A 112,870-nucleotide genomic window follows, 5' to 3' on the forward strand; every position below is an offset into this window, starting at 1 on the left:
ACAAGAAAGTGTCGATGAAAGACATCGACAAAGGTAGTTTGAAAGAAAATGTGTCCGGCGGCTGGGTCGCCTGGCTGCAGCACTACTTCGTAACCGCGTGGATCCCGGCAAAGTCGGACAACAACGTTGTCCAGACCCGCAAGGACAGCCAAGGCAACTACATCATCGGTTACACCGGCCCGGCTATCAGCGTCCCTGCTGGCGGCAAGGTCGAAACCAGCGCCATGCTGTACGCCGGTCCGAAGATCCAGTCCAAGCTCAAGGAGTTGTCCCCAGGCCTGGAACTGACCGTCGACTACGGCTTCCTGTGGTTCATTGCCCAGCCGATCTTCTGGCTGCTGCAACATATCCACAGCCTGCTGGGTAACTGGGGCTGGTCGATCATCGTGCTGACCATGCTGATCAAAGGTCTGTTCTTCCCGCTGTCGGCTGCCAGCTACCGCTCGATGGCGCGCATGCGTGCCGTGGCGCCGAAGCTTGCCGCGCTGAAGGAACGCTTCGGCGATGATCGCCAGAAGATGTCCCAGGCGATGATGGAGCTGTACAAGAAAGAGAAGATCAACCCGCTGGGTGGCTGCTTGCCGATCCTGGTTCAGATGCCGGTATTCCTGGCCCTGTACTGGGTACTGCTGGAAAGCGTCGAGATGCGTCAGGCCCCATGGATGCTGTGGATCACTGACCTGTCGATCAAGGATCCGTTCTTCATCCTGCCGATCATCATGGGCGCCACCATGTTCATTCAGCAGCGTCTGAACCCGACGCCGCCGGATCCGATGCAGGCGAAGGTCATGAAAATGATGCCAATCATCTTCACCTTCTTCTTCCTGTGGTTCCCGGCTGGTCTGGTGCTGTACTGGGTTGTGAACAACTGCTTGTCGATTTCCCAGCAGTGGTACATCACCCGCCGTATCGAAGCAGCGAGCAAGAAAGCTGCTGCTTGACGGGCTGCTAGTCTGTGAATAAAAACGCCCCCTAGTGGGGCGTTTTTGCTATCTGTCGTTTTTTGTCGTAGAGGCTTTCGAGCATGAACACTGTGCGTGAGACCATCGCCGCCATCGCTACCGCCCAGGGCCGCGGAGGCGTGGGCATTGTCAGGTTGTCCGGCCCGTTGGCTGCCCAGGCAGGCCAGCTCATCACTGGCCGTACCCTGACCCCTCGCCACGCCCATTACGGGCCGTTTCGCGATGACCAGGGCCTGGTGCTGGACGAAGGCATCGCCTTGTACTTCCCAGGGCCCAACTCGTTCACCGGTGAAGATGTCCTCGAGCTCCAGGGGCATGGCGGGCCTGTGGTCCTGGACATGCTGCTGCAGCGCTGTGTACAACTCGGTTGCCGGCTGGCCCGCCCGGGTGAGTTCAGCGAGCGTGCGTTTCTCAACGACAAGCTCGACCTGGCACAAGCTGAAGCGATCGCCGACCTTATCGAGGCCAGCTCCAGCCAGGCGGCGCGCAATGCCTTGCGCTCGCTGCAGGGTGAGTTCTCCAAACGTGTGCACAGCCTCACCGAGGCGCTGATCGCCTTGCGCATCTACGTGGAGGCGGCGATCGACTTCCCTGAGGAGGAGATCGACTTCCTCGCCGATGGCCACGTGCTGTCGATGCTGGATACCGTGCGCTGCGAGTTGTCCACAGTTCAACGCGAAGCCGGGCAGGGGGCACTGCTGCGCGATGGCATGACGGTAGTGATCGCCGGCCGCCCGAATGCGGGTAAATCCAGCTTGCTGAACCGGCTTGCCGGTCGCGAAGCGGCCATCGTCACCGACATCGCCGGCACCACCCGGGACATCCTGCGTGAACATATCCACATCGACGGCATGCCGTTACACGTGGTGGACACCGCAGGCCTGCGTGATACCGATGACCATGTGGAAAAGATAGGTGTCGAGCGGGCGCTCAAGGCCATTGGCGAAGCTGATCGTGTGTTGCTGGTGGTCGACTCCACGGCACCCGAAGCCAGCGATCCCTTCGCCCTCTGGCCGGAGTTCCTCGATCAGCGCCCGGACCCTGGCAACGTCACGTTGATCCGTAACAAGGCCGACCTCAGCGGTGAAGCCGTGGGCCTGGAGCAGTGTGACGACGGCCATGTGACCATCACCCTCAGCGCCAAGGATGACGATAGCGGCTTGCAGCTGCTGCGTGACCACCTCAAGGCCTGCATGGGCTACGAACAGACTGCCGAGAGCGGTTTCAGTGCCCGCCGGCGCCACCTGGATGCCCTGCGCCAGGCCAGCGATCACCTGGAGCATGGCCGTGCGCAGCTGACCCTGGCTGGCGCCGGTGAACTGCTGGCAGAGGACCTGCGCCAGGCTCAGCACGCCCTGGGAGAGATCACAGGGGCGTTCAGCTCAGATGACCTGCTGGGGCGTATCTTCTCCAGTTTCTGCATCGGCAAGTAGTCCACAGGCCTTCACAAGGCCACTGGCGACACCAGGCCGCTCCTTCGGGAGCGGCTTTTTTTTTGCTCGGCAATCACCTCACTGGCTGTGCGTTGGCCAAGAAGGCAGTCCAGATCCTGGTTTTTTTCATCCACAGGTGAAAATAGGTGCGCCTGTACCCTGGGGATAACCCACCTTCAGGTCTCTTGATAACCCACTCTTTTTCTTGAGGAAAAAACCGCCTGTGGGTAAACAGGCATTTAATCCACAGGTTAAATGACGTTATCCATAGCCCTCATGGCACTTGAATAACAGGGTTTAATTTCTCTGTACACAGCGCCAGATAAGGCCTGTGTAACCTTATCCACAGAAAGGTTCGTGCATAAGAATAAACATAAAAACAAAGCTTTTTAAATTTCTCTTCTTTGATTTCTGTTGTTTGCCACTCATCCACAGCCTGATCAAATTTTGCGCAAACGGTTCCTTTGCAAGGGGGTAAGTCCCTATACTTGTCGGCTTACCTTCTCTATTCGCAAAAACAGGCACGAGGTGCGTGGTGGATTTCCCTTCCCGTTTTGAAGTGATCGTCATCGGCGGCGGCCATGCCGGTACCGAGGCTGCGCTTGCGTCTGCACGCATGGGTGTCAAAACCCTGCTGCTGACCCACAACGTGGAAACCCTCGGTCACATGAGCTGCAACCCCGCGATTGGCGGTATTGGCAAAAGCCATCTGGTCAAAGAGATCGATGCGCTCGGCGGCGCCATGGCGCTGGCCACCGACAAGAGCGGCATTCAGTTCCGCGTGTTGAACAACCGTAAAGGCCCGGCCGTACGCGCCACCCGAGCGCAAGCTGACCGCGCCATCTACAAGGCAGTGGTTCGCGAAATCCTGGAAAACCAGCCAAACCTGTGGATATTCCAGCAGTCCTGCGATGACCTGATCGTCGAACAGGACCAGGTCAAAGGCGTGGTAACCCAAATGGGCCTGCGGTTCTTCGCCGAATCCGTGGTGCTGACTACCGGTACCTTCCTCGGTGGGCTTATCCACATCGGGCTGCAAAACCATTCCGGCGGCCGCGCCGGCGATCCGCCCTCGATCGCGCTGGCACACCGCATGCGTGAACTGCCGCTGCGCGTCGGCCGTCTGAAAACCGGTACCCCGCCACGTATCGATGGCCGCTCGGTGGACTTCTCGGTGATGACCGAACAACCGGGCGACACACCGATCCCGGTCATGTCGTTCATGGGCAATGCCCAGATGCACCCGCGCCAGGTGAGCTGCTGGATCACCCACACCAACGCACGTACCCACGAGATCATCGCCTCGAACCTCGACCGTTCGCCGATGTACTCCGGTGTGATCGAAGGCGTCGGCCCGCGCTACTGCCCGTCGATCGAAGACAAGATCCATCGCTTCGCCGACAAGGAAAGCCACCAGGTGTTCATCGAGCCGGAAGGCCTGACCACCCATGAGCTGTACCCCAACGGTATTTCGACTTCGCTGCCGTTCGATGTGCAGCTGGAGCTGGTGCGTTCGATCCGCGGCATGGAAAACGCCCACATCGTGCGCCCGGGTTATGCCATCGAGTACGACTACTTCGACCCGCGTGACCTGAAGTACAGCCTCGAGACCAAAGTCATCGCCGGCCTGTTCTTCGCCGGCCAGATCAACGGCACCACCGGTTACGAAGAAGCCGGTGCGCAAGGCCTGCTGGCCGGTACCAACGCTGCGCTGCGCGCGCAAGGCCGCGAAAGCTGGTGCCCGCGCCGCGACGAGGCGTACATCGGCGTACTGGTCGACGACCTGATCACCCTGGGTACCCAGGAGCCGTATCGCATGTTCACCTCGCGTGCCGAATACCGGCTGATCCTGCGCGAGGACAACGCCGACCTGCGTCTGACCGAGAAAGGCCGTGAACTGGGCCTGATCGATGACCAGCGTTGGGCGGCGTTCTGCACCAAGCGTGATGGCATCGAGCGTGAGGAACAGCGCCTCAAGTCGACCTGGGTTCGCCCTAATACCCCGCAGGGGCAAGCGGTTGTGGATAAGTTCGGTACGCCGTTGAGCCACGAATACAGCCTGCTCAACCTGTTGGCACGGCCGGAAGTGGATTACGCCGGCCTGATCGAGGCTACCGGGGGTGATGCCATCGACCCACACGTTGCCGAACAGGTCGAGATCAAGACCAAGTACGCGGGCTACATCGACCGCCAGCAGGATGAGATCGCCCGTCTGCGCGCCAGTGAAGATACTCGCCTGCCTGTGGATATCGACTACACCACGATTTCCGGCCTGTCCAAGGAGATCCAGGGCAAGCTCGGCCAGACCCGTCCCGAGACGCTGGGCCAGGCTTCGCGTATTCCTGGTGTGACACCGGCGGCCATTTCGCTGCTGCTGATTCATCTGAAAAAACGCGGCGCAGGCCGCGAATTGGAGCAAAGCGCTTGAGTTCCCTGGTCACCCCGCAACACGCCGAAGAATTGTCCACAGGCGCGCGCCAGCTCGGCATCGAGCTGAGCGCGCAGCAGCACACGATGCTGCTGGGCTACCTGGCCCTATTGATCAAATGGAACAAGGCCTACAACCTCACTGCCGTGCGCGATCCGGACGAGATGGTTTCCCGGCACCTGCTCGACAGCCTCAGCGTCATGTCGTTTATCCACAGCGAGCGCGATAACTGGCTGGATGTCGGCAGCGGGGGTGGCATGCCGGGCATTCCCTTGGCTATCCTGCACCCGCACAAGCGGGTGACGGTGCTGGACAGCAACGGCAAGAAGACCCGCTTCCTGACCCAGGTGAAAATGGAGCTCAAGCTGGACAACCTGCAGGTTATCCACAGCCGGGTAGAAGCGTTCAAACCGGCGCAACCGTTCAGCGGAATCATCTCGCGTGCCTTCAGCAGCATGGAGAACTTCACCAACTGGACCCGCCATCTGGGCGACACCGGGACGCAATGGCTTGCAATGAAGGGGCTGCATCCTGCCGATGAACTGGTAGCATTGCCCGCAGACTTCACAGTGGAAAGCGAGCAGGCCCTGACCGTTCCAGGTTGCCAGGGCCAGCGCCATCTGCTGATACTGCGCCGCAAGGCATGACTGGGAACACGCGCATCAATGGCTAAGGTATTCGCAATCGCGAACCAGAAAGGTGGTGTGGGCAAGACCACCACCTGTATCAATCTCGCGGCATCGCTGGCCGCGACCAAACGTCGTGTGCTGCTGATCGACCTCGATCCGCAAGGCAACGCCACCATGGGCAGCGGTGTCGACAAGCACGAGCTCGAGCACTCGGTATACGACTTGCTGATCGGGGAATGCGATCTGGCTCAGGCCATGCATTACTCCGAGCACGGTGGTTTCCAGCTGTTGCCGGCCAACCGTGACCTGACCGCCGCCGAAGTGGTGCTGCTGGAAATGCAGGTCAAGGAGAGCCGCCTGCGCAACGCCCTGGCGCCGATCCGCGAGAACTACGACTTCATTCTCATCGACTGCCCGCCGTCGTTGTCGATGCTGACCCTCAACGCGTTGGTGGCTTCCGATGGGGTGATCATCCCCATGCAGTGCGAGTACTACGCACTGGAAGGCCTCAGCGACCTTGTGGATAACATCAAGCGCATCGCCGCCCGGCTGAACCCGGAGCTGAAAATCGAAGGCCTGCTGCGGACCATGTTCGATCCGCGCCTGAGCCTGAACAACGATGTTTCGGCCCAGCTCAAGGAGCACTTCGGCGAGCAGCTGTACGACACGGTCATCCCGCGCAACATTCGCCTGGCCGAGGCCCCGAGCTTCGGCATGCCGGCCCTGGCCTACGACAAGCAGTCGCGTGGTGCGCTGGCTTATCTGGCCCTGGCCGGGGAACTGGTGCGCCGTCAGCGCCGTCCATCACGCACTGCACAAACAACTTAAGGAATCCGTATGGCCGTTAAGAAACGAGGTCTCGGACGTGGGTTGGATGCTCTGCTCAGTGGTCCTTCCGTCAGCGCGCTCGAAGAGCAGGCTGTCAAGATTGACCAGAAGGAACTGCAACACCTGCCGGTCGAGCTGATCCAGCGTGGCAAGTACCAGCCGCGTCGCGACATGGACCCGGTGGCGCTGGAAGAACTCGCGCACTCGATTCGCACCCATGGCGTGATGCAGCCGATCGTGGTTCGCCCGGTGGGCGACAACCGCTACGAGATCATCGCCGGTGAGCGCCGCTGGCGCGCCACCCAGCAGGCTGGCCTGGACACCGTGCCGGCCATGGTTCGTGAAGTGGCGGACGAAGCGGCCATCGCGATGGCGCTGATCGAGAACATCCAGCGCGAAGACCTCAACCCGCTGGAAGAGGCCCTCGCCCTGCAGCGCCTGCAGCAGGAGTTCGAACTGACCCAGCAGCAGGTGGCCGATGCCATTGGCAAGTCGCGGGTTACCGTGGCCAACCTGTTGCGCCTGATCACGCTGCCTGAAGCGATCAAGACCATGCTCGCCCATGGCGACCTGGAGATGGGTCATGCCCGCGCTTTGCTCGGCCTTGAAGAGAATCGTCAGGAGGAGGGGGCGCGTCATGTTGTCGCACGTGGCCTCACCGTGCGCCAAACCGAGGCACTGGTACGTCAGTGGCTCAGCGACAAGCCTGATCCGGTCGAACCGAGCAAACCTGATCCGGATATCGCACGCCTTGAACAGCGGCTCGCAGAGCGCCTGGGCTCGGCCGTGCAGATCCGTCATGGGACCAAGGGCAAAGGGCAGTTGGTTATTCGCTATAACTCGCTTGACGAGTTGCAAGGCGTCCTTGCTCACATCCGCTGAAACAATTCCTGTTGTAGCGCGCAGTCGGAAATCACTACCGAAGAGTTGAATAGGGGTTAATCCACCCCTATACTCTGCGCGCATTTTGTCGGCACAAATTATGCCAAGTCATAGCTGACTTGTTGGTCGACTTCCGAGGAGCAGTTGTGATGGAAATCCGCACGCCAAACCGCTTGCCTTTCCATCGCTGGGCGGTTTTTCCGGTACTGCTGACTCAATGTGTAGTACTTCTGCTGGCAACCTTGGTGGTGTGGCAGTGGAAAGGGGCGGTCAGTGGATATTCAGGTCTCTGCGGAGGTTTGATTGCCTGGCTACCCAATGTGTATTTCGCCTGGAAGGCGTTTCGCTTTAGCGGAGCCCGGGCAGCGCAGGCCATCGTCAAGTCGTTCTACGCTGGCGAGGCAGGCAAAATGATTTTGACGGCAGTGCTGTTTGCATTGACCTTCGCAGGAGTGAAGCCATTGGCGCCGTTAGCAGTATTCGGCGTCTTCCTGCTGACCCTAATGGTCAGCTGGTTCGCGCCACTGCTAATGAATAAAAGACTTTCGAGACCTTAGGGCGTTTGAGGCAACCATGGCAGCAGAAACCGCTTCGGGCTATATCCAGCACCACTTGCAGAACCTGACCTACGGTCAACTACCAGACGGCAGCTGGGGCTTTGCCCATTCGGCTGCAGAAGCCAAGGCAATGGGCTTCTGGGCGTTCCACCTGGACACCCTGGGTTGGTCCGTTGCGCTGGGTCTGATCTTCCTGTTCATCTTCCGCATGGCGGCGAAGAAGGCGACCTCCGGCCAACCCGGCGGCCTGCAGAACTTCGTCGAAGTGATGGTCGACTTCGTCAATGGCAGCGTGAAGGACTCCTTCCACGGCCGTAGCCCGGTGATCGCTCCGCTGGCACTGACCATCTTCGTCTGGGTATTCCTGATGAACGCCGTCGACCTGGTACCGGTCGACTGGATTCCTCAGCTGGCCATCCTGATCTCCGGTGATCCGCACATTCCGTTCCGCGCCGTGTCGACCACCGACCCGAACGCGACCCTGGCCATGGCCTTCAGCGTGTTCGCCCTGATCATCTTCTACAGCATCAAGGTCAAGGGCCTGGGCGGCTTCATCGGTGAGCTGACCCTGCACCCGTTCGGCAGCAAGAACATCTTCGTTCAAGCCCTGCTGATCCCGGTGAACTTCCTGCTGGAATTCGTCACCCTGATCGCCAAGCCGATCTCGCTGGCACTGCGTCTGTTCGGCAACATGTACGCCGGTGAGCTGGTGTTCATCCTGATCGCCGTCATGTTCGGCTCGGGCCTGCTGTGGCTGAGCGGCCTGGGTGTGGTGCTGCAATGGGCGTGGGCTGTGTTCCACATCCTGATCATCACCCTGCAAGCTTTCATCTTCATGATGCTGACCATCGTCTACCTGTCGATGGCGCACGAAGATAACCATTAAGACCGCCTGGCGTGTCTGATAGCCTTCCCCGCCGGTACGGGGGGAGGGCTTAAAAAGTCCGCAAGGGCAGCTGTACTCACGATTTGTTTTACCGCTTCAAACTAAAAACCTAACCAATACGACGTAAAAGTCGGGAGGAAAGATGGAAACTGTAGTTGGTCTGACCGCTATCGCTGTTGCTCTGCTGATCGGCCTGGGTGCTCTGGGTACCGCCATTGGTTTCGGCCTGCTGGGCGGCAAATTCCTGGAAGGCGCTGCTCGTCAACCAGAAATGGTTCCGATGCTGCAGGTCAAAATGTTCATCGTTGCCGGTCTGCTCGACGCCGTAACCATGATCGGTGTTGGTATTGCTCTGTTCTTCACCTTCGCGAACCCCTTCGTTGGTCAGATCGCCGGCTAATCACTCGTCACAACGAGTTGATGTGCTGTGATGAATTAAGACCGAGCGAGGTGTTGGCGTGAACATTAATGCAACCCTGATTGGCCAATCCGTTGCTTTCCTGATTTTTGTACTCTTCTGCATGAAGTACGTATGGCCTCCGGTCATCACTGCTCTGCAAGAGCGTCAAAAGAAGATTGCCGACGGCTTGGACGCTGCCAACCGCGCAGCTCGCGACCTGGAGCTGGCCCAAGAGAAAGCGGGTCAGCAACTGCGTGAAGCTAAAGCACAGGCAGCCGAAATCATTGAGCAAAGCAAGAAACGCGCTGCTCAGCTTGTCGAGGAAGCCCGTGATCAGGCCCGCGTCGAAGCTGACCGTGTGAAGGCTCAGGCTCTGGCCGAGATCGAACAGGAACTGAACAGCGCTAAAGACGCCCTGCGTGCCCAAGTGGGTGCCCTGGCCGTTGGCGGTGCTGAAAAGATCCTTGGCGCCACAATCGATCAAAACGCGCATGCGGAGCTGGTTAACAAACTGGCCGCTGAAATTTAAGCGAGGGCGATCATGGCAGAACTGACCACGTTGGCCCGACCTTACGCTAAGGCTGCCTTTGAGCATGCCCAGGCCCATCAGCAACTGGCCAATTGGTCAGCCATGCTCGGCCTGGCTGCTGCGGTGTCGCAAGACGACACCATGCAGCGCCTGCTCAAGGCCCCGCGACTGACGAGCGCAGAAAAGGCCGCCACGTTCATTGACGTGTGCGGTGACAAGTTCAATGCACAGGCACAGAATTTCATTCATGTTGCCGCGGAAAACGACCGTCTCCTGCTTCTGCCGGAGATTGCCGCTCTGTTCGACCTGTACAAGGCCGAGCAAGAGAAATCCGTGGACGTGGAAGTCACCAGTGCCTTCGCGTTGAACCAAGAACAGCAAGACAAACTCGCCAAGGTTCTCAGTGCACGGTTAGGCCAGGAAGTGCGCCTGCACGCGTCGGAGGATGCCAGCCTGATTGGCGGCGTCGTCATCCGCGCTGGTGACCTGGTAATCGATGGCTCTGTTCGCGGCAAAATCGCGAAACTGGCCGAAGCATTGAAATCTTGAGTTTGAAGGGGCAGCAGAGCAATGCAGCAACTCAATCCTTCCGAAATTAGTGAAATCATCAAGGGCCGCATCGACAACCTCGATGTGAGCTCCCAAGCCCGTAACGAAGGTACCGTCGTTTCGGTTTCCGACGGTATCGTGCGGATCCACGGTCTGGCCGACGTCATGTACGGCGAAATGATCGAGTTCCCTGGCGGCGTCTACGGCATGGCACTGAACCTGGAGCAAGACTCCGTAGGTGCAGTGATCCTGGGTGCATACGACACCCTCGCCGAAGGCATGAGCGCCAAGTGCACCGGCCGCATCCTGGAAGTTCCGGTTGGTAAGGAACTGCTGGGCCGCGTCGTCGACGCACTGGGCAACCCGATCGACGGCAAAGGTCCTCTGGGCAACACCCAGACCGACGCGGTCGAGAAAGTTGCTCCAGGCGTGATCTGGCGTAAGTCGGTAGACCAGCCTGTACAGACTGGCTACAAATCCGTCGACGCCATGATCCCTGTCGGCCGTGGCCAGCGTGAGCTGATCATCGGTGACCGTCAGATCGGCAAGACCGCCATGGCCATCGACGCCATCATCAACCAGAAAGACTCCGGTATTTTCTGTGTTTATGTTGCTGTCGGCCAGAAGCGTTCCACCGTCGCCAACATCGTTCGCAAGCTGGAAGAAAACGGCGCCCTGGCCAACACCATCGTGGTTGTTGCCAGTGCTTCGGAATCCGCCGCACTGCAATTCCTGGCGCCATACGCCGGTTGCACCATGGGCGAGTTCTTCCGTGACCGCGGTGAAGACGCACTGATCGTTTACGATGACCTGTCCAAGCAGGCTGTTGCCTACCGTCAGATCTCCCTGCTGCTGCGCCGTCCACCAGGACGCGAAGCATACCCAGGCGACGTGTTCTATCTCCACTCCCGTCTGCTGGAGCGTGCATCGCGCGTTTCGGAAGAGTACGTCGAGAAGTTCACCAACGGTGCTGTGACTGGCAAAACCGGTTCCCTGACCGCGCTGCCGATCATCGAAACCCAGGCTGGCGACGTTTCCGCGTTCGTTCCGACCAACGTGATCTCGATCACCGACGGTCAGATCTTCCTGGAATCGGCCATGTTCAACTCGGGCATCCGCCCTGCAGTGAACGCCGGTGTTTCGGTATCCCGCGTAGGTGGTGCCGCTCAGACCAAGATCATCAAGAAGCTGTCCGGTGGTATTCGTACCGCGCTGGCTCAGTACCGTGAACTGGCTGCATTCGCCCAGTTCGCGTCCGATCTGGACGAAGCGACCCGCAAGCAGCTGGAGCATGGTCAGCGCGTTACCGAGCTGATGAAGCAGAAGCAGTACGCGCCGATGTCCATCGCGGACATGGCCCTGTCGCTGTACGCCGCTGAGCGTGGCTTCCTGACCGACGTAGAAGTCTCCAAGATCGGCAGCTTCGAGCAAGCACTGATCGCCTTCTTCAACCGTGATCACGCTGAACTGATGGCGAAGATCAACGTGAAGGGTGACTTCAACGACGAAATCGACGCAGGCCTGAAAGCCGGTATCGAGAAGTTCAAGGCCACCCAGACCTGGTAAGCCGCAGCGGGGGCCCTGGCCCCCGCTTGCTAACCTGATAGGTGATACATGGCAGGCGCAAAAGAGATTCGCAGTAAGATTGCGAGCATCAAAAGCACGCAAAAAATTACCAGCGCCATGGAGAAAGTGGCGGTCAGCAAGATGCGCAGGGCACAAATGCGCATGGCTGCTAGCCGTCCTTACGCGGAGCGTATCCGCCAGGTGATCGGTCATCTGGCCAACGCCAACCCGGAATACCGCCACCCGTTCATGATCGAGCGCCCTGTAAAGCGCGCCGGTTATATCGTGGTGAGCAGTGACCGTGGTCTGTGCGGTGGCTTGAATACCAACCTGTTCAAGGCCTTGGTCAAGGACATGAGCGCAAACCGCGAACAGGGCGTGGAAATCGACCTGTGCGTGATCGGCAGCAAGGGTGCGACTTTCTTCCGCATCTTTGGCGGCAACGTCGTAGCAGCGATCAGCCACTTGGGCGAAGAGCCATCGATCAACGATCTGATCGGCTCCGTCAAAGTGATGCTGGACGCCTACATGGACGGCCGTATCGATCGCCTCTCGGTGGTTTCGAACAAGTTCATCAACACCATGACCCAGAAGCCAACGGTCGAGCAATTGGTACCGTTGGTGGCAACCCCGGATCAGGAACTCAAGCACCACTGGGACTACCTGTACGAACCCGACGCAAAAGAGCTGCTGGACGGCTTGATGGTGCGTTACGTGGAGTCGCAGGTATACCAGGCGGTGGTCGAGAACAACGCTGCTGAACAAGCGGCCCGGATGATCGCGATGAAAAACGCCACAGACAACGCCGGTGATTTGATCAAAGAGCTGCAATTGATCTACAACAAGGCGCGTCAGGCTGCGATCACCCAGGAGATCTCGGAAATCGTCGGCGGCGCTGCCGCGGTTTAACGGTTCATATATTCAGAGGATCCAGCTATGAGTAGCGGACGTATCGTTCAAATCATCGGCGCCGTCATCGACGTGGAATTTCCACGTGACGTCGTGCCGAGTGTATACAACGCGCTGAAAGTACAAGGCGCGGAAACCACCCTCGAAGTTCAGCAGCAGCTGGGCGACGGCGTGGTTCGTACCATTGCGATGGGCTCCACCGAAGGCTTGAAGCGCGGTCTGGATGTCGTCGACACCGGTGCTGCCATTTCCGTTCCTGTTGGTAAGGCCACTCTCGGCCGTATCATGGACGTACTGGGCAACCCGATCGACGAAGCCGGCCCGATCGGTGAAGAAGAGCGTCGCGGTATCCACCAGCCAGCGCCTTCGTTCGCTGACCAGGCAGGCGGCAACGACCTGCTGGAAACCGGCATCAAGGTTATCGACCTGGTTTGCCCGTTCGCCAAGGGTGGTAAGGTTGGTCTGTTCGGTGGTGCCGGTGTCGGCAAGACCGTAAACATGATGGAACTGATCCGTAACATCGCCATGGAACACAGTGGTTACTCCGTGTTCGCTGGTGTGGGTGAGCGTACTCGTGAGGGTAACGACTTTTACCACGAGATGAAGGACTCCAACGTTCTCGACAAAGTAGCGCTGGTCTACGGTCAGATGAACGAGCCACCAGGAAACCGTCTGCGCGTAGCGCTGACCGGCCTGACCATGGCTGAGAAGTTCCGTGACGAAGGTAACGACGTTCTGCTGTTCGTCGACAACATCTATCGTTACACCCTGGCCGGTACCGAAGTATCCGCACTGCTGGGCCGTATGCCTTCGGCAGTAGGTTACCAGCCGACCCTGGCTGAAGAGATGGGCGTTCTGCAAGAGCGCATCACCTCCACCAAGGAAGGTTCGATCACCTCCGTGCAGGCCGTATACGTACCTGCGGACGACTTGACCGACCCGTCGCCAGCGACCACCTTCGCCCACTTGGACGCCACCGTCGTTCTGTCCCGTGATATCGCCTCCCTGGGTATCTACCCAGCGGTCGATCCACTGGACTCGACTTCGCGCCAGCTGGACCCGAACGTGATCGGCAACGAGCACTACGACACTGCTCGTGGCGTTCAGTATGTTCTGCAGCGCTACAAAGAGCTGAAGGACATCATTGCGATCCTGGGTATGGACGAACTGTCCGAGACCGACAAGCAACTGGTAGCCCGCGCTCGTAAGATCCAGCGCTTCCTGTCGCAGCCGTTCTTCGTGGCCGAAGTCTTCACCGGTTCGCCAGGCAAGTACGTTTCCCTGAAAGACACCATCGCTGGCTTCAGCGGCATCCTCAAAGGTGACTACGACCACCTGCCAGAACAAGCGTTCTACATGGTCGGCAGCATCGACGAAGCGATCGAGAAAGCCAAGAAACTGTAATTCCTGCGCCCCGCAAGGGGCGCTATCAGGTTGAGGCAAGCAGATGGCTATGACAGTCCATTGCGATATCGTCAGCGCGGAAGGAGAAATTTTCTCCGGTCTGGTCGAGATGGTGGTTGCGCACGGTAACCTGGGTGATCTTGGTATCGCTCCAGGCCACGCGCCGCTGATCACCAATCTGAAGCCAGGTCCGATCACGCTGACCAAGCAGGGTGGCGCACAAGAGGTGTTCTACATCTCTGGTGGTTTCCTCGAGGTTCAGCCGAACATGGTCAAGGTGCTTGCCGATACCGTGCAACGTGCTGCAGACCTGGATGAAGCGCAGGCTCAGGAAGCCCTCAAGGCTGCCGAGAACGCCCTGAATACGAAAGGCGCGGACTTCGACTACGGCGCCGCCGCCGCACGTCTGGCCGAGGCCGCAGCTCAGCTGCGTACCGTCCAGCAAATGCGCAAAGGCAAGTAATCGGCCACGGCTGATGACTTCTGTTGCGATTGAGTAAAAGGGTAGCCTCGGCTACCCTTTTTCTTTTTTTGATTTCCCCCCCCGGTCATTTCACTGACCGCCCAGGATTGGTAGCCAGTAATGTCACTCGATATCGTTATTCTCGCCGCCGGCCAAGGTACCCGCATGCGCTCGGCGCTGCCCAAGGTACTGCACCCGGTTGCCGGCAACTCCATGCTCGGCCATGTTATCCACAGCGCGCGCCAGCTTCAGCCGCAAGGTATCCACGTGGTCATTGGCCACGGTGCCGAGCAGGTACGTGAGCGCCTGGCAGCTGACGACCTGAACTTCGTCATGCAGGACAAGCAGCTGGGTACAGGCCATGCCGTGGCTCAGGCGCTGCCGGCGTTGACCGCAGACACCGTGCTGGTGCTGTACGGCGATGTGCCGTTGATCGAAGTGGAAACCTTGCAGCGTCTTTTGGCCAAGGCCAACGACCAGCAACTGGGGCTGCTCACGGTCACCCTCGAAGACCCGACCGGCTATGGCCGTATCGTGCGTGACGAGCAGGGCAAGGTAACGGCGATCGTTGAGCACAAGGATGCCAACGACGCGCAGAAAGCGATCAAGGAAGGCAACACCGGTATTCTGGCCCTGCCTGCCGCGCGCCTGGCGGACTGGATGAGCCGTTTGTCGAACAACAATGCCCAGGGCGAGTACTACCTGACCGATGTCATCGCCATGGCGGTGTCCGACGGCCTGGTGGTAGCGACCGAGCAGCCCCATGACCCGATGGAAGTGCAGGGCGCCAACGATCGTCGCCAGCTGTCCGAGCTGGAGCGCCACTATCAGTTGCGTGCAGGCCGCCGCCTGATGGCCCAGGGTGTCACCCTGCGCGACCCGGCGCGGTTCGATGTGCGCGGTGAAGTGACCGTAGGCCGTGATGTCCTGATCGACATCAACGTGATCCTCGAAGGCCAGGTAGTGATCGAGGACGATGTAGAAATCGGCCCCAATTGCGTGATCAAGAACAGCACCCTGCGCAAGGGTGCCGTGGTCAAGGCCAACAGCCACATCGAAGGTGCGGTGATGGGCGAGGGTAGCGATGCTGGCCCGTTCGCGCGCCTGCGCCCGGGCAGCGTGCTGGATGCCAAGGCCCATGTGGGTAACTTTGTCGAACTGAAAAACGCTCACCTGGGTGAGGGCGCCAAGGCCGGCCACCTGAGCTACCTGGGCGATGCCGAAATCGGTGCGCGCACCAACATCGGTGCTGGCACCATCACCTGCAACTACGATGGCGCCAACAAGTTCAAGACGGTGATGGGCGAAGACGTGTTCATCGGCTCGAACAACTCGTTGGTGGCGCCTGTGGATATCCAGGCTGGTGCTACTACTGCGGCAGGCTCGACCATCACCCAGACGGTCGAAGCAGGGCAGCTCGCTGTGGGCCGCGCGCGTCAGCGCAACATCGACGGCTGGAAGCGGCCGGAGAAGATCAAGAAGAACTGAGTTATACACAGTTGTTTCGATCGAAAGCCGACCTGTGTGAATGGGTCGGCTTTTTTTGGGCTGTTGGAAAGCTGGGAGGGCTTTGCCCTCCTTTCGCGACGCGAGGCCGCTCCTACAGGGATACGCGCCACCTGCTGGGTCGCGAAAGGGTCGCGAAGCAGACGGCAACAGACTTATCCACAGTTCATGGCGCTTGACGAAACGAGCGTCTTAGGTTTTGATTGCAACCATTATCTTTCGAATCGAAACTTAAGCGCTCATGTCGAAACGTAACACCCCCCAACGCCGGCACAACATCCTGGCCATGCTCAGCGAGCAGGGCGAGGTGAGTGTGGACGCGTTGGCCAAGCGCTTCGAAACGTCAGAAGTCACCATTCGCAAGGACCTCGCAGCCCTGGAAACCAATGGCCTGCTATTGCGTCGCTACGGCGGTGCGGTGCCGGTGCCGCAAGAGTTGCTCGGCGAACCTACCCAGCCCGTGTCCGCCTACAAGAAGGCCATTGCCCGCGCTGCTGTAGGGCGTATCCGCGAACATGCGCGGATCATCATCGACAGCGGCAGCACCACTGCTGCGATGATCCCTGAACTGGGCCGCCAGCCGGGCCTGGTGGTGATGACCAACTCATTGAACGTGGCCCGCGCCATCAGCGACCTGGAACATGAACCGGTGCTGCTGATGACCGGGGGCACCTGGGACCCGCACTCCGAGTCGTTCCAGGGGCAGGTGGCCGAGCAGGTGTTGCGTTCCTACGATTTCGACCAGCTGTTCATCGGTGCCGATGGCATCGACCTCAACCGAGGTACCACCACCTTCAACGAGCTGCTTGGCCTGAGCCGAGTCATGGCCGAGGTGGCCCGGGAAGTGATCGTGATGGTCGAGTCCGACAAGGTAGGGCGCAAGATCCCTAACCTCGAGCTGCCCTGGGGCAGCGTGAATACCCTTATTACAGACGAACGCCTGCCCGCAGCGGCACGCGAACACATTCAAGCCCGCGGCATCAACCTGATTTGCGCCGCGATCAGCCAGGAGCAATAACCATGTGTGGAATCGTTGGTGCCGTAGCCGAGCGTAATATCACCGCCATTCTGATCGAAGGCCTCAAGCGCCTCGAATACCGCGGGTACGACAGTGCCGGCCTGGCTGTCTTCAGCCAGCAAGGTGAGCTGGAGCGTCGCCGCCGTATCGGTAAAGTCAGCGAGCTGGAAGCTGCCGTCGCCGCCGACCCCCTCACCGGCCAGTTGGGCATCGCCCACACCCGTTGGGCCACCCATGGCGCGCCAACCGAAGGCAACGCCCACCCCCACTTCTCGGCCAGTGAAGTGGCGGTCGTGCACAACGGCATCATTGAAAACCACGAAGAGCTGCGTGAAGAGCTGAAAGAGCTCGGCTACGTATTCACTTCGCAGACCGATACCGAAGTCATCGTTCACCTGATCCACCACACGCTCAAGACTGTCCCGGACCTGACCGATGCGCTGAAGGCCGCTGTGAAGCGCCTGCACGGTGCCTATGGCCTGGCCGTGATCAGTGCCAAACAGCCAGACCGCCTGGTAGCCGCTCGCAGCGGTAGCCCGCTGGTGATCGGCCTCGGCCTTGGCGAGAACTTCCTGGCTTCGGACCAGTTGGCACTGCGCCAGGTCACCGACCGTTTCATGTACTTGGAAGAAGGCGACATCGCCGAGATCCGCCGTGACCAGGTCAGCATCTGGGACCAGGCCGGCACCAAGGTCCAGCGTGAAACCGTGCAGTACCACGAAGGCGCTGAGGCGGCCGACAAAGGTACCTACCGTCACTTCATGCTCAAGGAAATCCACGAGCAGCCAAGCGTGGTCCAGCGCACGCTGGAAGGCCGCCTGGGCAAGGACAATGTGCTGGTCCAGGCCTTCGGCCCGAATGCCGCCGAACTGTTTGCCAAGGTTCGCAATGTGCAGATCGTCGCTTGCGGTACCAGCTACCACGCCGGCATGGTTGCCCGTTACTGGCTCGAAAGCCTGGCCGGCATCCCTTGCCAGGTCGAAGTAGCCAGCGAGTTCCGCTACCGCAAGGTCGTGGTCCAGCCAGACACCCTGTTCGTCTCGATCTCGCAATCCGGTGAGACCGCCGACACCCTGGCCGCCCTGCGCAATGCCAAGGAGCTGGGCTTCCTCGGCAGCCTGGCCATCTGCAACGTCGGCATCAGCTCGCTGGTGCGCGAATCTGACCTGACCCTGCTGACCCTGGCCGGCCCGGAAATCGGTGTTGCCTCGACCAAGGCATTCACCACCCAGCTGGTTTCGCTGATGCTGCTGACCCTGGCCCTGGGCCAGGTGCGCGGTACCCTCGAAGCCGGTGTAGAAGCCGAGCTGGTTGAAGAATTGCGCCGCTTGCCTACTCGCCTGGGCGAGGCACTGGCCATGGACGCGACCGTCGAGAAGATCGCCGAACTGTTCGCCGACAAGCACCACACCCTGTTCCTGGGCCGTGGCGCCCAGTACCCGGTAGCGATGGAAGGTGCACTCAAGCTCAAGGAGATCTCCTACATCCACGCCGAAGCCTACCCGGCAGGCGAGCTGAAGCACGGCCCGTTGGCGCTTGTGGATAACGACATGCCGGTGGTCACCGTGGCGCCGAACAACGAACTGTTGGAGAAGCTCAAGTCCAACCTGCAGGAAGTACGTGCCCGTGGCGGTGAGCTGGTGGTGTTCGCCGACGAGCACGCTGGCATGACCAACGGTGAAGGCACCCACGTGATCAAGGTGCCGCACATCGCGGACGCCCTGGCGCCGATCCTGTACACCATTCCGCTGCAGCTGCTGTCGTACTACGTCGCCGTGCTCAAGGGCACCGACGTTGACCAGCCGCGTAACCTGGCGAAATCGGTGACGGTCGAGTAAGCCGCAGCGGTTAATGGCGTGGTGGTTTTAGAGAACTGAAACTGTCGCGACACAATTAAAACCGTCGCAGAGAGAGGGAGCCGTCACTGGCTCCCTTTTTTTGTACGGTTTTACTCCTGCTGCACCGTTACACCCCCTGCTTTAGCACTCTCCGCTGAGCATGCCGTCACCTTGACCGCTTCTGCCATGCCCCTCTTGGCACCCTCCAACCCCGCCGCATGCCGGGCCACTCGCCAGCCGAACACAATCGCAGGCCCCAGGGTGGTGCCTGGGCCTGGGTAGGTGCCGCGAAAAATCGAGGCCAGGTCATTACCGCAGGCGTAGAGCCCCTCGATCACCTGGCCTTGGGTGTCCAGCACCTGGCCGTCGGCGTTGCCGCTCAAGCCTGCGCTGCAGGCGAGGTCGGCGGGTTGCACGGTGACGGCATAGTAGGGCCCCTCGCCCAGCGGGCGCACGCAGGGGCTGGGCGTTTGCTGCGGGTCGCCATTGTGACGGTTCATGGGGCTGCTGCCACGGTTGAATGCCGGGTCTTCACCGTGTGCGGCGGAGGCGTTGTAGGTGTTGACCGTGTTTGCGAGCCCCTCGGCATCGATCTTGAGCTTGCTGGCAAGCTCGGCCAGCGTGCTGGCTTTGACCAGGTAGCCGGCCTTGACGAAGCTGGCGATGTTGACGGCGGTGCGCAGCGGCATCACCAGGCCCAGGCCATAGCGGCGCAAGAAGGCTTCATCGCAGATCAGGTGGGCGGTGGGGCTGCCATCGGCGAGCATGCCCATGACGAAGTCGTGGTAGGAGTCCGACTCATTGACGAAGCGCAGGCCCCGGCGGTTGACTGCGATCAGCCCTGGCTTGGCACGGTCTAGCAGGATGTGTGGCCAGACGGCCTGGTAGCCGTCCTTGCTTGTGCGGATCGAGCAGGGCATCCATAGACCGGGGCTGTCGTGGCCGTTGTCGAGCTGGGCGTTAGCCTTCAGCGCGCGATCGATGCCGTCGCCGGTATGGGTCAAGGGCGCCAGTGAAAGGGGTTGGGCCGCGGCCGGGAACAGTTGCTTGCGCAACGTCGGGTGGCGGGTCACGCCGCCGGTGGCCATCACCACGCCTCGGCGGGCGCGGATGCGCTGGGGCTGGCCATTGTGCAGCACCACAGCGCCCACCACCTTGCCGTTCTCCTGGATCAAGTCGTGCAAGGGCGTTTCAAAACGAATGGCAACGTTGCGCTGGCGCAGGCTGTAGAACAGTCGGGCAACCAAGGCGTTGCCCATCACCAGGTTGGTGCCACGGGGGTGGCTCAGGCGGTCGATGCAATAGCGGCCGACAACGCTCAGGGTACGGCTCAGGTTTTTCAACGAGGCAAAGGGCGACAGCAGCGCGTCCAGGTCGGCGCGGGGCACCATCATGCCGCCCAGCCCCATGAACTCCGGGCGTGGTGGCCGTACGCGGGCGAAATCTTTCCCCAGTAGCCTGGCGTCGAACGCGAGTGGTGCCAGGGCGCGGCCACCGAACGCTGCTCCTGGGCCGCTGACGTAGTCGGGGTGGGCGGCGGCGGCCACGAATTTGACTTCGCTGATGCGCTCCAACTCGTCAATTGCCTGCGGCCCGCTGGCCAGAAAGGCTTCGCGTAAGGCTTCACCACCGCGCTCACCGACCACCGCCTTAAGGAAGGTTGCAGCATCTGCCACGCTGTCCGGTACCCCGGCGCGCTGGCTCTGGGTGGTGCCGGGTACCCAGGTGGTACCGCCTGAGGTCGCACTGATGCCGCCCACGGCAGCGGTTTTTTCACACAGCAGCACGTCCAGCCCGTGGTGCTTGGCCATCAACGCGGTAGTCATGCCGGCGGTGCCTGCGCCGAACACCAACAGGTCGACTTCCTGGTCCCAGCGTGGGGGAAGGGGGGTGATGGTGCTCATCGTGCGTTCTCCTGAGTGGTAAGGGCGAAGGGCTTGGAAGCAAACGACATGGGCGATCCCTCGAGGCTCAAGGCCTGTAGGCCGGGCATTATTCGTAGGCTGTGGCGCCAGCCAGGTGGCGCCCGGCGATATAGCCGAAGGTTGCAGCTGGCCCCAGGTTGATTCCGCCGGCCGGATAGTGCCCGCCCATGATGCTGGCCATGTCGGACCCCGCTGAATAAAGGCCTGCAATCGGCTGCCCGTCAGTGTTGAGGACTTGCGCATGGGCATTGGTCTTGAGGCCTGCGAAGGTGCCGAAGCAGCCTGCCTCGACCTTCACCGCATAGAATGGGCCCTGCTCGATTGGCGCGACGCAAGGATTTGGCGCGTGCTGCGCATCACCCTGCTTGCGGTTGTAGGGCGTAGTGCCGCGTCCGAACTGCGGGTCTTCACCGTTGCGGGCGTGGCGGTTGTACTCGGTCACAGTCTGGCTCAGGCCCGCGGGGTCGATCCCGCACGCCAAGGCCAACGCCTCGATGGAGTGGCCAGTCTTCAGGTAACCCGAGCGGATGAATGGCTCAACGGGCAGTGGGAAAGGCCGGGAAACGCCCAGCCCATAACGCCGCTGAAACGCGCGGGTGCAGATCAACCAGGACGCGACCTCGGTGCCGGGTGCGGCCGCGACCATGGCTGCTACATAGTCATAGTAGCCATTGGCTTCGTTGACGAACCGTTGGCCGTTGGCGAGGACGCCGATGATGCCGGGCTTGCCGCGTTCGATGATATGCGGAAAGTGGCCGGCGCTGCCGTCCTTGTAAGGCACTCGAGACACGGGCGCCCAAGCGGCGGCACTGGCCAGGTCTTCAGCGACCTGGCCGCCGACGCTCTCGCCCAGGCGCAAACCATCGCCATTGACGCCCAGAGGCGGCAACGCCAGATGTTCATGGCCAGTTGGCGTGCGCGGGAACAGTGCCTTGCGTCGTTCGATGTCATTGGCAAAGCCACCTGCAGCCAGCACCACACCCTTGCGTGCCCGAATGGCGATACGGCCTTTTGCTGTTTCGACCACGGCGCCGGCGACCCGGTCGTGTTCATGGATCAGATCAGTGGCCGGCGCTGACTCCCAGAGCTGTACGCCAAGGTCTTCGGCTGACTTGGCCAGGCGGGCGATCAAGGCGACGCCGTTGACGAGGTGCATGGCGCGCCCCTTGAGCGCAAGGTCGATCAAGTGTTTGCCCAAGCGTTGGGTCACGTGCAGCAGCGAACGCCAGGAGCGTGTCAGGGTGAGGAAGGCAGTCAGGTCACGGCCGGCCATGATCGGCATGCCCATGAACGAGGTTTCGCGCATCGTCTTGCGCAGCCGCTTTAGCAGTTTGCCTACCGCGTAGGCATTGTAAGGGGCTGCGATCACCGACCGACCGCCGGTTCCGGCGCCGGGTGTATCCCCGTGGATGTCAGCAATTGCGTTCCCGTCGGCGAATTGCAAAGCGGTGTGGCGCTCAAAAAAGGAGACCATGTTGGGCCCTGCTTCGAGAAAGGCATCGATCATGGTCGGGTCGAAGTGGTCACCCAATTCGTGTTCAAGATAGGTGCGTGGCAGCGAGCGGTCCTCAATGATCCCGGCGCGCTGAGCCAACGGATTGCACGGCACCCACATCCAGCCACCCGACCAGGCGGTGGCGCCGCCGAACACCTCATCCTTCTCGACCACGATCACCCGCTGACCATGCCACGCGGCAGTCACGGCTGCGCTAAGCCCGGCTGCACCGGAGCCGATGATCAGGACATCGCAGTCCACCGTGGTGTGCAGGGAAGTGTCGGTAAGCATCAAGAGGTCTCCTGGTGTAGTGGGCTTGGTCAGCGTCAATGATTTACAGCGGCTCAATGATTGCCTTGGCTGCCGCCAACGCCTCTCGGGCCCAAGCCTCTACCCCCACTTGCGCGACCCTGCGGTCATTCGGGATCTCGACACTGACCGGAACCGCGGCTGCCAGGCTGCGCCATATCCTGGCCAGATCGATGTCACCTTCCCCCGGTAGCAAACGCCCGCAGCGCGCCGCCTGGATCAGTCCCTCATGGGTGTCGGGGCGCATCGCAGGGCCGTCGCATATTTGTGCGTAGTGCAGCCACTGCGCTGGGATTCGCTGCAAATCCTCGAAGCGGCTGTCTGAACGATCAAAATGCAGGGCGTCTACCAGGATGCCGCCGTTGACTCGATCGGCCTGTTCCACAATATGCAGAGCACTGGCCAGGTCATTGACGGCCGTCCACGGCATGAATTCGAGGTCTGCTGAGAGGCCGAATGGTTGCATTGCGTCGCATAGCCGAGCGTAGTGCTCTACAAGTCGGCCTTGCTCCGGATCGTCGCCGGCTACCAGTACCGCCTTGGCCCCTAGCTGCGCACCAACCTCGAAAAACGGCAGGTAACGTTGCAGATCGAATTGGGCATCGAGGCGTATCAGTTCCAGATCGAAGACCTTCACGCCGGTGTCGTTCATCCGCGCGAGCGTTTCACGCAGCATGCGTGCGTCATCCATCAGTGGATAGGCGACGGCCCCTGGCGCGACGGGTAACAACCGCACGCCAGCCTGGTGATAGCCGGTGCGGGCAGCCAGTTCGATGATTTCGGGCGGGCTGAAATCGAGAGCGGTCAGTTGGGCGATGGAATAGCTAGCTTGCATGGCAGGTCTCCGTAGAGGGGGTTAAGCGCGCTGGAATTCAGTTGGCTGGGGTGGGAATCGCCGACGTTCTGTGCTGACGGCCTTTGACCCATAGCGCCGTGACCCCGAGCAAGGAAGGGATGGCGAGGAACAAGAAGACCTGGCTGAAATCCCATTGGGCAGCCAGCATGAGTGCGCCGATCCCGGCGCCGCTGATAGCGCCCAGGCGACCGATGCCGGTTGCCCAGCACACCCCGGTGGCACGGATCTGGGTTGGGTAGAAAGCGGCTGCCAACGCATAGCCACCGACGTTGACGCCATTGAGGAAGTAGCCCAGCAACAGGATCAGCGGGCAGAGAACCTGCATCGTCGGCTGCTGCAGCGCGATTAGCACCGCGCAGGCGCCACCGCCGAACACCGTAATGCCGACCACCTTATGGTGATCCCAGCGGTCCATCTTCATGCCGACGGTAAAGTTGCCCAGCATGCCGCCGATTTGCAGCAACGAGCCCAGCAGTGCCGCATCGCCCATGCTAAGGCCGGCATCGCGGGTCAGCAGCGGCAGCCAGCTCGACAGCAAGTACATGGTCAGCAAGCCCATGAACAGCGTGATCCAGATCATGCAGGTACCGAGGCTATAACCGGACGCGAACAACGCGCTGACCTTGCCAGCCTGTTTGATCGACGCTTCGCTGATATGAAATCGGGTACGGGCGTTGGCCAAGCCAGGGGCAACTTTGTTGATCTCCTTGATCAGACGTTCCTTCAACGCACTGTTCTGGGCCAAAAAGCGGATGGACTCCGGCAGGCTGAAAAGCAGCAGGAGCGCAAAGGCAATGGGCAGCACACCGCCGACCACCAATACCGATCGCCAGCCAAAATGGGCGATCAGCCACTCACTGCCCAGGCCACCCAGGGCTGCGCCAAAGGCGAAACCGCAGTAGATGAAAGAGACCATATGAGAGCGGTAACGCTTGGGTGCAAATTCGGAAATCAGTGTCGCGGTATTCGGCATTGATGCACCCAGACCGACCCCGGTCAGAAACCGCAGCACTGTCAGGCTGACGACCCCGGTGGCCCAGGCCGAAGCCAGGCTCCACAGGCCGAACAGCAGCACTGAACCGATGATGACCGGCCTGCGGCCAAAACGATCTGCCAACGAACCTGCAGTCAATGAGCCGAAAGCCAGCCCGAGCAGGCCGCTCATCATCACGGGCCCAAGGTCATGTCGCTGCAAACCCCAGTCGTCGACCAGTGCGGGTGCTATGAAACCGATCGAGGTCGTATCGAACCCATCAAAGACAAGCACCATGAAGCCCAGAAGCAGCACCAGCCATTGCCTGGCGCTCATTTTTCTAGCGTCCATGAAGGTGCTGACATCAAGGTTGGGAGAACTCGACATAGATGACTCCTGTTTTTGTTTTTATCAGAACGCCTTTTCTGGCAGCGGCATCTTTTGCAGAACACCAGGCTTTCTCAGTGGGCGGTGATGACACTATCATAAATGGAAGATCATTCCAAAAGTAAAAAGCATTCCATTTATGATTTTGGTCGGCAGGAGTCAGCGCGCTTGGCTTAACGCATTCGACAGCAGGGCTTGAGGAGAGGAGGCGGCCACGTCGGGACGACAGGCCGCGTTCGATCGTTGGTCCGATCAGTCGGTCTGCTCGGTGATCCGGGAGGTCATCATCGACAGCTTGGGAAGACTGTCCAGACTGATTGCGGTGATTTCTTCGGCGGCCTCGAACAATGCCGCTTTGAGGGCCTTCATACGCTCTTGGGTCAAGCGAACGCTTGGGCCGGCTATGCTGATCACGCCGATGACGTGTCGCTGCGAATCGAGGATTGCGATAGCCATCGCCGCCGCGCCAATTTCAAAACTCTCGTCAACTGACGCATAGCCTTGATCACGTGCGAGCTGCAGGTGTTTAAGCAGCTGTTCGATCGTGGTCGCCGCGTTGGGCCCATATTCACCGGCTTTGGCCAGGCCTTGACGGTAAACCAGTTCCAGCGCGCGTTCGTCACTCAGACAGCTCAACCACGCAAGCCCCGACGCTGTGCAGCAGAGTTTGGCTTCGGCACCGGCATCAGGGTCGTAGCGAAGCCCGGAGCGCGTGCCTTGCGCCTTGGAGATCCACACCAGGTTGTCGCCATCGACAATGCTCAAACGCACCAGTTCGCCAGACACACGGGCAAGGCGTTCAAGGATCGGTTTGGCGAGGTCGACGATGTCGCTCTGGGACAGGTGCTTCAGTGCAAGCGATACCACCTTGAGGGCGAGAACATAATTACCGTGTTGAGGGTCTTGGCGCACAAAACCCTGTTCAACCAAGCAATTAAGCATACGGTGAGTCGCGCTCGGCGGAATGTCCAAGGCTTCGGCAACTTGCTGAAGAGGCAGCCCGGTGCGTTTCCCGGCCAACAGCTCAATAGCGTGCAGGCCGCGTTCCAGCGCATTGCTCATAGTTGTTCCTTGATGTGCGAGAGATGAGCTCCCGTGGAAAATGCAATGAAGGCTACAGCGTTACCGCACAAACCTATCACAATGGCATCGGAATATCATTCCATTAAAGAAACCGATTCCTTATAGGTGAGCTTATGTGGTTAGCGCAGAGGATCAGGCAATGCCGGGGCAGCATTGCCTGAGCGCGTTCTGTCAGATCTGCATTGCCATCCCATCCACATTCATCGCCGCCTGGCGCAAGGCCTCGGAGCGGGTCGGGTGGGGGTGGCAGGTGAGAGCGATGTCTTCTGCCGAAGCCGAGAACTCCATGGCTACGCAGAACTCGCCGATCATTTCGCTGACGCTCGGGCCCACCAGGTGCACGCCCAGTACTTCATCGGTGTTGGCATCGGCAATGACTTTGGCGAAGCCTTCGGTCTCGTGGTTGATCTTGGCGCGGCTGTTGGCGCTGAAGGGAAACTTGCCGACCTTGTAGGCGCGGCCTTCGGCCTTGAGCTGTTCTTCGGTCTTGCCGACACTGGCCAGTTCCGGGCGGGTATAGATGACGCCAGGGATGAGGTTGTAGTTGACCTCATGGGCCTTGCCGGCGATGCGCTCGATGCACGATACCGCTTCATCTTCGGCCTTGTGCGCGAGCATTGGGCCAGAGGTGACATCGCCGACCACCCAGATGCCGGGCACCGAACTGAGGTGGTGGTCATTGCCCAACATGCCGCGCTTGTCGGTCGAAAGGCCCACGCTTTCCAGGTTCAGGCCCTGGGTGTACGGGCGGCGGCCGATGGCCACCAGCACGTAGTCGGCTTGCACGGTTTGTGCGTCGCCACCGGCGGCGGGCTCCAGGGTCAGGCTGACGCCATCGGCCGACGGCGTGGCTTGTGTCACCTTGCTGCCGAGCTTGAAGCTCATGCCTTGCTTGGCCAAGGCCTTTTGCAGGGTCTTGGCGGTTTCTTCATCGGTGCCCGGGCAGATGCGGTCGAGGTATTCGATGACGGTGACCTGGCTGCCCAGGCGGCGCCAGACCGAACCCAGTTCCAGGCCGATCACGCCGGCACCGATGACGATCAGGTGCTTGGGCACCTGGGGCAGGGACAGTGCACCGGTCGAGTCGATGATGCGTTGGTTGTCGATGGTCACGCCTGGCAGGGGCGTGGGCTCGGAGCCGGTGGCAATGACGATGTCCTTGGCCTGCAGCGTGGTTTCGCTGCCGTCTTCGGCCTTGACCACGACCTTGCCAACGCCATCCAGCCGGCCCCAGCCCTTGACCCAGTCAACCTTGTTCTTACGGAACAGGTACTCGATGCCCTTGGTCAGGCCGGTCACGCTCTCGTCCTTCTGTTTCATCATCTGGGCGAGGTTCAAGGTCGGCTTCACTTCGATGCCGAGGTGGGCGAACTCATCGCCGCTGGCGGCTTCGTACAGCTCGGATGCATGCAGCAGCGCCTTGGATGGCATGCAGCCAACATTGAGGCAGGTGCCGCCGAGGGTCGAGCGGCCTTCTACACAGGCAACGCTCAGGCCCAGCTGGCCTGCACGGATTGCCGCGTTATAGCCACCAGGGCCACCGCCGATGATCACCACGTCATAGGATTTCATGGGTTCCACTCCAGGATGAAGAAGCGCGAGAGGGGCACAAGGTTAGTCTGTGCGCTTAAAGTTGTATACAATCTGCGTGCTTTTCATGCCTGTTGGTTCTAGACCATCGTCGCGTATAGCCCAAAACCTGCAGCTATGAACTACCCTGATTCCGTGGCGTCCGAATTTATGAGGCGTGGCGCCCCGTTACCTGAAGGGAGGGTCATTGATGCTTGCGCAACTTCCACCTGCGTTGCAGAGCCTGCATTTACCTTTGCGTCTGAAGTTGTGGGACGGCAACGAGTTCGATCTCGGGCCGAGCCCGCAAGTGACGATCCTGATCAAGGAGCCTCAACTGATCAGCCAGTTCACCCACCCGAGCCTGAACGAGCTGGGTGAAGCCTTCGTTGAAGGCAAGCTGGAGCTCGAGGGTGATATCGGCGAGGTCATTCGTGTGTGCGACGTACTCAGCGAGGCCCTGCTGAGTGATGATGACGACACGACGCCGCAGCGTACTGCCCATGACAAGGACACCGACGCCGAAGCCATTTCCTATCACTACGACCTGTCCAACGCGTTCTACCAGTTGTGGCTGGACCCGGACATGGCCTACTCCTGTGGTTACTTCCGTGAGCCGGACAACACACTGGCCCAGGCCCAACAGGACAAGTTCGACCACCTGTGCCGCAAGCTGCGCCTGCAGGCGGGTGACTACCTGCTGGATGTCGGCTGTGGCTGGGGCGGTCTGTCACGCTTTGCCGCACGCGAGTACGGTGCCAAGGTTTTCGGTATTACCTTGAGCAAGGAGCAGCTCAAGCTGGCCCGTGAGCGGGTGAAGGAAGAGGGGCTGGCGGGGCAGGTCGACCTGCAGATTCTCGATTACCGAGACCTGCCCCAGGATGGCCGTTTCGACAAGGTGGTCAGTGTCGGCATGTTCGAACATGTCGGGCACGCCAACCTGCCGTTGTATTGCCAGAAGCTGTTCGGTGCGGTGCGTGAAGGTGGCCTGGTCATGAACCACGGCATCACCGCCAAGCATGTGGATGGGCGACCGGTAGGGCGGGGAGCGGGTGAGTTCATCGACCGTTATGTATTCCCCCACGGCGAGCTGCCGCATCTGTCGATGATCAGCGCCAGTATCTGTGAGGCGGGGCTTGAGGTCGTCGATGTGGAGAGCCTGCGCCTGCATTACGCCAAGACCTTGCACCACTGGAGCGAGAACCTGGAAAACCAGCTGCATCGTGCCGCGGCCATGGTGCCGGAAAAGACCCTGCGCATCTGGCGGCTGTACCTGGCCGGTTGTGCCTACGCCTTCGAGAAGGGCTGGATCAACCTGCACCAGATATTGGCCGTGAAACCTTATGCCGATGGCCGCCATGACCTGCCATGGACCCGTGAGGATTTGTACCGCTAGCCTGAGTGTTTCACGTTCGACCACACATACCAGGGGCCGTTATGCGGCCCCTGGTTTTTAGTGCCTGTTAAAGGATCGGCGAGATCAACCGGGCAATTCGCATCCCAAGTTGTTGCAGGCGGTGGGTATCCAGGCTGTCCTCCGCAGTGATCTCCCGGGCCTGCTCGAAGTCGTTGGCCAACATGGTTTGCACCTGATCGGCAAATGCACGGTCCACCGTCAGCAAGGTAATCTCGAAGTTCAGGCGGAACGAACGGTTGTCCAGGTTGGCACTGCCGATCGCGCTCACATCGTCATCCACCAGCACCACCTTCTGATGCAGAAAGCCTGGCTGGTAGCGGAACATGCGCACACCGGCGCGTACCGCTTCGAAGGCAAACAGGCTGGAGGCGGCATAGACGATCCGATGGTCGGGCCGTGACGGAATCAGGATGCGAACATCCACCCCCCGCAGCACCGCCAAGCGCAAGGCGGCGAACACTGCCTCATCGGGGATGAAGTAGGGGCTGGTAATCCACACCCGACGCGTAGCCGAATGGATCGCTTCAAGGAAGAACAGCGAGCAGGTTTCCTGCGGGTCCGCTGGCCCGCTGGCAAGCGCCTGGCACAATACGCCGTTCTCCGGGTAGGTGTCGGGCAGGATCAACGGTGGCAGTTGGCGGGTTGCCCAGTACCAGTCCTCGGCGAACGACTCCTGCAAGCAGGCCAGCACGGGCCCACCGATTTGCACGTGGGTATCTCGCCAAGGCGACAGTTGCGGATGCGCACCCAAGTACTCATCACCCACATTGTGCCCGCCAATGAAACCGACCAGGCCATCCACCACCACGATCTTGCGGTGGTTACGGAAGTTCACCTGAAAGCGGTTGAACCAGCCACGGCGCGTGGCGAAGGCATGAATCTCCACACCACCCGCTCGCAGCACCTGGCTATAGCTTGCCGGCAAAGCATGGCTGCCGACCCGGTCGAAGAGGACGAACACTTTCACCCCTTCGGCCGCTTTGCGCAGCAGCAACTGCTGTAGCGCTTTGCCCAGGTTGTCGTCGTGAATGATGAAAAACTGTACCAGCACCACTTCGCGGGCTTGGTTGATTGCGGCGAAGATGGCATCGAACGTCGCTTTGCCATCGATCAACAGCTTCACCTGGTTGTTCGCCAGGCAGGGCATGCGACCGAGCTTTGGCATGGCACGCAGCGCAGCATAGCTTTCGGACTCGCGGGCGGTGAGCGCCTCTTCTACCCAGGGGCGCCAGTTGAGGTTGGCCATGGCCACGTGCATTTCCTGGTTGGCCTGTCGCCGTGCCTTGATGTAGGCATAGAAGGAGCGGGCGCCGAAGATCAGGTAGGGGATCAAGGTCAGGTAGGGGATGAAGACCAGTGGCATGGCCCAGGCAATCGCACCTTGGGCGGTACGCACGGTGAACACTGCATGCAGTGCTGCGATGATGCCCAAGAGGTGAATCAGGCCGAGCACATAACCGAAGAAGTAGGGGCTGTGGTAATCCATATGCATCCTGCTTGCCGAGTACACTGTGGGTAACAGAACACGTTCCCGGTCCGGCTTGCAACCTGCAGGTGGATTTGGCGTCTAAGGCTCAGCCCGGCCCGTTGGCCGGTTTATTCCAGGAGCGTTTGCCCATGAAGATTCGTCTGCCACTGTTGGCGTTGGCCCTTGGCCTGAGCAGCCCGTTGGTGCATGCACAGATGTTGCAGCCCGGCTTGTGGGAGCTGACCACCAGCAACATGCAGGTCGATGGCAAGCCGTTACCCGACATGGCGTTCATGCTCGGCCAATTGAAGAACCTGCCGCCGGAGCAGCGCGCCATGATGGAGGGCGTGTTGGCCAAGCAAGGGGTGACAGTGGGGGGTAATGGGGTACGCTCGTGCCTCACGCCAGAGCAGGTGGCAACCAATGATATTCCGCTGCAAGACCCTAAGTCGGGCTGCACGCAGAAGATTACCGACCGCACCGGCAACGTATGGAGGTTCCAGTTCAGTTGCCCCAAGGCCCAGGGCACTGGCCAGGCTACCTTCCTGAGTGACAGGGAGTTCACCACCCAGGTCAGCGGTACGTTCAATGCGTCCGGTGTGCAGCAGCAAGGCAGCATGAACACCCGTGCGGTCTGGCTGGGCAATGACTGCGGGGCGGTCAAACCGCGTAGCTGATTTGCCACTGCCATTGGCTGGTGGCGACTGCGTCGTGGGCATGCAGGCTCTCTGCATGTTCCACGCGCAGCTTGAAGGCAGTGGCCCATTTCAATTGTCGTAACGACTGGTGCAACCGTCGTGCGGCGTCTTCGCAGAACATCAAGTTCTGTCCGTTGGCCAATGCGAACGCTTGTTCATCTGCGCGCTTGACCGCAGTTTGCACGGCCGTTCCCAGGCTGGCCTCAACGCGGTTGATCAACTCGGTCACCGGCAGCTCCAGCACATTGCTTTTCAAGCGCACGTGAATTTGCGCGCTACTGCGCTGACTATGGGGCGTCGCCACGATGCCCTGGCTGCTACCAAGCCACGCCATCACCCTGTCCTTATCCACCTGCTGCTCGGCAAAATCCGCCTGGAATTGTTGTTGAATCAGCTGCCTTGCAAGCGCAGCCGAACAAGGGCATGTGGATGAGTAGGGCACGGAAACAAATAGTTCCACGTGGAACATCTCACTTTCGATGCGTGCATCGACAGTTACTGGATAGCTTTTCCAGCCTGCTAACGGGCTGATCAGGGCCGGCCGTTTAAGCAGGTGGTCGAAGGACACGCGTAGGTAGGCCGCAGAGGAGAGCCCTTCATGGCTGTTCAGAAAATCAGCCAATAGCTGACGAATAACCAGCGCGGTAAGTGGCTGACCTTCCAGTGATTCCAGTGCCAGGTAAAGGCGCGACATGTGGATGCCGCGTGAGCTGCCGTCCACCAGGCTGACACCTGCGTCGACCTTGGCTGCGGCGATACGGCCCTCGAATTGCACCGGCAAGGCAATGCCACACATGCCCACCCAGTCCAGCGGTAAGGCGTGCTGCTGGGCTTGGCTGGCGATATCGGGAAGCTTGAGCTGGGTCATGGGTAGTTCCAAATAATAGGGCGTTCAGCGGCAACCGCCAAGCAAGCTGCAATGCAGGATGAAGCGCTGCGTCATCTTCGAGGGGCTTTTATCCGACGAGAACAGCTTGGCGAAATTGTATTGTTACTTTATAACATTATGCAATGCATCGTTTCGAATGCCTTCGCCTGAAGAGGTTTCGCCATGTCCAACCGTCTCCCCGTTACCGTTCTGTCCGGCTTCCTTGGTGCCGGTAAGAGCACCCTGCTGAACCATGTGCTGCGTAACCGCGACAACCTGCGCGTCGCGGTGATCGTCAACGACATGAGTGAAATCAACATCGATGCCAGTGAGGTTCAGCGCAATGTCAGCCTCAACCGTGCTGAAGAAAAGCTGGTGGAGATGAGCAATGGGTGCATCTGCTGCACGCTGCGTGAAGACCTGCTCGAGGAGGTTGCGCGGTTGGCTGAGGAGGGGCGCTTCGATTACCTGCTGATCGAGTCCACCGGGATCTCGGAGCCGTTGCCGGTGGCCGAGACGTTTACCTTTCGCGACGAGCAGGGCCGTAGCCTCTCCGACATGGCGCGCCTCGATACGATGGTCACCGTGGTCGATGGCCTGAACTTTCTTCGCGACTATCAGGCGGCAGACAGCCTTGCCAGCCGTGGCGAAACCCTGGGTGAGGACGATGAGCGTTCGATCAGCGACCTGCTGATCGAACAGGTCGAGTTCGCCGATGTGCTGCTGTTGAGCAAGATCGACCTGATCGGCCAGCACGAACGGGAAGAGCTGATCGCCATTCTGCGCAGCCTCAACGCCAGGGCGCAGATCGTGCCCATGGTCATGGGCGAGGTACCGCTGGCGCGTATCCTCGACACCGGCCTGTTCGACTTCGACCAAGCCGCGCAGGCGCCCGGTTGGTTGCAGGAGTTGCGCGGCGAGCACGTTCCGGAAACTGAAGAATACGGCATCGCCGCCAGCACCTGGCAGGCTCGGCGTCCGCTTCATCCACAGCGCTTTTTCGACTTTATCCACACCCCGTGGACCAACGGTAGGCTGCTGCGCTCGAAAGGTTTTTTCTGGTTGGCCAGCAAGTATCAAGAGGCCGGCAGCTGGTCTCAGGCAGGTGGCATGATGCGCCATGGCATGGCCGGCCGCTGGTGGCGATTCGTGCCCCGTGAACAGTGGCCACAGGATGTGGATAACACGGCCGCAATACTGAAGAACTGGGCCGTCGAGAGCGGTGACTGCCGCCAGGAGCTGGTGTTCATCGGGCAGAATATTGACTTCGAAAAGTTATCCACAGAGCTGCAATCATGCCTGTTGACGGATGAAGAAATGGACCTGGGGCCGATGGGCTGGCTGCGCTTGCCAGATCCGTTCGGTCCCTGGCACGAGGAGGCGGCAGTATGATCGTCGCACACCAGCCTGTGGATATCTTTCAGGTGTCGGGTGACTCGCCGCAAGTACTGACCGAAGTTCTGCAGGACAATGTGAACCTGGCGGTATGGCGTCGGCGCATGCCGGCTCAATTGGAGGATTTCGCCCAGCTGGTCGTCAGCCTTGGCCAACCCTTGGCTGACCAGCGGGTAATCGATGTGGACGAACAGCTGGCACCGGCGTTACCGGGCTTGTTGTATGAAACCGCAGACTTGCAGGGTTATGAGAGCTTTGTCGCCGACGTGGCCTGGCTGGTGGCCGCCTATACCTGCCTGCTCGGCGCACGACGGCTGGGCTTGCGCTTGCGCGTGCTGGATGCACCGATGTGCCCGCGCTTTCATGTGGACCACGTGCCGCTGCGCTTGCTCACAAGCTACGCGGGGCCGGGCAGTGAATGGCTGCAGGAAGGGGCGATAGACCGGCGTGAACTGCACCAGGCAATGCCTGCTGTGGATAACATTCAACGGCTGCAGGCGGGCGATGTGGCCGTGCTCAAAGGCGAAAAATGGCAAGGCAATGAGGGCGCCGGGCTGGTGCATCGCTCGCCATCCGGGCACCAGCGGCGCTTGCTGCTGAGCCTTGACTGGTTGGCGTGACGGCGCATAGTGAGGCCTACCTCCAGACCGAAGTCATGCCATGTTGCAGAACATTCCTACCCACGTGATTGCCGGCCCACTGGGTGCCGGCAAGACCACATTGATCCGCCATTTGCTGGCGCAGCGCCCGCCTGACGAACGTTGGGCCGTGTTGATCAACGAATTTGGCCTGGTGGGGCTCGACGCTGCGCTACTCAGCCGCGATGAAGACGGCATTGCCATCGGCGAGGTCGCAGGGGGTTGCCTGTGCTGTGTCAACGGCATGCCGTTTCAGGTTGGCTTGGGCCGGGTGCTGCGCAACTCGCGGCCTGATCGGCTGTTCATCGAGCCTTCCGGCCTCGGCCATCCCTTGCAGCTACTCGCCCGACTCAAGCAGGCCCCTTGGGCAGGAGTGCTGACAATCCAGCCGCTTTTGATGGTTGTGGACGCACAGAAAATGGCACGGGGCGAGGCCCTGCCTGAGGCTCAACTGCAGGCTTTTGATGCTGCCAAGGATGTGGTTTTCAACAAATCAGAGGCTGTGGATGAATATCATAGGTTGTTGATAACTAAAAAATTTAATGAAAAAGATATCCTTTGGGCCAGCCACGGAAACCTGCCACTTTCGGTGCTTCCCGTTTCATCCACAGGGGCTATTCCCACTGATTATGTGGATAACAGGATTGTCGACAATCTTGGAAATACCCCCGCAGCCCTATGGAATAGGCCCGATGAGCCTATCTGCCTGGTGCAACAAGGTGAGGGGGGCTGGAGTATTGGCTGGCGCTGGCATCCGAGTCGACAGTTTTATCCACAGCGCATTCGGGCGTTTTTACACGGCTGGCCATGGCTCCGCGCCAAGGGAGTTATCCACACTGCGCAAGGCTGGCAATCATTCAATGGGCTTGAGGGCGTGCTGCCGGACTGGCAGCCGAGCGACTGGCGCAGGGATACGCGCATCGAGCTGATTTTTGCTCAAGCTCAACCGCAGCCGGCTCTGGAGGCCGGTTTGAGGGAATGCCTTGGCGTCTGATCAGTTGCGCCAGCGGTTATGCTCTTGGCGCCACTGCTGCATCTCGATGACATTGTCGGTGCGTGGCGGCGTCTTGATCTCGAACGGGTAGGGCGCCAGTTCGATCTGCACGCTGTGGGCACCGAACTGGGTCACCGTGCCTGGGTGGCGTTGCTCGCCGGTGACGGTGAACTCGAAGGCGTAGATCCGCGCCAGGCGCTTCTTGCCGTTGGCATCACGAACAAAGCCGATGCGCTTGAGGGCGACGGCATCGTCCAGCAGTTCGAGGTCGAGCTTGGCGCAATGCTGCTTGACCCGCTCCAAGGCTTTTTCGCGTAGCCCATGGTTATGCCACAACCAGGCGCCTGCCGTGGCTATCAGCATCAGGACGAAGACATTCTCCAGGGTCAACATTTGCATATGCTCCAAACAGGTCGAACCAGCTTAACTGCGTCCCTGGCCTGTCGTACAGGTGGCAATCGAGTTCATACTGCGCTGCGCACAATCCTTGAAACAGCTTTGGAAATCTCCCGCATGAAACGTACCCCGCACCTGCTCGCCATCCAGTCCCACGTGGTGTTCGGCCACGCCGGCAACAGCGCCGCGGTGTTTCCCATGCAGCGTATCGGGGTCAATGTCTGGCCGCTCAATACCGTGCAGTTCTCCAATCATACTCAGTATGGCCAGTGGGCTGGCGAAGTGCTTGCTCCCGCGCAAATTCCTGCGTTGGTGGAAGGTATTTCCAACATCGGCGAACTGGGCCACTGCGATGCGGTGCTGTCTGGCTACCTGGGCAGTGCTGAACAAGGTCGGGCGATCCTGGCTGGTGTCGAACGCATCAAGGCGGTGAACCCCAAGGCGTTGTACCTGTGCGACCCGGTCATGGGCCACCCTGAGAAAGGCTGCATGGTGCCGCAGGAGGTCAGCGAGTTTCTGCTGGAGGAGGCGGCCGCCAAGGCGGACATCCTTTGCCCTAACCAGTTGGAACTGGACAGCTTCTGTGGCCGCCGCGCACAGTCGCTGGAAGATTGCGTGCAGATGGCGCGCAGCCTGCTCGCGCGTGGGCCGCAGGTCATCGTGGTCAAGCACCTGGCCTATCCGGGGCGCGCCGAAGAGCAGTTCGAGATGCTGCTGGTGACGGCCGAGCAAAGCTGGCACCTGCGTCGCCCGCTGCTGGCATTTCCGCGTCAACCGGTGGGGGTGGGCGACCTGACTTCGGGCCTGTTTCTGGCCCGTGTGTTGCTGGGGGACAACTGGCTGCAGGCGTTCGAGTACGCTGGCGCTGCGGTACATGAAGTACTGCTCGAAACCCAGGCCAGCGCCAGCTACGAGTTGCAGCTGGTGCGGGCCCAGGATCGCATCGCCCACCCGCGCGTGCGCTTCGAGGCGCAGCGCCTGGCGTTCTAGTTGGCGTCGGTTTTCAGGTCCTGGTAGCGCTTTTCCAGCTCTTGGCGGATTTGCCGGCGCTGCTGGCCCTGCAGGAACCGGCGCTTTTCCTCGCTGCTGTGCGGCTGGCGCGGCGGCACCGCTACCGGGCGGCGGCTGTCGTCGACCGCCACCATGGTGAAGAAGCAGCTGTTGGAGTGACGCACGGAGCGTTCGCGAATGTTCTCGGTCACCACCTTGATGCCCACCTCCATCGAGGTGTTGCCGGTGTAGTTGACCGATGCGAGGAATGTCACCAGTTCGCCGACGTGCACGGGTTCGCGGAAGATCACCTGGTCGACCGACAGGGTCACCACGTAGCTGCCGGCATAACGGCTGGCGCAGGCATAGGCCACTTCATCCAGGTATTTGAGCAGGGTGCCGCCATGCACGTTGCCGGAGAAGTTGGCCATGTCCGGGGTCATCAGGACGGTCATGCTCAGCTGGGCGTTTCCAGGTTCCATAGTGTGCTCACGGTGTGGTTGCGCTGAATCGGGGCGGGTATCTGCTGACACTTCTGTTTCCCCTCTTTGAGTTTGCCTTCCTGGTACGGGACGTTGGCTGACGCTCCGTCGTCACGCTGATCACGCCATCGGCAGCGCTTAACCTGCCGATCTGTTTCTACATATTGCACCGACGTTACGCGGCGGGGTGCGATGTTAACCTGAGTACGCCCATGCAACATGGGCTTTCCTGCATTCAATACAGTATGTACTTGCTGCTCGCTCGGTTTGCCTTGGCAGAGGAGCGGTCTGCCCGGGCATCGAGAAAAGGAGTATCGCGCCATGCATGCCATCAGCTTCATCCAGGACCTGGCAGTGATCATGCTGGTAGCCGGGGTGGTCACGATTCTTTTCCACCGGCTCAAGCAGCCCGTGGTGCTGGGCTACATCGTCGCCGGCTTCATCATCGGCCCGCACACCCCGCCAGTTGGCCTGATCCACGACGAAGACACCATCAAGACCCTGGCCGAGCTGGGGGTGATCTTCCTGATGTTCTGCCTGGGCCTTGAGTTCAGCCTGCGCAAGCTGTTCAAAGTCGGTGCTACAGCGTTCATCGCGGCGTTCCTGGAAATTGTGCTGATGATCTGGATCGGTTTCGAGATCGGTCGCTGGTTCGGCTGGAACACCATGGATTCGCTGTTTCTCGGCGCCATCCTGGCGATCTCCTCGACCACCATCATCGTCAAGGCACTCAACGACCTGAAGATGAAGAACGAGCGCTTCGCCCAGCTGATTTTCGGCGTGCTGATCGTCGAGGACATCCTGGGTATCGGCATCATTGCCTTGCTGTCCGGCATCGCTGTCAGCGGCACGGTCAGCTCTGGCGAAGTGTTTTCCACGGTCGGCAAGCTGTCGCTGTTCATGATCGTCGCGCTGGTCATCGGCATTTTGCTGGTGCCGCGTTTGCTGGCTTATGTAGCGAAATTCGAAAGCAACGAGATGTTGCTGATCACCGTGTTGGGCCTGTGTTTCGGTTTCTGCCTGCTGGTGGTGAAGCTGGAATACAGCATGGTCCTTGGCGCCTTCCTGATTGGCGCAATCATGGCCGAGTCGCGTCAACTGCTGAAGATCGAACAGCTGATAGAACCGGTGCGCGATCTGTTCAGCGCTATCTTCTTTGTCGCCATCGGCTTGATGATCGACCCTCAAGTACTGATCGACTACGCTTGGCCGATCGTGGTCATCACCTTGGCGGTGGTGCTGGGCAAGATGTTGTCCTGTGGCATGGGGGCGTTTATCGCCGGTAATGACGGCCGCACTTCGCTGCGGGTAGGCATGGGGCTTTCCCAGATTGGCGAGTTCTCTTTCATCATCGCTGCGCTGGGCATGACCCTGCAGGTAACCAGCGATTTCCTCTACCCGGTGGCCGTGGCGGTTTCGGCAATCACCACGCTGCTGACGCCTTACCTGATCCGTGCGGCCGACCCGCTGTCGCTGAAACTTGGCAAGGTGGTGCCCAGCCGTCTGGCGCGGGTGCTGTCGCTGTATGGCGAGTGGTTGCGCAACATCCAGCCGCAGGGCGAGGGTGCCATGCTTGCGGCGATGATCCGGCGCATCCTGTTGCAGGTTGGCGTCAACCTGGCGCTGGTGATCGCCATCTTCTTCAGCGGGGGCTACTTTGCCGGGCGTATTGGCAACTGGCTCAGCGAGTGGGTCGCTGATGTCAGCCAGCAGAAGGCGATGATCTGGGGCGCGGCGTTGCTGCTGTCGCTACCCTTCCTGATTGCGGCGTATCGCAAGCTCAAGGCGCTGTCGATGCTGCTGGCGGAAATGGGCGTGAAGCCTGAAATGGCGGGGCGCCATACCCAGCGTGTGCGCCGGGTGATTGCCGAAGTGATCCCGCTGCTGTCGCTGCTGGTGATCTTCCTGCTGCTGTCGGCGCTATCGGCCAGTATCCTGCCCACCAATGAACTGCTGCTGGTGATTGCGGTAGTGGCGGCGGTGGTGGTGGCGTTGCTGTGGCGTTGGTTCATCCGCGTGCATACCCGCATGCAGATTGCCTTGCTGGAGACGCTGGAGAACAGCCGCGAGAATACGCACTGAGGCTGCAAGGCTCACTGCGCAAGATTTCACCCTCGTCCGAGGGATGGAGCGGTAGCGATGTCGCCAGGCGCAGAAAGCCTGGCGATTTGTAGGCGCGCGATCAGCTTTCCAGCCACACGTCCCGCGCCCAGTGCCACACCGATTCCCAGCTGTCTTCACCCACGATCTCGTCTTCGGCATCCCACAGCACTACCGTGCCGTCTTCCTCGACGCAGTAATAATTATCGCCATCCTGGCAAATCGGGATCAGGTCGCGTGGTACGCCAGCATCCCAGGCATTGGATGCAACGTCCGGCAGGTACGTATGCGATTGCGGGTCGGTGATCGTGACCGGTTCGAGCGAGCCGTAGACCACATCACTGACGGTCAGCAGGAACTCCTTGAACACAAAGGGAATGTTGATGAACAGCTGTTCTTCGACTTCCACCAGCTGATCTTCATCGGGAAGCTCCAAGGGCACCGGTACCGGCTCATTGGCTTCACGGAGTTGTTCGATCACTTCTTCCACGGTTCACTTCCTCTGACCTTGATGACAACGCTGCGCGTTATACCCTAGTAGGCCGCTGTGGCAAAAGCAAAAACCCCGGGACAGAGCCCGGGGTTTTTGTACAACGCGTGTCGGTTAACCGTTTTGACGGATACCGGCGACCAGCCAAGGCTGGTTCTCGCCCTGGGCGCGAACCATGTGCCAGCTTTCGCTGAACACTTCGCCCTGGTCGAAGCGCGAGGTCTTCGACACGCCACGGAAGGTCAGGGTGGCGTCGGTACGGTCGGCGCGATCATCGACACCATCCAGCTGTACTTCGAGGTTGTCGATGTAGGTAGCCTGGAAGCCATCACCCAACTCGGCGCGCTCGCGCTTGAGGAACTCGAGCATCTGCGGCGTGACGAACTCGGCGATCTTGTCCATCTCGTTGGCATCCCAGTGCTGCTGCAGCGACTGGAAGTGGCTTTGCGCGGCGGCCAGGAAGCTCTGCTCGTTGAACCAGGCCGGCGCTTTGATCACCGGAGCGGCTGCGGCAGCAGGTGCGGCCATTTGCGGCTGCTGCTGGCGGCGACGCGCGGCAATGAAGCGGAACACCAGGAACGCGATCAGGCCCATGATCAGGAAGTCCATGATCTGCATGCCTTGGAAGCCGTCCCCCATGAACATGGAGGCCAGCAGGCCACCGGCGGCGAGGCCGGCCAGCGGGCCCAGCCAGCGCGAAGCACCGCTGGCGGCGGCCGGCGCACGGCCAGGTGCGGTCGGCGCGGCGGCAGGCGTGGTTGGCGTGGCCTGGCGGGTCTGGTGAATAGGCGCGGAGCCCGAGCTCTTGCCGCCGCCGAAACGCTTGGCGCTGGCGTCCAGGCTCAGCGTCAAGCCGACGCAGAGCGCCAGAGCGATGCTAAGAAAACGTTGCATAAGTGGGATATCCCCTGTTGTGGATTGCACGCGCGTCATGGTGCACAGGTTCCCGGGCACATGACCAGCGACATAATGTTTCGAGCTTTTGCCTGAATGTTACAAGCGTGCCTGTAACCGCCTGTACGCGGGGCTGCCCGCGTACAGCCTCAGATGGCCTCGAGCTTGGCATAACCCAGCATCAGCCACTTGCTGCCTTCGGCAAAGTTCACCTGTACCCGCGCCTGGGCGCCAGAGCCCTCGAAGTTGAGGATCACCCCCTCGCCAAACACCGCATGTTGCACGCGCTGGCCGAGGTTGAAGGCGGTCTGCGGAATATTGGCATTGGCGAACAGGTTGCTGGTGGCGACCTTCGCGCCGCCGAATGGGCGGCTGACACTGTTGGACAGGCGCACTTCCTGAACCAGACCTGGCGGAATCTCGCGTACGAAACGCGACACTTTATTGTAGGTCTCGCTGCCATACAGGCGACGTGTTTCGGCATAGGTCATGACCAGCTGGCGCATGGCGCGGGTAATGCCCACATAGGCCAGGCGGCGTTCCTCTTCCAGGCGGCCAGGCTCTTCCAGGCTCATCTTGTGCGGGAACAGCCCTTCTTCCATGCCCACCAGGAACACATAGGGGAATTCCAGGCCTTTGGCACTGTGCAAGGTCATCAGCTGGATGCTGTCTTCATGTTCATCGGCCTGGGCGTCGCCCGCTTCGAGCGAGGCGTGGCCGAGGAAGGCCGAGAGCGGCGAGAGGTCGGCGTCTTCGTCGCCGGCCTCGAAGTTGCGTGCTGCGCTGACCAGTTCCTCAAGGTTTTCCACCCGTGCCTGGCCCTTTTCACCCTTTTCTTCCTGGTGATAGATGATCAGGCCGGACTGTTCGATGGTGGTCTGGGTCATGGTATGCAGCGGCATGTCCACGACCTTGGCGGCCAACCCCTCGATCAGTTCGATGAAGGCACCCAACGCACTGGCAGCACGGCCCTTCAGGGCCTTGGCGGCGAGCAGCTGGCACATGGCTTCCCACATCGACAGCTGGCTGTGGCGGGCGTGATCGCGAATGGCTTCGACGGTTTTTTCGCCGATACCGCGCGGCGGCACGTTGATTACCCGCTCCAGCGCTGCATCGTTGCCACGGCCTTCGAGCAGGCGCAGGTAGGCCATGGCGTTCTTGATTTCGGCACGTTCGAAGAAGCGCTGGCCGCCATAGATGCGGTAGGGGATGCGTTCACGCAACAGGGCTTCTTCCAGCACCCGCGACTGGGCGTTGGAACGGTACAGAATGGCGATTTCGTTGCGCGCATTGCCTTGCTTGACCAGGCCCTCGATGGTTTCTACCACGTAGCGCGCTTCATCGTGTTCGTTGTAGGCCGCATACAGGGTCAGCGGCTCGCCTTCGCCCATGTCGGTCCACAGTTCTTTGCCCAGGCGCCCGCTGTTGTTGGCGATCAGGGCGTTGGCCGCCTTGAGGATGCCGCCGGTGGAGCGGTAGTTCTGCTCCAGGCGGATCATTTCGGCGTCTGGGAAGTCGGCTGTGTACTGGTGGATGTTCTCGATCTTGGCGCCGCGCCAGCCATAGATCGACTGGTCATCGTCGCCCACCGCCATCAGGCTCTGGCCGCCGCGCGCGAGCAGGCGCAACCAGGCGTACTGCACGGCGTTGGTGTCCTGGAACTCGTCCACCAGCACATGGCTGAAGCGGCGCTGATAGTGCTCCAGCAGCCCGGGGTGATCGCGCCACAGGTCGAGGGCGCGCAGCAGCAGTTCGGAGAAGTCGATGACTCCGGCGCGTTCGCAGGCCTGTTCGTAGGCGGTATAGACATCGCGCATGGTCGAGAGGAACAGGTCACCGCCGGCCTGGATATGCTGAGGGCGCAAGCCTTCGTCTTTCTGGCCGTTGATGAACCATTGAGCCTGGCGTGCCGGCCACTTTTGTTCATCCAGGCCGAGCTCGCGCATCACCCGCTTGACCAGGCGCTGTTGGTCGTCGCTGTCGAGAATCTGGAAGTTCTGCACCAGCCGGGCTTCCTGCCAGTGAGCCCGCAGCAAACGATGGGCCAGGCCGTGGAACGTGCCCACCCACATGCCGGCCGGGTTTATCCCCAGCAACTGCTCGATGCGCTGGCGCATTTCTGCCGCAGCCTTGTTGGTGAAGGTCACCGACAAGATCGAATGCGGCGAGGCCTGCTCGACCTGGATCAGCCAGGCGATGCGGTGCACCAGCACGCGGGTTTTACCGGAACCGGCGCCGGCAAGCACCAGTTGACGCCCGAGCGAGGCGGCTACGGCCTGGCGTTGGGCGTCATTGAGGGAGTTCAGCAGGAGGGAGAGGTCGTCTGTGCGCATCCGGCCATTCTAGGGGCAGGCTGGTTACGGGGCAAACGCCTACTGTATGAATTTCCACCTTTACGTGCTGTCGCTCATCCGGATTGGCCTACAGCACCCTGCCAGACTCAGTTGATTGCTACCCGGTGGCCGATCTCGACCATTTGCGAACCTTCGGCGTGAATGATCTCCAGCCGCTTCCACGAAGTCCCGCCTTCGCGCCTGAAGAATACCGGCTTCTGGGTCAGGACCTGCAGGTTGATGCCCCCCTTGTCCTCCAGTTTCAGCTGAAGCACTTCCCAGCCACCTTTGTGGCGAATCTTGGGCGCCACCAGAACGGGTTCGATGCCTGGGTGAGCAACGGTCACCGTTCCCTGAACTTCGAAGCAGACCGGTTCGCCTGGTACTTCGCTGTTGTACGCATAGAGGTTTTCGATTTTGCTCATGATGGATCCCTTTGCAGTTTGAGGTGTGCGCCAGCAGGCGCAGCGCTACTGTCTCTGCTCCAAAGGGGTAATGGGATCGGGCAGGCTTTCAGCCATGCCAATGGCTGCCGTGCCTGGCCAGCAGGCTGTTGGCCTGCTCCGGCCCGTTACTACCGGCGGCGTAATGGCGCGGGGCCTGAAAGTGCTCTTCCCAGCCTTTGATGATCGGGTCTATCCAGGCCCAGGCCGCTTCGACTTCATCGCGGCGCATGAATAGTGTCGAATCACCTTCCAGCACGTCCAGCAGCAGGCGCTCATAGGCTTCCCAGCGGCGGGTCTGGCCGAATACCTGGGCCAGGTTCAGGTCCAGGTCGACCGGCTCCAGGCGCATGCCCTTGCCTGGGCTCTTGGTCATCATGCGCAGGCTGATGCGCTCTTGCGGCTGTAGCTGAATCAGCAGCTGGTTGACCTGGCCGCCGTTGAACAGCTCATGCGGCACGGGCTTGAACTGAATGACGATCTGCGACGAGCGGCGCGCCATGCGCTTGCCGGTGCGCAGGTAGAACGGCACCCCGGCCCAGCGCCAGTTATCGACGTGAGCGTGCACGGCCACGAAGGTTTCGGTGTCGCTGTCGTTGTCCACGTCCTTCTCGAAATAGTAAGCGGGCACTTCCTGGCCGCCGATGTGCCCGGCACCGTACTGCCCGCGCACGGTCTTGTCCTGCACGTCCTGGCCGCAGATCGGCTTGAGCGCACGCAGAATCTTCACTTTCTCGTCGCGCACGGCCTCGGCCTCGAACTGCGCCGGCGGCTCCATGGCCACCAGGCACAGCAACTGCAGCAGGTGGTTCTGCAGCATGTCGCGGGTCGCGCCGGCGCGGTCGTAGTAGCCGCCGCGGTTCTCAACACCCAGGGTTTCGCAGACGCTGATCTGTACGTGCTCGACCTGGCTGTTGCGCCATACCGGCTCCAGCAGGGCGTTGGCGAAGCGCAGGGCCATCAGGTTCTGCACCGTCTCCTTGCCCAGGTAGTGGTCGATACGGAACACCTGGGCTTCTTCGAACACCGCTCCGATCGCCTCGTTGATGGCTGTGGCGGACGCCAGGGAATGGCCGATCGGCTTTTCCAGCACGATACGGGCTTCGGGGTCGGCCAGGCCAGCGATGCGCAGGTGGTTGGCGATGGGCACGAACAGGTTCGGGGCGGTGGCCAGGTAGAAGATGCGGGTCAGCCCGCCGGGCTCGCCGAGGTAGCGGGCCAGCCGGCCGAAATCGGCACTCTGCGAGGCGTCCATGGGGAAGTAGTCGAGCCGGGCGGAGAACCGTTGCCAGACCTCTTCGTCGAAGTCGTTGCGCGCGATCTGCGCCCGGCAGTGGCGCTCGGCGAGCTTCAGGTAGTCGTTACGTGGCAGGTTGCGCCGCGCCAGGGCGATGATCCGCACCGCGTTGTTCAGACGAGCCTCGCGAAACAGGTGATAGAGCGCCGGGAGCAATTTGTGCAAGGCCAGATCGCCGGTGCCACCGAAGACCAGAATGTCGCAAGGAATAGTCAAACCACCACTCTCCACGTTCGTTTAACTGGGCGGGTTGGCGCCCATGTAGTATAACTACAAGAAAGCTACATCCCGGCCAGCCGATCATAACCGAGTCCAGCCCGTGAATCTGTTGCAACATATCGCCCAATCGCGCCACCTGCTGCGCAAATCGGAACTGAAAGTAGCCGACCACGTGCTGCTAGACCCGGCTGCCGTCATGCACAGCTCGATGGCCGACCTGGCGCACAACGTGGGTATCAGTGAACCGACCATCGTACGTTTCTGCCGGGCGATTGGCTGTTCAGGCTTTCAGGACCTCAAGCTGAAACTCGCGCAAAGCCTGGCCGCCGGGGCCAGCTTTGGGCAGTTCGCGATCCATGAAGACGACTCGGTAGCCGATTACAGCCTGAAGATCTTCGACACTACCTTGCACACGCTGATGGAGGTGCGCGAACACCTCGACCCACAAGCGCTGCAGCAGGCCGTGAGCGCCATGGCCCAGGCGCAGCGGGTAGAGTTTTATGGCTTTGGCGCATCGGGCGCGGTGGCTGCCGATGCCCAGCACAAGTTCTTCCGCCTGCTGCTCAGCGCGGCGGCCTATTCCGACCCGCACATGCAGGCCATGTCGGCGGTCACCTTGAAGCCGGGCGACGTGGCGGTGTGCATCTCCCAGTCGGGCCGTTCCAAAGACCTGCTGATTACCGCCAACCTGGTGCGTGAGAGTGGCGCCAACCTGATTACCCTGTGCCCGAGCGCCACCCCCCTGGCAGAGCTTTCGACCGTCAACCTGGCCATCGATGTGCATGAAGACACCGAAATCTATACGCCGCTGACCTCGCGTATCGCCCACCTGGTGGTGATCGATGTGCTGGCCATGGGTGTTGCCATGGCGCGTGGGCCGAGCCTGGTCAACCACCTCAAGAGCGTGAAGCGCAGCTTGCGCAGCCTGCGCCTATCGCCCAAGTCGATCAAAGCCACCGACGACTGACTTGCGGCGCCTGCGCGGGCCTCATCGCCTGCGCAGGCAAGCAAAATTCACGATTTTGTAACCGCCCTGGCGCAAAACCGTAAACCCCCGAAGCCAGTCTGAAACTCCCGCATCCTAACTGGGAGACAGGCAATGGCTCGTGACTTCGACGGTACGTACCAACCTAACGCCAAGGCTCGCAAGCAGCAGGAAAAGGATCAGCGCCGGATGGAGTATCGCCGCGCTATCGAAAGCTACTGCGACCAGCGTCAATTGCTCCGTGACTTGGTTGACTACCCTGAGCTGCAAGCGCTCACGGTGTGGCAGACTTCGGCAGCATCTTCCCCGAAAAACGCTCAACAATCGCGCTGATCAGCACGCGTTCGCTGCGGATGAACGCCAAGAATGCCAGGGCCACCGGCGACTGCCGCTTGGCCTTGGCCTGTACCACGCACCAACTGCGGTACAGCGGCAGTTCCTCCACCGGCAACTCTTTGAGCACGCCCGCGGCCAGCTCCATGTTCAAGGCATGGCGGGTGAGCAGGGCAATGCCCAAGCCGGCGATCACGCATTCGCGCTGGGCATCTGCCGATGCCACTTCGAGGGTCTGGGTGAAGTGCACGCGCTTGTCCTTGAAGTACTCCTCACAAGCCTTGCGCGTACCCGAACCTTGTTCGCGGACCAGCAGCGTATGAGGCTCAAGGTCTTGCAGGCGCAGGTGGTCGAGCTTGCACAGCGGATGATCCGGCGGGGCCACGGCGACGATCGGGTTGTTCAGAAATGGCAGGAATTCCAGCCCCATGTCCTGCGGCACCATCGACATGATGATCAAGTCGTCACGGTTGTCCGAAAGGCGTCGGATCGCCTGGGCGCGGTTGACCACGGTGAGCGTCAGGTTGACCTCCGGGTGGCGCTGCTTGAAGGCGGCGAACAGGTGTGGCACGAAGTACTTTGCACTGGACTCGATCGCCAGTTTCAACTGCCCTTGCAGTGAGCCCTGCATGTCCGAGAGCTGCATGTCGAGGCTTTCCAGGCGGCCAAAGATATCCCGGCTGGCACGCTGCAGGGCTTCGGCTGCCTCGGTCAGGTAAAGCTTCTTGCCGACGTACTCGAACAGCGGCTGACCGATAAGCTCTTCGAGCTGGCGAATCTGTAGACTTACGGCGGGTTGCGTGAGCGCCATTTCCTCGGCCGCACGGCTGTACGAGCGTAAATCGCACACCTCATTGAAGATCTGCAATTGACGTAAAGTCATACGCATCAAGGACTTACGCATCTTTATCGCGGCTCCGGCAAAACCTTGTTACGGCACTATAAGCTTTTGCTAATACTGCCCCTAACAAATATTGATTTTTGTTTATCGACCTACAGCGCTAGGGTGAATGTGCGACTGGCCAGCAACGTCTGGTCACGCGCCGACCGGTAGAACCGGCTCGACTGTTCCTACGGCTTTGGGAAGACTCCAGTGATAAGAAAAATCCTGATCGCCAACCGAGGTGAAATCGCAGTTCGGATCGTGCGTGCCTGCGCCGAGATGGGCATACGCTCGGTAGCGATCTATTCCGACGCCGACCGTCATGCGCTGCACGTAAAGCGCGCTGACGAGGCCCACAGCATCGGTGCCGAGCCACTGGCCGGTTACCTGAACCCGCGCAAGCTGGTGAACCTCGCTGTCGAAACCGGTTGTGATGCGCTGCACCCAGGTTACGGTTTCTTGTCGGAAAATGCTGAACTGGCAGAGATCTGCGCCGAGCGCGGGATCAAGTTCATCGGCCCGGCTGCCGAAGTCATTCGCCGCATGGGCGACAAGACCGAAGCGCGCCGCACCATGATCAAGGCCGGCGTACCGGTGACACCGGGCACCGAAGGCAACGTTGCCGATATTCATGAAGCCCTGAGCGAAGGTGACCGCATCGGTTATCCGGTGATGCTCAAGGCCACCTCCGGCGGTGGCGGCCGCGGCATTCGCCGCTGCAACAGCCGTGAAGAACTGGAACAGAACTTCCCCCGCGTCATCTCCGAGGCCACCAAGGCTTTTGGCTCTGCGGAAGTGTTTCTGGAAAAGTGCATCGTCAACCCCAAGCACATCGAGGCGCAGATCCTGGGTGACAGCTTCGGCAACGTGGTGCACCTGTTCGAGCGCGATTGCTCGATCCAGCGCCGCAACCAGAAGCTCATCGAGATTGCCCCGAGCCCTCAGCTGACCCCCGAGCAGCGCGCCTACATCGGCGACCTCGCGGTGCGTGCAGCCAAGGCCGTGAATTACGAAAACGCCGGTACCGTGGAGTTCTTGCTCGCCGATGGCGAGGTGTACTTCATGGAGATGAACACCCGGGTGCAGGTGGAGCACACCATCACCGAAGAAATCACCGGCCTGGACATCGTTCGCGAGCAGATCCGCATCGCTTCGGGCCTGCCGCTGTCGGTCAAGCAGGAAGACATCCAGCACCGCGGCTACGCGCTGCAGTTCCGTATCAATGCCGAAGACCCGAAGAACAACTTCCTGCCCAGCTTCGGCAAGATCACCCGCTATTACGCACCCGGCGGCCCAGGCGTGCGTACCGACACGGCGATCTACACCGGCTATACCATTCCGCCCTTCTACGACTCCATGTGCCTGAAGCTGGTGGTCTGGGCGTTGACCTGGGAAGAAGCCATGGACCGCGGCCTGCGGGCCCTGGACGACATGCGCGTGCAGGGGGTGAAGACCACCGCTGCGTATTACCAGGAAATACTGCGCAACCCGGAATTCCGTAGCGGCCAGTTCAACACCAGCTTCGTCGAAAGCCACCCTGAACTGACCAACTACTCGATCAAGCGCAAACCCGAAGAGCTGGCCCTGGCCATCGCCGCCGCCATCGCCGCCCACGCAGGCCTATGAATTCAGCTGCAAGCTGTAAGCGGCAAGCTACAAGTAAAAGCAGACCAGCTTTTCTTGGCGCTTGTAGCTTGAAGCTTGCCGCTATGAGGAGATAACAATGTCCAAGAAAATTCACGTAACCGACACGATCCTGCGCGACGCCCACCAGTCCCTGCTGGCCACCCGCATGCGTACCGAAGACATGCTGCCGATCTGCGACAAGCTCGACAAGGTCGGCTACTGGTCGCTGGAAGTCTGGGGTGGCGCGACCTTCGATGCCTGCGTGCGCTTCCTCAAGGAAGACCCGTGGGAGCGCCTGCGCAAACTGCGCGCCGCATTGCCCAACACCCGCCTGCAAATGCTGTTGCGCGGCCAGAACCTGCTGGGCTACCGCCACTACAGCGATGACGTGGTCAAGGCCTTTGTCGCCAAGGCTGCGGTCAACGGCATCGACGTTTTCCGTGTTTTCGACGCGATGAACGATGTGCGTAACCTGCGTGTGGCCATCGAAGCGGTCAAGGCCGCCGGCAAGCACGCCCAGGGCACCATCGCCTACACCACCAGCCCGGTGCACACCATCGAAGCCTTCGTTAGCCAGGCCAAGCAGATGGAAGCCATGGGTTGCGACTCGGTGGCGATCAAGGACATGGCCGGCCTGCTGACCCCGTATGCCACGGGCGAGCTGGTCAAGGCGCTGAAAGCCGAGCAGTCGCTGCCGGTGTTCATCCACTCCCACGACACCGCTGGCCTGGCTGCCATGTGCCAGCTCAAGGCCGTGGAAAACGGCGCCGATCATATCGATACGGCAATCTCCAGCTTCGCCTGGGGCACCAGCCACCCGGGCACCGAGTCGATGGTCGCCGCGCTCAAGGGCAGCGAGTTCGACACCGGCCTGGACCTGGAACTGCTGCAGGAAATCGGCCTGTACTTCTACGCCGTGCGCAAGAAGTACCACCAGTTCGAAAGCGAATTCACCGCGGTGGATACCCGAGTACAGGTCAACCAGGTACCGGGCGGCATGATTTCCAACCTGGCCAACCAGCTCAAGGAGCAGGGCGCCCTCAACCGCATGAACGAAGTGCTGGCGGAAATCCCGCGCGTGCGTGAAGACCTCGGCTTCCCACCGCTGGTGACCCCGACTTCGCAGATCGTCGGCACCCAGGCGTTCTTCAACGTGTTGGCCGGCGAGCGCTACAAAACCATCACCAACGAGGTCAAGCTGTACCTACAAGGCGGTTACGGCAAGGCCCCGGGCGTGGTCAACGAACAACTGCGCCGCCAGGCGATCGGCAGCGAAGAAGTAATCGACGTGCGCCCGGCCGACCTGCTCAAGCCGGAAATGACCAAGCTGCGTGGCGACATCGGCGCCTTGGCCCGCTGCGAAGAAGACGTGCTGACCTTCGCCATGTTCCCGGACATCGGGCGCAAGTTCCTTGAGGAACGCGAAGCCGGCACCCTGACCCCGGAAGCCCTCTTGCCGATCCCTGAAGCCGGGGCCATCGCCGCACCCGGCGGCGAAGGCGTACCGACCGAGTTCGTCATCGACGTGCACGGCGAAACCTATCGCGTCGACATCACCGGTGTGGGCGTCAAGGCAGAGGGCAAGCGTCACTTCTACCTGTCGATCGACGGCATGCCGGAAGAAGTGGTGTTCGAGCCGCTCAACGAGTTCGTCGGCGGTGGCGGCAGCAAGCGCAAGCAAGCCACCGACCCAGGCCACGTCAGCACCACCATGCCAGGCAACATCGTCGATGTACTGGTCAAGGAAGGCGACATGGTCAAGGCCGGCCAGGCCGTGCTGATCACCGAAGCCATGAAGATGGAGACCGAAGTGCAGGCGGCCATCGCCGGCAAGGTCGTGGCCATACACGTGGCCAAGGGCGACCGCGTGACGCCGGGTGAGATCCTGATCGAGATCGAAGGTTGATGGAAACCTTCGTTTAACAAGCGGTTTACCTCTGGGGAGCGGATGCTCCCCTTTTTTTATGCATTACGCGCAGCCGGAGCTCTGAGTGCAGTACGCCATTTGCGCGTAACGGTGGCGAACCTGCAGCAGTCTCAGTTTGCTCGCATGTGCAAGGTGTCATTGCGTACGCTGATTCAAATCGAACGGGGCGAGGGGAACCCAACCCTCAAATCAATGAATGCGGTACTTCGCCCGTTCGGCTTGCAGATAGGTGTGGTCAGGCGCCAGCGTCAGATCACCTGACCCTCAGTGTTGATAGCCCTTGCCAAAGTGCCTTTCCAGCTTGGCCTGCACCAGCTCCAGCAGAATCGACAGCACCCAGTAGATTACCGCTGCGGTCGTCAGCATCTCCAGGTAGCGGTAGCTGGAGCGGCCGTAGGACTGGGCCAGGAACATCACTTCCCACACGCCCATCACCGAAATCAGCGATGAGTCCTTGAGCATCGAAATGAACTGGTTCGCGCTCGGCGGGATGATGGTGCGCATGGCCTGGGGCAGGGTGACGTGCCAGAAGATCTGCGCTGGGCCAAGGCCCAGGGCCATTGCCGCCTGACGTTGCCCAGGCGCCACACCGAGGATGCCGGCGCGGAAAATTTCGCTGAGGTAGGCGCCATAGTTCAGCGACAGGGCGATGATGCCGGCGCTGATGGCCCCAGGGACCACGCCCAGCTGCGGCAGGCCCAGGTAGATCAGCAGGATCTGGATCAGCAGTGGCGTGCCACGGAAGAACGACGTGTAGAAGCTGGCGATGCCCAACAGTACCGCGCTGCTCGACAGCCGTGCCAGCGCGGCGGCGAAGCCCAGTGCCACGGAAACCACTATCGAGCACTGGCACAGGAACAGGGTCAGTGCCGCGCCTTGCAAAAAGCCATTCGGCCCCAGCTTGAACCCCGCCAGATACGGGAATTTTTCGACAATGATCGAAAACTTCAAGTCAAAGCTGAGGAAGAACGCCGCAAACAGCACAAACAGCCCGACCCAGGTCAGGTACAGGCGTGTGCGAAAGCCGAACAGTTGTGTGCCCGACGTTTTGACGGCGGGGCGCGGGGCAGGTTGTTGAGCACTCATTTACTGATATCGGCGCCGATCCATTTCTGTGACAGCTTGGCCAAGGTGCCATCGGCCTTCAGCTCGGCGAATACCTGACGCAGCTTGCCATCCCACTCGGGGTCGCCTTTTTCAATCGCCACCGAATTGGGTTCTTCGTACAGCGGCGCACCGGCCAATTTGAAGCGCTTGTCCTGATCCAGGCGCGGCTGGGCGGTGACCAGGTTGGTCAGGATGGCATCCAGGCGCACACCTGCGCCCAGGCCCAGGTCCTGGAAGGCGACGTTGTCAGTGTCATAAGGGGCGATCTGCACCCTCTCGAAGGGATAGTCGATCTTCTTGTCCTCATCACCCTCGATGACCAGGTTCTTGTTCAAGTAGCTCTCGTAGCTCGAGGCGCTGGTCAGGCCGACCTTCAGGCCGTCCAGGTCTTTGGCCGAATGGATGCGTTCGTCCTTGGCGTTGACCACGATCACCGCAGGCGAGGCGTAGTACTCCACCGGGAAATCAAACACCTCGGCGCGCGCCTTGCTTGGGGTCATGGAGCACACACAAAGGTCATAACGGCCGCTCCAGCGCCCTGCAGCAATCACATCCCAGGAGGGTGTTTCCAGGCGCAGCTTGACGCCCAGCTTGTCGGCGACGGCCTTGGCTACATCCACGTCGAAACCATCCAGCTGGTTCTGATCGTTCAGAAACGAGAACGGCGGATAGCTTTCCATCAGCACGTTGACCATTTCCTTGCGCGCTTGCACTCGGTCCAGCGTGGCACCTGCGAAGGCCTGAGTGGTGGCACACAGGGCGATGAGGCCGGTGCCGAGCAAGGGAAGCAAGCGCATGGAGGTACCTGAAAAAGTTGTTGGACAATCCGTGTCGGGTATTTAATAGTTATAACAAGTTACACACTAATGAATTTTATTTATAAACATATAAGTGATAGGCATATGGGCGAACGATCGCTGGTAATTCTGGATGGCGGTATGGGGCGAGAGCTGCAGCGTCGTGGTGCGCCGTTCCGGCAACCCGAATGGTCAGCGTTGGCCTTGAGCGAAGCACCTGAAGCGGTGGTAGCCGTGCATGCGGCGTATATCGAGGCCGGGGCGCAGGTCATCACCAGCAACAGCTATGCGGTTGTGCCGTTCCATATTGGTGAAGCGCGCTTCGCCCAGGAAGGGCGCGCATTGGCCGCAACGGCAGGGCAACTGGCCCGTGCCGCAGCTGATGCAGCTGCCGTACCTGTTCGTGTTGCCGGGTCGGTGCCGCCGCTGTTCGGCTCTTACCGCCCGGACCTGTATCAGCCGGAGCGGGTCAGCGAAGTACTGACACCGCTGCTGGCAGGGCTGGCACCTTATGTGGACCTGTGGTTGGCCGAAACCCAGAGCTCGATTGAAGAAGTGCGGGCCATCAGCTCGCACCTGCCGCAGGACGGCAGGCCGTTCTGGGTGTCGTTCACCCTTGAGGATGAAGGCGTCGTGGACGTGCCGCGTCTGCGCTCCGGGCAGACCGTTGCTGCGGCAGCCGAAGCGATTGCCGAGCTGGGCGTCGGCGCGTTGTTGTTCAACTGCAGCCAGCCCGAAGTGATCGGTGCTGCGCTGGATGTTGCGCGCGAGGCCTTCGAGCGCCTGGGTGTGGACATCGCCATTGGTGCTTACGCCAATGCCTTCCCCCCGCAACCCAAGGACGCCACCGCCAACGATGGCCTGGATGAGCTGCGCGAAGACCTCGACCCGCCGGGTTATCTGAGCTGGGCCAGCAGCTGGCGCCAACGCGGTGCCAGCCTGCTCGGCGGTTGCTGTGGTATCGGCCCGGAGCACATTGCAGAACTCAGGGCCAAGCTGGCCTGATCACGCGTTGCGGCAGGCTTCCAGCGTTTTGGCTTGCCCTTCAGGGCGTTGGTTGTCGGCACTCAACCAGCGCTCGAACCCCGCCGCTACCGTTGGCCACTCGTCATCGGTGATCGAGTACCACGCGGTATCCCGGTTGTGGTCCTTGACCACCAGGTGCTTGCGGAACACGCCCTCATAGACAAAGCCGAACCGCTGCGCCGCGCGCTTGGAGCGGGCATTGGCGTTGTTGCACTTCCACTCGAGCCTGCGGTTGCCGAGCTCGAAACCCAGCTTGCCCAGCAGGTACACCGCTTCGGTCCCCTTTGGCGTGCGCTGCATGGCGGCGCCGAAGGCGATGTGGCCGATCTCGATGCGGCCATGGTCGGGCACAATCGACATCAGGCTGAGAATGCCCTGGGCCTGGCCGGTAGGGCGGTCGATAACGGTGTAGAACAACGGATCAAGGCTGGCGGCATGGCCTTGCAGCCAACGGTCGAAGGCGCCGCGTTCGGGGAATGGGCCATAGGGCAGGTAGTCCCACAGGGTCGAGTCGGCTTGAGGGCCTTGCAAGACGTCCCACAGGTCGTCGCCGTGACGTACCGGGTCGAGTTTTTCCAAGCGGATGAAGCGGCCCTCGATGGTGTCTGCCGTGGGTGCCTTGGCGGGTTTCCAGTTCAGTGCGTCGGTCATGTCGTGCCTACAACCCTTTGCGGAATTGAATGAAGCCCGGCCGCTCGGCAACCTGCTGGTACAGGCTGATGGCGGTGGCGTTGGTTTCGTGGGTCAGCCAGTGCACCTTGGCACAGCCGGCAGCCTTGGCGGTGGCGTAGACATGCTCGATCAGCTGGCGACCTATGCCCAGGCCGCGTTGCGTGCCATCCACATAGAGGTCCTGCAGATAGCACGAGTTCTCGATGCTCCAGTTGGAACGATGGTAGATCCAGTTGACCATCCCCACTGCCTTGCCATCGACCCAGGCCAGGGCAGAGTGGGTCGGCTCGTGGCTGTCCAGCAGGCGCTGCCAGGTGCTGGTGCTGACCGCTTCGGGCAATTCGGTCTCATAGAAGCGCAAGTAAGCCTGCCACAGGGCAAGCCAGGCGGGATGGTCGTTGGCGCTGACAGGGCGCAGAGTGACGCTGGGCATGGGCTTTTCCTTCAGAGTTGGCGCATGTGCGCTGCAAGTTGGTTGTCCTGGTAGTCGGCACTGTCGCCGAGGCTTTGACGCACCCCGGCAATGTCCTCGGCCGAACGGTTCTGGCTGAGCTTGCGGGCCCCTTGCAGGCGCGTGATCGGCAAGCGAATGCCGACAATGGCGCGGAGCATGCCTTCAAGGTAGTCGCTGGGGGCGTCGGACACTTTCCAGGGTGCGCTGCGGCCGTGCTCATGGCGCTCGGTCAGGCGGCTGACGATCTGCAGCAGGGGCTCGGCCTCGTGGATGACTTCCGCTTGGCCATAGGCGTGCACCGCCAGGTAGTTCCAGGTGGGGACCACCTTGGGGTTGTCGGCCTTGCTGGGGTAGTAGCTCGGGCTGACGTACGCGTCGGCCCCCGGAAACACCAGCAGCGCTTCAGCGCCTTGCTGCAGGTCTTGCCACTGGGCGTTGGCCCGGGCCAGGTGCGCGTAGACCGTGCCAAACTCGCCTTGCTGGGTGTCGACCAGGACGGGCAGGTGGGTCGCCAGCAAGCCGTGTTCACCATGGCTGATGAGGACGGCGAGGCGCGTATCGGCCATGTGCCGGTGCAGGCGTGCTAGGTCATGTTCCTGGTGGAGCTTGCTGTTGTACATGGCGGGTTCCTTGTCGAATGGCTCCATCCTAGGCAGGCTATTGGTTCTGTGTAAGATCCATTTATGACTGATTTGATAGGTCCAATACGGTGAACAAGCGCCCCCTCATATTGCCTTTCGACCCAGCTGGCATCGTGCTCGACCGCCGCCGCGGGCTAAGCCAGCAGCTCTACCAGGCTTTGCGTGCGCGGGTGCTGGATGGGCGCTTGAGCAGCGGCACGCGATTGCCGGCCAGCCGTGACCTGGCGGCGATACTGGCGCTGTCGCGCAACAGCGTGGTGCGTGCCTATGACCAGTTGTATGCCGAGGGGTATATCGAAAGCCGGGTGGGCGACGGCACCTATGTGACTCAGCTCGAAAAACTATCCACACAACTGTCCACAGGGTTATCCCTGGGGTTATCAACAGGTTTATCCACATTTTCTTCAGAAAAGGCTGAGGATTTATCCAGCTGTGAGCGCTCCAGCGAGCCGCTTGAGCGTCTGAAAAGTAACCACTTGCCCGTTCCTAGAAGTGGCGCCCCACGTGCGTTCAGGGTCGGCATCCCTGCCTTCGATCTGTTCCCGTTTGACGTGTGGGCCAAGCTGCAAGCGGCCTTCTGGCGTAACCCGGACCCTGCGCAGCTGGGTTACGGTGACCCGGCGGGTGAGCTGCAGCTTCGCGAGCTGATCGCGGCCTATCTGCGGCGTTCACGGGGCCTTTCGTGCACGGCTGAACAAATTGTGATCACCAGTGGTGCACAGCAGGCCATCAGCCTTTGTGCACAGTTGCTGTTGCAGCCTGGCGAGGGGGTGGCTGTGGAAAACCCTGGCTATCGGGCCGCCGGGCATACCTTTGCCGTGGCTGGGGGCAAGGTGGTGGGCGTACCGGTGGATGAAGAGGGGATGGACTGTGAGCGCCTCGTGCAACTGGCGAACTGCCGCCTGGCGTACGTCACGCCGGCGCATCAGTACCCCACCGGGGTGACCATGAGCCTGGCGCGACGGCTGGCATTGCTGGCCTGGGCCGAGCGCAACGATGGCTGGATCATCGAAGACGATTACGACGGCGAGTACCGCTTCAGCGGCGCGCCATTGGCACCGCTGGCGGCGCTGGACCGGCAGGGGCGGGTGCTGTACGTCGGCACGTTCGGCAAAATTGCCTTTCCCGCGTTGCGTCTGGGCTACCTGGTGTTGCCTGCGCGCCTGGTACAGGCGTTCAGCCAGGGGCGGGCGCTGGCCATGCGGCATTCGGAGGTGGGCAGCCAGTGCGTGATGGCCGAGTTCATGGCCCATGGGCATTTCCAGCGCCACATCCGGCGTATGCGCCGGGCGGCGTTGAGTCGGCGCAATGTACTCAAGGCAGGCTGGCCGCTGGATGTGCCTGGGTTGGGCGGTATGCCGGAAGTCGCGGCGGGGCTGCATGTGAAGGTGGATGTGGATAACTTTGCGCGCGAGCAAGAGCTGGTCGCCACGGCAGAAGCGGTAGGGGTTGAGGTGAATCCGCTGAGTAGCTATTGGCTGGAGGACAGCCAGGTGCCTGTGGATAACCGCGCAGGGTTGGTACTGGGGTTTGCCGCAGTGCCAGAGGCCGACATTGCCAATGCGCTGATGCGCTTGCGTCGGGCCTGGAAAAAGTGAGCGGGGCCGCCTAGCGACCCCGCCACGGCTCAGGTGCCGGACTTGATGCGGGTCCAGGCTCTGGTGCGTGCCCGTTCGGCATCACGTGGCAGTGGCTTGAGGGTATACAGCTTGGCCATCGCCTCTGCCGTCGGGTACAGGTTGGAGTTATTGCGAATCGCTGGGCTGACCTTGTCGGTCGCGTCCTTGTTCGGGTTCGGATACCCGACAAAGTCGCTGATCGGCGCTATCACCTCGGGGCGCAGCAGGTAGTTGATGAACGTGTGAGCCTCTTGCGGGTTGGCGGCGTTTTTCGGAATCGCCAGCATGTCGAACCAGATCGGCGCACCTTCCTTGGGCAGGCGCATGTCGACCACCACGCCGTTCTTCGCATCGTGAGCCCGATTGGCGGCTTGCGAGAAGCTGCCGCTGTAGCCCACCGCCACGCAGATATCGCCATTGGCGATGTCGGCCATGTATTTGGAAGAGTGGAAGTAGGTGATGTGCGGGCGAATCTTAAGCAACAGCGCCTCGGCCTTCTTGTAGTCGTCGGGCTTGGCGCTGTTGGGGTCCAGCCCCAGGTACTTCAGGGCCAGCGGCAGAATCTCGGAAGGCGAATCGAGCAGGGCAACGCCACACTGCTTGAGCTTGGCGATGTTCTCTTCCTTGAAGATCAGGTCCCAGCTGTCCACGGGTGCGTTTTCACCGAGCGCCGCCTTGACCTTCGCCGGGTTGAAGCCGATCAGCACGGTGCCGTACATGTAGGGCACGGCAAACTTGTTGCCGGGGTCGTTGGCTTCGATCAGCTTCATCAGGGCCGGGTCCAGGTGATGCCAGTTCGGCAGCTTGCTGCGGTCCAGCGGTTGGAACACACCGGCTTCGATCTGCTTGGCCAAGAACACGTTGGACGGCACCACCACGTCATAGCCGGAGTTACCGGTAAGCAGTTTGGCTTCCAGCGCCTCGTTGGTGTCGAAAATGTCGTAGATCAGCTTCACCCCGCTGTCTTTCTGGAAGTCGACCAAGGTCTGCGGGGTGATGTAGTCGAACCAGTTGTAGACGCGCAAGGTACGCTGCTCGGCCTGGGCCTGCAGGGCACCGGTGCACAGGGTGGCAGCGATTAACGGGGCGAGCAGACGCTTGAGTCGGGCCATTACCGGGCTCCTGGCTGGGCGTACTGGAAGCCTTCCAGCACATTGACCGCGTTGATACCGATTTCTTCCACAGCGTAGCCACCTTCCATCACGAACAGGGTCGGCTTGCCGAGCTGGGCGATGCGCTTGCCCATCGCCAGGTAGTCCGGGCTGTCCAGCTTGAACTGCGAGATAGGGTCGTCCTTGAAGGTGTCCACGCCCAGCGATATCACCAGCACATCGGCGTCGTAGTCGGCGATGCGCTGGCAGGCGTCCTCCAGTGCGGCGCTCCAGGCTGCCCAGTCACTGCCGGCCGGCAAAGGGTAGTTGATGTTGCAGCCTTCGCCGGCCCCTTCGCCGGTTTCGTCGGCGTAACCGAGGAAGAACGGGAACTCGGCTTGCGGGTCGCCATGAATCGAGGCAAACAACACATCGTTGCGGGCGTAGAAGATGTCCTGGGTGCCGTTGCCGTGGTGGTAGTCGACGTCGAGGATGGCGACTTTGCGGCGGCCCTGGTCAAGGAAGGCCTGGGCGGCGATGGCGGCATTGTTGAGGTAGCAGTAGCCGCCCATGACTTCGGCGGCGGCATGATGCCCTGGTGGGCGGCACAGAGCGAACGCCGAATAGGCGCCTTGCTGGATCGCCGCCTGGGCGGTGAGTGCGACCTGGGCGGCGCTGTAGGCAGCCTGCCAGGTACCGGCGGTGATCGGTGCGCCTGCGTCGAAGCTGTAGTAGCCGAGTTCACCATGCAGGCCGGTGGGTTTCACCTGGCGCAGGGTGCGGGCTGGCCAGGTGAAGGGCAGCAGGTCGCCGTCGTGGCCCAGTGCGGCCCAGCGCGCCCAGGCGCCCTCGAAGAAGTCCAGGTAGTCGGCGCTGTGGATTCGCAGCAGCGGTGCGCGGCCGAAGTCAGTCGGGCCCTGAACGTCGCCGAGCTGGCGTTTGTTCACTTGATCGAGCACATGGTCGGCGCGCGAAGGCATTTCGAAGCAGGGCATCAGCTTGCCGTCGATCAGCTCGCAGCGGCCGTGGTGCAGGCGGTGGTCATCGGAATAGATCGTCAGCATTGTTGTTCTCCGGTTGAACTGGCGTGGGCCCATTTTCAGTGCAGGCCCTGCCAGGGAGAACGACGCAAACGGCCAAAAGGGGATCGATGTGGCCAAGCTCGCTGGCCACTTTCGCGGGCTTACCCGCGAAAATGGCTAGGCGCCACACCGCTCCAGCGTTGGAAGGCATGGCGGAAGCTGGCGGTTTCGCTGAACCCCAAGGTTTCGGCAATGCGGTAGATCGGCATGTGCTCATCGGCCAGCAACTGCTTGGCCCGCTCGAAGCGCAGTTCATCGAGCAGCTGTTGATAACTGCTGCCAAGTGCCTGCAGGTGCCGGCGCAAGGTCCGCGATGAGCAGTTCATCTGCCGCGCCAGGCCCTCAAGCCCGGGGGCGGCGTCCAGTTGTTGAGCCAGCAGCTGGCGGATCCGCCCGAGCCAGGCCTGGCGCCCTGTGAACTCCAGGTTCAGGCGCCGGCAGCGCTCGCCCATGGCCTTGTGGGTAATGGGGTCGGCCAGCGGTAGCGGCATGTCCAGCCAACGCCGTTCGAAGGCAAAGGCGTTGTCCTCGGCAGCGAAGCCGATCGGGCATTGGAAGGCACGAGTATAAAGGCTGTGGTAGCCCGGCCGGGCATGTTCGAAACGGGTGCCGAGCAGCGGCAGTGGGCGGCCAAGCAGGTCGTCGCAGATCACTTTCAGCGAGACCAGGCAGAACTCGGCGTTGAAGGCGGTCAGCGCGGGGCTGTCACGGTAGTCGCTGGCGCTGAGCCAGACGCGCTGGCCATCGTCGATCAGGCGTAGCTCGAAGACTGTTCCCAGCAGTGCCGGAAAGCGAAGTGCCAGGCGCAGGGCGTCACCCAAAGTGGCACTGGAGAGCAGGGCGTAACCGAGCATGCCATAGCAGGACACATGCATGCGCTGGCCCAGCTCCAGGCCGATGTCTTCACGCCGAGCAACGGCATTGGCACACACCTGCAGCTCCTGCTGGGTGGTGATGCGCGCGTCGGCATGCCCCAGGTCCGCCGGGCCGATGCCACTGCCGGCCAGCAAGGCCGCCGCCTCGCAACCCTCTGCCTGGAAGACGTTGAGGATCAGCGAAACTGCGTTGAGGGTGGTCAGGTGGCTGTGCAGCATGCTCGGTATCCCGTTGGGTGGGATGCATTATGGAGCAAGTTGTGTGCCGGGATGCGCGGGTTGCACGGCGGCTCGAAACGCGCAGGCAAAAAAAAGGCCCGAAGCATGCGCTCGGGCCTTTGAAAGGTTGAGAGGTGTCTAGTCCCTCGACCTGGTGAGACAGGTGAAGCGGTCGGTTACGCCTTCAGCGGAACCAGACGCGGTGCGATCATGTTTTCCGGACGCAGGATGTCGTTGAGCATCTCTTCGTCCAGCAGCTTCTCTTCGCGCACCAGTTCCAGCACACCGCGGCCTGTTTCCAGGGCAACGCGGGCGATACGGGTGGCGTTTTCGTAGCCGATGTAAGGGTTCAGGGCGGTGACCAGGCCGATCGAGTGCTCGACCAGTTCACGGCAGCGCTGTTCGTTGGCAGTGATGCCGACGATGCAGTGCTCGCGCAGCATGTCCATGGCGCGCTGGAGCAGGCGGATCGAGTCGAAGATTTTGTAGGCGATCAGCGGCTCCATCACGTTCAGCTGCAGCTGGCCACCTTCGGCGGCGACGGTCAGGGCCAGGTCGTTGCCCATGATGGCGAAGGCCACCTGGTTGACGGCTTCCGGGATAACCGGGTTGACCTTGCCTGGCATGATCGAGCTGCCTGGCTGACGCGCTGGCAGGTTGATCTCGTTGATGCCGGTACGCGGGCCGCTGGACAGCAGGCGCAGGTCGTTGCAGATCTTCGACAGCTTGACCGCGGTACGCTTGAGCATGCCGGAGAACAGCACGAAGGCGCCCATGTCGGAGGTGGCTTCGATCAGGTCGGCAGCGGGTACCAGCGGCTGGCCGCTGATGGTCGCCAGGCGCTGAACGGCCAGCATCTGGTAACCAGGGTCGGCGTTGATGCCGGTACCGATGGCAGTACCACCCAGGTTGATTTCGGTCAGCAGCTCTGGCGCCAGCGAACGCAGACGGTTGAGGTCTTCGGTCATGGTGGTGGCGAAGGCGCGGAATTCCTGGCCCAGGGTCATCGGCACGGCGTCCTGCAGCTGGGTACGGCCCATCTTCAGTACGTGGTCGAATTCCTTGCCCTTGGCAGCGAAGGCCTGGATCAGGCTGTCGAGGCTGGCGAGCAGGGCGTCATGACCCAACAGCAGACCCAGACGGATAGCGGTCGGGTAGGCGTCGTTGGTCGACTGCGCCATGTTCACGTCGTTGTTCGGGTGCAGGTACTGGTACTCACCCTTCTGGTGGCCCATGGCCTCCAGCGCGATGTTGGCGATGACTTCGTTGGCGTTCATGTTGGTAGAGGTACCAGCACCGCCTTGAATCATGTCCACCACGAACTGCTCGTGGTAGTCGCCCTTGATCAGTCGTCCGCAAGCGGCGCTGATGGCGGCGTGCTTGGCATCGCTCAGGTGCCCCAGCTCTCGGTTGGCGTCAGCAGCAGCCTGCTTGACCATCGCCAGGCCCACTACCAGTTTCGGGTAGTGCGACAGCGGAACACCGGAGAGGTGGAAGTTGTTGGCAGCGCGCAGGGTCTGGATGCCGTAGTAGGCATCAGCAGGAACTTCAAGGGTACCCAGCAGATCTTTTTCGACGCGGAACGATGCAGCGGAAGACATGATGTATATCATCTCGAATTTGACCCGGCACATGCCGGAATGGCGCCAATCCTAGGCCTGAAGAGGATTTTGCGGCCAATGCTGTTGCACGCTAACCTATGCACAAACGGCATAGTGTTTCATGTGACGCCAATTGACATTCGAGCGTGTTCCATTTTGGTGCATGCCGGGAGATGTGCTTCGTGAACCTGGAAAGCAAATGGCTGGAAGACTTCAGCGCCCTGGCCGCCACCCGCAGTTTTTCGCAGGCGGCAGAACGGCGTTTCGTCACTCAACCGGCCTTCAGTCGGCGTATTCGCAGCCTGGAAGCAGCCTTGGGCCTGCAGCTGGTGAACCGTTCCCGCACGCCGATTGAACTGACCGAGGCCGGGCAGCTTTTTTTGGTCACGGCGCGTACCGTTGTCGACCAGTTGGGCGAAATTCTGCGCCATTTGCATCACCTTGAAGGTGGCCAGGGCGAGGTGGTCCAGGTGGCAGCAGCACACTCACTGGCCTCGGGGTTTTTCCCGCGGTGGGTTGCCCAGTTGCGCAACGATGGCTTGAACATCGCCACCCGCCTGGTTGCGACTAACGTAGGGGATGCGGTGCATGCCCTGCGTGAAGGTGGTTGCGACCTGATGCTGGCCTTCTATGACCCCGACGCCGCGCTGCAGATGGACGCCGAAATCTTCCCCTCGCTGCACATGGGCAACACCGAAATGTTGCCGGTGTGTGCCGTCGATGCCGACGGGCAGCCATTGTTCGACCTGGAAGGCGAGGGCAGTGTGCCGCTGCTGGCCTATACCGCCGGCGCCTTCCTCGGCCGTTCGGTCAACCTGCTGCTGCGCCAGCGCAACCTGCGCTACACCACCGTTTATGAAACCGCCATGGCCGACAGCCTCAAGAGCATGGCGCTGGAAGGCATGGGCATCGCCTGGGTGCCACGCCTGTCGATGCGCGGCGAACTTGAACGCGGCGAGCTGGCGATCTGTGGCGGCAGCCAATGGCATGTCCCCCTGGAAATCCGCTTGTACCGCTGCGCCCTGGTGCGCAAGGCCAACGTGCGCTTGCTGTGGCGCAAGCTCGAAGGTGCAGCGGCGGTTGACCCAAAAGTCAGCCAAAGCCCCGAAAAATAGGGCCGACAGTTGGTCGCCGGGGGTGCCAGCATCGCCCTGGGTTACGGTATACTGCGCGGCCTTTCGACCGGATAGCTCCGGTCCTGATCAGCAAACAAGCCACGCCGGTCGTCCCGCGTGGCTTGTTGTTTTTTGACGCGCCCAAGGGCGCACAAGCGAAGAGGCTCGACGATGAGTGCACTGGTTGGCGTGATCATGGGCTCCAAGTCCGATTGGTCCACCCTTAGCCACACCGCCGATATGCTGGAAAAACTCGGCATTCCCTACGAAGTTAAGGTGGTTTCTGCTCACCGTACTCCGGATCTGCTGTTCCAGTATGCCGAAGAGGCCGAAGGCCGTGGCATCGAGGTGATCATCGCCGGTGCCGGTGGCGCAGCCCACCTGCCAGGCATGTGCGCCGCCAAGACCCACCTGCCGGTGCTGGGCGTGCCGGTACAGTCGTCGATGCTGTCGGGCGTCGATTCGCTGCTGTCGATCGTGCAGATGCCTGCCGGCGTACCGGTCGCGACCCTGGCCATCGGCCGGGCTGGCGCGATCAACGCGGCACTGCTGTCGGCGAGCATCCTGGGCGCCAAGTACCCCCAGTACCACGCGGCGCTCAAGCAGTTCCGCACGGAACAGACCGACACCGTGCTGGACAATCCAGACCCGCGCCAGGCTTGAGGCTGACCCCATGAAGATCGGTGTAATCGGTGGTGGCCAGCTCGGCCGCATGCTGGCTCTGGCGGGTACTCCGCTGGGCATGAACTTCGCTTTCCTCGACCCGGCACCCGATGCTTGCGCCGCGCCGCTGGGCGAGCACCTGCGCGCCGACTACGGTGACCAGGACCATCTGCGCCAGCTGGCCGACGAAGTCGACCTGGTGACCTTCGAGTTCGAAAGCGTTCCGGCCGAAACCGTAGCGTTTCTCTCGCAGTTCGTCCCGGTCTACCCCAGTGCCGAGGCACTGCGCATTGCCCGTGACCGGCTGTTCGAGAAGAGCATGTTCCGTGACCTGGGCATCCCCACCCCGGCCTTCGCCGACATTCTCTCCCAGGCCGACCTGGACGCGGCAGTCGCCAGCATCGGCCTGCCGGCCGTGCTCAAGACCCGCACCCTGGGCTACGACGGCAAGGGCCAGAAGGTCTTGCGCAGCGCTGAAGACGTGGTCGATACCTTCGCCGAGCTGGGCAGCGTGCCTTGCCTGCTGGAAGGCTTCGTGCCGTTCACCGGCGAAGTCTCGCTGGTGGCCGTGCGTGGCCGCGACGGTGAAACCCGCTTCTATCCGTTGGTGCACAACACCCACGACAGCGGCATCCTGCGCCTGTCGGTGGCCAGCGCAGCGCACCCGCTGCAGGCCCTGGCCGAAGACTACGTCGGCCGCGTGCTGCAGCAGCTGGACTACGTGGGCGTGATGGCCTTCGAGTTCTTCGAAGTCGACGGTGGCCTGAAGGCCAACGAAATCGCCCCGCGTGTGCACAACTCCGGGCACTGGACCATCGAAGGCGCCGAGTGCAGCCAGTTCGAGAACCACCTGCGTGCCGTGGCCGGCCTGCCGTTGGGTTCAACCGCCAAGGTCGGTGAGAGCGCCATGCTCAACTTCATCGGCGAAGTGCCGGCGGTGGACAAGGTGGTTGCCATCGGCGACTGCCACCTGCACCACTACGGCAAGGCCTTCAAGGTCGGGCGCAAGGTTGGCCATGCCACCCTGCGCTGCCATGACATGGCTACCCTCGAGCGCAAGATCGCCGAGGTAGAGGCTTTGATCGCCGGCTGATCGAACTTCTGCGTGCTACCTGCCCTCTGAAATGGCAACAAGTCAAAGCGCTGTCTAGGCTTTGGCTTGTTCCATTTTCACTGCAGAGGGATTGCCATGGGCATCATCGGGACCATCTTCATAGGCCTTATCGTCGGGCTGCTGGCGCGTTTCATCAAGCCAGGGGACGACAGCATGGGCTGGATCATGACCATCCTGCTGGGTATCGCAGGCTCCTTGCTCGCCACCTACGGCGGCCAGGCGCTGGGCATTTATCAGGCCGGGCAGGCGGCAGGTTTCTTGGGGGCACTGGTCGGTGCCGTCGTCCTTCTGGTGATCTACGGATTGATCAGAAAGCGCTGAATACCGTTTAGAATGCCCGGCAATTCATCCGAGTTGCCGAGCATTGCCATGCGTGCCTTTTTTCTTATCCCCTTGCTTCTGGCCAGCACCCTGGCCCGTGCCGAGCTGCCTGAAACCGACTGGCTGGAGCTGATGCCCAAGTCGGACCAGAAGGCTCTCGAACAGATGCCCGAAATCGATCACGACTCGCCGGAGGCCCTGGGCACCTTCACCGACAAAGGCGGCCTAAAGCAGAGCAAGGGCTTGCCGGCGGTGATGTACTCGACCAAGACCGTGGCGGCCATGAACGGCAAGGACATCCGCCTGGGCGGCTACCCGGTGCCGCTGGAAAGCGATGCCAAGGGCAACAGCACCTTGTTCTTCCTGGTGCCATACCCTGGCGCGTGCATCCATGTGCCGCCACCGCCACCGAACCAGCTGGTGCTGGTGCGTTATCCGAAGGGGCTGAAGATCGATGACATCTACACGCCGCTGTGGGTCAGCGGGGCATTGAAGGTGGAGAAGGTCAGCAACGACCTGGCCGATGCAGCCTATGCCCTGGATGCGCAGAAGGTGAGGGTGGTGGAAGAAGCTGATCTCTGAGGTTGCCTGTACCGGCCTCTTCGCGGGCTTGCCCCGCGAAGAGGCCGGCAAAGTCACCGCAAGGCTCAGATGGCTTCACTGCCGATACTGACACTCAGCGAGCAAGTCGCCCCAGGCTTCAGCTCCACCACGTCATCCCACACATTGGCCGTCTCGATGCACAGCATTCGCTGCCATCCGTCATCGGCCATGTCCGCCAGCTCCTGGGCCCGCTCGGTCCACGGGTTCCAGATCACCGCCGAGCGTGAGCCGCTGCTGGTCAAGGTAATCCGCCGCTGCCAATGCGGGTCGACAATGCTCAGGGTGTGCGGGGTGGCGAGGTAAATCCGGTCGGTCTCCCCGGCAAACCCCAGCGGCCCTTGCTGCTGGCGCTGTTCCCAGTCAGCCAAGGTCTCGATATAGCCCAGCCCCTCGACCCCTTCGACCCGCGCCTGGCACACATCGCTCACCGCAAAGTAGCTGTGCAGGGCCTGGCTGAGGGTGACAGGGGTATTGCCCATGTTGCGGCTGGTCAGGCTCAGCGCCAGGCGCTCGCCGAGTTCCACCACCAGTTTCAGCTGCACATCATGGGGCCAGCCGGGCAGGTCGCCCTGGGCTTCGGGCAGTTCGAACTCGATGCGCAGGCCATCGCCCACTTCCTCGATACCCAGCAACTGCCAATCACGCGCGCGTGCCAGGCCGTGGGCGGGCGCCTGCTCGCCGCGGTACATGGCCTGCACGGCCTGGGGGTTGCGCTGCAGGTTGCCGAACCAGGGCCAGCACACCGGTACACCGGCGCGTACCGACTTGCCCTGGCGGAAAATGGCCTGATCGCTCAGCCACAGCAGCGGCGGCTCGCCCACACGCTGGTAGCTGAGGATCTGCGCACCCTGCTGGGCGATCAGTAGTTCGGCACGCTCGCTGGTGATGCGCCAGCAGTTGAGTTCGCCGTGTTGCTCGGTGTCGACCTTGAAGGTAGCCATTGCGTTCGTCTCATTGATTGCCAGTGGGCCTTGGACCCGGGCATATGCAATGAGTTTAACGCTGGCTGGGCTTAGCGACGAGGCACGGAGCGAGTGCGGCCACTGCCATCAATGGCGACGAACACGAAGACCGCTTCGGTCACCTTGCGCCATTCGCTGGACAGCGGGTCGTCACTCCAGACTTCGACCATCATCTGGATCGAGCTGCGGCCGATCTCCAGGGTCTGGGTATAGAACGACAGCTGCGCGCCCACGGCTACCGGGACCAGGAAGGCCATGCGGTCGATGGCCACCGTGGCCACACGGCCGCCAGCGACGCGGCTGGCCATGGCGGTGCCGGCCAGGTCCATCTGGGCAACCAGCCAGCCGCCAAAGATGTCGCCGAAGCCGTTGGTCTCACGAGGGAGTGCGGTGATCTGCAAGGCCAGGTCGCCTTGCGGGATTGGATCTTCTTGTTCGAGCTCAATCATGCGATGGGGCCTCTGACCCGTGACGCTTTTCGTTGGTGTGGCGCAAAGGCCGGGTAAACGATTCAGCTGGAAACATACTACGCCGATTTCGTTTCACTGGGCGGCCGTAGGGAAACTCTGCGAAACCGCCTGACATAAAGACCGGCGTTTTCGCACAACATCCCACGCTTGGAGCAACCTTTTCCTACGAATGGCCAGTATATAGAGCATAACGGCCAGCGACGACCGCGCATTCATGAATATCTGTATGGATTTTGTATCGCTTTCGGCGCGGCTCGGCAATTTGCTATCTTCGCCCGTCTACCAATCCAGAAGTCGCGCACCCAGCGGCCTGCATGACCTACAAGAGAAAGACCGATGACCTCCGTGCCGAGCAGTATCGAGCAGCCTTCGCGGCCGCTGACCCGCAGCGACTACAAGACCCTTTCACTGTCCGCACTGGGCGGTGCCCTGGAGTTCTACGACTTCATCATCTTCGTGTTCTTCGCTACGGTGGTCGGCAAGCTGTTCTTCCCGGCCGACATGCCTGAATGGCTACGCCTGATGCAGACCTTCGGCATTTTCGCTGCCGGCTACCTGGCGCGGCCGCTGGGTGGCATCGTCATGGCGCACTTCGGCGACCTGCTGGGGCGCAAGAAGATGTTCACCCTGAGCATCTTCATGATGGCCCTGCCGACCCTGATCATGGGCCTGCTGCCCACTTATGCACAGATCGGCCTGTGGGCGCCGATCTTGCTGCTGTTGATGCGCGTGATCCAGGGCGCGGCGATTGGCGGTGAGGTGCCGGGGGCCTGGGTGTTCGTCTCCGAGCACGTCCCTGCACGCAATACCGGTTACGCCTGCGGCACGCTGACGGCCGGCCTGACTTCGGGCATCTTGCTCGGCTCGCTGGTCGCCACGCTGATCAACAGTGTCTATACCCCTGGCGAAGTGGCCGATTACGCTTGGCGTATCCCGTTCCTGCTGGGGGGGGTGTTCGGCCTGTTCTCGGTGTACCTGCGCCGCTGGTTGCACGAAACCCCGGTGTTCGCCGAGATGCAGCAGCGCAAGGCCCTGGCCGAAGAGTTGCCGCTGCGTGCGGTGCTGCGTGACCACCGTGGCGCGATCGTCCTGTCGATGCTGCTGACCTGGCTGCTGTCGGCCGGCATCGTGGTGGTGATCCTGATGACCCCGGCGCTGCTGCAGAGCTTCTATCAGGTCAGCCCGACCGACTCGCTCAAGGCCAACAGCCTGGCCATCGTCCTGCTCAGCCTCGGCTGCATCGCTGCCGGCCGCCTGGCCGACCGCTTCGGCGCCGGGCGCGTGTTCATCGTTGGCAGCCTGCTGCTGCTGGCCAGCTCCTGGACCTTCTACCACAGCCTGCCAACCCGCCCCGACCTGCTGTTCCCGCTGTATGCGCTGACCGGTTTGTGCGTCGGTATCGTCGGCGCCGTGCCCTACGTGATGGTCAAGGCCTTCCCGCCGGTGGTGCGTTTCAGCGGCTTGTCGTTCTCCTACAACATGGCCTACGCCATCTTCGGTGGGTTGACGCCGATGGTGGTAACCGCGCTGTTGAAGGTCAGCCCAATGGCGCCGGCTTATTATGTGGCGGGGCTGTGTGCCGTCGGGCTGGTGGTAGGGCTATATCTGTTCGCCAACAAGCGTTAATGAGTGAAATTTCTGCGGGTGCAATTATATCGAACAAGAAATTGCCCCATGGAGCAACTTCCACGTCATTGATTGAATAATGGACTCTGGTGGGAGCGGGCTTGCCCCGCGAATACCGGCGAAGCCGGTGCCAGGCACCGCGTGCCCCCATTCGCGGGGCAAGCCCGCTCCCACAGGTAACATCTCAGCGCGTGCCGAAGCGCCTCTGTAGTGTCTGCCGCAGTGGCATCCGGTGTGGCGCCTCGCCCAGCAACATTTTGAAAAGGCCATCCCGGACAACCGGTGATGGCCTTTCATCCAATTGTCATATTGAAGTCATATCGTATTCATGCGGCCTGCAGATACTTGGGCCCGATCCATCCAACACCCCCAATATTCCTGCTAGGAGCAAGGCATGAAACTGAAGCGTTTGATGGCGGCCCTTACCTTTGCCGCCGCTGGCGTTGCCACCGCCAATGCGGTAGCCGCTGTCGACCCAGCAATCCCGACCTACACCAAAACCACCGGTGTATCGGGCAACCTCTCCAGCGTTGGCTCCGACACCCTGGCGAACCTGATGACGCTGTGGGCCGAGGCCTACAAGAAGGAATACCCCAACGTAAACATCCAGATCCAGGCCGCCGGCTCCTCCACCGCGCCACCCGCGCTGACCGAAGGCACCGCCAACCTGGGCCCGATGAGCCGCAAGATGAAAGACGTCGAGCTGCAGGCCTTCGAGCAGAAGTACGGCTACAAGCCAACCGCCATCCCGGTTGCCGTAGACGCCCTGGCAGTCTTCGTGCACAAGGACAACCCGATCAAGGGCCTGACCATGGCGCAGGTCGATGCGATCTTCTCGTCCACCCGCCTGTGCGGCGCCAAGGCCGATGTCAAAACCTGGGGTGACCTGGGCGTGACCGGCGACCTGGCCAACAAGCCAGTGCAGCTGTTCGGCCGTAACTCGGTATCGGGCACCTACGGTTACTTCAAGGAAGAAGCCCTGTGCAAAGGCGACTTCAAGCCTAACGTCAACGAACAGCCTGGTTCGGCTTCGGTCGTGCAGTCGATCAGCTCCTCGCTGAATGGCATCGGCTATTCGGGCATCGGCTACAAGACCGCCAGCGTCAAGACCGTAGCCCTGGCCAAGAAAGAAGGCGGCGAGTTCGTCGAAGACAACGAAGCCAACGCCCTGAACGGTTCGTACCCGCTGTCGCGCTTCCTGTACGTCTACGTCAACAAGGCCCCGAACAAGCCTCTGGCCCCGCTGGACGCCGAGTTCATCAAGCTGGTGCTGTCGCAAGCTGGCCAGCAGGTCGTGGTGAAGGATGGCTACATCCCGCTGCCGGCCAAAGTGGTCGACAAGACCCTGGCTGACCTGGGCCTGTCCCACGCCGGTAACGTTGCAAAGAAGTAAGTAACTGAGGAAGAGGCCGGTACCGATGCCCGGCCTCCTCCACGAATTTTCAGTCCGAAGCCAGGATCCCTGCGCTTCGGGCTTTCTTGCGTCACTGCATTGTCATGTTTTTGTCATACGGGACCGCTAGGGTGTGCGCATGAATGATCTGGCCAACTCCACCATGACCCAAAATTCTCAACCCGTGCGGATTGATTTCAACACGCCGGAGTTGCAACGCAAGCGCCGCATGCGTGCGCTCAAGGACCGCCTGACCCGCTGGTATGTACTGGTAGGCGGGCTTGCCGTCTTGGCGGCAATTACCCTGATTTTCTTCTACCTGGCCTACGTGGTGCTGCCGCTGTTCCAGGGCGCCGAACTGACCAGCAAGAAGGCCCTGGAGCCGACCTGGCTGCAACAGGATGCCGGTAAGCCGCTGATGATCGCGCTTGAAGAGCAGAACCTGGTGGGCATGCGGGTTTCCGACAAGGGGCAGGCGCTGTTCTTCGACACCAAGACCGGTGCCGAGCTGCAACGCGTCGACCTGCCGCTGCCGGCGGGTACCCAGGTGAGTTCGATCAGCACCGATCAGCCGGGTAGCCCGCTGGTTGTGCTGGGGCTGTCCAACGGTCAGGCGCTGGTGTTCCACCACACCTACAAGATCACCTACCCGGACAACAAGAAAACCATCACCCCAGGCATCGACTACCCCTACGGCAAGGACGCGTTCGTGCTTGACGACCAGGGCCGCGCGCTGGAACACGTGAGCGTCAACGTCAACGGCGAAAGCCTGATGCTGGCAGGCTCTACCGGTTCGCACCTGCAGGTCACCCAGCTGACCCGTGAAGAGAACATGATGACCGGTGAGGTCACCAGCGAGCAGAGCCGTATCGACCTGCCGCAGATGACCGAGCCGGTCAAGGCCATCTACATCGACCCGCGTCAGCAGTGGCTGTACGTGGTCAACGGCCGTGCCACCGCCGACGTCTTCAGCCTGCGCGACAAAAGCCTCAACGGCCGCTACAAGCTGCTGGAAGATGGCAATACCGAGATCACGGCCAGTGGCCAGCTGGTCGGCGGTATCTCGCTGATCTTCGGTGACTCCAAGGGTGGTTTGAGCCAGTGGTTCATGGCCCGTGACCCCGATGGCGAGTCGCGCTTCAAGTTGATCCGCAGCTTCCAGATGGGCAGTGCGCCGGTCGTCCAGATCGATGCCGAAGAGCGCCGCAAGGGCTTCATCGCCCTCGACGCCGACGGCAAGCTCGGTGTGTTCCACAGCACCGCGCACCGCACCTTGCTGGTCGAGCCGGCTGCAGAGGGTGCTGGCATCCTGGCCCTGTCGCCGCGTGCCAACCGCATCATCATCGAGGAAGGTGGCAAGCTGTTGCCGCTGAGCCTCAAGAACCCGCACCCGGAAGTCTCCTTCAGCGCGCTGTGGGGCAAGGTCTGGTACGAGAACTATGACGAGCCCAAGTACGTCTGGCAGTCGACCGCGTCGAACACCGACTTCGAGCCCAAGCTGAGCCTGTCGCCGCTGACCTTCGGTACCCTGAAGGCTGCGTTCTACGCGATGATCCTGGCAGCCCCGCTGGCCATTGCCGCCGCCATCTACACCGCCTACTTCATGGCCCCGGGCATGCGCCGCAAGGTCAAGCCGGTGATCGAGCTGATGGAAGCGATGCCAACGGTGATCCTTGGCTTCTTCGCCGGCCTGTTCCTGGCGCCGTACCTGGAAGGCCACCTGCCGGGTGTGTTCAGCCTGTTCCTGCTGATGCCGTTCGGCATCCTGCTTGCCGGTTTCACCTGGAGCCGCCTGCCCGAGTCGTTCCGCCTGCGCGTCCCGGATGGCTGGGAAGCGGCGATCCTGATCCCGGTGATCCTGTTCACCGGCTGGTTCGCCCTGACCATGAGCCCTTACCTGGAAACCTGGTTCTTCGGCGGCGACATGCGCCTGTGGATCACCAATGACCTGGGCATCACCTACGACCAGCGCAACGCCCTGGTGGTCGGTATCGCCATGGGCTTCGCGGTCATCCCGAACATCTACTCGATCGCCGAAGACGCCGTGTTCAGCGTGCCGCGCAGCCTGACTCTGGGCTCCCTGGCCCTGGGTGCGACGCCGTGGCAGACCCTGACCCGCGTGGTCATCCTCACCGCCAGCCCGGGTATCTTCTCGGCGCTGATGATCGGCATGGGCCGTGCGGTGGGCGAGACCATGATCGTGCTCATGGCCACCGGCAACACCCCGGTGATGGAGATGAACCTGTTCGAAGGCATGCGCACCCTGGCCGCCAACGTGGCGGTGGAAATGCCGGAGTCGGAAGTCGGTGGCAGCCACTATCGCGTGCTGTTCCTGGCGGCACTCGTGCTGCTGATGTTCACCTTCGTCATGAACACCTTGGCCGAGCTGATTCGCCAGCGTCTGCGCAAGAAATACTCGTCGCTTTGATAGAAAGGTAGAGATCCGTGAAAAAGGATTCCCTCAAAGGCTGGTTCAAGAGCGGCGCCCCTGGCGTCTGGATCAGCGGTGGCGCGGTTGCCATGGCGGTGATCATGACCATCGGCCTGCTGTCGGTCATCGCCGTGCGCGGCCTGGGCCACTTCTGGCCGGCCGATCTGATCCAGGCCACCTACAAGGTGCCGGGCCAAGCTGATCACATCGTCATCGGCGAAGTGGTGCAAAAAGAAGAGGTGCCCCGTGCCCGCCTCAAAGGTGCCGGCTTGCCGGTACCTGAGCAGGGCCCGGAGTTCATGACCCGTGAGCTGATCAAGGTCGGTAACCGCGACCTCAACGGCAGTGACTTCTCCTGGGTGGTGGGCGAGTGGCTGGTCGACGAGCAACGCCCGGCCGACCTGATGGCGCTGGAACGTCGCGAGTGGGGCAACTTCTACGGCTACCTGGTCAGCGTCAAGGAAGAAGGCCGCGTGGTTGCCGAAGGCCCTGCCGCCTGGAACGAGCTACAGGCCCGCCTCAAGCGCGCCAACCAGCTCAACGGCGAGCTGCAGCAACTCGAGAAAAAAGACATTGGCGCCATCAACCATGGCCTGGAGCGCCTGCGCCTGCACAGCCGCAAGCTGGAACTGGACGGCAAGCTCGACGCCGCCGCCCAGGCCGACATGGACGCCGAGCGTGCCGAGCTGAACAGCCGCTACAAGGCCATCGAAGACCGCCTCAGCGGCCTGCATCAGGCCTTCTCCCGCGACAGCCTGGTAGCGCGCGACGGCAACGGCCGTGAAGTGGAGATCAACCTGAGCAAGGTGGTGCACGCCATTCAGCCGAACGGTATGTCCGGCCTGACCAAGATGGGTACCTACTTTGCCAAGGTCTGGGAGTTCCTCAGCGACGACCCACGCGAAGCCAACACCGAAGGCGGGATCTTCCCGGCCATCTTCGGTACCGTGATGATGACCCTGATCATGGCGGTGATCGTGACCCCGTTCGGCGTGCTGGCTGCAGTGTACCTGCGCGAATACGCCAAACAGGGCCCGGTGACCCGCCTGATCCGCATTGCAGTGAACAACCTGGCAGGCGTACCGGCGATCGTCTACGGCGTATTCGGCCTGGGCTTCTTCGTCTACGTGCTGGGTGGCTCGATCGACCGGCTGTTCTTCCCCGAATCGTTGCCGGCACCGACCCTGGGTACCCCGGGCCTGCTGTGGGCCTCGCTGACCCTGGCACTGCTGGCGGTGCCGGTGGTGATCGTGGCCACTGAAGAAGGTCTGGCGCGTATCCCACGTACCGTGCGCGAGGGCTCCCTGGCCCTGGGTGCGACCAAGGCCGAGACACTGTGGAAGATCGTCCTGCCAATGGCCAGCCCGGCCATGATGACCGGCATGATTCTCGCCGTGGCCCGCGCCGCCGGTGAAGTGGCGCCGTTGATGCTGGTGGGTGTGGTGAAACTGGCACCGTCGTTGCCGCTCGATGGCAACTACCCGTACCTGCACCTGGACCAGAAGATCATGCACCTGGGCTTCCACATTTATGACGTCGGCTTTCAGAGCCCGAACGTCGAGGCCGCACGGCCGCTGGTGTACGCCACCGCGTTGTTGCTGGTGCTGGTGATCGCCACCCTCAACCTCTCGGCAGTGTGGATCCGTAACCACCTGCGCGAGAAGTACAAGGCCCTCGACCACTGATTGAAGCTTTAAGCCACAAGCGGCAAGCTCCCAAAGGAGTGCCGCTTTGCCCTAACTTGCAGCTTGCAGCTTAAAGCTTGCAGCTACAAACGGAGTGAGACCATGCAGCACGAATCCCATACCCACGGCATCGACATGTCTGCCCTGGGCCGCGACAAGCAGAGCCTGCGCCTGGCCGAAGAGACCGTGGCCATCGAAGTACCGGGCCTGAGCCTGTACTACGGCGACAAGCAAGCCTTGTTCGACGTCAGCATGAATATCCCCAAGCAGCGCGTGACCGCCTTCATCGGCCCGTCCGGCTGCGGCAAGTCGACCCTGCTGCGTACCTTCAACCGCATGAACGACCTGGTTGACGGTTGCCGCGTGGAGGGCGCCATCAACTTGTATGGCACCAACATCTATCGCAAGGGCGAGGACGTGGCCGAGCTGCGCCGTCGTGTGGGCATGGTGTTCCAGAAGCCGAACCCGTTCCCCAAGACCATCTACGAGAACGTCGTCTACGGCCTGCGCATCCAAGGCATCAACAAGAAGCGCACCCTCGACGAAGCGGTCGAATGGGCACTCAAGGGCGCGGCCCTGTGGGACGAGGTGAAGGACCGCCTGCATGACTCGGCCCTGGGCCTGTCCGGTGGCCAGCAGCAGCGTCTGGTGATCGCCCGTACCATTGCCGTGGAGCCGGAAGTGCTGCTGCTCGACGAACCGTGCTCGGCACTGGACCCGATCTCGACGCTGAAGGTCGAAGAGCTGATCTACGAATTGAAATCCAAGTACACCATCGTCATCGTGACCCACAACATGCAACAGGCGGCGCGCGTTTCGGACTACACCGCGTTCATGTACATGGGCAAACTGGTCGAATTCGGGGATACCGATACCCTGTTCACCAACCCGGCGAAGAAGCAGACCGAAGACTACATCACCGGTCGCTACGGCTAGTCGGTCTGCCAGCCGCAGGCCGGGGGCCAAGGGATAACACGAACGACTTGAAGCTTGCGGCTTGAGGCTTGCAGCTTTTTCGCGGAGCGAAACGATGATCAACAAAGAAAGCCTTACGCATCACATCTCCCAGCAGTTCAACGCCGAGCTTGAAGAGGTGCGCAGCCACCTTCTGGCCATGGGCGGCCTGGTCGAGAAACAGGTCAACGACGCGGTGACCGCACTGATCGAGGCCGACTCGGGCCTGGCCCAGCAAGTGCGCGAGGTCGATGAGCAGATCAACCAGATGGAGCGCAACATCGACGAGGAGTGCGTACGCATCCTTGCCCGCCGCCAGCCGGCGGCCTCCGACCTGCGGCTGATCATCAGCATCTCCAAGTCGGTGATCGACCTGGAACGTATCGGCGACGAGTCGACCAAGATCGCCCGTCGTGCCATCCAGCTGTGCGAAGAGGGCGAGTCGCCGCGCGGATACGTCGAGGTGCGCCACATCGGCGACCAGGTGCGCAACATGGTCCGCGATGCCTTGGACGCCTTTGCCCGCTTCGACGCCGACCTGGCACTGTCGGTGGCACAGTACGACAAGACCATCGACCGCGAGTACAAGACCGCCCTGCGTGAGCTGGTGACCTACATGATGGAAGACCCGCGATCGATCTCGCGGGTGCTCAGCGTCATCTGGGCCTTGCGTTCGCTGGAGCGCATCGGCGACCACGCGCGCAACATCTCCGAGCTGGTGATTTACCTGGTACGCGGCACCGACGTCCGCCACATGGGCCTCAAGCGCATGAAGGCGGAAGTGCAGGGCACCCCCGTCGAAGAGGCTGAAAGCGCTAATGTTCCGGCTGAACCGGACGATAAATAGTACTGCTCCCGAGCATCAACGCCCGGCCTAGGCCGGGCGTTTTCGTTTGCGGTCGAGCAGCCACCAGGCACCCGCGAACGGTGTGAAGAAGTCCCGCTACACGCGCAGTTGTGGCAAATGGCCATTGCTTGCCGGTAGGCTAGTCGGGATTCAAGAGGAGTATCGATGAGTAAAGTCAATGTACTGGTCGTGGACGACGCCCCGTTCATCCGCGACCTGGTCAGGAAATGCCTGCGCAATGCCTTTCCCGGCATGGTCATCGACGATGCGGTCAACGGTCGCAAGGCCATGGCCATGTTGGGCAAGGAGCCGTTCGACCTGGTCCTGTGCGACTGGGAAATGCCGGAAATGTCTGGCCTTGAGCTGCTCAGCTGGTGCCGCCAGCAGCCCGCGTTGAAGAGCCTGCAGTTCATCATGGTGACCAGCCGTGGTGACAAGGAGAACGTGATCCAGGCCATTCAGGCGGGGGTTTCCGACTTCGTCGGTAAGCCGTTCACCAATGAGCAGTTGCTGACCAAGGTGAAGAAGGCCTTGGCCAAGATCGGCAAGCTCGACAGCCTGATGGCAACCGGGCCTGCGCGGGTGAATTCGGCGTTTGCCAATGATTCCTTGAGTGCCTTGACCGGCGGCAACCCTCAAGCGGCCAAGGTTGCGGCACCTGCGCCAGCGCCGGTGAAGCCTTTGGCGAAGGCATCTGCGCCAGCCACAGCCACAGCCGCACCGTCTGGCCGTGGCCAAGGCCAGCTGCGCTTGGCCAGCGGGATTCAGCCTTGCGTGATCAAGGCATTGAGCCTGAAGGAAGCGCTGTTGGTGGTACGCCGCAGCGAGGCGCTGCCGCAGGTGCTAGAAGGTGCGGTACTGGACCTGGAACAGGGCGAAAACGCCGAAGTTGCGCGGCTGAACGGTTACCTGCATGCCGTCGCGGCGCTGGAGCCCAAGCCCGACAGCGACTGGCTGCAGCTGACGTTCAAGTTCGTCGATCAGGATGCGCAGAAGCTCGATTATCTGTCGCGGCTGATTGCCCGCGGCACGGCGCAAAAGCACTTCACGCCCGGCGCCTGATAGCCACTGTCCTCCTGTGGGTGCGTGCGGCTTTGCGCGACGCAAGGCCGCTGCCACAGCGGACGATCACCATCCGACCAACTGTCATACTCACCGCAAAAGCCGCTGCTAGGCTTCGACAGATCATACCTGTCAAAAAGCCACTATCATGCCCGCCCGCCTGCTGCTGTTCTGTGCATTGCTCATGGCCTCGGCGTCGAGCCTGGGCGTGACCCTCTACCCGATCACCGATGCCGACGGTGTAGCGGCCTATTCCGACCGGCCAGGCCCCGGCGCCAAGCCACTGGAGCTGCGCGAATCCATGGTCGAGTACCAGGAAAGCCAGGTGCGGCTCAACGCGGTCGTCTTCCAAGGTGGCGTCAGCTTCTCTGCGCGCAATGAGTCGCACGTGCCGGTGCAGGTCGAGTTGCACCTGGACAAGCTGATAAACGCGCAGGGCGGCAATGCCCCCCGTATCGTGCGCAGGGTGCTGCCAGGGCGTTCAACGCAAATGCTCAGCGTGCTCAGGGGCCGCCCCGGTACGTTGCTGGGTTACCGCTCGACGCTGCTGCAAGCCATGGGCGACCCGGGGCTGCGGCCGCAGGGCTTTCGCTATGCCTTCCCCTGGCTTGGCGGGCCATTCCGGGTGAGCCAGGGGCCCAACGGCCGTTTCAGCCACTTCGGCCCCAAAGGGCGCTACGCCATGGACATCGCCATGCCTGAGGGCACCACCATCGTTGCCGCACGCGAAGGCGTGGTGGTAAGGGTCGAGAACAGCCAGACCGGGCGCGGCAGCAACCCCTCGGGCAATTTCGTCAGGGTGCTGCACGCGGACGGCACCATGGGCGTGTACCTGCACCTGATGCGCGGTTCGGTGGTGGTGGGCGAGGGGCAGCGGGTGAAGCAGGGGCAGATGCTGGCCAAGTCAGGCAATACCGGCAACAGCAGCGGACCGCACCTGCATTTTGTGGTGCAGCGCAACGTGGGCTTGGCGCTGGAGTCGATACCGTATCAGTTCGACAGGCCAATCAGCGGGCTGCCGGACTTCACCGCCGGCAACCCTTGAGCGGGCTGGGGCCGGAAGGCGGCCCCGCCTGAGGTCAATCCAGCTTCAGCACCTTGGCCAGGACGATCTTCGGCCCTTTCATCTTCTTGATGATGATGCGCAGGCCTTCGACCTCCAGCACTTCCTCTTCCTCAGGTACGCGCTTGAGGGTTTCATAGATCAGCCCCGCCAGGGTTTCGGCCTCGATGTGGTCAAGGTCGATACCCAGCAGGCGCTCGACCTTGAACAGCGGCGTGTCACCGCGCACCAGCAGCTTGCCCGGCTGGTAGGCGAGGATGCCGCGCTCGGTCTTGCGGTGTTCGTCCTGAATGTCGCCCACCAGTACTTCAAGCACGTCTTCCATGGTCAGGTAGCCGATCACCTTGCCATCGGCTTCTTCCACCAGCACGAAATGCGCACCGCCCTTGCGGAACTGCTCCAGCAGCTGCGACAGCGGCATATGCCGGGAGACGCGCTCCAGCGGCCGGGCCAGGTCTTCAAGGTCAATGGTTTCGGGCAGGTGGTCGAGCTCGGCGAGCTCCAGCAGCAGGTCCTTGATGTGCAGCAAACCGGTGAACTCTTCGCGCTCGGCGTCGTACACCGGGTAACGGCTGAACTTGTGGCGGCGCAGCAGTGCCAGGATCTGCTTGAGCGGGGCGTGGGCGTCGATGCTGACCATGTCCTCGCGGGAGTTGGCCCAGTCGACCACTTCCAGCTCGCCCATTTCCACCGCCGAGGCCAGCACGCGCATGCCTTGGTCGCTCGGGTCCTGGCCGCGGCTGGAGTGCAGGATCAGCTTGAGCTCTTCGCGGCTGTAGTGATGCTCGTGGTGCGGGCCAGGCTCGCCTTGGCCGGCAATGCGCAGGATGGTGTTGGCGCTGGCATTGAGCAGGTAGATGGCCGGGTACATTGCCCAGTAGAACACGTACAGCGGCACTGCCGTCCACAGCGACAGCAGCTCGGGCTTGCGGATCGCCCAGGACTTGGGCGCCAGCTCACCGACCACGATGTGCAGGTAAGAGATGACGAAGAAGGCGACGAAGAACGAAATGCCCTTGATCAGCTCCGGCGTGTCGACGCCCAAGTAGGCCAGCAGCGGCTCCAGCAGGTGGGCGAAGGCCGGCTCACCGACCCAGCCCAGGCCCAGCGAGGCGAGGGTGATGCCCAGCTGGCAGGCGGACAGGTAGGCGTCCAGCTGATTGTGTACCTTGCGCAGGATGCTGCCACGCCAGCCGTGCAGTTCGGCGATGGAATCGACGCGGGTGGAGCGCAGCTTCACCATGGCGAACTCGGCGGCTACGAAGAAGCCGTTGAGCAGTACCAGGAGCAAGGCAAAGATGATCATGCCGAAATCGGCGAATAACGAGGTGAGGCTGATACCAGGGGAAGGGTCCATGATGGATTTTTTACGGGGTCCGTCTTTGGGGAATGGAGAAAAAAAGTGCCAGCACAGGCTGGCACAGGGGATCCAATGTAGCGGTTGAAGCCGCAAAAGCAAAGGGTGATGGACGTGATGGGGCTGTTGGGCAGCCCGTTCAACCCTTGCCGTTAGCCAATTGTGCTGGTGCGAAATGGCAGGTGAAGGTGCTCCCATGCCCCGGCACACTGCTGATCTCCAACCGCCCGCGATGGCGCAACAGCACATGCTTGACGATCGCCAGGCCCAGCCCTGTGCCCCCGGTATTGGACGCCCGGCTGGAGTCGACCCGGTAAAACCGCTCGGTCAATCGCGGCAAATGCTTGGCATCGATACCAATGCCAGAATCCTGCACGCTCAGGTGTGCTCCGTGCGCATCGGCCCACCAGCGGATGCGAATGCTGCCCTCGTCCGGGGTGTACTTGACCGCGTTGAACACCAGGTTGGAGAACGCACTGCGCAGCTCGGCCTCGCTGCCCTTCAGGCACACGCCGGGTGCGGCCTCCAGGCTGATGCGCTGGTTGCGCGGCCCGGACAGCGCCTGGGCATCGCCCTTGATCGACTGCAGCAAGGCATCGATCGACACTGGCAGGTTGTCGGAGGGGTAGTCGGTGGCTTCCAGCTTGGCCAGCAGCAACAGGTCGTTGAGCAGGGTCTGCATGCGCGAGCCTTGCTGGCTCATCTGCTGCAGGGCCCGGCGCCAGCGCGGGTTCACGTCCTCGACGTTGTCCAGCAGGGTTTCCAGGTAGCCGGTAATCACCGTCAGCGGTGTCCGCAGCTCGTGGGAAACGTTGGCGACGAAGTCCTTGCGCATCTGTTCGAGCTGGTGGATGCGGGTGACGTCGCGCACCAGCATCAGGTGCTCGTTGTTGCCGTAGCGAGTGATGTGCAGCTGCACGCGCATACGGTCATTGATCGGCGAGGGGATTTCCAGTGGCTCGACGTAGTTCTCCGCTTCGAAGTACTCCTTGAAGCGCGGGTGGCGTACCAGGTTGGTCACCTGCTGGCCGCCGTCCTGCGGGGTCTTGAAGCCCAGCAGGGTTTCTGCGGCGCGGTTCCACCACTCCAGGTTGCCGTCGCTGTCGAGCATGATCACCGCATCGCGCAGCGCGGCAGTAGACTCCTGGACCCGGTCGATCACCGCTTGCAGGCGGCCGCGCACGCGTTGGTCGCGACGTTGCAGGTGATAGATGCTGTCGAACACTTCGCCCCACAGGCCGTAACCGTCGGGTGGCGCCTCGTCGGGTTGGTGGTTGCGCAGCCAGTCATGCAGGCGCAGCAGCTGCTTGAGGGTCCAACCCAGGTACAGCGCCAGGCCGATGGCCAGGCTCCAGCCGTAATAGCCGCTGACCAGCCCGCCGACCAGGCAGACAGTGATCAGCAGCAGCAGGTGGCGAATCAGGGTCGCGTGCCAGTTCTGGTTCAATTTGACGGGATCCTTCGGATCCAGCTGCAAGTTGCAAGCTTCAAGCTGCAAGAAGAAGCGGATCTGTGATGCTGATAGTCCTTTTTCTAGCCTTCACGCTGCCGGCTTTTGCTTGCAGCTTGCAGCTTGCAGCTTGCAGCTAGCTTTTGGTCGAGAAGCGGTAGCCAGTGCCACGGACGGTTTGTACCAGATTTTCGTAAGCTTCACCCAGCGCCTTGCGCAGGCGGCGGATGTGCACGTCGACGGTACGCTCCTCGACATAGACGTTGCCGCCCCAGACCTGGTCGAGCAGCTGGCCACGGGTGTAGGCGCGTTCCTGGTGGGTCATGAAGAACTGCAGCAGGCGGTATTCGGTGGGGCCCATCTCGGCGGGCTTGCCGTCGATGGTCACGCGGTGGCTGATCGGGTCGAGCAGCAGGCCGCCTACTTCAATCGGTGCCTCGCTGTCGCTCGGGCCGGTGCGACGCAGCACGGCCTTCAGGCGGGCGACCAGTTCGCGCGGCGAGAACGGTTTGGTGATGTAGTCGTCGGCACCCACTTCCAGGCCCTGGATCTTGTTGTCCTCTTCACCCTTGGCGGTGAGCATGATGATCGGGATGTCCCCGGTCAGCTCGTCACGCTTCAGGCGGCGGGCCAGCTCGATACCCGAGGTGCCCGGCAGCATCCAGTCGAGCAGGATTAGGTCAGGCTTGCGGTCGACGATGATCGCGTGGGCCTGCTGGGAGTTTTCTGCTTCCAGGCAGTCGTAGCCGGCCATTTCCAATGCAACGGCGATCATCTCGCGAATAGGCGCTTCGTCGTCGACGATCAGAATGTTCCTGCCAACCATGCTCAAAACCTCTCCTGGAAAATCGTGTCTGGCCCGCATTAGATAACGGAATTATTGCAGCTGTGTGACAGGACATTGGCTGTTATGGCGACATTGCATGACTGGGCTAGGCTTCAAGGGGCCGCTGTGGCGGCAAATCCGAACTCATTTCCCCCGTAACAATGGTGAATCCAATGACACGACATACGCTGAGCTGGATGGCCCTTTTCGCTGCGCTGGCGCTCCCGGGGGTGGCCTCGGCCCACCATGCGATGGAGAAGAACGGCATGTGGGTCGATCATGCCGGCATGACGCTGTACACCTTTGACAAAGACGCCGGTGGCAAGTCGATGTGCAATGGCGAGTGTGCCAAGAACTGGCCGCCATTGATGGTGAAAGCCGATGATGAGCCTGCCAAGGACAAGTGGTCGGTGGTAATGCGTGATGATGGCGCCAAGCAGTGGGCTTATGACGGCAAGCCACTGTATACCTTCATCAAGGACAAGAAAGCCGGTGACATGACCGGTGATGGCGTGAAAGACGTCTGGCACGTCGCCAAGCCTTGAGGCACTTTGCATGACCCTGTGGAAGCGGTTAGACCCGCTCCCACAGGGTCTGTATTGACTGTCAGCGCAGCGCGTAGTCCAGGACCACGCCAATGAAGACCAGCAGCCCCGCCCAGTGATTGTGCAAAAACGCCTTGAAGCATGAATCCCGGTCCAGTTTGCGTGTCGACCAGAACTCCCAGGCAAAGCACACGGCAGCCGCCAGCAGCCCCAGGTGGAACCAGCCACCCAGCTCGAAGCGGCTCCCCGCCAGCAGCAGGCAGCCCAACGACAGCAGCTGCAAGGTCAGGATGATCACCCGATCCGCTTCGCCGAACAGGATGGCCGTCGACTTCACGCCGATCTTCAGGTCATCGTCGCGATCGACCATGGCGTAGTAGGTGTCATAGCCCACGGTCCACAGCAGGTTCGCGATGTACAGCAGCCAGGCGCTGGCCGGCAGCTCGCCCCCGGCCGCCGTGAAGGCCATGGGGATGCCCCAGGAATACGCGGCGCCCAGCACCACCTGCGGGTAATAGGTGTAGCGCTTCATGAACGGGTAGCAGAACGCCAGGGCTACCGCCCCGAACGACAGCCAGACCGTGCGGCTGTTGGTGCACAGCACCAGCAGAAAACTTACCGCGACCAGAATCGCGAACAGCGCCAGAGCCTCGCGTGGCTTGACCCGGCCGCTGGCCAGGGGGCGGTCGGCGGTGCGTTTGACGTGGCCATCGACCTTGCGGTCGGCAAAGTCATTGATGCAGCAACCTGCGGCGCGCATCAGCACAACGCCAAGGCCGAAGATCAGCACGTTGGCCAGGGTCGGCGAACCTTGCCCGGCAATCCACACCGCCGACAGGGTAGGCCACAGCAGCAGGTAGATACCGATCGGGCGGTCCATGCGGCTTAGCTGGACAAAATCCCAGGCGCGCGGGTGCCAGCGGTTAAGCGACTTGAGCAATTGCAGGTACATCAGCGGGTTTCCTCCTTGGCCGCTTGCCACAAGGCTGGCAGGAATACCTCGGCCACCAGCAGGTCCAGGCCGTCCCGTTCGAAACGTGAGCGGCGGCCCCAGAGCCTGTCGTGCGCGGCTTCGGCCGGCAACCAGGCCTGTGGATAACTGCACACCTCGATAGGGTGTCGAATGAATGCCTGATCACAGAACAGCAACTCGCCCAGCGAGCGGCTGCCCAGGGTCTCGAGGTCCAGACCGCCGCGCTCCAGGGCGCTGCGGCTGGCCACGCTGCGGGCGAATACCCAGGGCTGGCCATGACCGCGCAGGTAGACTTCGCGCACCCAGCCTTGCGCCCCGGGCGCAATGCCCAGCGCCTGGCACTCGTCATCGCGCAGGGTCTGCCAGCCTTCAAGCAGCGGGGTCACGCAGAAGTGCTCGCGGGACAGGTGGGTCAGGCGGCGAGTCAGCGAGCCCTCGTCGAACAGCCAGCCCAGGGTCGGCTGGTCGAGCTTGGTCGCCAGCTGTGAATACGCCAGCCACGCGACAGCGGCTGCTTGCGAGGATTCGTACGACACGTCGGTATGCTTGTTACAGCCAGAGAGGCGGCGAGCTTAGCATGTTGCCCCGACTGCTTGCATACTGCTGGCAGGGCCAGTAAAAAGCCCCCAAAGATTGCGCGATGGCCCTGTGTGCGGCTTGCCCGCGAAAACCCATCAGCAGCGACACAACGCCTGAACCGAGGAACCGCGTACCCATGAAGAAGTGGCAATGTATTGTCTGTGGCCTGATTTACGACGAGGCCGAAGGCTGGCCGGATGACGGCATCGAGCCTGGTACCCGCTGGGAAGATGTGCCGCAGGACTGGCTGTGCCCCGACTGCGGCGTGGGCAAGAGCGACTTCGAAATGATCGCCATCGGCTGATCACAACCCTGTTTCAACTGAGGAAAGCACGACATGACGTCCCCTGTTGTCATCATCGGTACTGGCCTGGCCGGTTACAACCTGGCCCGTGAATTTCGCAAGCTCGATGGCGAGACGCCGCTGCTGTTGATTACCGCCGACGATGGTCGTTCCTACTCCAAACCCATGCTCTCCACGGGCTTCGCCAAGCTCAAGGATGCCGATGGGCTGTGCATGGCCGAGCCGGGCGCGATGGCCGAGCAGCTCAAGGCCGAAATCCGCACCCACACGCGCATCAGCGGTATCGACCCCGGGCACAAGCGCCTGTGGATCGGCGAAGAGGCCGTGGCCTATCGCGACCTGGTACTGGCCTGGGGTGCCCAGACCGTGCAGGTACCGATCGAGGGCGATGCTGGCGGGCAGGTTTTCCCGATCAATGACCTGGAGGATTACGCACGCTTTCGCGCCGCCGCCGCCGGCAAACAGCGCGTGCTGGTGCTGGGTGCCGGGCTGATCGGCTGCGAGTTTGCCAATGACATGAGCCTGGGCGGGTTCAAGGTCGATGTGGTGGCCCCGTGCGAACAGGTCATGCCGACCCTGTTGCACCCAGCCGCTGCCGCCGCCGTGCAGGCCGGGCTCGAAGGGCTTGGCGTGCGCTTTCACCTGGGCCCGGTGCTGACGCGTCTGCAGCGCGTGGCTGAAGGCCTTGAGGGGCACCTGTCGGATGGCAGCGTGATCGCCTGTGACCTGGTGGTGTCGGCCATCGGCCTGCGCCCACGTACCGATCTGGCCGCTGCCGCCGGCCTCAGGATCAACCGCGGTGTGGCTGTGGACCGCCAGTTGCAAACCTCCCACGACAACATCTACGCCCTGGGCGACTGTGCCGAGGTCGATGGCATCAACCTGCTCTATGTCATGCCGCTGATGAGCTGTGCCCGGGCCTTGGCGCAGACCCTGGCCGGCAACCCCACGGCCGTCAGCTACGGCCCGATGCCGATCACCGTGAAGACCCCCGCATGCCCGCTGGTTGTCTCGCCGCCACCGCAGGGGCGTGAAGGCACTTGGCAGGTGCAAGGGCAGGGCAGTGACCTCAAGGTGCTGTGCCACGATGCCGACGGCACGCTGCTGGGCTATGCCCTGACCGGTGCGGCAGTCATGGAGAAGCTGGCCCTGAATCGCCAGTTACCGCCTGTAATGGCCTAAATAGACGGCGTTCTGTCGGATTTACCCGGTTGTTGCCCACACAATGGCCGCCCAGATACTGGCGCGGCCTCGGTGGGCGTGCCATTCTCACTTCCGTCTGCCGCAGATTAGAGCCTGCGGTGCCTTGAGCGCTGCCCCCAGAGGCAGCACGGCATAACAACAAAAATCCCGTCAAAGAGGCTTTACCATGCGCAAACCAGAACTCGCCGCTGTCATCGCCGATAAGGCCGACCTGACCAAGGAAAAGGCCAACGTGGTGCTGAATGCGATTCTCGACAGCATCACCGGTGCCCTGGACAAGGACACCGTGACCCTGGTCGGTTTCGGCACCTTTGAAAAACGTCACCGTGGTGCGCGTACCGGCAAGAACCCACAGACCGGCGAGCCGGTAAAGATCAAGGCCAGCAACACCGTAGCCTTCAAGCCTGGCAAGAACCTGCGCGATAGCGTTAACACGCCTGCCAAGCCGGCCAAGAAAGGCAAATGATCCACACCTGACAACCCCAGTGTCAGCCAAGCGGGCGCCCCAGGGCGCCCGTTGTGCTTTGTGTGGGGATATGTTGCGAACTTGCGTAAATCGTTCGATAAAAGGATAAACTGCGCGACTCAGTCATTTTTTATTCGAGGCGCGTTGATGAAGTTCCGCTTTCTTCTCTGGGCCATGGGGCTGTTGATGGCCAGGGCCAGCCGTAACAACCCGGCGTTCAAGCAGCAGCTCAAGGACAAGGACCTGGTCTTCCAGATGCAGACCCTGGACGGCAAAATCGCCCGGCACTTCATCGTCAGTGACGAACGCATCAGCAGCAAAGGTGGCGCGCACCCAGAGCCTGCCTTCGCCATTGCGTTCAAGGATGCCGCTTACGGGTTCGCCACGCTGCAGGCGGGCAACAAGCAGCTGGCCTTCATGCAGGGGATTCAGGACAAGAACATCCAGATCAAGGGCAATCCGGCGCTGGTGATGTGGTTCCAGGGCTTGATGAAGTACCTGAAGCCGAAGAAAAAGCGCTGAGGTCGCAGGCCCTGCGGGGGCGGGTTGACCCGCCCACACAGAGGCCAATGCGCATCAATGCGGGGCGTGGAACTGCGAAGCCAGCTCGCGCAGCAAGGTCTCTGCCTCCAGCACCTTGTTCACCACATCCTCGGCCTTGTCCCGCGTTACCCCCAGCCGCTCCAGCAGCTCATCGGGTACTTCCTCCTGTGGCCCTGAGCCAATGCCGCGCGAACGCAGCAGGCGCGTCGCCAGGCATACCAGGTTGGGGAATGCCGCGTAGTCGCCGTCATAGGACGGGTCGTGCTGGAAGCGCAGCGCAGTCGAGAGCTCTTCGGGCATGTCCCACAGTTTCATCAGCCAGGCGCCGATCTGTTCGCGGTTGATACCCAGCAGGTGCTGTTCCACGTAGGTGTGGCACAGGTGCGGGTTGACCTCCAAATGGCGGCAGATCAGCGAGAAGTGGGGCGGGAACACATGCGCCAGCAGCAGGTAGCCAAAGTTGTGCAGCAGCCCGGCCAGGTAGGTCAGGCCAGCTTCGGGGCGTTCTGCCCGCGGCATGGCGCGGGTCAGGCCCTCGATGATGGCTGCGGTGTAGATCGACTGTTGCCAGTACGGCGTGGCTTGCTGCGGGTGGTCTTTGGGCAGGCTCAGTGTCTTGCCCAGGGCCAGCCCAAGGGCCAGGTTGATTACCAGGTCGAAGCCCAGCACGCGCACGATGGCGTCTTCCACCGAGCGGATCTTGCCGGGTGAGGCGTAGTAGGGCGATGCCGCCCAACTCACCACCTGGGCAGCCAGCGCCGGGTCGGTCTCGACCACGCCGGTAATGTCATCGATGCTGGCGTTGGGGTCTACGCGCAGCTTGATGATCTTCTGCGCGGTGTCGGCCAATGGCGGGATTTCGATGGTTTCTTCCAGGCGTTTCTGGATGCGGCGTGCCGTGAAGGCCTGGACGGCCTGGCTGATCTCGTGGGGGTCGTCATGCGGCCGGTCGAGGTTAGGGCTGATGGCCTTGACCTCCTGGCCAAAGCTGCTGGCGCTGGCCTTGGTGAGCATGCGCTTGAAGTTCGTGCGGTCGATCTCGAGCAGCAGGCCGGCTTCACCGGACTGAATCAGCACGGTCTCGCAGTCGAGCAGGCTTTTTTCGTATTGGCACGGCGAGCTGGTCAGCGCCGGAATGCCCGGCAGGCGCTTGAGGTGGTGCTTGTCGAGCATCTGCTTGAGCCGTGGCACCGATACCGCCGTCAGCTTGCGACCGGTCAGCTCGCCCAGGCGATTGAGGTCAAGCAGCTGGCTCTGTGGGAACAACACCATCAGGGCGCCGATTTCGTCGTCGAGCAAGACCGCCTGCACCCGCGAGGCGGCGGGCAATTGCGCATGCTCGACCACTTCGCGGTAGGTGACGCCCACCTTATCGAGCAGCAGCCTGATGACAGAGGGGGCGTGTGGGGTTGCGGTGTCCAGGGCAACTTCAGTCATGGTCCGTATCCACTCGTTCTTTTAAACGCGAAGTATAACCAGTCCCGTCGCAAATCTGGATCCATTCTGGGACTGGCGTCACACTTGGCCATATTGCTGGCCATGGCGCAGCCAGCGGTCAAGCAGCGGGCTGACGTGGTCCGGCCAGCGCGCGATCAGGGCTTGGGCGGCATCACGCACGGCCGGCAGCAGGTCGGCATCGCGCATCAGGTCAGCGACCTTGAACTGTAGCAGACCGGTCTGGCGGGTCCCCAGCATCTCGCCAGGGCCGCGCAGTTCCAGGTCTTTTTCGGCGATGATGAAGCCATCGTTGGTTTCGCGCATGATCCCTAGGCGTTCGCGGCCGATCTGCGACAGCGGCGGGTGATACAGCAGCACGCAATGGCTTGCAGCGCTGCCCCGGCCTACCCGGCCGCGTAGCTGGTGCAGCTGGGCCAAGCCCAGGCGCTCGGGGTTCTCGATGATCATCAGGCTGGCATTGGGCACGTCCACGCCCACCTCAATGACCGTGGTCGCGACCAGCAGCTGCAGCTCTGCGGCCTTGAACTGCGCCATGATTTCGGCCTTTTCCGCAGGCTTCATGCGCCCGTGGATAAGGCCGACCCGCAGCTCGCCCAGGGCGCTGCCAAGCTCCTCATAGGTACTCTCGGCCGCCTGGCAGGTGAGTTCTTCGGATTCTTCGATCAAGGTGCACACCCAGTAGGCCTGGCGCCCTTCTGCACAGGCGGCGCGTACCCGCTCGACCACCTCGAAGCGGCGGCTGTCGGCCACCAGCACGGTGTTCACGGGGGTACGCCCGGGTGGCAACTCGTCGAGCACCGAGGTATCGAGGTCGGCGTAGGCGCTCATCGCCAAGGTCCGCGGGATCGGCGTGGCGGTCATGATCAACTGGTGCGGGCAAAGCTCGCCGGCCACGCCTTTCTTGCGCAGGGCCAGGCGTTGCTGCACGCCGAATCGGTGCTGTTCATCGATGATCGCCAGGGCCAGGTGCTTGAATTTGACCTCTTCCTGAAACAGCGCATGGGTGCCCACCACCATCGGTGCGCCGTTGGCGATCTGCTCCAGTGAACTGGCGCGGGCCTTGCCTTTGAGCTTGCCAGCCAGCCATGCCACCTCGATGCCCAGCGGTTCGAGCCAGCGCTTGAAGGTGATGTAGTGCTGTTCGGCGAGGATCTCGGTGGGCGCCATCAACGCCACCTGGTAACCGGCCTCCAGCGCTTGCAGCGCCGCCAGTGCAGCGACCACCGTCTTGCCGGCACCGACATCGCCTTGTACCAGGCGCATCATCGGCTCGGCCTGGGCAAGGTCGTAGGCAATTTCGTTGGCCACACGCTGCTGGGCACCGGTCGGCTTGAAACCCAGGTTGGCCAGGTACTGCGCCGGCAACCGGCTGGCCTTGGGCAGCACGGGGGCACGCAGGCTGCGCAGGCTCTCGCGCAGCCGTTGCTGCGACAGCTGATGGGTCAGCAGTTCCTCGAAAGCCAGGCGGTGCTGAGCCCAATGCTGGCCTTCGGCAAGCTCGTCGAGGTCGGCATCGGCCGGCGGGTTGTGCAGATAACGGATGGCGTCGTCCAGCGGCGCCAGCTGGTAGTCCCGGGCCAGCTCATCGGGCAGCCAGTCTGGCAGGCTGCGCGGGCCAAGCATGCCCAGGCTTTGCTGGCAGAGCAGGCGCAGGCGTTGCTGGGTGAGGCCTTCGGTGGTCGGGTAGATCGGCGTCAGGGTCTGTTCTACCGGGGGTGGAGGCTCGTCGCCGTTCAGCGCCCGGTACTCTGGGTGATAGATCTCCAGGCCAGAGGCGCCAGGGCGGGCTTCGCCATAGCAGCGCAGGTGCGTGCCGCGTTTCAGGCCTTCTTTCTGCGCGTTGCTGAAGTGATAGAAGCGCAGGCTCAGCACCCCGCTGCCATCACCCAGGCGCACCACCAGGCTGCGGCGCTTGCCCATGGTCACGTCAGCGCCACTGACCACCCCTTCGATGACCGCGTCCTGGCCTGGGCGCAGGGCGCCGATGGGCACCACGCGGGTGCGGTCCTGGTAGCGCAGCGGCAGGTGGAACAACAGGTCCTGCAGGTTCTCCAGGCCGACCTTGGCGAGTTTTTCCGCCATGGCATCGCCCACGCCCTTGAGTACCGTGACCGGGACCTTCGACAGCTCACTCATGACTCAGGCCGGCTGTTCCGCAGAGGGTTTGGCGACCGAGCAGAGGCGGATCGAGTCGGCGAGGATCTCGATGGCCTTGGGCCGCGGGAAGCTGGCACGCCAGGCAATGGCCACGGTACGGAACGGTGCCGGTGCCGTCAGTGGGCGCACTTCGATGACGCCCGGCGCGTAGTGGTGGCTGTGCACCGCCGACAGCGGCAGGATCGAGACGCCAAGGCCCGAGGCGACCATGTGGCGAATGGTTTCAAGCGAGCTGGATTCCACCGTGGTGTGCCGGGCGCCTTCACCGCCCTTGTTCAGGGTCGGGCAGGCTTCCAGGACCTGGTCGCGGAAACAGTGGCCTTCGCCCAGCAGCAGCAGGCTCTTGTCGTTGAGCATGGCGGTATCGATGGTTTTTTTCGCCGTCCACGGGTGATCGGCGGGCATCAAGGCGCAGAATGGCTCATCGTACAGCGGCAGGGTCAGCACGTCGGCTTCGTTGAACGGCAGGGCGATGATCACCGCGTCCAGTTCGCCGTTGCGCAGCTTTTCGCGCAGTACGTGGGTGAAGTTCTCTTCGATGTACAGCGGCATCTGTGGTGCCACGCGGTGCAACTGCGGGATCAGGTGCGGGAAGAGATAAGGGCCGACGGTATAGATGGCACCGACCTTGAGCGGGGCGGTCAGTTGGTTCTTGCCGGCCTGGGCCAGCTCACGGATGCCCTGGGCCTGTTCCAGTACCTTCTGCGCCTGGGCAACGATGCTTTCACCGACCGGGGTCAGGCGAACCGCGCTCTTGCTGCGCTCGAAGATCAGCACGCCAAGCTCGTCCTCGAGCTTCTTCACACCGACCGACAGGGTCGGCTGGCTCACGTGGCAACGTTCGGCCGCGTGGCCGAAATGCTGTTCCTGGGCGAGTGTGACGATGTAGCGTAATTCTGTGAGGGTCATAACGTGCGTCCATGAAGTTGCGAGCCCAGCATAGCGGCTGCAATCGATAGACGCACGTTATCAGACTTGCCGATTTGTGACAGAAACAAAAGTCTCAGCGGCGGTCCAGCGAGTAGACGAACGGCGCCACGACTTCGATCGTGCCGTTGTTCAGCAACTCCGGTGGCGGCTTGGGTACCGTGCCGGCGCGACGGATCATTTCCAGCGTTGCGCGGTCCAGTGCTGCACTCCCCGAACCACCCGCCATGGCGTACGACACTACCTTGCCTTCGGCATCGACCACGAAACGCAGGCGGTTGATGCCCTGCAGGCCGCGACGACGCGCGTCTTCCGGATAGCGCTTGTACTTGGCCAGGTGGCGCAGCAGGTCGCTCTGCCAGGTAGGCAGGGCGTTGCTGTTGGACGCGATGCTCGGTGCCGGTGCTGCGGACTTCTGGGGCGGCGTATTGCTTGGCGGTGCATCAACCACCTCCTCGGTCGGAGGCGCTTCCTTCGGCGGCTCAGGCTTTTTCTCAGGCTTGGGCGGCTGTGGCTTGGCCTTCGGCTTGGGCGGCTTGGCGATGGCGATCTTGGGTTTAGGCGCTTCCACCAGCTTGGGCAACGGCAGTTCTTCGACCGGTGCCGGCGGCTGTGGGGCGGCTTTGGGAGGAGGTGGTGGCGCAGGCTCCGGCAACGGTGCCAGCTCGACCATCATGGCTGCCGGCGGCAGCTCGATGGCCTGAGGCACCGACCAGTTGAGCGTGAGCAGCACAGCGACGGCATGGACACCCAGCACAAGTGCCAGGCTGCCGCTGTAACGCGCCAGATTGTGCCGCGTCTTCGTCATTTCTTGGCTGCCGTCTCGAGACCTACCAGACCGACTTTGAGGTAGCCGGCCGCGCGCATGTTGTTCATCACTTCCATCAGGTCACCGTAATCCACGCCCTTGTCGGCCTGGAAGAAGATGGTGGTTTCCTTGTCGCCCTTGGTCTTGGCGTCGAGCATCGCGCCAAGTTGCGCGGGTGCAGGTACCTGGTCGTCTCCGACATACAGCTTCTGGTCGGCCTTGACGCTGACGAACACGGGTTTCTCGGGCCTCGGCGCCGGCTTGGCGGTCGAGGCTGGCAGGTCGACCTTGATGTCGACCGTTGCCAAGGGCGCCGCCACCATGAAGATGATCAGCAGTACCAACATGACGTCGATGAACGGCGTAACGTTGATTTCGTGGTTTTCGGCGAGGTCGTCGCCACCTTCGTTGAGATGCAGGCCCATGGCTTACCCCACTTTCACCATGTGCGGGGCGGCGCGCTCGCTGCCTTGGTGGTCCAGGTCACGGCTGACCAGCAGCAGCACCTGGGCAGAAGCGTCGGACACCTGAGCCTTGTAGCCGGCAATGGAGCGGGCGAAGACGTTGTAGATGACCACGGCCGGGATTGCCGCAACCAGGCCCAGGGCTGTTGCCAGCAGGGCTTCGGCGATGCCGGGGGCAACGACTGCCAGGTTGGTGGTCTGGGTCTTGGCGATGCCGATGAAGCTGTTCATGATGCCCCATACGGTGCCGAACAGACCGACGAAGGGTGCGGTGGAACCGATGGTGGCCAGTACGCCGGTGCCGCTGCTCATGTTGCGGCCGCTGGCAGCGACCAGGCGCTCCAGGCGGAAGGCGACGCGTTCCTTGATGCCTTCTTTTTCACGCGCGTTGGCCGACAGGCGCATTTCTTCGAGGGCATCGTGGACCAGGGTGTGGGCCAGGGTGCCTTCCTTGTTGGAGACCTCGCTGGCTTCCTTGAGGCTGGCGGACTTCTTCAACTGGGCGATCTCGCCGCGCAGACGACGCTTGGCGCCCATCAGCTCGAAGCCTTTGGCGATCCAGATGGTCCAGGTGATGATCGAGGCGATGGCCAGGCCGATCATGACGATCTTCACCACGATGTCGGCGTTCTTGTACATGCCCCATGGCGACAGGTCGTGGGCCATGCCCAGGGTAGTATCCTCGACCAGTGCTTCGACGCCCGGGTCTACAGCGACCGGTGCATCGACCGGGGTCGCGGCAGGCGCGTCGGCAACGGGCGCCGAGCCATCAGCGGCCGGGGCTGGGGCGGCGGCGGGAGTAGCGGGGGCGGCAGCGGCAGCAGCAGGTGTGCTGGCGTTGGCGGTTGGCTCATCGGCCATGGCCACTGGGGCCAGCACCAGGCTGAACATCAGCGCGGCGATGGCACGCCAGGCGCGCGACGGGGTTGGCGAAGCGGAGGGTTGAGTACGTGTCATGCTAGCCGGACCTGATGAAGAAAAAGAGTGAACGTTCTCCAAGGCCTCGAGAGCGGCCGAGAACAGATAGGGGCGCCATTATTGCAAGTAATTCTTGTTAACAAAAGTAATCTCGTTGCTTTTTTCGCCTATCGTCTAGCCGCCCATCGTGTAGCGTGGCTGGTTTGATCCACTGGTCTAGGGAGTTTTGAGATGTTGGACCTGTCCGTAATGGTCGTAGGTTGTGGTGATGTAGGTGGCCGGCTTGCCCGGCAATTGCTTGCCCGTGGCTGGCTGGTGAGCGGCTTGCGCCGTTCGATCGCGCAACTGCCCGAGGGCGTTGTGCCGGTGGCTGCCGACCTGTCCGATGCGGCCATCCCCGCAGCGTGGCCGCAGCGTGCGTCGGATTATCTGGTGTATTGCGTGGCGGCCAGCCAGCACGATGAGGTGGGGTATCAGGCCGCCTATGTTGACGGCCTGCGCCATGTTCTGGCTTGGCTGGCAGCGCGTGGGCAGCACCCACGACGCCTGTTGTTCGTGTCCAGCAGCAGCGTGTTTGCGCAACAAGAGGGTGAGTGGATCGATGAGACGGCGGCCACTGAACCTGAAGGGTATTCCGGGCGCGTAATGCTTGAAGCCGAGCGCCTGGCGTTGGCCAGTGGTATCCCGGCAAGCGTGGTGCGTTTGACCGGCATCTACGGGCCGGGCCGTGAGTGGCTGCTGAGCCAGGTACGCCAGGGGTATCGGGTGGCCGAGCAGCCGCCGCTGTATGGCAACCGCATCCATGCCGAGGATGCAGCGAGCCTGCTGGCCTTCCTGCTGCAGGCGGATGCCGACGGCGTGGCGCTGGACGATTGCTATATAGGTGTCGATGACGACCCGGCGCCGCTGGCCGATGTGGTGGCCTGGTTGCGCGGGTACATGGGGGTTACCGAGTGGTCGGATGAGCAGCGGGTGCGCCGTACCGGCAGCAAGCGCTGCAGCAATGCCCGCGTGCGGGCATTGGGCTGGGTGCCGGCGTATCCGAGCTACAAGGAAGGGTACGCGGCCATTCTGCAAGGGAAAGGCTGACGGGCTGGGGCCGCTTAGCGGCCCTTTCCGGCCGGTCCGGGGCCGGCAAGGCCGCGAATGGCTTCAGTTCTTCTCAAGCACCCACTGACGAGAACCGGCTGCCAATGCAGGCATCTCGTCCGGCTGTGCACGGTTCACCGCCTGGAAAATCTCCAGCTTGTCGCCATCACGCTTGAGAATGAACGGCGCACCACGTTGCTTGCGCTCCAGCCACAGGCTGTCGTTGCTGCCGCCCATGGTCGCGCAATCGCCCGCCAGGCACAGGGCAAAACGGTCCGGGCCGGGCAGGCCGGTCACGCCGCCGTTATCGGCGAAACGCACCACGCTACCTTGACCCTGGCCTTCGACGATCTTCCAGTCGCCGCCCAGGTAAGCCTGATACAGCGCCTTCTCGAAGCTGCCACCCAGGGGCGCATTGCCCGGCTGCTTGGCGCGCACGAAGGTCTGCTTGGCACCGGACTGGTCGGTGGTTTTCAGCTCGTCACCGTCCAGCTCAAGCTGCTCGGTCTGCCCGCCCTGGAAGCTGGCCTGCCACTGCTTTTCAGTGGCGCTCAGTTGGCCATCGGCGGCCTCGAAACCATTGCTGAAGCTGGCCTGCTGGTCGGCTATATCGAGTTTCCACTCGAACACCGGGCCATGCTCATTCAGGGCCTGACGCAGGCTGCCACCCTTGACGGCGGCTTTGATGGCGTCCTGGTTGATCCAGGTGCCGTTGAAGTCTTCGGGTTTATGACTGGCGCAACCGCTCAAAAGCAGGGCTGCCAGCGCGAGGGGCAGTGCTTGACGCATGGTAGGTAACCTTGGGGGAGAGAGCGTGACGGGCAGAGCGCCCGTCACCGGGGGCATCACTCGATGACCAGGATCGCGTCCATTTCGACCTGCGAGCCTTTCGGCAGCGCGGCAACGCCAATCGCGGCGCGGGCTGGGTAAGGTTGTTCGAAGTAGCGGCCCATCACCTCGTTGACCTTGGCGAAGTGGCTCAGGTCGGTGAGGAAGATGTTCAGCTTGACGATGTCCTTGAACGAACCGCCAGCGGCTTCAGCCACGGCCTTGAGGTTCTCGAAGACCTGAACGGTCTGAGCTTCGAAGCCTTCGACCAGTTCCATGGTTTTTGGGTCCAGCGGGATCTGGCCCGACATGTAGACGGTGTTGCCGGCCTTGATCGCTTGCGAGTAGGTACCGATAGCGGCGGGGGCTTTGTCGCTGGTAATGACGGACTTGCTCATGATGACTCCTTGCGGTTGGCGGACTACGTACGCATGCGGGTGATGCGGACCACACCGGTCAAGGTACGCAGCTTCTTGATCACACGCGCCAGGTGCACGCGGTCGTGCACGCTGACCACCAGTTGGACCACGCTGATACGGCCGTCGCGTTCGTCCATGCTGATCTTCTCGATATTGCCGTCGGCGGCATTGACGCTGCTGGCCAGCAGCGCGATCAAGCCGCGTTGGTGCTCCAGCTCGACGCGCAGCTCGACGTTGAATTCGCCAGCGATGTCCTTGGCCCAGGAAAGCTGCACGCACTTCTCTGGGTTGTGGCGAATTTCACTGATGTTGCGGCAATTTTCCAGGTGCACGACCATGCCTTTGCCCGCCGACAGGTGGCCGACAATCGGGTCACCAGGGATCGGCGTGCAGCACTTGGCGTAGCTGAGTACCAGGCCTTCGGTGCCGCGAATCGCCAGCGGGCCTTCCGGCGCCGGCAGTTGCTCGCCTTCGGCCGACAGCAGGCGGCGGGCGACCACATAGGCCATGCGGTTGCCCAGGCCGATGTCTTCGAGCAGGTCTTCGATCAGCTCCAGGCGGTATTCGGCGAGAATCGCCTGAATGCGCTCCTGGGGGATCTTTTCGAGGCTGCTGTCGAAGCCGGTCAGTACCTTGTTCAGCAAGCGCTCGCCGAGGCTGATGGACTCGGAGCGGCGCTGTTGCTTGAGCGCGTGGCGGATGTGCGTGCGCGCCTTGCCGGTGACCACGAAGTTGAGCCAGGCCGGGTTCGGCCGGGCGCCCGGCGCGCTGACGATCTCTACCGTCGAGCCGCTCTGCAGGGGCTCCGACAGTGGCGCCAGGCGGCGGTTGATGCGGCAGGCGATGCAGCTGTTGCCAACGTCGGTGTGTACCGCGTAGGCAAAGTCGACGGCCGTGGAGCCTTTGGGCAGCTCCATGATGCGGCCTTTTGGCGTGAACACGTAGACCTCGTCCGGGAACAGGTCGATCTTCACGCTCTCGATGAATTCCAGCGAGTTGCCCGCACGCTGCTGCAGCTCGAGAATACCCTTGACCCACTGACGGGCACGGGCGTGGCTGCCTTTGGGCTGTTCGTCGTCGTTGGACTTGTACAGCCAGTGCGCGGCGATGCCATTGTTGGCCATCTCTTCCATTTCGCGGGTGCGGATCTGGATTTCGATGGGCACGCCATGCATGCCGAACAGCGTGGTGTGCAACGACTGATAGCCGTTGGCCTTGGGGATCGCGATGTAGTCCTTGAAGCGACCGGGCAGCGGTTTGTACAGGTTGTGCACGGCGCCGAGCACGCGGTAGCAGGTGTCGACCTTGTCGACGATGATGCGGAAGGCGTACACGTCCATGATCTCGTTGAAGGCGCGGCGCTTGCCGCGCATCTTCTTGTAGATGCCATAGAGGTGTTTTTGCCGGCCGCTGACCTCGCCCTCGATACCGTCGGCGGCCAGGCAGTTGGCCAGCGACTGTTCGATCTTGGCGACGATCTCTTTGCGGTTGCCGCGGGCGCTCTTGACCGCCCGATGGATCAGCGACGAGCGCATCGGGTGCATGGCCTTGAAACCGAGGTCTTCGAATTCGACGCGCACGGTGTGCATGCCGAGCCGGTTGGCGATGGGCGCGTAGATTTCGAGGGTTTCCTTGGCGATGCGTCGGCGTTTTTCGCCAGACAGCACTTCCAGCGTGCGCATGTTGTGCAGGCGGTCGGCCAGCTTGACCAGGATCACGCGGATATCGCGGGCCATGGCCATGGCCATCTTCTGGAAGTTCTCGGCCTGCGCCTCGGCCTTGGTCTCGAAGTTCATCTGGGTCAGCTTGCTGACCCCATCGACCAGCTCGGCGACCGTCTCGCCAAACTGCTGGCTGAGGGCTTCCTTGGCGATGCCGGTGTCTTCGATCACATCGTGCAGCATGGCCGCCATCAGGCTCTGATGGTCCATGTGCATGTCGGCGAGGATGCTGGCCACGGCCAGCGGGTGGGTCACATAGGGCTCGCCGCTGCGGCGGCGCTGCCCATCGTGGGCCTGTTCGGCGTAGAAATAGGCGCGACGAACCAGGTTGACCTGTTCGGGGCCCAGGTAGGTCGACAGCCGTTCGGCTAAGGCTTCTATACCCGGCATGGGTTCACCTCTTGCAGAGGAAGAGGGCCTTGTGCCGCGCGACGTCGACCTGGCATCAATCAGACAGCCTCGTTGGACTCGTCCTCGAACGCGGCGAAGACCGGATCCTCGGTGACGATCTCTTCAGCGGCGATGAACTCGTTGGTGACGATGCCTTCGGCAATTTCACGCAGGGCAACTACGGTCGGCTTGTCGTTTTCCCACGCTACGCGTGGCTCTTTGCCGCCGGTCGCCAGCTGACGGGCGCGCTTGGTCGAGAGCATGACCAGCTCAAAACGGTTATCCACGTGTTCCAGGCAGTCTTCAACAGTTACGCGGGCCATGGTCTTCCTCAGTAGCAAATGCGGTAGGCGTGCAGCCCAATTTGGGCAGGCGGACTCAATAGTTTAAAAAATCACCAGCCAATAGGGAAGCGATGTTTTGCCGGGTGCGGATCATAGCGCTCCCTGTGGTAACGGCTTTGCCCGCGAAAGGGCGGGAACAGACACCCTGATCTTGTATCTCACAACATCGCGCCGCGCAACCGTGGGGTCAGTTCTTCGAACAGCGTCTGCACCGAGCGCAATGCCCGGCAATCGGGCCGGGTCAGCAGCCACAGCTGGGTGTCGCAACCGGCCAGCGGCCCGCTCAGCGCATCGACGCCTGGCAAGGCGTGCACCATGTAATCGGGCAACGCCGCCACGCCCAACCCGGTGCTGACCAGCTGCGCGATGGTCGACATGCCGCTGCACTGGTAACGCGGGCTCAGGCCGGGGTATTGCTGGTTGCGCCAGACCACGGTGGGGTGGTCCTGCATCGAATCGTCCGGTGCGATCCACGGCACGCTGTTGGCCGCCTCGTTCAGGCGCTCGCGCCACTGCGGGTGGCCGCAGATCACATAGGAAGTCGAACCCAGGCACCGGCCGACCAGATGCTCCGGTGGCGTGTTGGTCAGGCGCAGGGCAATGTCGGCATCGCGCCGGCTGAGGTTGGCGAAGGTATTGGAAGTGCCCATTTCCAGCGACAAGGCCGGGTAGTTGGGCATGAATTCGGCCAATGCCGGCAACAGCAGGCTGTGCATCACTGCCTCGGTGCACGTCAGACGAACGGTACCGCTGACTACCTGCTCGCCACTGGTCATGGCGATGCGTGCGGCCTCCAGCGCCTGCTCGGCGCGCTCGGCCTGCTCCGCCAAGGCCTGCGCCGTGTCGGTCGGCAGGTAGCCTTTACGGCTCTTTACGAACAGTGCCGTGCCCAGTGCCGACTCCAGCCGGCGGATCGAACGGAACACCGTCGAAACATCGACTTTGAGCAGTTCGGCAGCCTTTGCCAAGGAGCGGCCACGTTCCAGGGCCAGGACCAGGGAGAGGTCGGCATGGGTAATCTGATATTGCATTGGTGCACGCTCTGCTTGCCGAAATGCCAATGTCTGTTGCGTTGAGGCCATTTTATAGTGGAACCGCCCCTGGGAATCAATGCGCCCGGTCGGGCAACCAATCCCCACGATGGGAAAGTGAAAAAAACAACAGCTGCAACCATCGTCGCCCGTGAGGCGCCAGCCGTATCCCCACATCGCCGCAGCAAATCAAAGGATGTACACCATGACGTCGGTCACTCCGTGCGCCAGTTCTTCCAGCGAGATGAAAGACTTCCTCCAGGCCCATCCGGACACTCAGTACGTCGATCTGCTGATCTCCGACATGAACGGCGTGGTACGTGGCAAGCGCATCGAGCGGGCCAGCCTGCACAAGGTGTACGAGAAAGGCATCAACCTGCCGGCGTCCCTGTTTGCCCTCGACATCAACGGTTCGACCGTTGAAAGCACGGGCCTGGGCCTGGATATCGGCGATGCCGACCGCATCTGTTACCCCATCCCCGGCTCGCTGTGCAACGAGCCGTGGCAGAAACGCCCCACCGCGCAGCTGCTGATGACCATGCACGAAATCGAAGGCCAGCCGTTCTTCGCCGACCCGCGCGAAGTGCTGCGCCAGGTGGTGAGCAAGTTCGATGACCTGGGCCTGGATATCTGTGCCGCATTCGAACTCGAGTTCTACCTGATCGACCAGGACAACCTCAACGGCCGCCCACAGCCGCCGCGCTCGCCGATTTCCGGCAAGCGCCCGCAGTCGACCCAGGTGTACCTGATCGACGACCTCGACGAATATGCCGACTGCCTGCAGGACATGCTCGAAGCGGCCAAGGAGCAGGACCTGCCTGCCGACGCCATCGTCAAGGAAAGCGCCCCGGCGCAGTTCGAGGTCAACCTGCACCACGTTGCCGACCCGCTGAAGGCCTGCGACTACGCGATCCTGCTCAAGCGCCTGATCAAGAACGTTGCCTACGACCATGAAATGGACACCACCTTCATGGCCAAGCCCTACCCGGGGCAGGCGGGCAACGGCCTGCACGTGCATATCTCGCTGCTGGACAAGAAAACCGGCAAGAACATCTTCGCCAACAGCGACCCGCTGCAAAGCGACGAGCTGCGCCACGCCATCGGTGGCGTGCTGGAGACCATGCCGGCGTCGATGGCCTTCCTCTGCCCGAACGTCAACTCCTACCGCCGCTTCGGCGCGCAGTTCTACGTCCCCAATGCGCCAAGCTGGGGCCTGGACAACCGCACGGTTGCGGTTCGTGTGCCGACCGACAGCAGCGAAAACGTGCGCATCGAGCACCGCGTGGCCGGCGCCGACGCCAACCCGTACCTGATGCTCGCGGCCATTCTCGCCGGCATTCACCACGGCCTGACCAACAAGGTCGAGCCGGGCGAGCCGATCGAGGGCAATTCGTACGAGCAGCTGGAGCAGACGCTGCCGAACAACCTGCGCGATGCCCTGCGTGCGCTGGATGACAGCGAAGTGCTCAACCAATACATCAGCCCGGACTACATCGATATCTTCGTCGCCTGCAAGGAAAGCGAGCTGGCAGAGTTTGAAGTGTCGATCTCCGACCTCGAGTACAACTGGTACCTGCACACGGTGTAAGCCCATGAGCGCAAATGCGGTCCCTTTGATCGGTATCAGCGCCTGCCGCCAGCAGGTGGGGAAGAACTCGTCGCACACGGTGGGCGACAAGTATGTCGAGGCGGCCGGCTTTGCCGGGCTGCCGCTGATTCTGCCGGCTCGCGACGGGGGCAGTGATACCCCTGGGTTGCTGGCTCGGCTCGACGGCATTCTTTTTACCGGCTCGCCTTCAAATATCGAACCGCATCATTACAATGGCGCCCCCAGCGCGGAGGGTACCCGGCATGATCGCGCGCGCGATCGCCTGACCTTGCCGCTGCTGCAGGCAGCGATTGCCGCCGGTGTGCCGGTGTTTTGCATCTGCCGTGGTTTCCAGGAATTGAACGTGGCCCTTGGCGGCACCCTGCACCAGCGTGTGCAAGCGCTGCCTGGCTACCTCGACCACCGCGAACCTGAGGACGCACCCCTGGAGGTGCAATACGGCCCTCGTCACCCTGTCGGCATCGAGCCTGGCGGGTTGTTCGAGCGCCTGGGCCTGGCTGCGCAATTCGAGGTCAACTCGTTGCACAGCCAGGGCATCGATCGCCTGGCCCCCGGGCTGCGCGTCGAGGCACGGGCCCCGGATGGCCTGATCGAAGCGGTGTCGATGCCGGATGCGCCGGGCTTCGTGCTTGGTGTGCAGTGGCACCCTGAATGGCGTTTCGCCGAAAACCCGGTCTCCCGGCGCCTTTTCCAGGCGTTTCGCGAGGCCTGTATTGCCCATGCTGCACGGGAGGGTGTGCGCCACAAGGCATGCTGACGTCACCCGAAAGTCTCGGATGACTCACCCCCGCTGCAAGCTTTCAATGAGTGAAAGCGGGCCTTGTGCGCAAGGCCTGTGAAAACAATTCCAAAATTTACGGCAAATACTCATGAGCGATTACACAGAAGCCGGCCGCCCACCCGATGTGGCGGCCGACGCGGGCAACACCCAGCGCAGCAAGGGCTTGGCCAAAGGTCGCCTGGGCTTGCTGGCCAGCGTGGTGCTGGGCATTTCCACCATCGCCCCGGTCTATACCCTGACCGGCGCGCTTGGCCCTACCGTGCGAGAGGTGGGCGCCCACCTGCCAGCGGTATTCATCGTCGGCTTCCTGCCGATGCTGCTGGTCGCCCTCGGCTATCGCGAGTTGAACTCGGCAGAGCCGGACAGCGGCACTTCGTTCACCTGGTCGGCGCGTGCCTTCGGCCCGATGATCGGCTGGATCGGTGGCTGGGGGCTGGTGGTCGCCACGACCATCGTGCTGTCGAACCTGGCGGGCGTGGCGGTCGATTTCTTCTATCTGTTCCTCGGTCAGATCACGGGCAACCATGGCCTGGCTGCCTTGGCAGACAACCTGCTGATCAATATCGCCACTTGCTGCGTGTTCATTGCCCTGGCGGTGTGGATATGTTGTCGCGGCATAGCCACCACCATGACGGTGCAGTATGGCCTGGTGGCCCTGCAGTTGCTGGTGCTGATCGGCTTTGCCTTCGCTGCCTTCGGTGGCACCACCGCGCCGCCACCGCTGGCGTTCGATTTCGCCTGGTTCAACCCGTTCGGTGTCGAGTCGTTCTCGGCCTTTGCTGCGGGGCTGTCGTTGTCGATCTTCATCTTCTGGGGCTGGGACACGTGCCTGACCGTCAGCGAAGAGTCGGTGGGCAGCGAAGAGGTGCCGGGCAAGGCCGCCACCTGGACGGTGATGTTGATCCTCGGCCTGTACCTATTCACCGCCATCGCCACACTGCAGTTTGCCGGTATCAGCGAAACGGGCCTGGGCCTGAACAACCCGCGCATCCAGGAGAACGTCTTTGCCCACCTGGCCGGCCCGGTCATGGGGCCGCTGGCGATTCTGATGTCGATCGCCGTGCTGGCCAGCACCGCAGCGTCGCTGCAGTCGACCTTCGTGGCGCCGGCGCGCACCCTGTTGGCCATGGGTTACTACGGTGCGGTACCGCAAAAGTTCGCCAGTGTCTGCCCGCGTTCGCAAACGCCGCGCTACGCCACCATCTGCGCAGGCCTTGCCGCTGGCCTGTTCTACGTGACCATGCGTACCCTGAGCGAGAACGTGCTGGCGGATACCATCACTGCCCTGGGCATGATGATCTGCTTCTACTATTCGCTGACCGCGTTTGCCTGCGTCTGGTATTTCCGCGGCAGCCTGTTCGACAGCCTGCGCCATTTCATCATGCGCGGCCTGTGCCCGCTGGTAGGCGGGGTGATCTTGTCGGTAATCTTCGCGCGTACCGCCATCGACAGCGCCTCGCCAGACTTCGGCAGCGGCTCGCATGTGGGCGGGCTGGGGTTGGTGTTCGTGATTGCCGCGATCATTTCGGTGCTCGGCATCGGGCTGATGATGCTGTCGCGCCTGCGGGCGCCGGCGTACTTCCTGGGGGCCACCTTGCGTCAGCAGGCCACCCTGCCACTGCAGGAATAAGCAAATGGGGCCGCTAAGCGGCCCCATTTGTTTTCAGCCGACCAACTGCTTCAGCAATGCGCCGTTGCGCTGTTGCTGCTTCTTCAGCAGTAACCGGTTGGCAACGAACACCGCCTTCAACTCCTCCAGCGCGACGCCGAAGTCATCATTGATGATCAGGTAATCGTACTCGTCGTAATGCTCCATCTCGCTGACCGCTTCCTTCATGCGCCCGGCGATGATCTCTTCGCTGTCCTGGCCACGGCCATCCAGCCGCTGACGCAGGGCTTCCTGGCTCGGCGGCAGGATGAACACCGACAGTGCCTCGGGCATCAGTTTGCGCACCTGCTGAGCACCCTGCCAGTCGATCTCCAGAATCAGGTCGTAACCCTGGTCGAGGGTGTGCTGCAGCGCGCTGCGCGAGGTGCCGTAGAAGTTGCCGAACACCTCGGCATGCTCGAGGAAGTCACCTTGCTCGATCAGCGCCTTGAATGTTTCGTGCACGACGAAGTGGTAGTTCACCCCGTGCTGCTCGCCCGGGCGCATGGCGCGGGTGGTGTGCGAGACCGAGACGCGGATTTGCTGGTCGTCCTGGGTCAGGGCGGTGACCAGGCTGGTCTTGCCGGCACCCGAGGGTGCCGAAACGATGTAGAGGGTGCCGCTGCTGTGATTCATGGTCGGGGTGGCCTTACTCGATGTTCTGTACTTGTTCACGCATCTGTTCGATCAATACCTTGAGGTTGACCGCCGCTTGCGTGCTGCGCGGGTCGAAAGCCTTGGAACCGAGGGTATTGGCCTCGCGGTTGAGTTCCTGCATCAGGAAGTCCAGGCGCCGGCCAGCCGCACCGCCCGACTTGAGCACGCGACGCACTTCGGTGACGTGGGTGCTAAGGCGGTCGAGCTCTTCGGCGACGTCGCTCTTCTGCGCCAGCAGCACCATCTCTTGCTCCAGGCGCTGCGGGTCGAGTTCGGCCTGCATGTCGCCGAAGCGGTCGAGGATCTTCTGCCGCTGGGCGGCCAGCATCTGCGGCACCAGGGCGCGCAGGGTGGTGACCTCGCTGGCCATGTTGTCCAGGCGCTCGTTGATCAGCCTGGCCAGCTCCTGGCCTTCACGCAGGCGCCCGGCCTTGAGCTCGGCCAGCGCTTCGTCGAACAGCGCCATGGCTTCGGCGTTAAGGGCCTGGGGGTCGCTGGCGTCGGCGACCAGCACGCCCGGCCACGACAGCACTTCCAGCGGGTTCAGCGGTGCCGGTTGCTTGATCAGGCCTGCGACCTCTTCGGCAGCGGCGACCAGTTGCGCCGCGCGCTCGCGGTCAACCTTGAGCGGCTTGCCGGTGCTGTCTTCGTTGAGGCGCAAGGTGCATTCCACCTTGCCGCGCGACAGCCCTTGGCGCAGGCCCTCACGGACTGCCCCTTCGAGGTCGCGCAGGGCCTCGGCCAGGCGCAGGTGCGGTTCCAGGTAGCGGTGGTTGACCGAGCGCAGCTCCCAGACCAGGGTGCCTTGGCTGCCGGCGCGCTCGACACGAGCAAAAGCGGTCATGCTGTGCACCATGGGGAGTACCTCGCGTAGATGAATGAACGGGGGGAGCCTCTCGGCTGCAAGGCGCAGGATTGTAGCGCAGTGGGGGCTCGGCGCCCAATCCAGCCATGTTACAGAGCTGGAAATGAACAATGGGAAAAGGCGACAAGCCGTCAGGGCTGCGACAATAGGCATGTCCTCCCGGGGCCGTGAGCTCTATAATGCTCGGCAGATTCAAGTCCCAGTACAGGTATCCCAGATGAAACGTCCAAGTGGTCGCGCCGCCGATCAGCTCCGCTCGATCCGCATCACCCGCAACTACACCAAGCACGCCGAAGGGTCGGTACTGGTCGAGTTCGGTGACACCAAGGTCATCTGCACGGTCAGCGTGGAGAATGGTGTTCCCCGCTTCCTCAAAGGCCAGGGCCAAGGCTGGCTGACAGCCGAATACGGCATGCTGCCGCGTTCCACCGGCGAGCGTAACCAGCGCGAAGCCAGCCGTGGCAAGCAGGGTGGCCGCACCCTGGAAATCCAGCGCCTGATCGGCCGCTCGCTGCGCGCCGCACTGGACATGAGCAAGCTGGGTGACATCACCCTGTACATCGACTGCGACGTGATCCAGGCCGACGGTGGCACCCGCACCGCGTCGATCACCGGTGCCATGGTCGCCCTGTGCGACGCCCTGGCGGTGATCAAGAAGCGTGGCGGCCTCAAGGCCGGCAACCCGCTCAAGCACATGATCGCTGCGGTTTCCGTAGGCATGTACCAGGGCGCGGCAGTGCTCGACCTGGATTACCTCGAAGACTCCGCCGCCGAGACCGACCTGAACGTGGTCATGACCAGCGCCGGTGGCTTCATCGAAGTGCAGGGCACCGCAGAAGGCGCGCCGTTCCAGCCTGAAGACTTGAATGCCATGCTCGCCGTGGCGCAGAAGGGCATGAACGAGATCTTCGAACTTCAGCAGGCTGCCCTGGCCGACTGACTGTTTCTGTAGATACGAAAAAGCCGACATCGATGTCGGCTTTTTCGTATCTGAATACAACTCAGATGGTCAACGTCCAGTCATAGTCCACGATCAGCGGCGCATGCTGCGAGAAGCGCGGCTGACGCGGCAGGCGGGCGTTACGCACGAAGCGGCGCAGGCCCGGGGTGAGGATCTGGTAGTCGAACCGGTAGCCCAGGTTGAGCATCTCGGCCTGTTCGTTGTCCGGCCACCAGCTGTACTGGTCGCCCTCACGGCTGACTTCACGCAGGGCATCCACGTAGCCCATCTCGCCGGTGATCGCGTCCATCCAGGCACGCTCCGGCGCCAGGAAGCCAGGCGATTGCTGGCTGTCGCGCCAGTTCTTGATGTCGAGCTTCTGCTGCGCCACGTAGAACGAGCCGCAATAGATGTACTCGCGCCGCTTGCGCCGCTGTTTGTCCAGGTACTTGGCGAAGTCGTCCATCAACTTGAACTTCTGGTTCAAGTCTTCGTCGCCGTTCATGCCCGAAGGCAGCAGCAGGCTGGCAATACTGACTTTGTCGAAATCTGCTTGCAGGTAACGCCCGTAACGGTCGGCTGTCTCGAAGCCCAGGCCGGTGATGACTGCCTTGGGCTGCATGCGCGAGTAAAGGGCCACGCCACCTTGGGCGGGCACCTCCGCGTCGCAGGCATAAAGGAAATAGCCATCGAGCTGGAAAGCTGGGTCGTCGAGTTCAAAGGCCGAGGCGCGGGTATCCTGAAGGCAGATGACGTCGGCATTCTGGGCTTGTAGCCAGCTGAGCAATCCACGCTCGGCCGCAGCCTGAATGCCATTTACGTTCACACTGATGATCCGCATAAATGGCCCCAAAAATCTCGTGCGTGTATGATACCCGAGCTCAACTCATTTAGCTAAATCCGTGGTGTCCGGGACTTTCCATGCAGCCGTATCAGCGCGACTTCATTCGTTTTGCCATCGACCGCGGCGTTCTGCGCTTCGGTGAATTCACCCTGAAATCGGGGCGTACCAGCCCGTACTTCTTCAATGCCGGCCTGTTCAACACAGGTTCTGCACTGGCGCAGTTGGGGCGTTGCTACGCCGCAGCCATCGTCGACAGCAATATCCCCTTCGATGTGCTGTTCGGCCCGGCCTACAAGGGTATCCCCCTGGCGGCGACTACCGCCGTGGCCCTTGCCGACCAGCATCAGCTCGATGTGCCGTGGTGCTTCAACCGTAAAGAAGCCAAAGATCACGGCGAAGGCGGCAGCCTGGTAGGCGCGCCCTTGGCCGGTGAGGTGCTGATCATCGACGACGTGATCACCGCCGGCACCGCCATCCGCGAGGTCATGCAGATCATCAATGCCCAGCAGGCCAAGGCCGCTGGCGTGCTGATCGCCCTGAACCGCGAAGAGCGCGGCAATGGCGAGCTTTCGGCGATCCAGGAAGTGGAGCGTGACTTTGGTATCCCGGTGGTCAGCATCGTTTCGCTGACCCAGGTGCTGGAGTTCCTGGCGGACGACCCGCAGCTCAAGCAGCACCTGCCGGCAGTCGAGGCCTATCGGGCGCAGTACGGCATCTGACAAAGCGCCGTGTTCAGGCGGCCGTAAGGCCGCATGACGTTGCTATACCGAAGGCTGACCCTGCACGTGTACGGGGCCAAGTTTATGCTGATATGATGAGACGAATTCTCATTCACATCTGTAGCCTCTCGTGCAGCACACTTCTTCGGCAAACCACCCTCGGCATCAGGCCATCGACCAGCTCTACAGCCACCACCACGGCTGGCTGCAGGGCTGGCTGCGCAAGCGCTTGGGCAGCGCCGCCGATGCGGCGGATCTGGCCCAGGACACGTTCGTGCGGCTGCTCTGCAGAGCGCCGGGCGAGCCGCTGAACTGCACGACACCGCGCGCCTATCTGGCCACCATCGCCAATCGCCTGGCCCTCAACTTCTACCGTCGCCGCTCGCTGGAGCAGGCCTACCTGGCCGCGCTGGCGCAAACACCCGAAGACCTCGCTCCGTCGCTGGAACAACAAGCGCTGGTGCTCGAAGCCCTCGACGAAATCGACCAGGTTCTTGCTCTGTTGCCCGCCAAAGCCCGCCAGGCGTTCCTGATGGCGCAGCTGGAGGGTTATACCCAGGAAGAGATCGCCAACCGCCTCAATCTCAGCGTGCGCTCGGTGCAGCGCCACCTTGCTCGGGCCTTTGAAGAGTGCATCGTGCTCGCCAGCCAGGGCGCGCAGCATGAGTGATACGCCCATCGACCGTCGCATCGCCCGCGAAGCGGCCCAATGGTTTGTACGCTTGCAGAACAGCAGCGCCGGCGCCGCCGAGCATGCCGCCGGCGCCGAGTGGCGGGCGCGGCACGTGGATCACGAACGGGCCTGGCAACTGGCCGAAAGGTTTGGCGGTCGAGCCCAGCAGCTTGCCGGCAGTGCCGGGCGGGCGGCGCTGGAGCGCCCGCGCAGCCTGGAGCGGCGGCAGGTTCTCAAGACCCTGGCGTTGCTCATCGCCGCCGCCCCCGTAGGCCTCGCAGCATACCGCGGGCTGCCGTGGCGCGAGTGGCAGGCGGACGAGCGCACGGCCACCGGGGAGCAGCGCTCCCTGCAGTTGCCCGATGGCGGGCAGATTCGCCTGAACACCGGCAGCGCCGTGGATATCGCCTATGACGAGCATGTTCGACGCGTGCGCCTCATCGCCGGCGAGATGCTCGTCGAAGTACCCCATGAGCATGCCGGGCGGCCGTTCATCGTCGATACCGCCGAAGCGGAAATTGCCCTGCTCGGCAGCCGCTTTGTGCTGCGTCAGTACCCGCACAGCACTTACCTTGCCGCCCTGGAGGGCGCTGCCCGGGTACGCCCGCGGCGGTCACCGGGTGATGAGGGCCTGATGCTCCTGGTGGCCGGCTTGCAGACGCACGTCAACAGCCGGGCTGCGCAGCCGCCCATGGCGCTGGCGCAAGATCGTCTCGATTGGTTGAACCACGTGCTGCGCGCAGAAAAGATGCGCCTCGATGACTTCATCAACGAGCTCGGCCGCTATCGACCTGGCCTGCTTCGCTGCGACCCGGCAGTGGCCGGGCTGCTGATTTCCGGCGCCTTCCAGTTGCGCGACACCGATCAGGTTCTTCGCGCCCTGAGCCAGACCCTGCCGGTGAGCGTGCTCTACCGCACGCCCTACTGGGTCACCCTCACCGCGCGTGCTAACGCGTGAACAGAATGCGTGTCGTGTTTTTCTCAAGCTGCGTGTCCCTCCCATAAACACATTACTTTTACAGGGCAGGGGCGAACACATGGCGACGACGCAGGGCATTCAACCACTGGCGCGGGCAGTACACGCTGCCGCACTGGGTCTGATCATCGCGGGCGGCGGCCTGGCTGCGGTATCGCTGCAGGCCGCCGAGCAAGGCGCGCGGCAGAACCGTGCCTATCAGGTGCCGGCCGGTAACCTCAGCAGTGCCCTCTCTGACTTCGCCAGCCAGGCAGGCATCACCCTGCCTATCGAGCCGGGCCTGGTGGAAGGTTTGCGCAGCCCTGGCCTGAATGCCGCCACCAGCGTACAGGGCGGCCTGCAGCAATTGCTGCAGGGCACAGGTCTGCAAGCCTCGCCACAGGGTAATGGCCTGTACCTGCTGATGCCGCAGGCAAAGGCTGGCACGGGCCTGGAGTTGGGCGCGACCAGCATTACCGGCCAAGGCCTGGCGGCGACTACCGAGCACAGCGGCTCCTATACCACCGGGGCCATGCAGACGGCCACCAAACTGCCCTTGAGCCTGCGCGAAACGCCGCAGTCGGTCAGTGTGGTCACGCGCAAGCGTATGGACGACAAGGCCATGAACAGCATCAGCGATGTGGTCAAAAGTGCGCCGGGCATTTTTCTCAGTAACTCCGGCGGTGCAGGGCGGCCCTCGTTCAGCGCCCGCGGTTTCAACGTCGACAGCATCATGTACGACGGTTTTCCTACCAGCTTCCTGACCTACCTGCCCAGCGGGGAAGCCAACCTGGCTATGTATGACCGGGTGGAGATCGTGCGCGGTGCCACCGGGCTGGCCCAGGGCGCCGGCAACCCCGGTGGCGCCATCAACCTGGTGCGCAAGCGCCCGACTCACCAATTTCAGGCCACGCTCACCGGCAGTGCCGGTAGCTGGGACGATTACACCGGCACGCTGGACGTCGGCGGCCCGCTCAATGAAAGCGGCACCCTGCGCGCACGTACCGTGGTCTCGCGGCAGGACGCCAAGAGCTTCCGTGACGCGGTGGAGAGTGACCATGAGCTGTTCTACGGCGTGGTCGACGCCGACCTGAGCGAAAGCACCACCCTGACGCTCGGCGCCTACCGCCAGAAGAACCACACCAACTACATTTGGGGCGGGTTGCCCATGGCCCGTGGCGGTGGCCATCTGGGGCTGCCGCGCGACACCTTCCTCGGCCATGACTGGGAGTATTCGGACGATCGCACTACCGGCTATTTCGCCACCCTGGAACACGGCTTCGCCAACGACTGGTCGCTGCGCCTGGCAGCCATGCAGTCGAAGACCGACACCGATGTACTGGCCTCTTCGGTCTGGGAATACGATCGCCATTACCTGTGGACAGAGGCCATGGAACAGAAGGAAACCGGCTATGACCTGGCGCTCAGCGGCCCCTTCCAGTTGCTTGGTCAACAGCATGACGTCACCCTGGGCGTCAGCAAGCGCCAGTTGGATTACCGCTCTGGCAAGGCCTGGAGCGCCTACATCGACGCTGGCATCAATCCCTTCGAGTGGAACCCTCGTGGGCATGCCAAGCCCGATTACGTCACTGGCCCCAACGGCCTTCCCGAAACCACCACCCAGGACAGCGTCTATGCCAGCACCCGGTTGCGCTTGAGCGAGCCGCTGTCGTTGATTCTCGGCGGCCGCGTCGACTGGTACGCGTTCGACGACAGCAAAAGCAGTGAGAACAACTACAAGATCACGCGCAACCTGACCCGCTATGCCGGCCTGGTCTACGACCTGGACACCCATCACTCGGTCTACGCAAGCTACACCGATATCTTCAAGCCGCAGACCAGCAAAGGCCTGGACAGCAAAGTGCTCGATCCCGTGATGGGTGAGAACTACGAAGTGGGCATCAAGGGCGAGTACTTTGGTGGTGCACTGAACGCCAGCATCGCGGTGTTTCAGATCGACCAGAAAAACCGTGCCCAGGAGCTGCCTGACGCCAAAGGCTGCGGCACCGGCCCCGCCAGCGCCTGCTACGAGGCTGCCGGCCTGGTCCGCAGCAAGGGTATCGACCTTGAAACCCAGGGCGCCCTGACCGACAACTGGCAGCTGGCCGCCGGCTACACCTACACCCAGACGAAATACGTCAGCGACGCCAACAAAGCCCGGGAGGGCGAGGACTTCGACCGCACCAAACCGCGCCAGCTGTTCAAGCTGTCGACCATCTACACCCTGCCTGGCGAGCTGCAGCGCTGGCGTGTGGGCGGTGACGTCTACCAGCAGAGCCGCATTCGCACCTCGGGTGGCGCCGGCGCCACGGCCTGGAAAAACCAGCAGGGCTCGTACACCGTGGTCGGCCTGGTGGCAGGCTACCAGGCCAGCGAGCAACTGGACCTGCAGGTCAACGTCAACAACCTGTTCGATCGTACCTACTACAGCAGTGTGGCCAATGGCGCCTACAGCCCGTACGACATCTACGGCGACCCGCGCAATGTGAAACTGACTGCCCGCTACAGCTTCTAGGCACCTGAGGGCACAAGAAAGGCGACCTTTGCGGGTCGCCTTTCTTGTGCTTGCCTGAACTGGCCGCCTGATGAATCAGCGTGGCTTGCGATTGGATATCAGGGTGCCCACACCGCTGTCGGTGAAGATCTCCAGCAGCACCGCATTCGGCACGCGACCGTCGATGATGTGCGAGCTGTTCACGCCACCTTGCACCGCATCCAGTGCGCACTTGATCTTCGGCAGCATGCCACCGTAGATGGTGCCGTCGGCGATCAGTTCGTTGACCTGCTCGGTGGTCAGGCCGGTCAGGACCTGGCCCTGCTTGTCCATCAGGCCGGCGATGTTGGTCAGCAGCATCAGCTTCTCGGCTTTCAGCGCCTCGGCCACCTTGCCCGCCACCAGGTCGGCGTTGATGTTGTACGACTCACCATTGGCACCGACGCCGATCGGCGCGATCACCGGGATGAAGTCGCCCTTGACCAGCATGTTCAACAGGTCGGTGTTCACGCTCACGACTTCGCCGACATGGCCGATGTCGATGATTTCCGGGGTGGTCATCTCCGGCGTCTGGCGGCTTACGGTCAGCTTCTTGGCGCGGATCAGTTCCGCGTCCTTGCCGGTCAGGCCGATGGCGCTGCCGCCGTGGCGGTTGATCAGGTTGACGATATCCTTGTTGACCTGGCCACCCAGCACCATCTCCACCACGTCCATGGTCGCCGAGTCGGTGACGCGCATGCCGTCGATGAAGTGGCTTTCGATCGACAGGCGCTTGAGCAGGTCGCCGATCTGTGGGCCACCACCGTGGACCACCACCGGGTTGATGCCCACAGCCTTCATCAGCACGATGTCACGGGCGAAGCCGGTCTTGAGCTCCTCGCTCTCCATCGCGTTGCCGCCGTACTTGATCACCAGTGTCTTGCCGACAAAGCGGCGGATGTAAGGCAGTGCTTCGGACAAAACTTCGGCTACATGGGAAGCGGCATCGCGATCGAGGGTCATGCAGGGCTCCTGTAAGGAACAGATAGTCGGTCAGAACGGCAGTTGCAGCTCAGGGGCAACCCGCAGCAACTGGGCGCGGAAAACATCCTTGATACGTTGCAATTCGGCGTCGCTGTCGGCCTCGAATCGCAGCACCAGCACCGGTGTGGTGTTGGAGGCGCGTACCAGGCCCCAGCCGTGGGCATAGTCGACCCGCACACCGTCGATGGTGGTCAGGTTGGCCGCGCCCCAGTCGGCGTCGCGTTGCAGTGCATCAATGATGCTGAATTTACCCTCGTCGGTCACATCAATATTGATTTCCGGCGTGGAAATATCGTTCGGGAACGCCGCGAACAGGCTTTCGGCGTCCTGGTCGGCCTTGCTGAGGATCTCCAGCAGGCGTGCGGCACTGTAGATGCCGTCGTCGAAACCGTACCAGCGCTCCTTGATGAAAATGTGCCCGCTCATCTCGCCAGCCAGCAGCGAGCCAGTCTCTTTCATCTTCTTCTTGATCAGCGAATGGCCGGTCTTCCACATCAGCGCGCGGCCGCCATGCTGTTCGATCAGCGGGGTCAGGCGACGGGTGCATTTGACGTCGAAGATGATCTCGGCGCCCGGGTTGCGCGACAGCACATCCTGGGCAAACAGCATCAGCAGGCGGTCGGGGTAGACGATGGTGCCGGTGTTGCTCACCACGCCCACGCGGTCGCCGTCGCCGTCGAAGGCCAGGCCGATGTCGGCACCGGTCTGCTTGACCTTGGCGATCAGGTCTTCGAGGTTTTCTGGCTTGCCCGGGTCCGGGTGGTGGTTGGGGAAGTTGCCGTCGACCTCGCAGAACAGCGGGATGACTTCGCAGCCGAGGGCTTCGATCAGTTGCGGGGCGATGACGCCGGCCGCGCCGTTGCCGCAGTCCACCACCACCTTGAGCTTTTTCGAAAGCTTCACGTCGGCGATGATCTGCTGGTAGTAGCGCTCGAGAATCTCGACCTTCTGCACGCTGCCTTCGGCACGGGTCAGGTCGTTGGTTTTCAGGCGGGTCAGCAGGGCCTGGATCTGTTCGTTGGCCAGGGTGTCGCCGGCGATGACGATCTTGAAGCCGTTGTAGTCCGACGGGTTGTGGCTGCCGGTCAGCATCACACCCGATTTTCCGG

The 112,870-nt window shown here is 62.0% G+C and carries 106 protein-coding genes and 1 pseudogene (2 of these 107 cut by a window edge); 59 read left to right on the plus strand and 48 right to left on the minus strand.

The genetic code is table 11. The features are described 5' to 3' along the window. The 18 genes from yidC to glmS all read left to right on the plus strand — a co-directional run. Positions 1–941, plus strand: partial view of a membrane protein insertase YidC gene (gene yidC / locus DJ563_RS21005; protein ID WP_033702440.1) — the 3' portion only. It extends 742 nt beyond the left edge of the window; 941 of the gene's 1,683 nt are visible here — the last part of the coding sequence; its start codon lies beyond the left edge, outside the window; it ends in the stop codon at positions 939–941. Positions 942–1,024: 83 nt separating this feature from the next. Beyond that, positions 1,025–2,395, plus strand: a complete 1,371-nt coding sequence (gene mnmE / locus DJ563_RS21010; protein WP_434518277.1) for a tRNA uridine-5-carboxymethylaminomethyl(34) synthesis GTPase MnmE — start codon at positions 1,025–1,027, stop codon at positions 2,393–2,395. 535 nt (positions 2,396–2,930) lie between these two features. After that, on the plus strand, positions 2,931–4,823 hold the full coding sequence (gene mnmG / locus DJ563_RS21015) for a tRNA uridine-5-carboxymethylaminomethyl(34) synthesis enzyme MnmG (protein ID WP_434518278.1): 1,893 nt from the start codon (positions 2,931–2,933) through the stop codon (positions 4,821–4,823). After that, positions 4,820–5,470, plus strand: a complete 651-nt coding sequence (gene rsmG, locus DJ563_RS21020; protein WP_033702438.1) for a 16S rRNA (guanine(527)-N(7))-methyltransferase RsmG — start codon at positions 4,820–4,822, stop codon at positions 5,468–5,470. The genes mnmG and rsmG overlap by 4 nt, the downstream gene beginning before the upstream one ends. Before the next feature lie 18 nt (positions 5,471–5,488). Then, a complete protein-coding gene (locus tag DJ563_RS21025; protein ID WP_027592075.1) occupies positions 5,489–6,280 on the plus strand; it encodes a ParA family protein in 792 nt (263 codons plus the stop codon). 9 nt (positions 6,281–6,289) lie between these two features. Then, positions 6,290–7,162 carry a ParB/RepB/Spo0J family partition protein gene (locus tag DJ563_RS21030; protein ID WP_434518279.1) on the plus strand — a complete coding sequence of 291 codons (873 nt, stop codon included), beginning with the start codon at positions 6,290–6,292 and terminating at the stop codon, positions 7,160–7,162. A gap of 149 nt (positions 7,163–7,311) precedes the next feature. Then, positions 7,312–7,719, plus strand: a complete 408-nt coding sequence (locus DJ563_RS21035) for a F0F1 ATP synthase subunit I (RefSeq protein WP_033702436.1) — start codon at positions 7,312–7,314, stop codon at positions 7,717–7,719. Positions 7,720–7,735: 16 nt separating this feature from the next. Next, the gene (gene atpB, locus DJ563_RS21040) at positions 7,736–8,605 is read left to right on the plus strand and encodes a F0F1 ATP synthase subunit A (protein WP_033702435.1); all 870 of its coding nucleotides are present in this window, start codon (positions 7,736–7,738) and stop codon (positions 8,603–8,605) included. 142 nt (positions 8,606–8,747) lie between these two features. Next, the gene (atpE, locus tag DJ563_RS21045; protein WP_003097235.1) at positions 8,748–9,005 is read left to right on the plus strand and encodes a F0F1 ATP synthase subunit C; all 258 of its coding nucleotides are present in this window, start codon (positions 8,748–8,750) and stop codon (positions 9,003–9,005) included. Positions 9,006–9,063: 58 nt separating this feature from the next. Further along, positions 9,064–9,534, plus strand: coding sequence for a F0F1 ATP synthase subunit B (locus DJ563_RS21050; RefSeq protein ID WP_003260032.1), 471 nt, complete (start codon positions 9,064–9,066; stop codon positions 9,532–9,534). Positions 9,535–9,546: 12 nt separating this feature from the next. Beyond that, complete coding sequence (locus DJ563_RS21055; protein ID WP_003253191.1) at positions 9,547–10,083, plus strand: F0F1 ATP synthase subunit delta; 537 nt, start codon at positions 9,547–9,549, stop codon at positions 10,081–10,083. 21 nt (positions 10,084–10,104) lie between these two features. Next, positions 10,105–11,649 (plus strand): F0F1 ATP synthase subunit alpha, encoded by a 1,545-nt coding sequence (atpA, locus tag DJ563_RS21060; protein WP_012274911.1) that lies wholly within the window; start codon positions 10,105–10,107, stop codon positions 11,647–11,649. Positions 11,650–11,697: 48 nt separating this feature from the next. After that, the gene (atpG, locus tag DJ563_RS21065; RefSeq protein ID WP_033702434.1) at positions 11,698–12,558 is read left to right on the plus strand and encodes a F0F1 ATP synthase subunit gamma; all 861 of its coding nucleotides are present in this window, start codon (positions 11,698–11,700) and stop codon (positions 12,556–12,558) included. Positions 12,559–12,585: 27 nt separating this feature from the next. Next, positions 12,586–13,962 (plus strand): F0F1 ATP synthase subunit beta, encoded by a 1,377-nt coding sequence (gene atpD / locus DJ563_RS21070; RefSeq protein WP_016489910.1) that lies wholly within the window; start codon positions 12,586–12,588, stop codon positions 13,960–13,962. A gap of 43 nt (positions 13,963–14,005) precedes the next feature. Then, positions 14,006–14,425: a F0F1 ATP synthase subunit epsilon gene (locus tag DJ563_RS21075; protein WP_033702433.1), complete on the plus strand. Its 420-nt coding sequence runs from the start codon at positions 14,006–14,008 to the stop codon at positions 14,423–14,425. A 120-nt stretch (positions 14,426–14,545) separates the two neighbouring features. Continuing rightward, positions 14,546–15,913: a bifunctional UDP-N-acetylglucosamine diphosphorylase/glucosamine-1-phosphate N-acetyltransferase GlmU gene (gene glmU, locus DJ563_RS21080; protein WP_434518280.1), complete on the plus strand. Its 1,368-nt coding sequence runs from the start codon at positions 14,546–14,548 to the stop codon at positions 15,911–15,913. 259 nt (positions 15,914–16,172) lie between these two features. Continuing rightward, positions 16,173–16,949 carry a DeoR/GlpR family DNA-binding transcription regulator gene (locus DJ563_RS21085; RefSeq protein WP_033702431.1) on the plus strand — a complete coding sequence of 259 codons (777 nt, stop codon included), beginning with the start codon at positions 16,173–16,175 and terminating at the stop codon, positions 16,947–16,949. Positions 16,950–16,951: 2 nt separating this feature from the next. Further along, positions 16,952–18,787 carry a glutamine--fructose-6-phosphate transaminase (isomerizing) gene (glmS, locus tag DJ563_RS21090; protein WP_033702430.1) on the plus strand — a complete coding sequence of 612 codons (1,836 nt, stop codon included), beginning with the start codon at positions 16,952–16,954 and terminating at the stop codon, positions 18,785–18,787. 110 nt (positions 18,788–18,897) lie between these two features. Here the strand turns inward: glmS and DJ563_RS21095 are convergent, their stop codons facing one another. The 6 genes from DJ563_RS21095 to lpdA all read right to left on the minus strand — a co-directional run bounded on the left by DJ563_RS21095 (position 18,898) and on the right by lpdA (position 27,387). Then, a complete protein-coding gene (locus DJ563_RS21095) occupies positions 18,898–20,691 on the minus strand; it encodes an FAD-dependent oxidoreductase (RefSeq protein ID WP_434518281.1) in 1,794 nt (597 codons plus the stop codon). Between the two features lie 88 nt (positions 20,692–20,779). Next, on the minus strand, positions 20,780–22,498 hold the full coding sequence (locus DJ563_RS21100) for an FAD-dependent oxidoreductase (RefSeq protein ID WP_434518282.1): 1,719 nt from the start codon (positions 22,496–22,498) through the stop codon (positions 20,780–20,782). Positions 22,499–22,541: 43 nt separating this feature from the next. After that, positions 22,542–23,351 carry a sugar phosphate isomerase/epimerase family protein gene (locus tag DJ563_RS21105; RefSeq protein WP_434518283.1) on the minus strand — a complete coding sequence of 270 codons (810 nt, stop codon included), beginning with the start codon at positions 23,349–23,351 and terminating at the stop codon, positions 22,542–22,544. Positions 23,352–23,388: 37 nt separating this feature from the next. Beyond that, on the minus strand, positions 23,389–24,732 hold the full coding sequence (locus DJ563_RS21110; protein WP_274097882.1) for an MFS transporter: 1,344 nt from the start codon (positions 24,730–24,732) through the stop codon (positions 23,389–23,391). A 252-nt stretch (positions 24,733–24,984) separates the two neighbouring features. Next, positions 24,985–25,794, minus strand: a complete 810-nt coding sequence (locus tag DJ563_RS21115; RefSeq protein WP_434518284.1) for an IclR family transcriptional regulator — start codon at positions 25,792–25,794, stop codon at positions 24,985–24,987. Between the two features lie 192 nt (positions 25,795–25,986). Then, positions 25,987–27,387, minus strand: a complete 1,401-nt coding sequence (lpdA, locus tag DJ563_RS21120; protein ID WP_434518285.1) for a dihydrolipoyl dehydrogenase — start codon at positions 27,385–27,387, stop codon at positions 25,987–25,989. Positions 27,388–27,595: 208 nt separating this feature from the next. Between lpdA and cfaB the strand changes: the two genes are divergently transcribed. Next, positions 27,596–28,780: a C17 cyclopropane fatty acid synthase CfaB gene (gene cfaB, locus DJ563_RS21125; RefSeq protein ID WP_274097885.1), complete on the plus strand. Its 1,185-nt coding sequence runs from the start codon at positions 27,596–27,598 to the stop codon at positions 28,778–28,780. Between the two features lie 67 nt (positions 28,781–28,847). Here cfaB and cls read toward each other — a convergent pair whose 3' ends face one another. Continuing rightward, positions 28,848–30,287 carry a cardiolipin synthase gene (cls, locus tag DJ563_RS21130; RefSeq protein WP_033702419.1) on the minus strand — a complete coding sequence of 480 codons (1,440 nt, stop codon included), beginning with the start codon at positions 30,285–30,287 and terminating at the stop codon, positions 28,848–28,850. A 131-nt stretch (positions 30,288–30,418) separates the two neighbouring features. Here cls and DJ563_RS21135 point away from each other — a divergent pair, with 131 nt between their 5' ends. After that, positions 30,419–30,946, plus strand: a complete 528-nt coding sequence (locus DJ563_RS21135; protein WP_434518286.1) for a DUF3617 domain-containing protein — start codon at positions 30,419–30,421, stop codon at positions 30,944–30,946. On the opposite strand, the gene folE2 is transcribed toward DJ563_RS21135, so the two are convergent. Beyond that, complete coding sequence (gene folE2 / locus DJ563_RS21140; protein ID WP_434518287.1) at positions 30,930–31,835, minus strand: GTP cyclohydrolase FolE2; 906 nt, start codon at positions 31,833–31,835, stop codon at positions 30,930–30,932. The genes DJ563_RS21135 and folE2 overlap by 17 nt on opposite strands. Before the next feature lie 183 nt (positions 31,836–32,018). On the opposite strand from folE2, the gene zigA reads away from it, so the two are divergent. The 3 genes from zigA to DJ563_RS21155 are packed head-to-tail and all read left to right on the plus strand — an operon-like array spanning position 32,019 to position 34,862. Continuing rightward, positions 32,019–33,227 carry a zinc metallochaperone GTPase ZigA gene (zigA, locus tag DJ563_RS21145; protein WP_434518288.1) on the plus strand — a complete coding sequence of 403 codons (1,209 nt, stop codon included), beginning with the start codon at positions 32,019–32,021 and terminating at the stop codon, positions 33,225–33,227. Beyond that, the gene (locus DJ563_RS21150) at positions 33,224–33,850 is read left to right on the plus strand and encodes a DUF1826 domain-containing protein (RefSeq protein ID WP_434518289.1); all 627 of its coding nucleotides are present in this window, start codon (positions 33,224–33,226) and stop codon (positions 33,848–33,850) included. Before zigA ends, DJ563_RS21150 begins: the two co-directional genes overlap by 4 nt. Positions 33,851–33,890: 40 nt before the next feature. Further along, positions 33,891–34,862: a CobW family GTP-binding protein gene (locus DJ563_RS21155; protein ID WP_434518290.1), complete on the plus strand. Its 972-nt coding sequence runs from the start codon at positions 33,891–33,893 to the stop codon at positions 34,860–34,862. Here DJ563_RS21155 and DJ563_RS21160 read toward each other — a convergent pair whose 3' ends face one another. Further along, a complete protein-coding gene (locus DJ563_RS21160) occupies positions 34,863–35,255 on the minus strand; it encodes a DUF3301 domain-containing protein (RefSeq protein WP_274097891.1) in 393 nt (130 codons plus the stop codon). Positions 35,256–35,375: 120 nt separating this feature from the next. Between DJ563_RS21160 and pdxY the strand changes: the two genes are divergently transcribed. Then, complete coding sequence (pdxY, locus tag DJ563_RS21165) at positions 35,376–36,248, plus strand: pyridoxal kinase PdxY (RefSeq protein ID WP_274097892.1); 873 nt, start codon at positions 35,376–35,378, stop codon at positions 36,246–36,248. Here the strand turns inward: pdxY and DJ563_RS21170 are convergent. After that, on the minus strand, positions 36,245–36,730 hold the full coding sequence (locus DJ563_RS21170) for an acyl-CoA thioesterase (protein WP_033702410.1): 486 nt from the start codon (positions 36,728–36,730) through the stop codon (positions 36,245–36,247). The two genes, pdxY and DJ563_RS21170, sit on opposite strands and share 4 nt — an antisense overlap. A gap of 321 nt (positions 36,731–37,051) precedes the next feature. On the opposite strand from DJ563_RS21170, the gene DJ563_RS21175 reads away from it, so the two are divergent. Then, positions 37,052–38,812: a cation:proton antiporter gene (locus DJ563_RS21175; RefSeq protein ID WP_274097893.1), complete on the plus strand. Its 1,761-nt coding sequence runs from the start codon at positions 37,052–37,054 to the stop codon at positions 38,810–38,812. A 100-nt stretch (positions 38,813–38,912) separates the two neighbouring features. Here the strand turns inward: DJ563_RS21175 and DJ563_RS21180 are convergent, their stop codons facing one another. From DJ563_RS21180 to zwf, 5 genes are all read right to left on the minus strand, one after another. Continuing rightward, positions 38,913–39,320 (minus strand): SMI1/KNR4 family protein, encoded by a 408-nt coding sequence (locus tag DJ563_RS21180; RefSeq protein ID WP_033702408.1) that lies wholly within the window; start codon positions 39,318–39,320, stop codon positions 38,913–38,915. Between the two features lie 114 nt (positions 39,321–39,434). After that, on the minus strand, positions 39,435–40,214 hold the full coding sequence (locus DJ563_RS21185) for a Tim44 domain-containing protein (protein ID WP_434518291.1): 780 nt from the start codon (positions 40,212–40,214) through the stop codon (positions 39,435–39,437). A gap of 149 nt (positions 40,215–40,363) precedes the next feature. After that, entirely contained in the window at positions 40,364–42,547 is a 2,184-nt protein-coding gene (gene uvrD / locus DJ563_RS21190) for a DNA helicase II (RefSeq protein WP_434518292.1), read from the minus strand. A gap of 107 nt (positions 42,548–42,654) precedes the next feature. Continuing rightward, entirely contained in the window at positions 42,655–42,972 is a 318-nt protein-coding gene (locus tag DJ563_RS21195; protein ID WP_274097894.1) for a hypothetical protein, read from the minus strand. 88 nt (positions 42,973–43,060) lie between these two features. Further along, positions 43,061–44,503: a glucose-6-phosphate dehydrogenase gene (gene zwf / locus DJ563_RS21200; protein WP_434518293.1), complete on the minus strand. Its 1,443-nt coding sequence runs from the start codon at positions 44,501–44,503 to the stop codon at positions 43,061–43,063. Between the two features lie 103 nt (positions 44,504–44,606). Between zwf and hexR the strand changes: the two genes are divergently transcribed. Both hexR and DJ563_RS21210 read left to right on the plus strand, forming a co-directional pair. Further along, positions 44,607–45,473, plus strand: coding sequence for a transcriptional regulator HexR (gene hexR / locus DJ563_RS21205; protein WP_027592102.1), 867 nt, complete (start codon positions 44,607–44,609; stop codon positions 45,471–45,473). Between the two features lie 132 nt (positions 45,474–45,605). Further along, complete coding sequence (locus DJ563_RS21210; RefSeq protein WP_077068708.1) at positions 45,606–45,824, plus strand: PA3496 family putative envelope integrity protein; 219 nt, start codon at positions 45,606–45,608, stop codon at positions 45,822–45,824. Here DJ563_RS21210 and DJ563_RS21215 read toward each other — a convergent pair. Continuing rightward, complete coding sequence (locus tag DJ563_RS21215; RefSeq protein WP_033702403.1) at positions 45,766–46,728, minus strand: LysR family transcriptional regulator; 963 nt, start codon at positions 46,726–46,728, stop codon at positions 45,766–45,768. The two genes, DJ563_RS21210 and DJ563_RS21215, sit on opposite strands and share 59 nt — an antisense overlap. Before the next feature lie 189 nt (positions 46,729–46,917). Here DJ563_RS21215 and DJ563_RS21220 point away from each other — a divergent pair, with 189 nt between their 5' ends. The 3 genes from DJ563_RS21220 to DJ563_RS21230 all read left to right on the plus strand — a co-directional run bounded on the left by DJ563_RS21220 (position 46,918) and on the right by DJ563_RS21230 (position 50,521). Then, positions 46,918–48,333: an acetyl-CoA carboxylase biotin carboxylase subunit gene (locus DJ563_RS21220; RefSeq protein ID WP_434518294.1), complete on the plus strand. Its 1,416-nt coding sequence runs from the start codon at positions 46,918–46,920 to the stop codon at positions 48,331–48,333. Between the two features lie 97 nt (positions 48,334–48,430). Next, positions 48,431–50,239, plus strand: a complete 1,809-nt coding sequence (oadA, locus tag DJ563_RS21225; protein ID WP_274097897.1) for a sodium-extruding oxaloacetate decarboxylase subunit alpha — start codon at positions 48,431–48,433, stop codon at positions 50,237–50,239. A 42-nt stretch (positions 50,240–50,281) separates the two neighbouring features. After that, complete coding sequence (locus DJ563_RS21230; RefSeq protein WP_274097898.1) at positions 50,282–50,521, plus strand: helix-turn-helix transcriptional regulator; 240 nt, start codon at positions 50,282–50,284, stop codon at positions 50,519–50,521. 3 nt (positions 50,522–50,524) lie between these two features. Here DJ563_RS21230 and DJ563_RS21235 read toward each other — a convergent pair whose 3' ends face one another. Then, positions 50,525–51,346: an amino acid ABC transporter permease gene (locus DJ563_RS21235; protein ID WP_434518295.1), complete on the minus strand. Its 822-nt coding sequence runs from the start codon at positions 51,344–51,346 to the stop codon at positions 50,525–50,527. Further along, positions 51,343–52,164, minus strand: a complete 822-nt coding sequence (locus DJ563_RS21240; protein WP_434518296.1) for an ABC transporter substrate-binding protein — start codon at positions 52,162–52,164, stop codon at positions 51,343–51,345. The genes DJ563_RS21235 and DJ563_RS21240 overlap by 4 nt, the downstream gene beginning before the upstream one ends. 105 nt (positions 52,165–52,269) lie before the next feature. Here DJ563_RS21240 and DJ563_RS21245 point away from each other — a divergent pair, with 105 nt between their 5' ends. Next, complete coding sequence (locus DJ563_RS21245; RefSeq protein ID WP_274097901.1) at positions 52,270–53,169, plus strand: homocysteine S-methyltransferase family protein; 900 nt, start codon at positions 52,270–52,272, stop codon at positions 53,167–53,169. Here DJ563_RS21245 and DJ563_RS21250 read toward each other — a convergent pair whose 3' ends face one another. From DJ563_RS21250 to DJ563_RS21260, 3 genes are read right to left on the minus strand one after another with little or no spacing between them, the layout of a single operon-like run. Then, positions 53,170–53,841: a GNAT family N-acetyltransferase gene (locus DJ563_RS21250; protein WP_434518297.1), complete on the minus strand. Its 672-nt coding sequence runs from the start codon at positions 53,839–53,841 to the stop codon at positions 53,170–53,172. 7 nt (positions 53,842–53,848) lie between these two features. Further along, positions 53,849–54,295 carry a GNAT family N-acetyltransferase gene (locus DJ563_RS21255; protein ID WP_047582522.1) on the minus strand — a complete coding sequence of 149 codons (447 nt, stop codon included), beginning with the start codon at positions 54,293–54,295 and terminating at the stop codon, positions 53,849–53,851. A gap of 11 nt (positions 54,296–54,306) precedes the next feature. Further along, the gene (locus DJ563_RS21260) at positions 54,307–54,936 is read right to left on the minus strand and encodes an FMN-binding negative transcriptional regulator (RefSeq protein WP_434518298.1); all 630 of its coding nucleotides are present in this window, start codon (positions 54,934–54,936) and stop codon (positions 54,307–54,309) included. A gap of 89 nt (positions 54,937–55,025) precedes the next feature. Between DJ563_RS21260 and DJ563_RS21265 the strand changes: the two genes are divergently transcribed. Further along, positions 55,026–56,555, plus strand: coding sequence for a PLP-dependent aminotransferase family protein (locus tag DJ563_RS21265; protein WP_434518299.1), 1,530 nt, complete (start codon positions 55,026–55,028; stop codon positions 56,553–56,555). 29 nt (positions 56,556–56,584) lie between these two features. On the opposite strand, the gene DJ563_RS21270 is transcribed toward DJ563_RS21265, so the two are convergent. The 4 genes from DJ563_RS21270 to aspA form a co-directional block, all read right to left on the minus strand. After that, entirely contained in the window at positions 56,585–57,688 is a 1,104-nt protein-coding gene (locus DJ563_RS21270) for a polyamine ABC transporter substrate-binding protein (protein ID WP_434518300.1), read from the minus strand. Continuing rightward, positions 57,688–58,731, minus strand: a complete 1,044-nt coding sequence (locus tag DJ563_RS21275; protein ID WP_434518301.1) for a histone deacetylase family protein — start codon at positions 58,729–58,731, stop codon at positions 57,688–57,690. The genes DJ563_RS21270 and DJ563_RS21275 overlap by 1 nt, the downstream gene beginning before the upstream one ends. 119 nt (positions 58,732–58,850) lie before the next feature. Next, positions 58,851–59,843: an AraC family transcriptional regulator gene (locus DJ563_RS21280; RefSeq protein ID WP_033702385.1), complete on the minus strand. Its 993-nt coding sequence runs from the start codon at positions 59,841–59,843 to the stop codon at positions 58,851–58,853. A gap of 176 nt (positions 59,844–60,019) precedes the next feature. Further along, positions 60,020–61,444, minus strand: a complete 1,425-nt coding sequence (gene aspA / locus DJ563_RS21285; RefSeq protein WP_033702596.1) for an aspartate ammonia-lyase — start codon at positions 61,442–61,444, stop codon at positions 60,020–60,022. A 182-nt stretch (positions 61,445–61,626) separates the two neighbouring features. On the opposite strand from aspA, the gene DJ563_RS21290 reads away from it, so the two are divergent. The 5 genes from DJ563_RS21290 (at position 61,627) to DJ563_RS21310 (ending at position 65,239) form a co-directional block, all read left to right on the plus strand. Then, positions 61,627–62,559: a LysR substrate-binding domain-containing protein gene (locus DJ563_RS21290; protein WP_274097907.1), complete on the plus strand. Its 933-nt coding sequence runs from the start codon at positions 61,627–61,629 to the stop codon at positions 62,557–62,559. Between the two features lie 171 nt (positions 62,560–62,730). Further along, positions 62,731–63,222, plus strand: a complete 492-nt coding sequence (gene purE / locus DJ563_RS21295; protein WP_016489856.1) for a 5-(carboxyamino)imidazole ribonucleotide mutase — start codon at positions 62,731–62,733, stop codon at positions 63,220–63,222. A gap of 10 nt (positions 63,223–63,232) precedes the next feature. Continuing rightward, positions 63,233–64,315 carry a 5-(carboxyamino)imidazole ribonucleotide synthase gene (locus DJ563_RS21300; RefSeq protein WP_274097908.1) on the plus strand — a complete coding sequence of 361 codons (1,083 nt, stop codon included), beginning with the start codon at positions 63,233–63,235 and terminating at the stop codon, positions 64,313–64,315. 96 nt (positions 64,316–64,411) lie between these two features. Then, positions 64,412–64,657 carry a GlsB/YeaQ/YmgE family stress response membrane protein gene (locus DJ563_RS21305; protein WP_033702379.1) on the plus strand — a complete coding sequence of 82 codons (246 nt, stop codon included), beginning with the start codon at positions 64,412–64,414 and terminating at the stop codon, positions 64,655–64,657. 48 nt (positions 64,658–64,705) lie between these two features. Further along, positions 64,706–65,239, plus strand: a complete 534-nt coding sequence (locus DJ563_RS21310) for a DUF3299 domain-containing protein (protein ID WP_162181159.1) — start codon at positions 64,706–64,708, stop codon at positions 65,237–65,239. 65 nt (positions 65,240–65,304) lie between these two features. On the opposite strand, the gene DJ563_RS21315 is transcribed toward DJ563_RS21310, so the two are convergent. Together DJ563_RS21315 and DJ563_RS21320 are read right to left on the minus strand one after the other, a co-directional pair. Then, complete coding sequence (locus DJ563_RS21315; protein WP_434518302.1) at positions 65,305–66,201, minus strand: D-hexose-6-phosphate mutarotase; 897 nt, start codon at positions 66,199–66,201, stop codon at positions 65,305–65,307. A gap of 71 nt (positions 66,202–66,272) precedes the next feature. Next, the gene (locus DJ563_RS21320) at positions 66,273–66,671 is read right to left on the minus strand and encodes an acyl-CoA thioesterase (protein ID WP_003253317.1); all 399 of its coding nucleotides are present in this window, start codon (positions 66,669–66,671) and stop codon (positions 66,273–66,275) included. 357 nt (positions 66,672–67,028) lie between these two features. Here DJ563_RS21320 and DJ563_RS21325 point away from each other — a divergent pair, with 357 nt between their 5' ends. From DJ563_RS21325 to DJ563_RS21360, 8 genes are all read left to right on the plus strand, one after another. Then, positions 67,029–68,318 carry an MFS transporter gene (locus tag DJ563_RS21325; protein WP_033702373.1) on the plus strand — a complete coding sequence of 430 codons (1,290 nt, stop codon included), beginning with the start codon at positions 67,029–67,031 and terminating at the stop codon, positions 68,316–68,318. A 394-nt stretch (positions 68,319–68,712) separates the two neighbouring features. Then, positions 68,713–69,711 (plus strand): phosphate ABC transporter substrate-binding protein PstS, encoded by a 999-nt coding sequence (locus DJ563_RS21330; RefSeq protein WP_274097484.1) that lies wholly within the window; start codon positions 68,713–68,715, stop codon positions 69,709–69,711. A 139-nt stretch (positions 69,712–69,850) separates the two neighbouring features. Continuing rightward, on the plus strand, positions 69,851–72,139 hold the full coding sequence (locus tag DJ563_RS21335) for an ABC transporter permease subunit (RefSeq protein WP_434518303.1): 2,289 nt from the start codon (positions 69,851–69,853) through the stop codon (positions 72,137–72,139). 17 nt (positions 72,140–72,156) lie between these two features. After that, a complete protein-coding gene (gene pstA / locus DJ563_RS21340) occupies positions 72,157–73,827 on the plus strand; it encodes a phosphate ABC transporter permease PstA (RefSeq protein ID WP_274097482.1) in 1,671 nt (556 codons plus the stop codon). Between the two features lie 102 nt (positions 73,828–73,929). After that, complete coding sequence (gene pstB, locus DJ563_RS21345) at positions 73,930–74,763, plus strand: phosphate ABC transporter ATP-binding protein PstB (RefSeq protein WP_033702365.1); 834 nt, start codon at positions 73,930–73,932, stop codon at positions 74,761–74,763. 94 nt (positions 74,764–74,857) lie between these two features. Next, positions 74,858–75,628, plus strand: coding sequence for a phosphate signaling complex protein PhoU (phoU, locus tag DJ563_RS21350; RefSeq protein ID WP_033702363.1), 771 nt, complete (start codon positions 74,858–74,860; stop codon positions 75,626–75,628). A 165-nt stretch (positions 75,629–75,793) separates the two neighbouring features. Further along, positions 75,794–76,690, plus strand: coding sequence for a response regulator (locus tag DJ563_RS21355; RefSeq protein ID WP_274097481.1), 897 nt, complete (start codon positions 75,794–75,796; stop codon positions 76,688–76,690). A gap of 148 nt (positions 76,691–76,838) precedes the next feature. Continuing rightward, entirely contained in the window at positions 76,839–77,735 is an 897-nt protein-coding gene (locus DJ563_RS21360) for a peptidoglycan DD-metalloendopeptidase family protein (RefSeq protein WP_033702359.1), read from the plus strand. 34 nt (positions 77,736–77,769) lie between these two features. Here DJ563_RS21360 and DJ563_RS21365 read toward each other — a convergent pair whose 3' ends face one another. The 3 genes from DJ563_RS21365 to phoB form a co-directional block, all read right to left on the minus strand. Then, entirely contained in the window at positions 77,770–79,110 is a 1,341-nt protein-coding gene (locus DJ563_RS21365) for a hemolysin family protein (RefSeq protein WP_033702357.1), read from the minus strand. A 139-nt stretch (positions 79,111–79,249) separates the two neighbouring features. Continuing rightward, a complete protein-coding gene (phoR, locus tag DJ563_RS21370) occupies positions 79,250–80,557 on the minus strand; it encodes a phosphate regulon sensor histidine kinase PhoR (protein WP_274097480.1) in 1,308 nt (435 codons plus the stop codon). Between the two features lie 139 nt (positions 80,558–80,696). Next, positions 80,697–81,386 carry a phosphate regulon transcriptional regulator PhoB gene (phoB, locus tag DJ563_RS21375; RefSeq protein ID WP_003253341.1) on the minus strand — a complete coding sequence of 230 codons (690 nt, stop codon included), beginning with the start codon at positions 81,384–81,386 and terminating at the stop codon, positions 80,697–80,699. Between the two features lie 173 nt (positions 81,387–81,559). On the opposite strand from phoB, the gene DJ563_RS21380 reads away from it, so the two are divergent. Continuing rightward, complete coding sequence (locus DJ563_RS21380) at positions 81,560–81,931, plus strand: COG4315 family predicted lipoprotein (RefSeq protein WP_274097479.1); 372 nt, start codon at positions 81,560–81,562, stop codon at positions 81,929–81,931. A 61-nt stretch (positions 81,932–81,992) separates the two neighbouring features. On the opposite strand, the gene ubiA is transcribed toward DJ563_RS21380, so the two are convergent. Beyond that, the gene (gene ubiA, locus DJ563_RS21385; protein WP_156309979.1) at positions 81,993–82,883 is read right to left on the minus strand and encodes a 4-hydroxybenzoate octaprenyltransferase; all 891 of its coding nucleotides are present in this window, start codon (positions 82,881–82,883) and stop codon (positions 81,993–81,995) included. After that, a complete protein-coding gene (locus tag DJ563_RS21390) occupies positions 82,883–83,440 on the minus strand; it encodes a chorismate--pyruvate lyase family protein (protein WP_434518304.1) in 558 nt (185 codons plus the stop codon). The genes ubiA and DJ563_RS21390 overlap by 1 nt, the downstream gene beginning before the upstream one ends. 179 nt (positions 83,441–83,619) lie before the next feature. Between DJ563_RS21390 and DJ563_RS21395 the strand changes: the two genes are divergently transcribed. From DJ563_RS21395 to DJ563_RS21410, 4 genes are all read left to right on the plus strand, one after another. Next, positions 83,620–83,787 (plus strand): rubredoxin, encoded by a 168-nt coding sequence (locus tag DJ563_RS21395; protein WP_274097477.1) that lies wholly within the window; start codon positions 83,620–83,622, stop codon positions 83,785–83,787. Between the two features lie 33 nt (positions 83,788–83,820). Continuing rightward, a complete protein-coding gene (locus DJ563_RS21400) occupies positions 83,821–84,969 on the plus strand; it encodes an NAD(P)/FAD-dependent oxidoreductase (RefSeq protein WP_274097476.1) in 1,149 nt (382 codons plus the stop codon). A 187-nt stretch (positions 84,970–85,156) separates the two neighbouring features. Then, positions 85,157–85,456 carry an HU family DNA-binding protein gene (locus tag DJ563_RS21405; RefSeq protein WP_274097475.1) on the plus strand — a complete coding sequence of 100 codons (300 nt, stop codon included), beginning with the start codon at positions 85,157–85,159 and terminating at the stop codon, positions 85,454–85,456. A 147-nt stretch (positions 85,457–85,603) separates the two neighbouring features. Continuing rightward, a complete protein-coding gene (locus tag DJ563_RS21410) occupies positions 85,604–85,978 on the plus strand; it encodes a helicase (protein WP_274097474.1) in 375 nt (124 codons plus the stop codon). A gap of 54 nt (positions 85,979–86,032) precedes the next feature. Here the strand turns inward: DJ563_RS21410 and DJ563_RS21415 are convergent, their stop codons facing one another. The 6 genes from DJ563_RS21415 to exbB all read right to left on the minus strand — a co-directional run bounded on the left by DJ563_RS21415 (position 86,033) and on the right by exbB (position 92,770). After that, positions 86,033–87,436 (minus strand): aminoacyl-tRNA deacylase and HDOD domain-containing protein, encoded by a 1,404-nt coding sequence (locus DJ563_RS21415; RefSeq protein ID WP_274097473.1) that lies wholly within the window; start codon positions 87,434–87,436, stop codon positions 86,033–86,035. 78 nt (positions 87,437–87,514) lie between these two features. Next, entirely contained in the window at positions 87,515–89,593 is a 2,079-nt protein-coding gene (gene recG / locus DJ563_RS21420) for an ATP-dependent DNA helicase RecG (protein ID WP_434518305.1), read from the minus strand. A 3-nt stretch (positions 89,594–89,596) separates the two neighbouring features. Further along, complete coding sequence (locus tag DJ563_RS21425) at positions 89,597–90,523, minus strand: hydrogen peroxide-inducible genes activator (protein ID WP_033702334.1); 927 nt, start codon at positions 90,521–90,523, stop codon at positions 89,597–89,599. 94 nt (positions 90,524–90,617) lie between these two features. Beyond that, the gene (locus DJ563_RS21430; protein WP_033702333.1) at positions 90,618–91,349 is read right to left on the minus strand and encodes an energy transducer TonB; all 732 of its coding nucleotides are present in this window, start codon (positions 91,347–91,349) and stop codon (positions 90,618–90,620) included. Next, entirely contained in the window at positions 91,346–91,774 is a 429-nt protein-coding gene (exbD, locus tag DJ563_RS21435) for a TonB system transport protein ExbD (protein ID WP_033702331.1), read from the minus strand. The genes DJ563_RS21430 and exbD overlap by 4 nt, the downstream gene beginning before the upstream one ends. 3 nt (positions 91,775–91,777) lie before the next feature. Beyond that, a complete protein-coding gene (gene exbB, locus DJ563_RS21440; protein WP_274097471.1) occupies positions 91,778–92,770 on the minus strand; it encodes a tonB-system energizer ExbB in 993 nt (330 codons plus the stop codon). Between the two features lie 192 nt (positions 92,771–92,962). On the opposite strand from exbB, the gene DJ563_RS21445 reads away from it, so the two are divergent. Next, positions 92,963–93,820, plus strand: a complete 858-nt coding sequence (locus tag DJ563_RS21445) for an SDR family oxidoreductase (protein WP_434518306.1) — start codon at positions 92,963–92,965, stop codon at positions 93,818–93,820. A 63-nt stretch (positions 93,821–93,883) separates the two neighbouring features. Here DJ563_RS21445 and DJ563_RS21450 read toward each other — a convergent pair whose 3' ends face one another. From DJ563_RS21450 to DJ563_RS21470, 5 genes are all read right to left on the minus strand, one after another. After that, positions 93,884–94,609 carry a hypothetical protein gene (locus DJ563_RS21450; RefSeq protein WP_033702323.1) on the minus strand — a complete coding sequence of 242 codons (726 nt, stop codon included), beginning with the start codon at positions 94,607–94,609 and terminating at the stop codon, positions 93,884–93,886. A gap of 56 nt (positions 94,610–94,665) precedes the next feature. Further along, on the minus strand, positions 94,666–95,046 hold the full coding sequence (locus DJ563_RS21455) for a RidA family protein (RefSeq protein WP_033702322.1): 381 nt from the start codon (positions 95,044–95,046) through the stop codon (positions 94,666–94,668). 23 nt (positions 95,047–95,069) lie between these two features. Then, positions 95,070–97,178 carry a bifunctional GTP diphosphokinase/guanosine-3',5'-bis pyrophosphate 3'-pyrophosphohydrolase gene (gene spoT / locus DJ563_RS21460; protein ID WP_033702320.1) on the minus strand — a complete coding sequence of 703 codons (2,109 nt, stop codon included), beginning with the start codon at positions 97,176–97,178 and terminating at the stop codon, positions 95,070–95,072. A gap of 59 nt (positions 97,179–97,237) precedes the next feature. Beyond that, positions 97,238–97,501 carry a DNA-directed RNA polymerase subunit omega gene (gene rpoZ / locus DJ563_RS21465; RefSeq protein WP_012312123.1) on the minus strand — a complete coding sequence of 88 codons (264 nt, stop codon included), beginning with the start codon at positions 97,499–97,501 and terminating at the stop codon, positions 97,238–97,240. Positions 97,502–97,680: 179 nt separating this feature from the next. After that, a complete protein-coding gene (locus tag DJ563_RS21470) occupies positions 97,681–98,553 on the minus strand; it encodes a LysR family transcriptional regulator (protein ID WP_274097469.1) in 873 nt (290 codons plus the stop codon). A 244-nt stretch (positions 98,554–98,797) separates the two neighbouring features. On the opposite strand from DJ563_RS21470, the gene DJ563_RS21475 reads away from it, so the two are divergent. From DJ563_RS21475 to DJ563_RS21485, 3 genes are all read left to right on the plus strand, one after another. Further along, the gene (locus DJ563_RS21475) at positions 98,798–100,141 is read left to right on the plus strand and encodes a glutamine synthetase family protein (RefSeq protein ID WP_434519739.1); all 1,344 of its coding nucleotides are present in this window, start codon (positions 98,798–98,800) and stop codon (positions 100,139–100,141) included. Between the two features lie 4 nt (positions 100,142–100,145). Continuing rightward, the gene (locus tag DJ563_RS21480; RefSeq protein WP_274099839.1) at positions 100,146–100,919 is read left to right on the plus strand and encodes a gamma-glutamyl-gamma-aminobutyrate hydrolase family protein; all 774 of its coding nucleotides are present in this window, start codon (positions 100,146–100,148) and stop codon (positions 100,917–100,919) included. A gap of 112 nt (positions 100,920–101,031) precedes the next feature. Next, entirely contained in the window at positions 101,032–102,573 is a 1,542-nt protein-coding gene (locus DJ563_RS21485) for an APC family permease (protein WP_274099840.1), read from the plus strand. 33 nt (positions 102,574–102,606) lie between these two features. Here the strand turns inward: DJ563_RS21485 and gmk are convergent, their stop codons facing one another. Together gmk and DJ563_RS21495 are read right to left on the minus strand one after the other, a co-directional pair. Continuing rightward, positions 102,607–103,227: a guanylate kinase gene (gmk, locus tag DJ563_RS21490; RefSeq protein WP_274099841.1), complete on the minus strand. Its 621-nt coding sequence runs from the start codon at positions 103,225–103,227 to the stop codon at positions 102,607–102,609. Between the two features lie 13 nt (positions 103,228–103,240). Further along, positions 103,241–104,104 (minus strand): YicC/YloC family endoribonuclease, encoded by an 864-nt coding sequence (locus DJ563_RS21495; protein WP_033702312.1) that lies wholly within the window; start codon positions 104,102–104,104, stop codon positions 103,241–103,243. A 226-nt stretch (positions 104,105–104,330) separates the two neighbouring features. Between DJ563_RS21495 and rph the strand changes: the two genes are divergently transcribed. Further along, positions 104,331–105,053 (plus strand): ribonuclease PH, encoded by a 723-nt coding sequence (gene rph / locus DJ563_RS21500; protein WP_033702311.1) that lies wholly within the window; start codon positions 104,331–104,333, stop codon positions 105,051–105,053. Between the two features lie 61 nt (positions 105,054–105,114). Here rph and DJ563_RS21505 read toward each other — a convergent pair whose 3' ends face one another. Then, on the minus strand, positions 105,115–105,894 hold the full coding sequence (locus tag DJ563_RS21505; protein ID WP_003253401.1) for an exodeoxyribonuclease III: 780 nt from the start codon (positions 105,892–105,894) through the stop codon (positions 105,115–105,117). An 80-nt stretch (positions 105,895–105,974) separates the two neighbouring features. Here DJ563_RS21505 and pyrE point away from each other — a divergent pair, with 80 nt between their 5' ends. From pyrE to DJ563_RS21525, 4 genes are all read left to right on the plus strand, one after another. Then, entirely contained in the window at positions 105,975–106,616 is a 642-nt protein-coding gene (pyrE, locus tag DJ563_RS21510) for an orotate phosphoribosyltransferase (protein WP_274099842.1), read from the plus strand. A gap of 130 nt (positions 106,617–106,746) precedes the next feature. Continuing rightward, positions 106,747–107,286: a sigma-70 family RNA polymerase sigma factor gene (locus DJ563_RS21515; protein WP_052040640.1), complete on the plus strand. Its 540-nt coding sequence runs from the start codon at positions 106,747–106,749 to the stop codon at positions 107,284–107,286. Further along, on the plus strand, positions 107,279–108,247 hold the full coding sequence (locus DJ563_RS21520) for a FecR domain-containing protein (RefSeq protein ID WP_434518307.1): 969 nt from the start codon (positions 107,279–107,281) through the stop codon (positions 108,245–108,247). Before DJ563_RS21515 ends, DJ563_RS21520 begins: the two co-directional genes overlap by 8 nt. Before the next feature lie 79 nt (positions 108,248–108,326). After that, positions 108,327–110,759: a TonB-dependent siderophore receptor gene (locus DJ563_RS21525; protein WP_434518308.1), complete on the plus strand. Its 2,433-nt coding sequence runs from the start codon at positions 108,327–108,329 to the stop codon at positions 110,757–110,759. Positions 110,760–110,834: 75 nt separating this feature from the next. Here DJ563_RS21525 and argB read toward each other — a convergent pair whose 3' ends face one another. Both argB and DJ563_RS21535 read right to left on the minus strand, forming a co-directional pair. Further along, a complete protein-coding gene (gene argB, locus DJ563_RS21530) occupies positions 110,835–111,740 on the minus strand; it encodes an acetylglutamate kinase (RefSeq protein WP_274099845.1) in 906 nt (301 codons plus the stop codon). 30 nt (positions 111,741–111,770) lie between these two features. Further along, positions 111,771–112,870: pseudogene (locus DJ563_RS21535) on the minus strand (phosphomannomutase/phosphoglucomutase); its annotated part runs 274 nt beyond the window's last position; the annotation flags it as partial.

This window comes from Pseudomonas sp. NFX1 (assembly GCF_051123555.1).
Taxonomy (GTDB): Bacteria; Pseudomonadota; Gammaproteobacteria; order Pseudomonadales; family Pseudomonadaceae; genus Aquipseudomonas; species Aquipseudomonas capeferrum.

What these genes read in the sequence shown, in the direction of transcription:
- mnmE (WP_434518277.1), top strand. Translation starts at nt 1,025, where the DNA reads ATGAACACTGTGCGTGAGACCATCGCCGCCATCGCTACCGCCCAGGGC.
- DJ563_RS21025 (WP_027592075.1), top strand. Translation starts at nt 5,489, where the DNA reads ATGGCTAAGGTATTCGCAATCGCGAACCAGAAAGGTGGTGTGGGCAAG.
- DJ563_RS21030 (WP_434518279.1), top strand. Translation starts at nt 6,290, where the DNA reads ATGGCCGTTAAGAAACGAGGTCTCGGACGTGGGTTGGATGCTCTGCTC.
- DJ563_RS21035 (WP_033702436.1), top strand. Translation starts at nt 7,312, where the DNA reads ATGGAAATCCGCACGCCAAACCGCTTGCCTTTCCATCGCTGGGCGGTT.
- atpB (WP_033702435.1), top strand. Translation starts at nt 7,736, where the DNA reads ATGGCAGCAGAAACCGCTTCGGGCTATATCCAGCACCACTTGCAGAAC.
- atpE (WP_003097235.1), top strand. Translation starts at nt 8,748, where the DNA reads ATGGAAACTGTAGTTGGTCTGACCGCTATCGCTGTTGCTCTGCTGATC.
- DJ563_RS21055 (WP_003253191.1), top strand. Translation starts at nt 9,547, where the DNA reads ATGGCAGAACTGACCACGTTGGCCCGACCTTACGCTAAGGCTGCCTTT.
- atpA (WP_012274911.1), top strand. Translation starts at nt 10,105, where the DNA reads ATGCAGCAACTCAATCCTTCCGAAATTAGTGAAATCATCAAGGGCCGC.
- atpG (WP_033702434.1), top strand. Translation starts at nt 11,698, where the DNA reads ATGGCAGGCGCAAAAGAGATTCGCAGTAAGATTGCGAGCATCAAAAGC.
- atpD (WP_016489910.1), top strand. Translation starts at nt 12,586, where the DNA reads ATGAGTAGCGGACGTATCGTTCAAATCATCGGCGCCGTCATCGACGTG.
- DJ563_RS21075 (WP_033702433.1), top strand. Translation starts at nt 14,006, where the DNA reads ATGGCTATGACAGTCCATTGCGATATCGTCAGCGCGGAAGGAGAAATT.
- glmU (WP_434518280.1), top strand. Translation starts at nt 14,546, where the DNA reads ATGTCACTCGATATCGTTATTCTCGCCGCCGGCCAAGGTACCCGCATG.
- DJ563_RS21085 (WP_033702431.1), top strand. Translation starts at nt 16,173, where the DNA reads ATGTCGAAACGTAACACCCCCCAACGCCGGCACAACATCCTGGCCATG.
- glmS (WP_033702430.1), top strand. Translation starts at nt 16,952, where the DNA reads ATGTGTGGAATCGTTGGTGCCGTAGCCGAGCGTAATATCACCGCCATT.
- DJ563_RS21095 (WP_434518281.1), bottom strand. Translation starts at nt 20,691, where the DNA reads ATGAGCACCATCACCCCCCTTCCCCCACGCTGGGACCAGGAAGTCGAC.
- DJ563_RS21100 (WP_434518282.1), bottom strand. Translation starts at nt 22,498, where the DNA reads ATGCTTACCGACACTTCCCTGCACACCACGGTGGACTGCGATGTCCTG.
- DJ563_RS21105 (WP_434518283.1), bottom strand. Translation starts at nt 23,351, where the DNA reads ATGCAAGCTAGCTATTCCATCGCCCAACTGACCGCTCTCGATTTCAGC.
- DJ563_RS21110 (WP_274097882.1), bottom strand. Translation starts at nt 24,732, where the DNA reads ATGTCGAGTTCTCCCAACCTTGATGTCAGCACCTTCATGGACGCTAGA.
- DJ563_RS21115 (WP_434518284.1), bottom strand. Translation starts at nt 25,794, where the DNA reads ATGAGCAATGCGCTGGAACGCGGCCTGCACGCTATTGAGCTGTTGGCC.
- lpdA (WP_434518285.1), bottom strand. Translation starts at nt 27,387, where the DNA reads ATGAAATCCTATGACGTGGTGATCATCGGCGGTGGCCCTGGTGGCTAT.
- cfaB (WP_274097885.1), top strand. Translation starts at nt 27,596, where the DNA reads ATGCTTGCGCAACTTCCACCTGCGTTGCAGAGCCTGCATTTACCTTTG.
- cls (WP_033702419.1), bottom strand. Translation starts at nt 30,287, where the DNA reads ATGGATTACCACAGCCCCTACTTCTTCGGTTATGTGCTCGGCCTGATT.
- DJ563_RS21135 (WP_434518286.1), top strand. Translation starts at nt 30,419, where the DNA reads ATGAAGATTCGTCTGCCACTGTTGGCGTTGGCCCTTGGCCTGAGCAGC.
- folE2 (WP_434518287.1), bottom strand. Translation starts at nt 31,835, where the DNA reads ATGACCCAGCTCAAGCTTCCCGATATCGCCAGCCAAGCCCAGCAGCAC.
- zigA (WP_434518288.1), top strand. Translation starts at nt 32,019, where the DNA reads ATGTCCAACCGTCTCCCCGTTACCGTTCTGTCCGGCTTCCTTGGTGCC.
- DJ563_RS21150 (WP_434518289.1), top strand. Translation starts at nt 33,224, where the DNA reads ATGATCGTCGCACACCAGCCTGTGGATATCTTTCAGGTGTCGGGTGAC.
- DJ563_RS21155 (WP_434518290.1), top strand. Translation starts at nt 33,891, where the DNA reads ATGTTGCAGAACATTCCTACCCACGTGATTGCCGGCCCACTGGGTGCC.
- DJ563_RS21160 (WP_274097891.1), bottom strand. Translation starts at nt 35,255, where the DNA reads ATGTTGACCCTGGAGAATGTCTTCGTCCTGATGCTGATAGCCACGGCA.
- pdxY (WP_274097892.1), top strand. Translation starts at nt 35,376, where the DNA reads ATGAAACGTACCCCGCACCTGCTCGCCATCCAGTCCCACGTGGTGTTC.
- DJ563_RS21170 (WP_033702410.1), bottom strand. Translation starts at nt 36,730, where the DNA reads ATGGAACCTGGAAACGCCCAGCTGAGCATGACCGTCCTGATGACCCCG.
- DJ563_RS21175 (WP_274097893.1), top strand. Translation starts at nt 37,052, where the DNA reads ATGCATGCCATCAGCTTCATCCAGGACCTGGCAGTGATCATGCTGGTA.
- DJ563_RS21185 (WP_434518291.1), bottom strand. Translation starts at nt 40,214, where the DNA reads ATGCAACGTTTTCTTAGCATCGCTCTGGCGCTCTGCGTCGGCTTGACG.
- uvrD (WP_434518292.1), bottom strand. Translation starts at nt 42,547, where the DNA reads ATGCGCACAGACGACCTCTCCCTCCTGCTGAACTCCCTCAATGACGCC.
- DJ563_RS21195 (WP_274097894.1), bottom strand. Translation starts at nt 42,972, where the DNA reads ATGAGCAAAATCGAAAACCTCTATGCGTACAACAGCGAAGTACCAGGC.
- DJ563_RS21210 (WP_077068708.1), top strand. Translation starts at nt 45,606, where the DNA reads ATGGCTCGTGACTTCGACGGTACGTACCAACCTAACGCCAAGGCTCGC.
- DJ563_RS21215 (WP_033702403.1), bottom strand. Translation starts at nt 46,728, where the DNA reads ATGCGTAAGTCCTTGATGCGTATGACTTTACGTCAATTGCAGATCTTC.
- oadA (WP_274097897.1), top strand. Translation starts at nt 48,431, where the DNA reads ATGTCCAAGAAAATTCACGTAACCGACACGATCCTGCGCGACGCCCAC.
- DJ563_RS21230 (WP_274097898.1), top strand. Translation starts at nt 50,282, where the DNA reads ATGCTCCCCTTTTTTTATGCATTACGCGCAGCCGGAGCTCTGAGTGCA.
- DJ563_RS21235 (WP_434518295.1), bottom strand. Translation starts at nt 51,346, where the DNA reads ATGAGTGCTCAACAACCTGCCCCGCGCCCCGCCGTCAAAACGTCGGGC.
- DJ563_RS21240 (WP_434518296.1), bottom strand. Translation starts at nt 52,164, where the DNA reads ATGCGCTTGCTTCCCTTGCTCGGCACCGGCCTCATCGCCCTGTGTGCC.
- DJ563_RS21245 (WP_274097901.1), top strand. Translation starts at nt 52,270, where the DNA reads ATGGGCGAACGATCGCTGGTAATTCTGGATGGCGGTATGGGGCGAGAG.
- DJ563_RS21250 (WP_434518297.1), bottom strand. Translation starts at nt 53,841, where the DNA reads ATGACCGACGCACTGAACTGGAAACCCGCCAAGGCACCCACGGCAGAC.
- DJ563_RS21255 (WP_047582522.1), bottom strand. Translation starts at nt 54,295, where the DNA reads ATGCCCAGCGTCACTCTGCGCCCTGTCAGCGCCAACGACCATCCCGCC.
- DJ563_RS21260 (WP_434518298.1), bottom strand. Translation starts at nt 54,936, where the DNA reads ATGTACAACAGCAAGCTCCACCAGGAACATGACCTAGCACGCCTGCAC.
- DJ563_RS21270 (WP_434518300.1), bottom strand. Translation starts at nt 57,688, where the DNA reads ATGGCCCGACTCAAGCGTCTGCTCGCCCCGTTAATCGCTGCCACCCTG.
- DJ563_RS21275 (WP_434518301.1), bottom strand. Translation starts at nt 58,731, where the DNA reads ATGCTGACGATCTATTCCGATGACCACCGCCTGCACCACGGCCGCTGC.
- DJ563_RS21280 (WP_033702385.1), bottom strand. Translation starts at nt 59,843, where the DNA reads ATGCTGCACAGCCACCTGACCACCCTCAACGCAGTTTCGCTGATCCTC.
- aspA (WP_033702596.1), bottom strand. Translation starts at nt 61,444, where the DNA reads ATGTCTTCCGCTGCATCGTTCCGCGTCGAAAAAGATCTGCTGGGTACC.
- purE (WP_016489856.1), top strand. Translation starts at nt 62,731, where the DNA reads ATGAGTGCACTGGTTGGCGTGATCATGGGCTCCAAGTCCGATTGGTCC.
- DJ563_RS21300 (WP_274097908.1), top strand. Translation starts at nt 63,233, where the DNA reads ATGAAGATCGGTGTAATCGGTGGTGGCCAGCTCGGCCGCATGCTGGCT.
- DJ563_RS21305 (WP_033702379.1), top strand. Translation starts at nt 64,412, where the DNA reads ATGGGCATCATCGGGACCATCTTCATAGGCCTTATCGTCGGGCTGCTG.
- DJ563_RS21310 (WP_162181159.1), top strand. Translation starts at nt 64,706, where the DNA reads ATGCGTGCCTTTTTTCTTATCCCCTTGCTTCTGGCCAGCACCCTGGCC.
- DJ563_RS21315 (WP_434518302.1), bottom strand. Translation starts at nt 66,201, where the DNA reads ATGGCTACCTTCAAGGTCGACACCGAGCAACACGGCGAACTCAACTGC.
- DJ563_RS21320 (WP_003253317.1), bottom strand. Translation starts at nt 66,671, where the DNA reads ATGATTGAGCTCGAACAAGAAGATCCAATCCCGCAAGGCGACCTGGCC.
- DJ563_RS21325 (WP_033702373.1), top strand. Translation starts at nt 67,029, where the DNA reads ATGACCTCCGTGCCGAGCAGTATCGAGCAGCCTTCGCGGCCGCTGACC.
- DJ563_RS21330 (WP_274097484.1), top strand. Translation starts at nt 68,713, where the DNA reads ATGAAACTGAAGCGTTTGATGGCGGCCCTTACCTTTGCCGCCGCTGGC.
- DJ563_RS21335 (WP_434518303.1), top strand. Translation starts at nt 69,851, where the DNA reads ATGAATGATCTGGCCAACTCCACCATGACCCAAAATTCTCAACCCGTG.
- pstB (WP_033702365.1), top strand. Translation starts at nt 73,930, where the DNA reads ATGCAGCACGAATCCCATACCCACGGCATCGACATGTCTGCCCTGGGC.
- phoU (WP_033702363.1), top strand. Translation starts at nt 74,858, where the DNA reads ATGATCAACAAAGAAAGCCTTACGCATCACATCTCCCAGCAGTTCAAC.
- DJ563_RS21355 (WP_274097481.1), top strand. Translation starts at nt 75,794, where the DNA reads ATGAGTAAAGTCAATGTACTGGTCGTGGACGACGCCCCGTTCATCCGC.
- DJ563_RS21360 (WP_033702359.1), top strand. Translation starts at nt 76,839, where the DNA reads ATGCCCGCCCGCCTGCTGCTGTTCTGTGCATTGCTCATGGCCTCGGCG.
- DJ563_RS21365 (WP_033702357.1), bottom strand. Translation starts at nt 79,110, where the DNA reads ATGGACCCTTCCCCTGGTATCAGCCTCACCTCGTTATTCGCCGATTTC.
- phoB (WP_003253341.1), bottom strand. Translation starts at nt 81,386, where the DNA reads ATGGTTGGCAGGAACATTCTGATCGTCGACGACGAAGCGCCTATTCGC.
- DJ563_RS21380 (WP_274097479.1), top strand. Translation starts at nt 81,560, where the DNA reads ATGACACGACATACGCTGAGCTGGATGGCCCTTTTCGCTGCGCTGGCG.
- ubiA (WP_156309979.1), bottom strand. Translation starts at nt 82,883, where the DNA reads ATGTACCTGCAATTGCTCAAGTCGCTTAACCGCTGGCACCCGCGCGCC.
- DJ563_RS21395 (WP_274097477.1), top strand. Translation starts at nt 83,620, where the DNA reads ATGAAGAAGTGGCAATGTATTGTCTGTGGCCTGATTTACGACGAGGCC.
- DJ563_RS21400 (WP_274097476.1), top strand. Translation starts at nt 83,821, where the DNA reads ATGACGTCCCCTGTTGTCATCATCGGTACTGGCCTGGCCGGTTACAAC.
- DJ563_RS21405 (WP_274097475.1), top strand. Translation starts at nt 85,157, where the DNA reads ATGCGCAAACCAGAACTCGCCGCTGTCATCGCCGATAAGGCCGACCTG.
- DJ563_RS21410 (WP_274097474.1), top strand. Translation starts at nt 85,604, where the DNA reads ATGAAGTTCCGCTTTCTTCTCTGGGCCATGGGGCTGTTGATGGCCAGG.
- DJ563_RS21415 (WP_274097473.1), bottom strand. Translation starts at nt 87,436, where the DNA reads ATGACTGAAGTTGCCCTGGACACCGCAACCCCACACGCCCCCTCTGTC.
- recG (WP_434518305.1), bottom strand. Translation starts at nt 89,593, where the DNA reads ATGAGTGAGCTGTCGAAGGTCCCGGTCACGGTACTCAAGGGCGTGGGC.
- DJ563_RS21425 (WP_033702334.1), bottom strand. Translation starts at nt 90,523, where the DNA reads ATGACCCTCACAGAATTACGCTACATCGTCACACTCGCCCAGGAACAG.
- DJ563_RS21430 (WP_033702333.1), bottom strand. Translation starts at nt 91,349, where the DNA reads ATGACGAAGACGCGGCACAATCTGGCGCGTTACAGCGGCAGCCTGGCA.
- exbD (WP_033702331.1), bottom strand. Translation starts at nt 91,774, where the DNA reads ATGGGCCTGCATCTCAACGAAGGTGGCGACGACCTCGCCGAAAACCAC.
- exbB (WP_274097471.1), bottom strand. Translation starts at nt 92,770, where the DNA reads ATGACACGTACTCAACCCTCCGCTTCGCCAACCCCGTCGCGCGCCTGG.
- DJ563_RS21445 (WP_434518306.1), top strand. Translation starts at nt 92,963, where the DNA reads ATGTTGGACCTGTCCGTAATGGTCGTAGGTTGTGGTGATGTAGGTGGC.
- DJ563_RS21450 (WP_033702323.1), bottom strand. Translation starts at nt 94,609, where the DNA reads ATGCGTCAAGCACTGCCCCTCGCGCTGGCAGCCCTGCTTTTGAGCGGT.
- DJ563_RS21455 (WP_033702322.1), bottom strand. Translation starts at nt 95,046, where the DNA reads ATGAGCAAGTCCGTCATTACCAGCGACAAAGCCCCCGCCGCTATCGGT.
- spoT (WP_033702320.1), bottom strand. Translation starts at nt 97,178, where the DNA reads ATGCCGGGTATAGAAGCCTTAGCCGAACGGCTGTCGACCTACCTGGGC.
- rpoZ (WP_012312123.1), bottom strand. Translation starts at nt 97,501, where the DNA reads ATGGCCCGCGTAACTGTTGAAGACTGCCTGGAACACGTGGATAACCGT.
- DJ563_RS21470 (WP_274097469.1), bottom strand. Translation starts at nt 98,553, where the DNA reads ATGCAATATCAGATTACCCATGCCGACCTCTCCCTGGTCCTGGCCCTG.
- DJ563_RS21475 (WP_434519739.1), top strand. Translation starts at nt 98,798, where the DNA reads ATGAAAGACTTCCTCCAGGCCCATCCGGACACTCAGTACGTCGATCTG.
- DJ563_RS21480 (WP_274099839.1), top strand. Translation starts at nt 100,146, where the DNA reads ATGAGCGCAAATGCGGTCCCTTTGATCGGTATCAGCGCCTGCCGCCAG.
- DJ563_RS21485 (WP_274099840.1), top strand. Translation starts at nt 101,032, where the DNA reads ATGAGCGATTACACAGAAGCCGGCCGCCCACCCGATGTGGCGGCCGAC.
- gmk (WP_274099841.1), bottom strand. Translation starts at nt 103,227, where the DNA reads ATGAATCACAGCAGCGGCACCCTCTACATCGTTTCGGCACCCTCGGGT.
- DJ563_RS21495 (WP_033702312.1), bottom strand. Translation starts at nt 104,104, where the DNA reads ATGGTGCACAGCATGACCGCTTTTGCTCGTGTCGAGCGCGCCGGCAGC.
- rph (WP_033702311.1), top strand. Translation starts at nt 104,331, where the DNA reads ATGAAACGTCCAAGTGGTCGCGCCGCCGATCAGCTCCGCTCGATCCGC.
- DJ563_RS21505 (WP_003253401.1), bottom strand. Translation starts at nt 105,894, where the DNA reads ATGCGGATCATCAGTGTGAACGTAAATGGCATTCAGGCTGCGGCCGAG.
- pyrE (WP_274099842.1), top strand. Translation starts at nt 105,975, where the DNA reads ATGCAGCCGTATCAGCGCGACTTCATTCGTTTTGCCATCGACCGCGGC.
- DJ563_RS21520 (WP_434518307.1), top strand. Translation starts at nt 107,279, where the DNA reads ATGAGTGATACGCCCATCGACCGTCGCATCGCCCGCGAAGCGGCCCAA.
- DJ563_RS21525 (WP_434518308.1), top strand. Translation starts at nt 108,327, where the DNA reads ATGGCGACGACGCAGGGCATTCAACCACTGGCGCGGGCAGTACACGCT.
- argB (WP_274099845.1), bottom strand. Translation starts at nt 111,740, where the DNA reads ATGACCCTCGATCGCGATGCCGCTTCCCATGTAGCCGAAGTTTTGTCC.